Annotated in this window: 114 protein-coding genes, 3 pseudogenes and 1 riboswitch (1 of these 118 running past the window's edge); of the genes and pseudogenes, 89 read left to right on the top strand and 28 right to left on the bottom strand. The window is 46.3% G+C overall.

The window, feature by feature from the left end:
* Window positions 1–696, top strand: partial view of a tryptophan--tRNA ligase gene (gene trpS, locus BLT91_RS20495; protein WP_090824339.1) — the 3' portion only. It extends 288 nt beyond the left edge of the window; only the last 696 of its 984 coding nucleotides appear in the window; its start codon lies beyond the left edge, outside the window; its stop codon occupies window positions 694–696.
* 58 nt (window positions 697–754) lie between these two features.
* On the opposite strand, the gene BLT91_RS20490 is transcribed toward trpS, so the two are convergent.
* On the bottom strand, window positions 755–937 hold the full coding sequence (locus BLT91_RS20490) for a DUF5325 family protein (protein WP_090824337.1): 183 nt from the start codon (window positions 935–937) through the stop codon (window positions 755–757).
* A gap of 147 nt (window positions 938–1,084) precedes the next feature.
* Here BLT91_RS20490 and BLT91_RS20485 point away from each other — a divergent pair, with 147 nt between their 5' ends.
* Entirely contained in the window at window positions 1,085–1,315 is a 231-nt protein-coding gene (locus BLT91_RS20485) for an alpha/beta-type small acid-soluble spore protein (RefSeq protein WP_090824335.1), read from the top strand.
* A gap of 128 nt (window positions 1,316–1,443) precedes the next feature.
* Here BLT91_RS20485 and BLT91_RS20480 read toward each other — a convergent pair whose 3' ends face one another.
* Window positions 1,444–2,427: a metal-dependent hydrolase gene (locus BLT91_RS20480; RefSeq protein ID WP_090824333.1), complete on the bottom strand. Its 984-nt coding sequence runs from the start codon at window positions 2,425–2,427 to the stop codon at window positions 1,444–1,446.
* A gap of 205 nt (window positions 2,428–2,632) precedes the next feature.
* On the opposite strand from BLT91_RS20480, the gene BLT91_RS20475 reads away from it, so the two are divergent.
* On the top strand, window positions 2,633–2,929 hold the full coding sequence (locus BLT91_RS20475; RefSeq protein WP_090824331.1) for a hypothetical protein: 297 nt from the start codon (window positions 2,633–2,635) through the stop codon (window positions 2,927–2,929).
* Window positions 2,930–2,983: 54 nt separating this feature from the next.
* Here the strand turns inward: BLT91_RS20475 and gerQ are convergent, their stop codons facing one another.
* The 7 genes and pseudogenes from gerQ to urtA all read right to left on the bottom strand — a co-directional run bounded on the left by gerQ (window position 2,984) and on the right by urtA (window position 8,824).
* Window positions 2,984–3,382 carry a spore coat protein GerQ gene (gene gerQ / locus BLT91_RS20470; RefSeq protein WP_254777043.1) on the bottom strand — a complete coding sequence of 133 codons (399 nt, stop codon included), beginning with the start codon at window positions 3,380–3,382 and terminating at the stop codon, window positions 2,984–2,986.
* Window positions 3,383–3,563: 181 nt separating this feature from the next.
* A pseudogene (locus BLT91_RS33020) lies at window positions 3,564–3,723 on the bottom strand (cell wall hydrolase); the annotation flags it as partial.
* Window positions 3,724–3,931: 208 nt separating this feature from the next.
* On the bottom strand, window positions 3,932–4,627 hold the full coding sequence (gene urtE / locus BLT91_RS20460; RefSeq protein WP_090824327.1) for an urea ABC transporter ATP-binding subunit UrtE: 696 nt from the start codon (window positions 4,625–4,627) through the stop codon (window positions 3,932–3,934).
* A complete protein-coding gene (urtD, locus tag BLT91_RS20455) occupies window positions 4,620–5,411 on the bottom strand; it encodes an urea ABC transporter ATP-binding protein UrtD (protein ID WP_090824325.1) in 792 nt (263 codons plus the stop codon). Before urtD ends, urtE begins: the two co-directional genes overlap by 8 nt.
* Before the next feature lie 46 nt (window positions 5,412–5,457).
* A complete protein-coding gene (gene urtC / locus BLT91_RS20450) occupies window positions 5,458–6,534 on the bottom strand; it encodes an urea ABC transporter permease subunit UrtC (RefSeq protein ID WP_090824323.1) in 1,077 nt (358 codons plus the stop codon).
* Between the two features lie 20 nt (window positions 6,535–6,554).
* On the bottom strand, window positions 6,555–7,460 hold the full coding sequence (gene urtB / locus BLT91_RS20445; protein WP_090824322.1) for an urea ABC transporter permease subunit UrtB: 906 nt from the start codon (window positions 7,458–7,460) through the stop codon (window positions 6,555–6,557).
* Window positions 7,461–7,552: 92 nt separating this feature from the next.
* Window positions 7,553–8,824: an urea ABC transporter substrate-binding protein gene (gene urtA, locus BLT91_RS20440; protein ID WP_175532429.1), complete on the bottom strand. Its 1,272-nt coding sequence runs from the start codon at window positions 8,822–8,824 to the stop codon at window positions 7,553–7,555.
* A gap of 280 nt (window positions 8,825–9,104) precedes the next feature.
* On the opposite strand from urtA, the gene BLT91_RS20435 reads away from it, so the two are divergent.
* From BLT91_RS20435 to BLT91_RS20400, 8 genes are all read left to right on the top strand, one after another.
* Window positions 9,105–9,407 carry an urease subunit gamma gene (locus BLT91_RS20435; RefSeq protein WP_090824319.1) on the top strand — a complete coding sequence of 101 codons (303 nt, stop codon included), beginning with the start codon at window positions 9,105–9,107 and terminating at the stop codon, window positions 9,405–9,407.
* A 38-nt stretch (window positions 9,408–9,445) separates the two neighbouring features.
* Window positions 9,446–9,829 (top strand): urease subunit beta, encoded by a 384-nt coding sequence (gene ureB, locus BLT91_RS20430; RefSeq protein ID WP_090824317.1) that lies wholly within the window; start codon window positions 9,446–9,448, stop codon window positions 9,827–9,829.
* Complete coding sequence (ureC, locus tag BLT91_RS20425) at window positions 9,810–11,525, top strand: urease subunit alpha (protein WP_090824315.1); 1,716 nt, start codon at window positions 9,810–9,812, stop codon at window positions 11,523–11,525. Before ureB ends, ureC begins: the two co-directional genes overlap by 20 nt.
* Window positions 11,526–11,558: 33 nt before the next feature.
* Window positions 11,559–12,335: an urease accessory protein UreF gene (locus BLT91_RS20420; RefSeq protein WP_254777041.1), complete on the top strand. Its 777-nt coding sequence runs from the start codon at window positions 11,559–11,561 to the stop codon at window positions 12,333–12,335.
* A gap of 49 nt (window positions 12,336–12,384) precedes the next feature.
* Window positions 12,385–13,050 carry an urease accessory protein UreG gene (gene ureG, locus BLT91_RS20415; RefSeq protein ID WP_090824312.1) on the top strand — a complete coding sequence of 222 codons (666 nt, stop codon included), beginning with the start codon at window positions 12,385–12,387 and terminating at the stop codon, window positions 13,048–13,050.
* Window positions 13,043–13,897: an urease accessory protein UreD gene (locus BLT91_RS20410; RefSeq protein WP_175532428.1), complete on the top strand. Its 855-nt coding sequence runs from the start codon at window positions 13,043–13,045 to the stop codon at window positions 13,895–13,897. The genes ureG and BLT91_RS20410 overlap by 8 nt, the downstream gene beginning before the upstream one ends.
* Before the next feature lie 197 nt (window positions 13,898–14,094).
* Window positions 14,095–15,072: a heme o synthase gene (gene cyoE / locus BLT91_RS20405; RefSeq protein WP_254777040.1), complete on the top strand. Its 978-nt coding sequence runs from the start codon at window positions 14,095–14,097 to the stop codon at window positions 15,070–15,072.
* A 15-nt stretch (window positions 15,073–15,087) separates the two neighbouring features.
* On the top strand, window positions 15,088–15,720 hold the full coding sequence (locus BLT91_RS20400) for an SCO family protein (RefSeq protein ID WP_090824308.1): 633 nt from the start codon (window positions 15,088–15,090) through the stop codon (window positions 15,718–15,720).
* Between the two features lie 21 nt (window positions 15,721–15,741).
* Here BLT91_RS20400 and BLT91_RS20395 read toward each other — a convergent pair whose 3' ends face one another.
* A complete protein-coding gene (locus BLT91_RS20395) occupies window positions 15,742–16,095 on the bottom strand; it encodes a toprim domain-containing protein (RefSeq protein ID WP_090824307.1) in 354 nt (117 codons plus the stop codon).
* Window positions 16,096–16,262: 167 nt separating this feature from the next.
* Window positions 16,263–17,429, bottom strand: a complete 1,167-nt coding sequence (locus tag BLT91_RS20390; RefSeq protein ID WP_090824305.1) for an MFS transporter — start codon at window positions 17,427–17,429, stop codon at window positions 16,263–16,265.
* A gap of 111 nt (window positions 17,430–17,540) precedes the next feature.
* Here BLT91_RS20390 and BLT91_RS31780 point away from each other — a divergent pair, with 111 nt between their 5' ends.
* The 9 genes from BLT91_RS31780 (at window position 17,541) to BLT91_RS20350 (ending at window position 27,693) form a co-directional block, all read left to right on the top strand.
* Complete coding sequence (locus tag BLT91_RS31780; RefSeq protein WP_175532427.1) at window positions 17,541–17,696, top strand: hypothetical protein; 156 nt, start codon at window positions 17,541–17,543, stop codon at window positions 17,694–17,696.
* Between the two features lie 54 nt (window positions 17,697–17,750).
* A complete protein-coding gene (locus BLT91_RS20385) occupies window positions 17,751–18,185 on the top strand; it encodes a hypothetical protein (RefSeq protein ID WP_090824303.1) in 435 nt (144 codons plus the stop codon).
* 39 nt (window positions 18,186–18,224) lie between these two features.
* Complete coding sequence (locus BLT91_RS20380; protein ID WP_090824301.1) at window positions 18,225–19,373, top strand: transglutaminase domain-containing protein; 1,149 nt, start codon at window positions 18,225–18,227, stop codon at window positions 19,371–19,373.
* Window positions 19,374–19,558: 185 nt separating this feature from the next.
* A complete protein-coding gene (locus tag BLT91_RS20375) occupies window positions 19,559–20,278 on the top strand; it encodes an HAD-IA family hydrolase (protein ID WP_090824299.1) in 720 nt (239 codons plus the stop codon).
* A gap of 22 nt (window positions 20,279–20,300) precedes the next feature.
* Entirely contained in the window at window positions 20,301–22,364 is a 2,064-nt protein-coding gene (locus tag BLT91_RS20370) for a peptidoglycan D,D-transpeptidase FtsI family protein (protein WP_090824297.1), read from the top strand.
* Between the two features lie 403 nt (window positions 22,365–22,767).
* The gene (gene asnB / locus BLT91_RS20365; RefSeq protein WP_090824295.1) at window positions 22,768–24,642 is read left to right on the top strand and encodes an asparagine synthase (glutamine-hydrolyzing); all 1,875 of its coding nucleotides are present in this window, start codon (window positions 22,768–22,770) and stop codon (window positions 24,640–24,642) included.
* 37 nt (window positions 24,643–24,679) lie between these two features.
* Window positions 24,680–25,420, top strand: coding sequence for a Cof-type HAD-IIB family hydrolase (locus tag BLT91_RS20360; RefSeq protein WP_090824293.1), 741 nt, complete (start codon window positions 24,680–24,682; stop codon window positions 25,418–25,420).
* A gap of 51 nt (window positions 25,421–25,471) precedes the next feature.
* On the top strand, window positions 25,472–25,951 hold the full coding sequence (locus BLT91_RS20355; protein ID WP_090824291.1) for a DUF456 domain-containing protein: 480 nt from the start codon (window positions 25,472–25,474) through the stop codon (window positions 25,949–25,951).
* Window positions 25,952–26,001: 50 nt separating this feature from the next.
* Entirely contained in the window at window positions 26,002–27,693 is a 1,692-nt protein-coding gene (locus tag BLT91_RS20350; RefSeq protein ID WP_090824289.1) for a putative polysaccharide biosynthesis protein, read from the top strand.
* A 22-nt stretch (window positions 27,694–27,715) separates the two neighbouring features.
* Here BLT91_RS20350 and BLT91_RS20345 read toward each other — a convergent pair whose 3' ends face one another.
* The 3 genes from BLT91_RS20345 to BLT91_RS20335 form a co-directional block, all read right to left on the bottom strand.
* A complete protein-coding gene (locus BLT91_RS20345; RefSeq protein ID WP_175532426.1) occupies window positions 27,716–28,987 on the bottom strand; it encodes a DUF2515 family protein in 1,272 nt (423 codons plus the stop codon).
* 175 nt (window positions 28,988–29,162) lie between these two features.
* Window positions 29,163–29,360, bottom strand: coding sequence for a type II toxin-antitoxin system antitoxin (locus BLT91_RS20340; protein ID WP_090824286.1), 198 nt, complete (start codon window positions 29,358–29,360; stop codon window positions 29,163–29,165).
* Between the two features lie 11 nt (window positions 29,361–29,371).
* Window positions 29,372–30,211 carry an SPFH domain-containing protein gene (locus tag BLT91_RS20335; protein ID WP_090824284.1) on the bottom strand — a complete coding sequence of 280 codons (840 nt, stop codon included), beginning with the start codon at window positions 30,209–30,211 and terminating at the stop codon, window positions 29,372–29,374.
* Between the two features lie 160 nt (window positions 30,212–30,371).
* Here BLT91_RS20335 and BLT91_RS20330 point away from each other — a divergent pair, with 160 nt between their 5' ends.
* From BLT91_RS20330 to BLT91_RS20310, 5 genes are all read left to right on the top strand, one after another.
* A complete protein-coding gene (locus tag BLT91_RS20330; protein ID WP_302847525.1) occupies window positions 30,372–30,725 on the top strand; it encodes a thioredoxin family protein in 354 nt (117 codons plus the stop codon).
* A gap of 246 nt (window positions 30,726–30,971) precedes the next feature.
* Complete coding sequence (locus tag BLT91_RS20325) at window positions 30,972–31,871, top strand: COX15/CtaA family protein (protein WP_090824280.1); 900 nt, start codon at window positions 30,972–30,974, stop codon at window positions 31,869–31,871.
* Between the two features lie 131 nt (window positions 31,872–32,002).
* The gene (locus BLT91_RS20320; protein WP_090824278.1) at window positions 32,003–33,766 is read left to right on the top strand and encodes a UbiD family decarboxylase; all 1,764 of its coding nucleotides are present in this window, start codon (window positions 32,003–32,005) and stop codon (window positions 33,764–33,766) included.
* A gap of 174 nt (window positions 33,767–33,940) precedes the next feature.
* Complete coding sequence (locus BLT91_RS20315) at window positions 33,941–34,651, top strand: Cthe_2314 family HEPN domain-containing protein (RefSeq protein WP_090824276.1); 711 nt, start codon at window positions 33,941–33,943, stop codon at window positions 34,649–34,651.
* 7 nt (window positions 34,652–34,658) lie between these two features.
* A complete protein-coding gene (locus BLT91_RS20310) occupies window positions 34,659–35,450 on the top strand; it encodes an SDR family oxidoreductase (RefSeq protein ID WP_090824275.1) in 792 nt (263 codons plus the stop codon).
* A gap of 63 nt (window positions 35,451–35,513) precedes the next feature.
* Here the strand turns inward: BLT91_RS20310 and BLT91_RS20305 are convergent, their stop codons facing one another.
* Entirely contained in the window at window positions 35,514–35,759 is a 246-nt protein-coding gene (locus tag BLT91_RS20305) for a NifU family protein (protein WP_029194781.1), read from the bottom strand.
* 94 nt (window positions 35,760–35,853) lie between these two features.
* Here BLT91_RS20305 and BLT91_RS20300 point away from each other — a divergent pair, with 94 nt between their 5' ends.
* On the top strand, window positions 35,854–36,108 hold the full coding sequence (locus BLT91_RS20300) for a YuzB family protein (RefSeq protein ID WP_090824273.1): 255 nt from the start codon (window positions 35,854–35,856) through the stop codon (window positions 36,106–36,108).
* Window positions 36,109–36,110: 2 nt separating this feature from the next.
* Here the strand turns inward: BLT91_RS20300 and BLT91_RS20295 are convergent, their stop codons facing one another.
* Both BLT91_RS20295 and mqnE read right to left on the bottom strand, forming a co-directional pair.
* Window positions 36,111–37,175: an NAD(P)/FAD-dependent oxidoreductase gene (locus BLT91_RS20295; RefSeq protein ID WP_090824271.1), complete on the bottom strand. Its 1,065-nt coding sequence runs from the start codon at window positions 37,173–37,175 to the stop codon at window positions 36,111–36,113.
* 44 nt (window positions 37,176–37,219) lie between these two features.
* A complete protein-coding gene (gene mqnE, locus BLT91_RS20290) occupies window positions 37,220–38,320 on the bottom strand; it encodes an aminofutalosine synthase MqnE (protein ID WP_090824269.1) in 1,101 nt (366 codons plus the stop codon).
* Window positions 38,321–38,696: 376 nt separating this feature from the next.
* On the opposite strand from mqnE, the gene BLT91_RS20285 reads away from it, so the two are divergent.
* Window positions 38,697–38,876, top strand: a complete 180-nt coding sequence (locus BLT91_RS20285) for an aspartyl-phosphate phosphatase Spo0E family protein (RefSeq protein WP_254777039.1) — start codon at window positions 38,697–38,699, stop codon at window positions 38,874–38,876.
* Between the two features lie 138 nt (window positions 38,877–39,014).
* The gene (erpA, locus tag BLT91_RS20280) at window positions 39,015–39,386 is read left to right on the top strand and encodes an iron-sulfur cluster insertion protein ErpA (RefSeq protein ID WP_090824267.1); all 372 of its coding nucleotides are present in this window, start codon (window positions 39,015–39,017) and stop codon (window positions 39,384–39,386) included.
* Window positions 39,387–40,109: 723 nt separating this feature from the next.
* Here erpA and BLT91_RS20275 read toward each other — a convergent pair.
* Window positions 40,110–40,277, bottom strand: coding sequence for a mechanosensitive ion channel protein MscL (locus tag BLT91_RS20275; RefSeq protein ID WP_254777038.1), 168 nt, complete (start codon window positions 40,275–40,277; stop codon window positions 40,110–40,112).
* A 332-nt stretch (window positions 40,278–40,609) separates the two neighbouring features.
* Here BLT91_RS20275 and BLT91_RS20270 point away from each other — a divergent pair, with 332 nt between their 5' ends.
* On the top strand, window positions 40,610–40,765 hold the full coding sequence (locus BLT91_RS20270; protein WP_090824263.1) for a sporulation histidine kinase inhibitor Sda: 156 nt from the start codon (window positions 40,610–40,612) through the stop codon (window positions 40,763–40,765).
* 39 nt (window positions 40,766–40,804) lie between these two features.
* On the opposite strand, the gene BLT91_RS20265 is transcribed toward BLT91_RS20270, so the two are convergent.
* Window positions 40,805–41,044 (bottom strand): hypothetical protein, encoded by a 240-nt coding sequence (locus tag BLT91_RS20265; protein WP_090824261.1) that lies wholly within the window; start codon window positions 41,042–41,044, stop codon window positions 40,805–40,807.
* 58 nt (window positions 41,045–41,102) lie between these two features.
* Window positions 41,103–42,101: an NAD(P)/FAD-dependent oxidoreductase gene (locus tag BLT91_RS20260; RefSeq protein WP_090824259.1), complete on the bottom strand. Its 999-nt coding sequence runs from the start codon at window positions 42,099–42,101 to the stop codon at window positions 41,103–41,105.
* A gap of 410 nt (window positions 42,102–42,511) precedes the next feature.
* Here BLT91_RS20260 and BLT91_RS20255 point away from each other — a divergent pair, with 410 nt between their 5' ends.
* Both BLT91_RS20255 and BLT91_RS20250 read left to right on the top strand, forming a co-directional pair.
* Window positions 42,512–43,702, top strand: coding sequence for an NAD(P)/FAD-dependent oxidoreductase (locus tag BLT91_RS20255; protein WP_090824258.1), 1,191 nt, complete (start codon window positions 42,512–42,514; stop codon window positions 43,700–43,702).
* Window positions 43,703–43,729: 27 nt separating this feature from the next.
* A complete protein-coding gene (locus BLT91_RS20250) occupies window positions 43,730–44,011 on the top strand; it encodes a hypothetical protein (protein ID WP_090824255.1) in 282 nt (93 codons plus the stop codon).
* Between the two features lie 198 nt (window positions 44,012–44,209).
* Here the strand turns inward: BLT91_RS20250 and hemQ are convergent, their stop codons facing one another.
* Window positions 44,210–44,956 (bottom strand): hydrogen peroxide-dependent heme synthase, encoded by a 747-nt coding sequence (gene hemQ, locus BLT91_RS20245; RefSeq protein WP_090824253.1) that lies wholly within the window; start codon window positions 44,954–44,956, stop codon window positions 44,210–44,212.
* Window positions 44,957–45,144: 188 nt separating this feature from the next.
* Between hemQ and BLT91_RS20240 the strand changes: the two genes are divergently transcribed.
* From BLT91_RS20240 to dnaI, 4 genes are all read left to right on the top strand, one after another.
* A complete protein-coding gene (locus tag BLT91_RS20240) occupies window positions 45,145–45,429 on the top strand; it encodes a YuiB family protein (protein WP_090824251.1) in 285 nt (94 codons plus the stop codon).
* Between the two features lie 72 nt (window positions 45,430–45,501).
* Window positions 45,502–46,377, top strand: coding sequence for an alpha/beta fold hydrolase (locus tag BLT91_RS20235; RefSeq protein ID WP_090824249.1), 876 nt, complete (start codon window positions 45,502–45,504; stop codon window positions 46,375–46,377).
* A gap of 163 nt (window positions 46,378–46,540) precedes the next feature.
* The gene (locus tag BLT91_RS20230) at window positions 46,541–48,055 is read left to right on the top strand and encodes a replication initiation and membrane attachment family protein (RefSeq protein ID WP_368086835.1); all 1,515 of its coding nucleotides are present in this window, start codon (window positions 46,541–46,543) and stop codon (window positions 48,053–48,055) included.
* A gap of 74 nt (window positions 48,056–48,129) precedes the next feature.
* Window positions 48,130–49,080 carry a primosomal protein DnaI gene (dnaI, locus tag BLT91_RS20225; protein WP_090824245.1) on the top strand — a complete coding sequence of 317 codons (951 nt, stop codon included), beginning with the start codon at window positions 48,130–48,132 and terminating at the stop codon, window positions 49,078–49,080.
* Between the two features lie 130 nt (window positions 49,081–49,210).
* On the opposite strand, the gene BLT91_RS20220 is transcribed toward dnaI, so the two are convergent.
* Window positions 49,211–49,354 carry a YqzM family protein gene (locus tag BLT91_RS20220; protein WP_090824243.1) on the bottom strand — a complete coding sequence of 48 codons (144 nt, stop codon included), beginning with the start codon at window positions 49,352–49,354 and terminating at the stop codon, window positions 49,211–49,213.
* Between the two features lie 210 nt (window positions 49,355–49,564).
* On the opposite strand from BLT91_RS20220, the gene BLT91_RS20215 reads away from it, so the two are divergent.
* The 3 genes from BLT91_RS20215 (at window position 49,565) to uvrC (ending at window position 52,503) form a co-directional block, all read left to right on the top strand.
* Window positions 49,565–49,948, top strand: a complete 384-nt coding sequence (locus BLT91_RS20215) for a MerR family transcriptional regulator (protein WP_090824241.1) — start codon at window positions 49,565–49,567, stop codon at window positions 49,946–49,948.
* 142 nt (window positions 49,949–50,090) lie between these two features.
* Window positions 50,091–50,405: a thioredoxin gene (gene trxA, locus BLT91_RS20210; RefSeq protein ID WP_090824239.1), complete on the top strand. Its 315-nt coding sequence runs from the start codon at window positions 50,091–50,093 to the stop codon at window positions 50,403–50,405.
* Window positions 50,406–50,574: 169 nt separating this feature from the next.
* Window positions 50,575–52,503 carry an excinuclease ABC subunit UvrC gene (gene uvrC / locus BLT91_RS20205; RefSeq protein ID WP_090824237.1) on the top strand — a complete coding sequence of 643 codons (1,929 nt, stop codon included), beginning with the start codon at window positions 50,575–50,577 and terminating at the stop codon, window positions 52,501–52,503.
* On the opposite strand, the gene BLT91_RS20200 is transcribed toward uvrC, so the two are convergent.
* Window positions 52,463–54,094 carry a CPBP family intramembrane glutamic endopeptidase gene (locus tag BLT91_RS20200; RefSeq protein ID WP_090824235.1) on the bottom strand — a complete coding sequence of 544 codons (1,632 nt, stop codon included), beginning with the start codon at window positions 54,092–54,094 and terminating at the stop codon, window positions 52,463–52,465. The genes uvrC and BLT91_RS20200 overlap by 41 nt on opposite strands.
* Before the next feature lie 209 nt (window positions 54,095–54,303).
* On the opposite strand from BLT91_RS20200, the gene BLT91_RS20195 reads away from it, so the two are divergent.
* The 3 genes from BLT91_RS20195 to BLT91_RS20185 are packed head-to-tail and all read left to right on the top strand — an operon-like array spanning window position 54,304 to window position 57,595.
* Window positions 54,304–55,656 carry a TrkH family potassium uptake protein gene (locus BLT91_RS20195; RefSeq protein ID WP_090824230.1) on the top strand — a complete coding sequence of 451 codons (1,353 nt, stop codon included), beginning with the start codon at window positions 54,304–54,306 and terminating at the stop codon, window positions 55,654–55,656.
* 14 nt (window positions 55,657–55,670) lie between these two features.
* Window positions 55,671–56,333 (top strand): potassium channel family protein, encoded by a 663-nt coding sequence (locus BLT91_RS20190; RefSeq protein ID WP_090824228.1) that lies wholly within the window; start codon window positions 55,671–55,673, stop codon window positions 56,331–56,333.
* A complete protein-coding gene (locus tag BLT91_RS20185; protein ID WP_090824226.1) occupies window positions 56,333–57,595 on the top strand; it encodes a cation:proton antiporter in 1,263 nt (420 codons plus the stop codon). The genes BLT91_RS20190 and BLT91_RS20185 overlap by 1 nt, the downstream gene beginning before the upstream one ends.
* Window positions 57,596–57,647: 52 nt before the next feature.
* On the opposite strand, the gene BLT91_RS20180 is transcribed toward BLT91_RS20185, so the two are convergent.
* Window positions 57,648–58,544 carry a LysR family transcriptional regulator gene (locus tag BLT91_RS20180; protein ID WP_090824225.1) on the bottom strand — a complete coding sequence of 299 codons (897 nt, stop codon included), beginning with the start codon at window positions 58,542–58,544 and terminating at the stop codon, window positions 57,648–57,650.
* A 288-nt stretch (window positions 58,545–58,832) separates the two neighbouring features.
* Between BLT91_RS20180 and BLT91_RS20175 the strand changes: the two genes are divergently transcribed.
* The 3 genes from BLT91_RS20175 to sdhB are packed head-to-tail and all read left to right on the top strand — an operon-like array spanning window position 58,833 to window position 62,033.
* A complete protein-coding gene (locus BLT91_RS20175) occupies window positions 58,833–59,486 on the top strand; it encodes a succinate dehydrogenase cytochrome b558 subunit (protein ID WP_090824223.1) in 654 nt (217 codons plus the stop codon).
* 16 nt (window positions 59,487–59,502) lie between these two features.
* Window positions 59,503–61,266: a succinate dehydrogenase flavoprotein subunit gene (sdhA, locus tag BLT91_RS20170; RefSeq protein ID WP_090824222.1), complete on the top strand. Its 1,764-nt coding sequence runs from the start codon at window positions 59,503–59,505 to the stop codon at window positions 61,264–61,266.
* A gap of 2 nt (window positions 61,267–61,268) precedes the next feature.
* A complete protein-coding gene (sdhB, locus tag BLT91_RS20165; RefSeq protein WP_090824220.1) occupies window positions 61,269–62,033 on the top strand; it encodes a succinate dehydrogenase iron-sulfur subunit in 765 nt (254 codons plus the stop codon).
* 71 nt (window positions 62,034–62,104) lie between these two features.
* On the opposite strand, the gene BLT91_RS20160 is transcribed toward sdhB, so the two are convergent.
* The gene (locus tag BLT91_RS20160; RefSeq protein WP_090824218.1) at window positions 62,105–62,293 is read right to left on the bottom strand and encodes a hypothetical protein; all 189 of its coding nucleotides are present in this window, start codon (window positions 62,291–62,293) and stop codon (window positions 62,105–62,107) included.
* 156 nt (window positions 62,294–62,449) lie between these two features.
* Window positions 62,450–62,558: riboswitch (guanidine-I (ykkC/yxkD leader) on the top strand.
* 65 nt (window positions 62,559–62,623) lie between these two features.
* On the opposite strand from BLT91_RS20160, the gene BLT91_RS20155 reads away from it, so the two are divergent.
* From BLT91_RS20155 to BLT91_RS20145, 3 genes are read left to right on the top strand one after another with little or no spacing between them, the layout of a single operon-like run.
* Window positions 62,624–63,646 carry an ABC transporter substrate-binding protein gene (locus BLT91_RS20155; RefSeq protein ID WP_090824216.1) on the top strand — a complete coding sequence of 341 codons (1,023 nt, stop codon included), beginning with the start codon at window positions 62,624–62,626 and terminating at the stop codon, window positions 63,644–63,646.
* Window positions 63,647–63,665: 19 nt separating this feature from the next.
* Window positions 63,666–64,484 (top strand): ABC transporter permease, encoded by an 819-nt coding sequence (locus tag BLT91_RS20150; protein ID WP_090824214.1) that lies wholly within the window; start codon window positions 63,666–63,668, stop codon window positions 64,482–64,484.
* A 3-nt stretch (window positions 64,485–64,487) separates the two neighbouring features.
* Window positions 64,488–65,294 (top strand): ABC transporter ATP-binding protein, encoded by an 807-nt coding sequence (locus BLT91_RS20145; RefSeq protein WP_254777037.1) that lies wholly within the window; start codon window positions 64,488–64,490, stop codon window positions 65,292–65,294.
* 38 nt (window positions 65,295–65,332) lie between these two features.
* Here BLT91_RS20145 and BLT91_RS20140 read toward each other — a convergent pair whose 3' ends face one another.
* Window positions 65,333–65,542 carry a hypothetical protein gene (locus BLT91_RS20140; protein WP_090824212.1) on the bottom strand — a complete coding sequence of 70 codons (210 nt, stop codon included), beginning with the start codon at window positions 65,540–65,542 and terminating at the stop codon, window positions 65,333–65,335.
* A gap of 100 nt (window positions 65,543–65,642) precedes the next feature.
* Here BLT91_RS20140 and BLT91_RS20135 point away from each other — a divergent pair, with 100 nt between their 5' ends.
* Window positions 65,643–66,704, top strand: coding sequence for a LacI family DNA-binding transcriptional regulator (locus tag BLT91_RS20135; protein WP_090824209.1), 1,062 nt, complete (start codon window positions 65,643–65,645; stop codon window positions 66,702–66,704).
* 90 nt (window positions 66,705–66,794) lie between these two features.
* Here BLT91_RS20135 and BLT91_RS20130 read toward each other — a convergent pair whose 3' ends face one another.
* Entirely contained in the window at window positions 66,795–67,775 is a 981-nt protein-coding gene (locus BLT91_RS20130) for a cation diffusion facilitator family transporter (RefSeq protein ID WP_090824207.1), read from the bottom strand.
* Between the two features lie 411 nt (window positions 67,776–68,186).
* Between BLT91_RS20130 and BLT91_RS32355 the strand changes: the two genes are divergently transcribed.
* From BLT91_RS32355 to modB, 39 genes and pseudogenes are all read left to right on the top strand, one after another.
* The gene (locus tag BLT91_RS32355) at window positions 68,187–68,399 is read left to right on the top strand and encodes a hypothetical protein (RefSeq protein ID WP_090824205.1); all 213 of its coding nucleotides are present in this window, start codon (window positions 68,187–68,189) and stop codon (window positions 68,397–68,399) included.
* 198 nt (window positions 68,400–68,597) lie between these two features.
* Window positions 68,598–69,116, top strand: coding sequence for an NUDIX domain-containing protein (locus BLT91_RS20120; protein WP_090824203.1), 519 nt, complete (start codon window positions 68,598–68,600; stop codon window positions 69,114–69,116).
* 25 nt (window positions 69,117–69,141) lie between these two features.
* Window positions 69,142–69,486 carry an HIT family protein gene (locus tag BLT91_RS20115; protein WP_090824201.1) on the top strand — a complete coding sequence of 115 codons (345 nt, stop codon included), beginning with the start codon at window positions 69,142–69,144 and terminating at the stop codon, window positions 69,484–69,486.
* A 559-nt stretch (window positions 69,487–70,045) separates the two neighbouring features.
* The gene (tnpB, locus tag BLT91_RS20105) at window positions 70,046–71,149 is read left to right on the top strand and encodes an IS200/IS605 family element RNA-guided endonuclease TnpB (protein WP_090824197.1); all 1,104 of its coding nucleotides are present in this window, start codon (window positions 70,046–70,048) and stop codon (window positions 71,147–71,149) included.
* A gap of 146 nt (window positions 71,150–71,295) precedes the next feature.
* Window positions 71,296–71,679 carry a VOC family protein gene (locus BLT91_RS20100; protein ID WP_090824195.1) on the top strand — a complete coding sequence of 128 codons (384 nt, stop codon included), beginning with the start codon at window positions 71,296–71,298 and terminating at the stop codon, window positions 71,677–71,679.
* A gap of 81 nt (window positions 71,680–71,760) precedes the next feature.
* Window positions 71,761–71,937: a hypothetical protein gene (locus BLT91_RS31775; protein ID WP_175532425.1), complete on the top strand. Its 177-nt coding sequence runs from the start codon at window positions 71,761–71,763 to the stop codon at window positions 71,935–71,937.
* 210 nt (window positions 71,938–72,147) lie between these two features.
* Window positions 72,148–73,743, top strand: a complete 1,596-nt coding sequence (locus tag BLT91_RS20095) for a response regulator (RefSeq protein ID WP_090824192.1) — start codon at window positions 72,148–72,150, stop codon at window positions 73,741–73,743.
* Window positions 73,744–73,765: 22 nt separating this feature from the next.
* Window positions 73,766–75,544: a cache domain-containing sensor histidine kinase gene (locus BLT91_RS20090; RefSeq protein ID WP_090824190.1), complete on the top strand. Its 1,779-nt coding sequence runs from the start codon at window positions 73,766–73,768 to the stop codon at window positions 75,542–75,544.
* 202 nt (window positions 75,545–75,746) lie between these two features.
* Window positions 75,747–77,153, top strand: coding sequence for an ABC transporter substrate-binding protein (locus BLT91_RS20085; protein ID WP_090824188.1), 1,407 nt, complete (start codon window positions 75,747–75,749; stop codon window positions 77,151–77,153).
* 137 nt (window positions 77,154–77,290) lie between these two features.
* Window positions 77,291–78,244 carry a carbohydrate ABC transporter permease gene (locus BLT91_RS20080; RefSeq protein WP_254777036.1) on the top strand — a complete coding sequence of 318 codons (954 nt, stop codon included), beginning with the start codon at window positions 77,291–77,293 and terminating at the stop codon, window positions 78,242–78,244.
* A gap of 15 nt (window positions 78,245–78,259) precedes the next feature.
* A complete protein-coding gene (locus BLT91_RS20075; protein ID WP_090824186.1) occupies window positions 78,260–79,093 on the top strand; it encodes a carbohydrate ABC transporter permease in 834 nt (277 codons plus the stop codon).
* Between the two features lie 18 nt (window positions 79,094–79,111).
* Window positions 79,112–80,074, top strand: a complete 963-nt coding sequence (locus BLT91_RS20070; RefSeq protein WP_090824184.1) for a Gfo/Idh/MocA family protein — start codon at window positions 79,112–79,114, stop codon at window positions 80,072–80,074.
* A gap of 34 nt (window positions 80,075–80,108) precedes the next feature.
* Window positions 80,109–80,978: a sugar phosphate isomerase/epimerase family protein gene (locus tag BLT91_RS20065; RefSeq protein WP_090824182.1), complete on the top strand. Its 870-nt coding sequence runs from the start codon at window positions 80,109–80,111 to the stop codon at window positions 80,976–80,978.
* Between the two features lie 24 nt (window positions 80,979–81,002).
* Window positions 81,003–83,372, top strand: a pseudogene (locus tag BLT91_RS33015) (alpha-mannosidase); the annotation flags it as partial.
* A 117-nt stretch (window positions 83,373–83,489) separates the two neighbouring features.
* A pseudogene (locus tag BLT91_RS30835) lies at window positions 83,490–83,636 on the top strand (esterase family protein); the annotation flags it as partial.
* Between the two features lie 25 nt (window positions 83,637–83,661).
* Window positions 83,662–84,444 (top strand): SDR family NAD(P)-dependent oxidoreductase, encoded by a 783-nt coding sequence (locus BLT91_RS20055; RefSeq protein ID WP_090824180.1) that lies wholly within the window; start codon window positions 83,662–83,664, stop codon window positions 84,442–84,444.
* Between the two features lie 68 nt (window positions 84,445–84,512).
* Window positions 84,513–87,488: an extracellular solute-binding protein gene (locus tag BLT91_RS20050; RefSeq protein ID WP_090824178.1), complete on the top strand. Its 2,976-nt coding sequence runs from the start codon at window positions 84,513–84,515 to the stop codon at window positions 87,486–87,488.
* Between the two features lie 27 nt (window positions 87,489–87,515).
* A complete protein-coding gene (locus tag BLT91_RS20045; RefSeq protein ID WP_090824176.1) occupies window positions 87,516–88,472 on the top strand; it encodes a carbohydrate ABC transporter permease in 957 nt (318 codons plus the stop codon).
* Window positions 88,473–88,486: 14 nt separating this feature from the next.
* Window positions 88,487–89,353, top strand: coding sequence for a carbohydrate ABC transporter permease (locus tag BLT91_RS20040; protein ID WP_090824174.1), 867 nt, complete (start codon window positions 88,487–88,489; stop codon window positions 89,351–89,353).
* Window positions 89,354–89,364: 11 nt separating this feature from the next.
* Window positions 89,365–90,792, top strand: a complete 1,428-nt coding sequence (locus BLT91_RS30830; protein WP_141225042.1) for an NHL repeat-containing protein — start codon at window positions 89,365–89,367, stop codon at window positions 90,790–90,792.
* On the top strand, window positions 90,789–91,436 hold the full coding sequence (locus BLT91_RS20035; protein ID WP_175532424.1) for a YIP1 family protein: 648 nt from the start codon (window positions 90,789–90,791) through the stop codon (window positions 91,434–91,436). The genes BLT91_RS30830 and BLT91_RS20035 overlap by 4 nt, the downstream gene beginning before the upstream one ends.
* A 19-nt stretch (window positions 91,437–91,455) precedes the next feature.
* Complete coding sequence (locus BLT91_RS20030; RefSeq protein ID WP_090824171.1) at window positions 91,456–93,690, top strand: DUF5696 domain-containing protein; 2,235 nt, start codon at window positions 91,456–91,458, stop codon at window positions 93,688–93,690.
* Window positions 93,691–93,692: 2 nt separating this feature from the next.
* Window positions 93,693–94,553: a carbohydrate ABC transporter permease gene (locus tag BLT91_RS20025; RefSeq protein ID WP_090824169.1), complete on the top strand. Its 861-nt coding sequence runs from the start codon at window positions 93,693–93,695 to the stop codon at window positions 94,551–94,553.
* A 21-nt stretch (window positions 94,554–94,574) separates the two neighbouring features.
* Window positions 94,575–95,549 carry a carbohydrate ABC transporter permease gene (locus tag BLT91_RS20020; protein WP_090824167.1) on the top strand — a complete coding sequence of 325 codons (975 nt, stop codon included), beginning with the start codon at window positions 94,575–94,577 and terminating at the stop codon, window positions 95,547–95,549.
* A 116-nt stretch (window positions 95,550–95,665) separates the two neighbouring features.
* Window positions 95,666–96,718 (top strand): oxidoreductase, encoded by a 1,053-nt coding sequence (locus BLT91_RS20015; RefSeq protein ID WP_090824166.1) that lies wholly within the window; start codon window positions 95,666–95,668, stop codon window positions 96,716–96,718.
* Between the two features lie 34 nt (window positions 96,719–96,752).
* The gene (locus BLT91_RS20010) at window positions 96,753–97,598 is read left to right on the top strand and encodes a sugar phosphate isomerase/epimerase family protein (RefSeq protein WP_090824164.1); all 846 of its coding nucleotides are present in this window, start codon (window positions 96,753–96,755) and stop codon (window positions 97,596–97,598) included.
* Between the two features lie 20 nt (window positions 97,599–97,618).
* Window positions 97,619–98,389 carry an SDR family NAD(P)-dependent oxidoreductase gene (locus BLT91_RS20005; RefSeq protein WP_175532423.1) on the top strand — a complete coding sequence of 257 codons (771 nt, stop codon included), beginning with the start codon at window positions 97,619–97,621 and terminating at the stop codon, window positions 98,387–98,389.
* Between the two features lie 154 nt (window positions 98,390–98,543).
* On the top strand, window positions 98,544–99,533 hold the full coding sequence (locus BLT91_RS20000; protein ID WP_090824160.1) for a Gfo/Idh/MocA family protein: 990 nt from the start codon (window positions 98,544–98,546) through the stop codon (window positions 99,531–99,533).
* Between the two features lie 114 nt (window positions 99,534–99,647).
* Entirely contained in the window at window positions 99,648–101,540 is a 1,893-nt protein-coding gene (locus BLT91_RS19995; RefSeq protein WP_175532422.1) for a heparinase II/III domain-containing protein, read from the top strand.
* A gap of 6 nt (window positions 101,541–101,546) precedes the next feature.
* Entirely contained in the window at window positions 101,547–102,461 is a 915-nt protein-coding gene (locus tag BLT91_RS19990) for a phosphotransferase family protein (RefSeq protein WP_090824156.1), read from the top strand.
* 223 nt (window positions 102,462–102,684) lie between these two features.
* On the top strand, window positions 102,685–104,463 hold the full coding sequence (locus BLT91_RS19985; RefSeq protein ID WP_090824155.1) for a cache domain-containing sensor histidine kinase: 1,779 nt from the start codon (window positions 102,685–102,687) through the stop codon (window positions 104,461–104,463).
* A gap of 73 nt (window positions 104,464–104,536) precedes the next feature.
* Window positions 104,537–105,211, top strand: coding sequence for an orotidine 5'-phosphate decarboxylase / HUMPS family protein (locus BLT91_RS19980; RefSeq protein ID WP_090824154.1), 675 nt, complete (start codon window positions 104,537–104,539; stop codon window positions 105,209–105,211).
* 24 nt (window positions 105,212–105,235) lie between these two features.
* On the top strand, window positions 105,236–106,144 hold the full coding sequence (locus BLT91_RS19975; protein ID WP_090824152.1) for a sugar phosphate isomerase/epimerase family protein: 909 nt from the start codon (window positions 105,236–105,238) through the stop codon (window positions 106,142–106,144).
* Between the two features lie 5 nt (window positions 106,145–106,149).
* Window positions 106,150–106,731 (top strand): alcohol dehydrogenase catalytic domain-containing protein, encoded by a 582-nt coding sequence (locus BLT91_RS33010; RefSeq protein ID WP_254777035.1) that lies wholly within the window; start codon window positions 106,150–106,152, stop codon window positions 106,729–106,731.
* Complete coding sequence (locus tag BLT91_RS33005) at window positions 106,635–107,294, top strand: MDR/zinc-dependent alcohol dehydrogenase-like family protein (protein WP_254777034.1); 660 nt, start codon at window positions 106,635–106,637, stop codon at window positions 107,292–107,294. The genes BLT91_RS33010 and BLT91_RS33005 overlap by 97 nt, the downstream gene beginning before the upstream one ends.
* Before the next feature lie 99 nt (window positions 107,295–107,393).
* Entirely contained in the window at window positions 107,394–108,560 is a 1,167-nt protein-coding gene (locus tag BLT91_RS19965) for a Gfo/Idh/MocA family protein (RefSeq protein ID WP_090824150.1), read from the top strand.
* Between the two features lie 196 nt (window positions 108,561–108,756).
* Window positions 108,757–110,157: an ABC transporter substrate-binding protein gene (locus BLT91_RS19960; RefSeq protein ID WP_090824148.1), complete on the top strand. Its 1,401-nt coding sequence runs from the start codon at window positions 108,757–108,759 to the stop codon at window positions 110,155–110,157.
* A 137-nt stretch (window positions 110,158–110,294) separates the two neighbouring features.
* The gene (gene modA / locus BLT91_RS19955; RefSeq protein ID WP_090824146.1) at window positions 110,295–111,116 is read left to right on the top strand and encodes a molybdate ABC transporter substrate-binding protein; all 822 of its coding nucleotides are present in this window, start codon (window positions 110,295–110,297) and stop codon (window positions 111,114–111,116) included.
* Window positions 111,113–111,799, top strand: coding sequence for a molybdate ABC transporter permease subunit (modB, locus tag BLT91_RS19950; RefSeq protein ID WP_090824144.1), 687 nt, complete (start codon window positions 111,113–111,115; stop codon window positions 111,797–111,799). The genes modA and modB overlap by 4 nt, the downstream gene beginning before the upstream one ends.
* Before the next feature lie 7 nt (window positions 111,800–111,806).
* Here modB and corA read toward each other — a convergent pair whose 3' ends face one another.
* On the bottom strand, window positions 111,807–112,757 hold the full coding sequence (corA, locus tag BLT91_RS19945) for a magnesium/cobalt transporter CorA (RefSeq protein ID WP_090824142.1): 951 nt from the start codon (window positions 112,755–112,757) through the stop codon (window positions 111,807–111,809).
* Between the two features lie 131 nt (window positions 112,758–112,888).
* Between corA and BLT91_RS19940 the strand changes: the two genes are divergently transcribed.
* Window positions 112,889–113,188 (top strand): TIM barrel protein, encoded by a 300-nt coding sequence (locus BLT91_RS19940; RefSeq protein WP_090824141.1) that lies wholly within the window; start codon window positions 112,889–112,891, stop codon window positions 113,186–113,188.
* A 728-nt stretch (window positions 113,189–113,916) separates the two neighbouring features.
* On the top strand, window positions 113,917–114,822 hold the full coding sequence (gene ltrA / locus BLT91_RS19935) for a group II intron reverse transcriptase/maturase (RefSeq protein WP_217635258.1): 906 nt from the start codon (window positions 113,917–113,919) through the stop codon (window positions 114,820–114,822).
* Window positions 114,823–115,343 lie beyond the last annotated feature (521 nt).

Below are 115,343 nucleotides of genomic sequence, written 5' to 3'. Positions count from 1 at the left end.
ACCCATATGGGCGAGCTTGAGCGGATGACACAGTTTAAAGATAAGTCCGAAGGCAAGGATTCCGTTGGTGCCGGCCTTTTTACCTATCCATCTCTCATGGCCGCAGATATCCTGTTGTATAATGCTGACCTTATCCCGGTAGGTGACGATCAGAAACAGCATTTAGAGCTGACCCGCGATTTAGCGAACCGTTTCAACAACCGTTTTGGTGAAATGTTTGTGATGCCGCAGCCCTACACACCTGAGATTGGTTCGAGAATTATGTCTTTAGATGATGCATCCAAAAAGATGAGTAAAAGCAGTCCAAATGCGGGTAGCTTCATTGCCATGCTGGATGAGCCTGATGTGATCCGAAAGAAGCTTAGCCGTGCTGTCACAGATTCTGGCCGTGAAGTGATGTATGATCCTCAAAATAAACCGGAAGTCAGTAATTTGATCTCGATCTATTCACATTTTGCTGAGATGAGTGTAGCTCAGATTGAGGCCAAATACGAAGGGCAAGGCTATGGTCCTTTCAAAAAGGATTTGGCTGAGCACCTTGTCGCGGTCCTGGAGCCGATTCAGAAACGGTATCGCGAAATTCGCAGTACAGGCGAAATATACGACATCTTGAAAAAAGGAGCGCAGGAGGCCGCTGAAGTGGCAGATCAAACCTTGCTCGAAGTGAAGAAGCGAATGGGCTTCGTCGTCCTTTAACTTGCAAAAAGAGCTCGCACAGCTATTGTGGCTGTTTGAGCTCTTTTTTTGTTCTTATCTATAATCGAGTGTTTCTTTTGCGAATTTTCGCTTTGACGGCAAATCCATATCCGATAAATCCTAAGGAGATGATAGAACAGACTAGAATCATCCAAGGCTGTCTAAGGGCAATGAATAAGCTGATAGAAGCGAGCAGTAAGGTGCCAACAACAGCGAAAAGAAGAGCGAGCGGTTTACTCATAAACGTGACCTACTTTCTAGAAGTTTGAACAGTGTCTTCTTATTTTAAACTTTTTTGATCGCTGTGCATATAAATTCATTTCCTCCACATACTATCTTTGCAAGCTTGCAAATACATCAAAGATCATAGCTGACTGAAAGGAGTCTGATCCTTATGGCACAATCTCGTAGCAGTAACACATTGGTAGTTCCACAAGCCACTCAAGCTTTAGATCAATTGAAATATGAGGTAGCTCAAGAACTGGGCATCCAAATTCCTCAAGATGGTTACATGGGTTATATGGCTACTCGCGATGCTGGTGCAATCGGGGGTAACATTACTCGTCGCTTAGTGCAAATTGCCGAGCAAACGCTGGCTGGACAATCCAATTTCCGTTAGGATGCCTGACTTCGTTAATAGCTTTTCCTATTTTATGTAACAATAAAGCCCAGAGGCCTAAAAACCTCTGGGTTTTTGTTTGTTTATGTAAACGTAAAAAAGACGCGTTTGGTTGACGCGCCCCTTTTCTAATAAAGATCCACTCTTAACTTCTTCTCAAGTCTAGTGTCATTCACCCAACCTACATACGAGTCGAGTGTCTGGTAATTGTGATCCATGAGGATTACCCCTACGAACGGGTACTGTTTGCGATGGCGGTAGCGCACATCAGCCCATCTGACTTCGTAACCCCAGCGGTGTTCTTTGACCTCCGCACACGTAAATGAGGAGAAGTAGAGCAAGGCCTGAATATCTTCGTGACTCATAGACGCTTGGATGGCTGGATGTTCTTCACATTTGACTGTATCTATCCATTTAAGCTTTGAATTCTTAAATTCACCCAATTGGTAGGTTCCGTCTGTTCTTCGTTTCACTACGTTCCACACGTAGAGGTTGAATGTTACAATAAGTGTGTATTTATCTCCTGGTTGAAAGGTGGGGTCTTTGCGATAAAGCCCCTTCTCCACGATGTAATGGTCGAGTGACCGCCAGATGTAATAAACGGCGATGATCCCGTACAAGGCTGGGAAAACAAGTTTTGGGCTAGCAACGTGGAATGACCACATGAATATTGCAGCGATATGGCTTGAAAAGATAAACGGATCAAAGATGTGTATAATGTTCCACGATATCCACTTTTCTGAAAAAGGTCGAATCGCTTGTGTGCCATATGTGTTAAAGCAATCCGTGAAAACATGAAAACAAACGGCGATACCTACCCACATCCCAAGGTGCAGCAGGGGAATTCCATGGAAGAAAAGAGCAAGTGCTCCGGTGATCAACAGCGTCCATAAAGGTAATGCTGGCAAAGAATGAGAACGTCCGCGATGGTTACGAATGTAAGTGGCGTTGCCTTTAAAACGAAGCAGCCCGTCCACATCCGGAATTTGAGAGCCGATGACCGTTCCGATGAAGACTGCAGTGGTCGCTGCTGAGTCCGCCGAAACGCTAGGGTCAATTTGCGAAAGTCCAGCTAACCCTAAACCAATAACGAGATGAGTGCCTGTGTCCAAGTGGGTTTCCTCCTAAGAGTTTTCTGTAGGAAAACTTTCTTCGTAAGCATGGGCTGAGTTTTCTGTAGGAAAACTTTCTTCGTAAGCATGGGCTGAGTTTTCTGTAGGAAAACTTTCTTCGTAAACATTGAAGCATGGTCTTTTTTCCGTCTTCTTATTAGTTTACCATCTTAGAGCAAAAAATAAATCAGAGGGAGGTCTAAAAATGTCTAAAGTTTTTGTAGAGTATGCCATAAAATCCACTTATCGGGAGTCCTTTCTCATCTATATGCAGCAATGGCAGAGGCGGGAAGGGCGTTTGGAGCTGTTGGAAGGAACAGATCAATGCGGACTTTTTGTAGAAATTTGGAACGGAGTTACCTACGAGGAGTACATTTCTTTGAAACAAGATCGTTTACATGGTAGCGTAAGTGCTTCACACCAAGCCGCATGGGAAGATTGGATTGAAGGGGGTCTGCGCAAACTTCATATTTGGCATTTCTCACAGGTGACTTCAACATGACAAAAAACCGCTGCTCAAACATCGAGCAAGCGGTTTTATATTTGTTTTTAATTTTTATCTTCGTGGACCAACACCGCCCGAGTATGGATAAAGGTACTGGAGCTCTTCGTCGAACGTAATGTAATCTAGATTTACCATGAGCAATAAAAAGCGCATGCCGGTAGCTGGATCACTGATGATGATATGATCACGTCCCGCGGCTTCCAATTTGCCTTTGAAAATTTTGGCATTCCATTGCGAGTTATTTTCGTATGTCATATAAATTGTAGCCATCTTGCCTAAATTCAAACGAAGTATGTTTTCGATGTAAGATTGTTCTATCGGAAGTTGACCAGGTACATTTACACCTGTTTGCAGGCCGCCAGTTGGCGGGAGTACTGCACCGCTTGGTGTAGGGGGTACCATTTTATCTGTTGGCATTGGATAGGCTGGATATGGATAACCAAATGGCATTTGCGGGTTTGCTTGGTTGCCTATTTTGTAAGGGTTATTCAACATAAATCTAAATCCTCCTTGAGCTTTCCTCTTGAAAGCTTTCTTCTGTACTGTAATGTGAAGCAATGGTTGTGTTCGTAACGATTAACCGAAAGTACCAAACGCAGAGGGACAATCTTTGACCGTAGGGGAGAAGAATGGTGAGGATATTTCTGAAGTCGAGACAGTTGGCTCTAATTCGATTGACGCCTACGTTTCCGACACCAAAGCATACCAATCTCACCTTCACCCTCAGCCTCAGCTCGGAGTAATCGGGCAAGTATTTGTTTATCATTCGTATTTGCCTTAATGACCGCCATCTCTTGTTGTCACTCCTTTCAACTGCATGAGATTGATTGGGTCATTTTCCATAATCATCATATTGTGCTTCTGCCCATTTGGTGACTGTTTTCATTTCATTTTCCCAAACAAAAAAAGCTCCATGGGGAGCTTACGTGAATAGAAATTTATAACCAACACCCCAGTATCAAGTACGATCACATCGGGTTCAAAGTCTTGCCTGCAAAATCATACAGTTAAATGCTTTCTCACTTGTTCTTCGTTCAGATGATCGGTACGACCTTCGGCGGCTATTTTGCCTCGGTCCAATACATAGTAGTAATCGGCAATGTTTGTAGCGAACTCTAGGCTTTGTTCGACAAGCAATACTGCGATTTCTCGATTGCGTTTGATAGATTCGATGAAGGCTTCAATCTCCATAACAATAGAAGGCTGGATGCCCTCCATCGGCTCATCCAGAAGCAGCAGCGTTGGTCCAAGGGCTAAGGCGCGTGCTATTGCTAATTGCTGCTGCTGCCCGCCGCTAAGGTCTCCCCCTTTGCGGTGAAGCATCTGACGAAGAACAGGAAAGGTATCGAAGAGAGAGTCAGGGGTTTTTTTTCTTCCATCTGTTGCAGCTTCAAGACCGAGTAATAGGTTTTCTTCAACAGTAAGCTGTGGAAAGATCTCACGGCCTTGCGGTACATAGCCGATGCCCGATTTGGCTCGTCGATCCGTAGGAAATGACGTTATGTTTCGTTCATTAAAGTAAATAGAGCCGAACTTTGGCTTAATAAGTCCCATGATGCTCTTCAAAAGTGTTGATTTTCCTACACCGTTGCGTCCCAATAGACAAACGATTTGGCCTGGTTTCACCTGGAGGTTCACATTGCGAACAACCATGCTCTCGCCATATCCAGCTTCTATTTTCTGGAGGTTAAGCACCGCGCTCCTCTCTCCTTCCTAAATAAACCTCGGCAACTTTTTCATCGTTTTGGATATCTTGCATCGTGCCTTCCCGAAGCACAGTGCCTTCATGGAGCACCGTTACAGTTCTAGCGAATTGGCGAACAAACGCCATATCGTGTTCTACAACGATGATCGTCTGATTAGCTGCAATTTCGTGAAGAAGCTCACCGGTTCTCTCAGTCTCGCTATCCGTCATGCCGGCGGCGGGTTCGTCAAGCAGCAGCAGATCAGGCTCTTGCATGAGAAGCATCCCGATTTCGAGCCACTGTTTCTCGCCATGAGAGAGTGACCCTGCGCGCTCTTTGGCTTTGCTTTGCAGGCTTATCATCTCGAGTCTGTGGTACAAGCGGTCCCTCTGTTCACTCGTAGTTTTGGTCCATAAAGCACTGAGAAGACCACGCTGCTGTTTCATGGACAGAGCCAGATTTTCAAATACAGTTAACGTTGAGAAGACAGAAGGCGCTTGGAATTTACGTCCGATGCCTAGCTGTGCGATTTGGTGTTCTTGATGCTTGGTAAGGTCTATCGAATCTTTGAAATAAACGTGACCTTGCGAAGGCTTTACTTTCCCGCAAATGACATCCAGGAGGGTTGTTTTACCTGCTCCATTAGGTCCGATGAGAAAACGAAGTTCTCCATATTGCAAGGAAAAGTCCAGATTGCTTAAGGCTTTGAATCCATCAAAGCTCACTTCAAGCCCATTTATATTCAGGATTTTCTCGCCGGTTACAGGTTGTTGCTTCGCTAATTGTCCTAGCATTGGGTGTTCCTCCTTCAAGTTTCGTAAAGCACATTGTGATGTATGGTCAGCTTGCTTCTTGCGATGAAGAAATCGGCTTAGGAAGCACGGTTTTTTTCCAATTAGAGGTGTAATGTGTAATCGTACCGACGATACCCTTGGGAAGTAATAGAACGACAATGATGAACATGGCTCCAAGCATGATAGGCCACCAGGCTGGGTAGGCTTCACTGAACGTTGTTTTGGCTGCATTGGTTATCAACGCTCCGAGAAAGGCGCCGCCGATCGTTGAGCGTCCGCCGATGGCGACCCATAGAACCATCTCAATAGAAGGGACGATCCCCATTTGCGCGGGCGAGATAATCCCCTCCTGAAGAACGAAGAGCACGCCGCCCAGTCCGGCCAATCCTGCCGAAACACAGTAAACGAATACTTTAAAAGTGACGGGATTGTAGCCGATGAAGCGGACCCGTTGTTCCCCATCTCGAATGGCCGTGAGAATGTTCCCCATACGACTGGTGACGAGCAAACTGCAAAGGAGAAGAACGACGATTACAACAGCTAAGGTGAGATAGAAAAATAAAAGCTTTGTTGATTGCGTTTGTAGGTTTAAGCCTAGAAAAGTGTCAAAGTTGGTGAGTCCATTGGTTCCACCTGTATACCCTTGCTGGCCAACGAACAACGTAACGGTAAGAATAACAAGCGCCTGAGATAGAATGGAAAAGAAGGCACCTTTAATTCGATTGCGGAATGTAAAATAGCCCAAGAAGAATGCGACAATCATAGGTATGATGAGGGCGAGAAGGAACGCAGCGCCAGCAGAGCGAAAAGGGAACCAGAACCAAGGTAAGTTTTCGACACCGCTCCATAACATGAAATCAGGCAGCTGATCGGGTGCCGCGGCGAGCTTCAGGTGCATAGCCATACAATAAGCCCCAAGTCCAAAGTAGACACCGTGACCGAGGCTTAGGATGCCGGTGTAGCCCCAAATCAGATCAATTCCCATAGCGATAATGGCATAAGCGAGAAACTTGCCAAGAAGCGAAAGTCGGAATTCAGATAAGAACAGGGGAGCTAATGCGATAGCGACTAAAAAAACGGTATAAACGGTCAGTTTGATCTTGGATTGTCCGGCTAAGAGCATGGAAGATGTCACATCCTTTCTCAATCTAAGGATCTTGAACGCATCGTCACAAGTCCCATCGGTTTCCATTGCAAGAAGGCGATAATAAGTGTAAAGACGAGTACTTTACCAAGCGTAGCACTAGTTGTATATTCCAAAGCTGTATTGAAAACCCCAATACCTAATGCTCCAGCAACGGTACCAATTAGCTTGCCGATTCCACCAAGAACAACAACCATGAAAGCATCAACAATGTAGTAGGTGCCAATCGTTGGTCCGATCGGTCCCAGCAGCGTTAAGGCACATCCAGCAATTCCCGCCATGGCGGAACCAAACGCGAAGGATTGAGCATCTACTCTACGTGTGGAAACACCCAGACAAGCGGCCATTTCACGATTCTGCATAACAGCTCTCATTCGTCTGCCTCCGGCAGAGTGGTATAAATACATATAAATGACGAAGATACATAGAGCAACCAAAGCGATAATGAAGAGACGTTTATATGGAAGAATAAGGTCGGCAGTCAAGTGCCATCCGCCTTCCAGCCATTCTGGGGCTTTAACAGCCACATTCGGAGCACCGAAGAGGGAGCGTGCAAGCTGCTGTAGGGCAAGACTGACCCCCCATGTCGCAAGCAGGCTATCTAGCGGTCTGCCGTACATGAAACGAATGAGAAAAACCTCAAGCAGCCAACCGATGAAAAAGGCTGCAGCGAAGGCAACACCTAACGAAACGATGAAATACCAGCCGAATGCGGAGGTCGGTAGAAATTTCTGGAACCACATCTGAACCAGATAAGCCATGTAAGCGCCGATCATGATGAATTCACCATGTGCCATATTCATTACATTCATAAGGCCGAATGTAATAGCGAGACCAATTGCGATTAAGAGCAGGATGGAGCTTAGGCTCAGTCCGTTAAACAATTGAAGAAGCAGCAGACTCATGACAATCCCTCCCAGTAATCTCCAAGTAAATGATGAAATCCAGGACTGCCGTTAGGCAGACCTGGTTCCAATAATTACTCTAATTGTCATCCTTATTTCTTCGTTACTTCCCCGCCCCATGGGTATGTTTTGAGGAAAGGATCTGGTTTGAGGGCTTGACCGGAGTTCCATATTTCTTTAATTTGCCCATCCTTTTGGATTTGGCCGATACGTGCCGTTTTGGAAATATGCTGGTTCTCCCCATCAATCGTTACTTTACCTTCCGGTGCGTTCCACTCGATACCTTTGGCAGCGGCTTTCACTTTCTCTACTTCAAAGGAGCCTGCTTTCTTCACAGCAGCAGCCCAAAGGTAAACGGCTGTGTAACCTGCTTCGATTGGATCATCGGTAACGCGGTCTTTTCCGTATTTAGCTTTGTAAGCTTCTACGAATTTTTTGTTTTCAGGCGTATCCGTTGTTTGGTAGTAATTCCAAGCCGTATAGTGTCCATCTAAGACAGACGCTCCAATACCGCGAACCTCTTCCTCAGCGATACTTACGGACATCGTTGTTAAGTCTTTGGATGTAATGCCTGCATCCTTCAATTGTTTGAAGAAGGCTACGTTACTGTCTCCGTTCAGTGTATTGAAAATGACATCCGGTTTTTCTTTTTTGATCTTACTAATGATTGTATTGTAGTCTGTGTGTCCAAGTGGTGTGTACTCTTCCGCTACGAGTGTGCCGCCTTCAGCTTTCAATTGCTCTTTAATAATTTTGTTGGCTGTTCTTGGGAATACATAGTCGGAACCGAGGAGGTAGAATTTCTTGCCTTTGTTTTGCAGGAGCCAAGTTACTGCGGGGATAATTTGTTGGTTCGTAGTTGCACCAATATAGAAGATATTAGGTGATGATTCCACACCTTCATACTGTACCGGATACCAAAGTAATCCTTTGTTTTGCTCGACGACCGGAAGTACCGCTTTACGGCTGGCGGATGTCCAGCAGCCAAAAATCGTTACGACACTGTCTTTTTGCAGTAACTTTTTAGTTTTCTCTGCAAAAGTCGGCCAGTCGGATGCGCCGTCCTCAATTACGGGTTTGATTTTCTTGCCTAAAAGTCCCCCAGCTGCATTAATCTCGTCAATCGCCATGAGTTCGGCATCTCTTACCGAAACCTCACTAATGGACATGGTCCCTGTCAGAGAGTGAAGAATACCAACAGGTACGGTCTCATCCTTCGTTTCCGCTTTTAACGCAGCGGCATTAGTCGCCATAGGTGAAGTTGTGGATACAGTTGGCTCGGTTTTCGCACAGCCAGCCATAACCATCATCAAAGCCATACTCAAAGCTACTGTGAGCTTACCTTTGTTTCTTATCTCTCTCATTCATGTCCCACTCCCTTGCTTACAAGATTTGGATTACACGCTAATGATAAAGTGGAAAACAAGTTTGTGTCAATATATATGACATAAATGAAATCTTTTTTGTGAAAAACGCACAAATGATAGCAATTTCTTTGTTAAAATTACATGAAAACGAAAAAAACCTTTGATGAATACAGTTTTTATGTCACTATACATAACATTAAAGATTTACAATCGTTGAATACCCGAATATAATAAGTGTAAAGGATTACTATTATTCGGTTTTTGAAGAGGTGAAGATGTGCATTTAACGGAGAGAGAGAAAGAAAAGCTGCTCATTACAGTAGCTGCTGACTTAGCACGCCGAAGACTTGCCAGAGGCTTAAAACTGAATTATCCAGAAAGTATAGCGCTGCTAACATCTGAAATCATGGAAGGAGCAAGGGATGGGTTGACAGTTGCTGAATTGATGGCGTTCGGCACTACCATTCTGTGTGCAGAGCAAGTCATGGAAGGTGTACCTCAGATGATTCATGAGGTTCAGGTAGAGGCTACATTTCCCGATGGTACGAAGCTAGTGACTGTACACGAACCAATAACCTAACCATAAAAATGAATGGAATGATCGAAAGGGGCGAGAAGATGGTTCCGGGAGAATATCGAACAACTAAAGGGTATATTGAAATGAATATAGGAAGACAAACGGTAGACGTTATCGTTACGAATACAGGAGATCGTCCCGTTCAGGTAGGATCGCATTTTCACTTTTTTGAGGTGAATCGAGCTTTGGAGTTTCCGAGAGAGTTAGCCTTCGGCATGCGATTGGACATTCCCGCGGGTACGGCTGTCCGGTTCGAGCCGGGGGAACAGAAGCCCATTCAGCTTGTAGAACTGGGCGGGGCCAAACTGTCTTATGGGCTCAATAATTTAAGCAAAGGACTAGCGATCAAAGGGGATATGTCTAGTGCTGTGAGAGTAAGATGGCAAGCATGGGAGGGGATTCCCGGTGAATCGAATAGATCGTAAGAGTTATGCGTTGATGTTCGGTCCTACAACGGGTGATGCCATACGTTTAGCAGATACGGAGCTCTGGGCGCAAATTGAGCATGATTACACCGTATACGGGGATGAATGTAAATTTGGCGGTGGGAAGGTAATTCGTGACGGGATGGGTCAATCCAGTGGAGCTACCCGAGATCAAGGTGTACTGGACACCCTGATTACGAATGCTGTCATTATCGACCACTGGGGTATAGTCAAGGGTGACATCGGTATCAAGGATGGTCATATCGTCGGTATTGGTAAAGCGGGGAACCCGGACATAATGGATGGTGTGCATCCAAATATGATTGTGGGAGCAAGCACAGAGGTTATTGCAGGTGAAGGTAAAATTGTGACGGCTGGGGGGATCGATTCCCACATCCATTTTATATGTCCTCAGCAAATCGAAACGGCACTTTCCTCCGGCGTGACGACGATGATAGGCGGAGGGACGGGGCCTGCAACAGGTACGAATGCCACTACTTGTACGCCTGGTGCCTGGCATATGCAGCGGATGCTGGAAGCAGCAGAAGCTTTCCCGATGAATTTGGGCTTTACGGGTAAAGGCAACGCCTCATTTCTGGCACCTTTAATTGAACAAATTGAAGCGGGAGCTATTGGTTTGAAGCTTCATGAAGATTGGGGAACGACACCGGCGGCTATAGACACTTGTCTGGAAGCTGCGGATCAATACGACGTTCAGGTAGCCATTCATACCGATACACTAAATGAAGCGGGATTTCTGGAGGATACATTAGCGGCTATCAAAGGCCGTACGATTCATACGTATCATACAGAAGGAGCGGGCGGGGGGCATGCGCCAGATATTATCCGTGCAGCTGCCGAGCTTAATATATTGCCGTCTTCAACAAACCCAACACGTCCGTATACGATCAATACCATTGAAGAGCATTTGGATATGCTCATGGTGTGTCATCATCTGGACAGCCGTATTCCCGAGGATGTCGCTTTCGCGGATTCGCGGATTCGTCCGGAAACGATTGCTGCGGAAGATATTCTGCATGATCTAGGTGTGTTCAGCATGCTAAGTTCGGATTCCCAGGCCATGGGACGAGTAGGAGAAGTCATTATACGCACCTGGCAAACGGCTGATAAGATGAAGAAACAGCGTGGACCGCTGGCTCCTGATACAGAAGATGGCGACAATTTTCGCATCAAGCGGTATATTGCAAAGTATACGATCAACCCGGCTATCACGCATGGTGTCTCGCACCTTGTCGGTTCAATTGAGCCTGGTAAATTCGCGGATTTAGTCATTTGGAGTCCGATGTTCTTCGGTGTTAAGCCGGATCTGGTGCTCAAAGGAGGCAGCATTGCCTACGCACAAATGGGTGATCCGAATGCCTCTATTCCAACGCCGCAGCCTGTATACGGCCGACCAATGTTTGCGGCTTTCGGTAAAGCATTGACTCAAAGCTCGATTACCTTCGTATCTCAAGCTGCTTATGATCGCGGCATAGCTGAGAAGTTAGGTTTGCAAAAGCGTATTGAGCCCGTGAAAGGCTGCCGTGATATTTCGAAGAAAGACATGGTTCATAACAATGGAACACCTTCTATTGAAGTAAACCCAGAAACCTATGAAGTGAAAGTGGATGGGGAAGCCATCACATGTGAGCCGGCGACGAAGCTGCCGATGGCGCAGTTATATTTCTTATTTTAAAAGAGCGGGAAGTCTCTGATCGAGGTGACGGCAATGATGGCTACCAGAACGACCACAACAACTGCGACAAAAACAATAGAGAAGATAATACCCGAGACGACCACATCAAAAGCGGATTCAATTCCGAAGTTCCACTGGCTCGCCTATCAGCAGCTTCTGGACTCGGCCTTACCTATTGGAGGGTTCTCTCATTCCTTTGGCTTAGAAACGCTTGTTCAGCAAGGGAGATTAGAAACGGTTGAGGAACTTGAATCCTATATTGGAACGATGCTCGCAAATAGCTGGGCATCGTCTGATGCGATGGTTATCAAAGCAGCCTACAACCATATTCCTAAACAGGAATGGGATCAGCTTTGGGCTATCGACCATATGCTGCATGTGCAGCGTGTGTCTAGTGAAGCAAGGAGCGGCATTCAAAAGATGGGGCGCAGGCTGCTTCAACTGTCGCGTTCGATGTACCCCGAGCTGAACTGGCTGCCACTTGATGAGGCTGTAAAGGCCGGGCGCTGCAGCTCCAATCATCCGATTGTTCACGGATGGGTGAGCTATCACTTGGGCGTACCGCTGGATCGAGCGGCGGAAGGCTATCTATACAGCTGCATTATGACCTGTATCAACAGCGCGCTCAGACTCATGTCCATGGGGCAAACTCAAGGACAGATCCTGCTAGCGAAGCTGGTTCCCCTGACCGGAAGCGAGTGGCAGCGAGTCGCGCATTTAGATCCTTTGGATGCGTATACGAATTCGCCGGCTGCAGACCTGGCTATGATGCAGCACGAAACACTATATTCGCGATTATTCATGTCTTAGTGTTCATAGGGGTAAGTAATGCCCTAATCCAATTTGAGGAGGAATGACGATGTGTCAAGGTCAAGGTCAAGGTCATCATCACGACCACTGGGAGAAACCAGCTGTGGATCGAAGTCGCCCAATGCGTATTGGTATCGGCGGACCCGTGGGCTCCGGCAAAACAGCATTGGTGGAGCGTCTTGCTCGGAAACTTAACACCCGATACAGTATTGCGGTGATTACGAATGATATTTATACGAAGGAAGATGCCCGCATTCTGATTAGCTCCGAGGCGCTGCCTGAGGATCGTATTATCGGGGTGGAGACAGGCGGCTGCCCGCATACGGCCATCCGGGAAGATGCTTCGATGAATTTCGAAGCCATTGAAGAGCTGGAGCAGCGATTCGAGAATCTCGATATTATTTTCATCGAGAGCGGTGGCGACAACTTGGCTGCAGCTTTTAGTCCGGAGCTGGTGGATCGTTTCATCTATATTATTGATGTGGCACAAGGCGAGAAAATCCCGCGTAAAGGCGGTCCAGGCATCATGCGTTCAGATATGCTCATTATTAACAAAATCGATCTAGCCCCATATGTTGGCGCCAGCCTGGAAGTGATGGATTCGGACACGAAGAAGATGCGCGGCGACCGTCCTTATATTTTCTCAAACCTTATGGGCGGTACAGGGTTGGATGACATTGTCACATGGGTGGAGCAGGAGTTCAGCCATGCCTAGGGTGACCGGGGAGATTACGGCTCAATTTGCGGTATGCAGCGGCTCTACGCGGCTCGTCCACAAATACCACGCCTCCCCGCTCAAAATCGCCAAAACGTTTCGTTACGAGAACGAAGCGATTATCGAGGGCGCCCAGCCTACAGAACAACTGGGCGTCTATTTGATGGACTGCTCCCCGGGACTCATGTCGGGAGATCATTACGAAATCAACGTAAGCCTTGGAGAGGGTGCACATGTTTTTCTAACGAACCAATCGTTCACGAAGGTTCATCCGTCACAGATTAATCAAGGAAGCACGCAGTGCCAGACGCTGCATTTGGAAGCAGGCGCGATGCTGGAATACATCCCAGAGCCATTGATGCTCTATAAGGATGCCAGCTTATCCGCTGACATGGACGTTCATTTATCACCAGGGTCTGCATTCATTTTCTCGGATATAGTATGTCCGGGGCGAACGCAGCGGGGTGAAATCTTTCAGTACGCCCGTTATACTAATCGGATGAAAGTCTGGTACGGCAATGAATTGATTTTCTATCAGAACCAAAGAATTGAACCTCAAACGATGCAGCTGACAGCTCCTGGGTGCTGGGAGCAGGAAACCCACCTTGGTAATCTGTACATTTATTCGGATCGCCTCAAACACCGGCATCTCGAAGGCATTCGGGAGCGTCTTGAAAGGCTTGAAGGCGTCCAGGTTCGTATCGGAGCCAGTCTTACGCATAAATATGGTCTGATCGTCTCGGTTATGGGGAGACATGCTTGGGAATTGCAGTTTATCTTAACGAAAGCTTGGCATGATATTCGCCGCAGCTTATTGGCATTAACCCCGTTGATGGTTAATAAATAAGCATTCATAAGGAGCCCAGTGGGCTCCTTTTTGATTGGAATCGAATGGGTAGATCATTTTCCACGCATACTGGAAGGAGAATCGACAATATCATGACAACTGGCTGCACTTCATTGTCAAACGGTGTATGGGTTGGTATGATGAATGTGTTCATAATTCAATTAGTTCGGAAGTTCAACATAGAGGAGGGCAATTACGTGGAAAATCAAGCAAGCTACGAAAGCGTTTCGAACGGTTCGTCACAAGGGTCTGTTGGAACCGAATCCATAGATGCTAGCCATAAGCAATCATCGGCAGAGCCTGTGACTTTGAAAGATTTTTATCGCTTGGTGAAGCCAGGCATTATTTATTCCAATTTAATGACAGCTTTTGCGGGCTATTGGGTTGCAGCACGTTGGGATGTGAGTTGGACGCACCTTATTATGACAATGCTGGGCACAGCCCTAGTGATGGCAGGCGGAACGGTTCTTAACAATTACTTGGACCGTGAAATGGATGCGAAAATGGAGCGCACGCAGAACAGAGCTCTTCCAAGCGGGAGACTAAGTGCGAATGTCGTACTCTGGTACGGTATTATTTTAGGAACGATCGGCTTGGGTGTCTTATACTTTGGCGCGAATTCTCCTCTCGCTACATTAATCGGTTTGCTTGGACTGTTCTTATATGTATGGCTCTATACGGCGTGGTTCAAAAGAACATCGGTATGGAGTACATTCGTTGGTGCTTTCTCTGGTGCCACGCCTCCAGTTATTGGGTACTGCGCGGTAAGCGGAACGGTCGATTTAGGTGCGATTCTGATTTTTGCTTTCTTATTCCTGTGGCAGCCTCCGCATTTTTGGGCGCTTGGAATTCGCCGTATGGAAGAATATCGCGCTGCAGGTTTCCCGCTTTTACCTGTAGTCAAGGGTTCTTTTGTGACCAAGATTAGCATGGTGCGTTATGTTGTTTTACTTGTACCTGTAACTGTGATGTTAACGGCTTACGGCTATGTGGGTTATCTGTTTTTGATCGGATCCACGATCTTAGGATTGATTTGGATGTTTATGAGTGTCAAAGGTTTCAAGGCAACAGGTGAGGCTGAAGTGGTATGGGCTAAGCGCATGTTTCTTTTCTCTATTATGTATTTGACACTTTTATCAATCCTCATGGTTGTTGATACTGTGAAGATTAGTTAGAATTGAGGCGACGTGATGAGTACGTTTTTTGAAAAAAATTGGTTCAAGCTAGCGCTAGGCGCTATATTACTTGCCATGATTGCTTCATTTGCTTATAAATTGTGGGCGAACAGCAGTGAGCCTGACCAACGTTTAACGGCGATGAAACAAGCTCCTTCTTTTCAACTTCAGGACTTAGACGGTAAACCGGTTGCTTCTAAAGATACAGACGGCAAGGTTAGACTAGTGTATTTCTTCTACTCTTTCTGCCCGGATGTTTGTATGCCGACTACCTTCTTGCTTACACAAGTACAGGAATCTTTGAAGAAAAAAGATTTATTTGGTACGAAGGCAGAAATTATATCAATAACGGTTGATCCTAACCGAGATACGCCAGCGGTGCTCAAGGAGTTTGGAAACAAATTCGAATCCAAGCCAGATCCAAGAGGGTGGATGTTCCTCCGGGGTGAGGAAGCTAAGATTCACAAACTTGCGGAAGATTTCGGTATTATGGTGATTAAAGAGAAGGACGGGAATTTCTCGCATTCGAACGCAATTTTACTGGTTGACCCGAAAGGAAATCTCCGCAATTATTATGATGCAAGCAACCCAGAGCTCGATGTAGACCATATTGTCAAAGATGTCGTGACCCTATCTAAAGGGAAGTAAATCAAAATTTCATAGCATTAACTATTCATAAGCAGAATCTGGAGAAGGGTATATAATATACTCATCCAATCCTGCTTTTTCTAATTGCTGAATGATGTATTCCTCGGGGGTTCCTTCCACGCCAGCATATCCTTTACGCGTATAAATTTGCTCGGAGTCTGGGAACGTATCTCGCAGCAGGAAACGTATTTTTTTGCCGGAAGCGTCATTATCGGTAAATAAGAAAACTTGTCTTTGTCCTACTTTTTTTCTCAATTCTTCAAGAGTTAATGAGCTAGGGGTTCCAAAGGTGCAGAGGATCAAGACACTTTCATCAACCACGCGTCTTAAGCGGCTTTTGTCGTTTTTACCTTCTACAATGATAGCTATCGACATGGGATCTCCTCTATTCAGGTTTTTTTGTAGTATAACCCGTTTTCGTAAGTGATCCAAGGATTTCATTCGACGATTGGTCAAATTATGCGGTGTCATTTCCCGGGAAATGACATGTATTGACAGCACAAAGACGGCTTGATAGCTCAAGCCGTCCTAATATCGGGAAATTACGTCGTGACAGGTGATTTAAAGGTACGCAGAGGTAAGAGAGAAAGCGCCAGCATTAATACGAAGAATGCGATAAAGTAAGAAGATATGTGGTCGCGAAGCTGTCCGGCCATCATTGGACCGATAAAGGCGCCAATGGAGTAGGAGATTGAAAGCAGGGAAAAGACGCGGCCATATCGATTGCTGCTTGTTATACTGGCAAGGAGGGCAGCTAAGGCTGGATAAATGACTCCTTTCGCCATACCGATCAAGAAAAGAGAAACAGGTAGAGGGATGGGCCACTTGATCGCTAATCCAAAGAAAACAACCGCAAGGGATAAGCTTCCGCTAACCGTTCGGATAAACGGCGGCACCTTATTTAAGAACCAGAAGCTGATGCTTAACAAGGCGCCTAAACTGATTAAAGTAAAAAACACGCCGGACGTGAGGATGGATTCTCTAGCTGATTTCATAAGCGGAAGCTCAAAGAAAAGAATGCCTTGCGAGCAGGAGAGTGCCATCGGAATGAGAAAAAATAACCATGGAATGGAGAGCCCGGCCGGAAGGTCTGATTCATCATTCAACATGCCGTGACCATGATGATCTAGAGCCGGGGATTTGCTCAATGTTTGCCCCAATAGCTGCTTTTCTTTCACACCGAAGATGGCTAGTAGGCCGGTGATTATCAGAATCCAACCCAAGACGGAGAAGGCTGTAGTAAATCCGATTTTGGCAACTAAGATAGCGCCTGCGGCGGGGGAAACCACAGAGGCTAGGGTGTGGATGAGACCGTTGCCTGCCATCAGCTTGCTCTGATGGATGCGGTCTTTGGCAATACGCGCAAGTAAGGATAAGCAAGCAGGGGATAAGAAGGCGAGTACGAATCCGCTGAGCGATCGAATGTATAGCAAGTGCCAAGGATCTTTTACATTAGATTGAAAAAGCAAGATGATCCCTGCTACAATCAGGCTAAAGACGATGAATAGTTTACTGCCGTATTTGTCCACGCCATAGCCAGCGATTAGATTGCCGGGCAAGTGTGTAATAGAGTATACGCCCATAATTAACCCTATAAAAGAAGGAGCTGCTCCTAAGGATAAGGCGAAGGGCGACAAGATGGGGTACTGCGCGTGCAAATCGAAAAAAGCAACAAACATAAATAAGTACAACCAAATTGCTGTTCGCATGTTCTCACCACCTCGATTATTTAGTCTTGTCTCTTCTTAAGATGTACGCCGCTCGTCCCATGGATATGACCTTTCCATACAAAAGACACAATTCTGTTTAAGGAGGACTTGATGGACTCATATGTGATTGTTTTGCTCGCTGGTGGAGCTATTTTTCTGATTTTTCGGTTGAGACAGTCTTTTCGCAAGACAAGAGGCAGGGCCGATAAAACGGAGGATATAGAACGAAAGTTAGCCCAGTTAAGGAAAAAAAGAGATGAAGACTAAGGAGCCCTTGTAGTATGATAGGAAGGGACTTTTGGATAAATAGGAGGGGTTGGATTGGATCAGTGGATTTCATTTGCGCAGGATCGTTGGTACTTAATTGTGGCCGCTATTATTGTGCTTTTTATCGTAATTGGGATTGTGAAAACAGTGGTAAAATGGATTGTAGTTATCGCAATTGTGGGGGCTCTCATCGTTTATGGAGCTAGTTATAAGGATAAAATAAAGGATATTGGGGCAAGCGTGGTTTCACAAGTCGGAGATGAAGTGAAAGATAAGGCCCTTAGCACATTGACCTCTGAGGCCAAAGATGCCCAGTTCAAAGCGAATCCCGACGGTTCCTTTATTGTGACAACCAAGAGCTTGAAGGTAGAAGGCAAGGCAGGTTCGGACGAAGTCCAAGTAACCTTTCTTGGAAAATCGTTCAAGATGAACGCGAACGCAGCGGTTAATGCTTTCGTCGAGCAAGCAAAGAAGAATGCAAAGCTGTAAAAAGATATTAACTTTATTCAGAGAGGATGGTGAGAAATCATGACGGATATGACTTGGTTACAGGCATCTTCGATAAATCTAATATCCATCTTGATTGTTCTCACATTTGCAGGCTCTGTCGTTCAAGGGTTTTTCCGAGGAGGATCTGGATCAGCTAAACATCTCCTCTCCATGCTCGTGGAGGCGGCCATCGTCATTCTGTCCATGTTTATTGCGTGGAAGGGCGTTCAATTGGTCTCGCCATTGATGCAAACCTGGTTGAAAGGTCAGAATTTGCAAATTCCTTCGGTAGACATTGGCCTCCTTAAACAAACCTACTATACCGCCATGACGAGTATCCGTGATTTCCCCTTGCTGCGTTTTGGTGTATTGTTTTTACTCGGTTATATGATCATTAAGCAATTCCTGAATCTTTTGGTTGATCCTTTAATGGGGCCGTGGCTGGCTGAACGCAATCCCTATCGGGAGAGCAGCAACTCCTTCATCAGTTCAGTTTCTGGCGGAGCCATTGGTTCCGTTGCCGGATTCGCTAGAGCGCTCATTCTTATTGCTGTGCTGTTTATTTATGTGACGCTTTTCCCGCACTCTTTGGTCACACCTTATATTGAGTCGTCTCAGATGTATCAAAAAGGGGCTAAGGAGGTTATTTCACCTTTCACAGGTGATTTCATTGCAGACAAGGTGCCCGTGTTCACACGTGCTGTGGAACAGGAATTTACGAATATTCTACAGCGTAAGTATGAAGTTCTGGACGCAAAGATTCCCAATAATATCGCAGATGCGGCCAAAGAAGTAACGGTTAGCGGTAAAACGGATGAAGAGAAGGCCAAGCTGTTGTACAAATGGGTAGGCAGCCGTATCCAATATGATTGGAATAAAGTAAAGCTGTATGAAGAGAAGCGGATCTGGAAGGAACAGACACCAGAGGATACCTTCAACACCCGAGAAGGGGTTTGTATAGACTACTCCAGGTTATATGCCCAGATGGCCAGATCCATCGGCCTTGATGTGAAAGTTGTGACGGGTCTAGGCTATGACGGGCAGGGCAGCTACGGACCTCACGCTTGGAATGAGGTTTACTTGAAAGAGTCCGACCGCTGGGTGCCTTTAGATTCCACTTGGGTGGCAAGTGGTGGCAACTGGTTCAATCCGCCAAACTTCGATCAAACGCATGTCAAGGATGCCTAGATATGTTGTTATTATAAGATAAGCAGGCAGCCTTTCCTTTAGTGATCAAAGGGGAGGCTTCTTTCTGTTTATATGGTAGCTTTTCTAAGGGAATTGATGGATATATAACGGAGGTTTTTCTCATCGCTAATTAAATGTGGTAAACTAATAAGGTGCAATTTTTTAGTTAAGGTGAAGGAGTTTGTATGCGGAAACCAATTCAGGAATACCCGATGATTTACTTAGATGCAGGGGACACTTTACTGACGATTCCCGCAGCCCAAACGATATTGAAACAGTATTTACAACTGCGCTCTGTGAATCGAGATGAAGCGCATATTAGTGAACTTTTTACGGAAGCTTTTCGTCTTTTTTATTATGTTAATAAACAGGATGATTTCGTGGCTTGCAGTCCGGAGTCAGATCGTGAATTCTGGGTCAACTTATATAAATATGTGCTTCATAAACTGGGCATTCATGAGGAATGGACAGAGGAAGAGATATTCAAATGCTGCCATGAGCTATACGATATTTTCACGGCACCAGAGTATTATGAATTGTTTGAAGATGTGAAACCATTCTTAGACCAACTGCAGGCTCAAGGCTTTCGAATCGGGATAATTAGTAATTTTGCTCCTACCTTGAAAGCCATCTTAGAAGATAAGGGAATATTGCATTATTTCGATCCCGTTATCGTTTCGACAGAGGTCGGTCTAGAGAAGCCGGATCCGGCGATTTTCCAGCTTGCCTTGAATAGGGCTGGGTTAGAGGCGAAGGATGTTCTTTATATTGGCGATCATGAAACGAATGATATTTGGGCGCCGAATCAGGTCGGTATCGATGCCGTTCGAATTATCCGCTATTCCTATCATACAGGGGAAGGCATTCGTTCCCTGCTCGAACTGTTTCATGAACAAGCCACCTGAGTAAGAAAGGATCTGTGAAGTGATGAAGTCATCCATTATGGATGATCCGAAGAAAAAAGAAATTACCAAAAAGCGGCACTTTTCGTTTCGGATCAATATTTTTTTCTTTATAACGTTTTTATTATTTTCTGTCCTAATCGTGCGTCTGGCCATCTTACAATTCGTTCAAGCCAAAGATCTGAAAGCGGCAGAGAATACGAATACGAATCAGACCAACAAGATTGCTCCTATTCGCGGCAACATTTATGATTCAACAAAATCGCCTCTTGCCTATACCATCCCCGTGCAGTCCTTGTTTTTCCGGATCGAACCGTCACAGCAGGACAAAGATGAAGTCATACGCATGGCCTACAAACTAAAGAATGATGTGTTTGATAAATACGGCAAAAAGGATTCCAAGAAGCTGGATCCGGCTGAAATCGTACTCTCTATGGACCTTGGCTATGATATTAATAAAAATAAGGTGAAGGATCCCAGTTATTACTGGGTGCCTCGCAAAATTAAGACTGACTTGTCCAAAGAGGAAATCGCTTATTTGCTAGAACATCGTGATGAATTCAAATGGCTGGAAGTAACGGAAGAAAGCATCCGAACCTATGAAATGGACGATGATGGAACAACGACGATTGCTCCGCAATTAATTGGATATCTCAAAGGCTACTCGACGGAAAAAGCGAAGGATATGTATAAAGATAATGCGAACAGCAAGGAATATCTTGATACTGAAAATGTAGGCTTCGACGGTATCGAACGTATGTATCAAGATGATCTTCGAGGGAAGAACGGCTCCAAAATATACCCTGTTAATGCCGCGATGAAAATTATCGGCAGAGCTACAGTGACGAAACCGACTAAAGGTAACAATTTGTATCTCTCCATCAATAAGGATATTCAGAAAACCGCTGAGAAGGCGATTAAGGATCAGATTGACTTTCTGCATACACCATATGCCCGGAATGACGCTTTTATCAAATTTGGCGCCAATGCCCAGGCTGGTTATGCTGTCGCGATGGAGGTGGATACTGGCCGTGTCGTAACGATGGCAAATTTCCCAGACTACAATTCGAATGAATGGACGGGCGGGATTTCCCAGACAACATTAGATGAAATCGGATCATATATTGCCAATGGGTCGATCACAACAGCGTATCCGAAATACACGGATAAAGATCGTCCTAAACACCCGTCATCCATCGTGTTCATGGGATCAACGATCAAGCCATTGTCAGTGTTAATTGGTTTAACGGAGAATCTTTTCAATGCCAACGAAATCTACTATGATACTGGGAGTTTTTCTTTTGGTAAGGCGAACTCTACAAGTTCAATTTCAAATTCAGGGAAAACTGCATATGGAGCTTTAAACGCCTCTGGTGCTATTGAACATTCTTCTAACACGTATATGTCTGCTATGGTGGGTATTCCATTTTATAAAAAATACGGTGGGGAAGACCAGAATGTAACCGATAAATGGGCAGAATACTTAGCTAAATTCGGTATCGGTGTCAAAACAGGCAGTGGATTGCCGAATGAGAGTGTGGGTTCGAATGATTTTGTTAAAAATGCTAAAAAAGATAGTTATCAGTCCGCTATGGTATACGCTTCTTGGGGACAGAATGAGAAAACGACCACACTGCAGCTTGCTCAGTTTGCTGCTACACTAGCCAGCAGAGGTAAGAAAATGAAACCCTTGTTTGTAGATGAAATTCGAAGCTTTGAAGGTGAACTGGTCAAAAAAGTCGAGCCAGAAGTCATGGAAGATTCGACCTCCTTGTTTGCAAAGGGCGACTGGAACACAATTATTCATGGAATGAAAAGTGGAGCGGAAGGGATCGAGGATCTTCCCTATAATGTGGCGCGGAAAACAGGTACATCGACACAGGCCGTCTCAGGAGGTACGCTCGACAACGCTGTATTTGTGGCCTTCGCTCCCGTTGAGAATCCGAAGCTGGCGATAGCAGTCGTTGTGCCAGAAGGCGGGTTCGGGCGCTATGGGGCATCTCCGATAGCAGCTAAAATTTTTCAGGCTTACGATGCTGCGAACGATGGCATTCTAACGAAGCTAGGCGGCGGGAAGAGGCCTTGGTAAGATCTGCATAGGATGGAAAAAAAGAAGTTCGCCGCGCCCGCGGCAAGCTTCTTTTTTAATTTGAATAAGCGCGGTTCACCGCTCACTTATCGCAAGCTTTATACTAAGGGAGGAACGTTTCTTCATCCTTAAGCATATTCTAACTTAGGGGGAAGAACCTTTTTTACTTATAAAGTTGCACGAGGTAAACTTTTATGCACAGAGGAAAGGTGGTGGAAACGTATGAAAAAAAACCGGTTATCCGCTTCTTTAAAACGACTTTTGATTTCCATCATCTTTCTATAGTTCTTAGCTTATGACGTACTTTCATCGTATTTCCAGAATGGCGGACAGATATGGTATACTAATGTATCGGTAGTTCAAGAGAATGATTGATGAATGGTACGGAGGAGTGAGTTTCACCATGTGTGGTATTACAGGTGTGATGTATTTTGAAGATAGAGAACCAACTCTTGCTATGTTGCAGCAAATGACAGATGTTATTGTTCATCGGGGACCTAACGATTCCGGCTTTTGGACGGACAATCGGATTGGTCTTGGCTTTCGCCGCTTGTCCATTATTGACATCCAAGAAGGTCATCAGCCATTGGCAAATGAAGATGATTCCGTGTGGATTATTTTTAACGGGGAAATTTATAATTACAAATCTTTGCGCGGGATGCTGCAGGAACGTGGGCACCAATTCCGCACGCATAGCGATACGGAGGTTATTGTTCACCTCTATGAGGAGTATGGAGAGGAATGTGTCAAATACTTGCGCGGCATGTTTGGCTTCGTCATTTGGGACAAGAAAAAGAAGCAGCTGTTCGGAGCGAGAGACCACTTCGGCATTAAGCCGTTTTATTATCATGTTAATGACCGTCAGTTCTTGTTCGGCTCGGAAATTAAGAGCTTGCTTGCCGCGGATGGCATGAACCGGTTGATCCATACGGACAGCTTGTTGAACTATCTGACATTTCAATATGTTCCTGAGCCAAACACGATGTTCCATGGCATACATAAGCTTCCGCCTGCGCATTACGTGAAGGTTACCTTTGACGGCGAAATGTCCATACATAAGTATTGGGATCCGATGTTTGAACCGGAGGAGCGTCCATTTGACTATTATGTGGAGCAAATCCGTGAAACGTTGAAGGATTCCGTCAAGCACCACATGGTTAGTGATGTGGAACGCGGGTGTTTCTTATCGAGCGGGATCGACTCGACGGCAATTGCAACCCATATGCGGAATATCGAACCGATCCGCACGTTCTCCGTTGGCTTCGAAGGAGCCAACAATGAAACGCCGATTGCCGCCCAAACAGCTGCGGCACTAGGCACAGAGCATTACGATAAAATCATCACGCAGGATGATTTCTTTGGTACGATGCCGAAGGCGATCTGGCACCAGGACGAGCCTGTCGCCGATCCTTCGGCCATTGCCCTCTATCACGTGGCGCAGCTTGCGCGCGAGCACGTGACGGTTGTGCTGTCCGGCGAAGGCGCGGACGAGCTGTTCGGCGGCTACCGCATTTACCGCGAGCCGCAATCGCTGCGTCCGATCGACCAGCTGCCGCTTTCTCTGAAGCGAGTGCTGAACCGCTTCGCGCGGATGCTGCCAAGCAGTGTGAAAGGCCGCAACTATGTATTGCGCGGCACGACACCGCTAGAGGAGCGTTTCCTCGGCAATGCCAAAATCTTCAGCGAAGATATGAAAGCGGAAGTGCTGCGACTCGATTCCGAAATGCTGCGCGCCTATAAGAATCCAGTTCAAATTGCTGGAGATTATTATAACAAGACGAAGCATCTCGATCCGGTAAGCCGAATGCAGTATATCGACATGAATCTATGGATGCCTGGCGATATTCTCATGAAGGCTGACAAGATGACGATGGCGCATTCACTTGAGCTGCGTGTTCCTTTCCTGGATAAGGAACTGTTCGATGTGGCACGCCGCATTCCGGCGAAGTACCGTATCGCGAACGGTACTACGAAGTACATTTTCCGCAAAGCTATGGAAGGTATCATTCCGGATCCGATTCTGAATCGTCCGAAACTGGGCTTCCCGGTACCTCTGCGCGAATGGGTGAAAGGTTCTATGGGCAATGTGCTTCTGGAGCAAATTAAGTCCAGTGGGATTGAGGATTACATCAACATGGACGCTGTTGAACGAATGCTGCATAAGCATCGCAATGGTCAGGGCGACTATGCTCGCCGCATCTGGACTATCTATATTTTTGCCCTCTGGCATATGACTTTCATGGAAGAACTGCCTAAGAAAGTGCTCGCTGCTTACTAAGTCTGCTAATGACGTAGAGACAGGGGATGGGAGAAACGTGGGACCCTTTAAATTAATTGCCCTCGATATGGATGGTACGCTGCTGGACGAGGACAAGAAAATATCAGCTGAGAATCAAGAAGCGATTAGGCAAGCCACAAGGCAAGGTAAGATTGTTATCATGTCAACAGGGCGCGGTGCAATTAGCGCCATGCCTTACATCAAGGAATTGGGGCTTACCACGCCCCTTGTCGTGGTGAATGGGAGTGAAGTGTGGGAGTCGCCTGATAAATTACTAAAGCGAACCCTGCTTCCTACGGAAACGGTGCGCAATTTGCACGCGATAGCACTTGAGCAAGATAGTTGGTGGTGGGCTTATTCGGTGCAAGGCGTCTTCAATCGTGAGAGTGAAGACTTGGACTTTGACGGTCAGGAATGGTTAAAGTTCGGGTTTTTCACAGAAAATCTTGCGAAATTGCAGCGAATTCGGAACATCGTAGAGGGATGGGGAACACTTGAAATAACAAACTCTCATCCGACTAATCTTGAACTAAACCCATTAGGGATCACAAAGGCTAGAGGTGTGGAGGCTGTATGCCAGCTTCTAGGCATTCGGATGTCCGAAGTTATTGCGATGGGGGACAGTGAGAACGACATTTCGATGATTCGTGAAGCTGGTCTGGGTGTTGCCATGGGCAACGCACAGGATGAAGTGAAGCGTATTGCGGATATCACAACCGTTACCAACAATGAACATGCTGTGGCTAAAATAATTCAAACTTACATGCTGCAGACATAGAAGCCCAATACAAGGTACCGCATTCGTCAAGAATGGAGGGAGATGCTGAGAATGATAGCCTTAGGCTGGAGTTTAGTGATCCTATTATTTGTGATTGGCATGATTGGTGCTGTTTATCCTGTGCTTCCAGGTGTATTAGCGATTTACGGAGCTTTCTTCCTCTATGGTTGGTTGGTTAGCTTTGAGCCGTTCGGCTTCTGGTTCTGGCTCATACAGTCCCTCATTGTCGTCATCATCATGGTGGCAGATTACGCTGTAGGGGCTTTAGGGGTCAAGAAGTTTGGAGGCTCGAAGGCGGCTATCATCGGAAGCACAATTGGTCTCATCGTTGGGCCTTTTGTTATCCCTGTTTTCGGCTTAATCATTGGGCCATTTTTAGGCGCAGTAATTGGTGAAATCATCATCGGGACGACATGGAAAAAGGCGATTAGCGCCGGAGTCGGCTCTGTCCTCGGTTTCTTTGCAAGCAGTGCAGTGAAAATTGCGCTGCAGCTGGTGATGATTATCCTCTTTTTTATTTGGGTTTTCTGATTAAAGATGGCATGATTGAATGAATACTGGATCAGAGAGAAGGAACGGACTTGACGAAGGAAACGAAAGATTCTCTTGTAAAAGGGACGCTTATTCTCACCGTGGCCGCGCTTGTAGCGCGGTTTCTCGGCGTTTTTCAGCGTATTCCGCTGGTGCACCTGCTTCATGAGGAAGGAATGGGCAGCTATTCCATTGCTTTTAATCTATACTCGATCTTACTTGTTGTTGCAACAGCGGGTATCCCGAGTGCGCTAAGCAAAATGGTATCGGAAAAGTATGCGATCGGACGACCAGCCGAAGCAAAACGTATTTATCGTGCGGCGATCTGGTTTGCAATCGTAGCGGGAGTCATCATGACCGCACTGCTTTATGTCTTTGCTCCGATCTATGCTGAACAAATATCGCATGGTGGACCGGATGCTACACTAGCTACTCGCGCAATAGCGCCGGCTATGCTATTTTTCCCGCTCATTGCCATTATGCGCGGTTATTTCCAAGGCAGACAAAACATGATGCCGAACGGGATTTCGCAAGTAGTGGAACAAATATTCAGGCTTGTTACCTCAATTGGACTAGCATTTATTTTATTGAATATCAGCTTAGGTTGGGGTGTGGCTGGCGCATCTTTCGGTGGGGTCATTGGTGGAGTAGCGGCACTTGCCGTTATGCTTTACTATGCCATGAAGCTAAAACGTAGAGATGCTCTGTCGCTGAAAAGGAACGTTTCTCAAGCTGCGGCAGAAGAGACAGCAGCTGGAAGCGCCCAATCGACACAATTTCAAAAGCAAATATCTTACAGTGAGATCTATCGCAGTCTTCTAAAGTTGTCGATTCCAATTGTCATATTCTCGGTGACGGTTACCCTAGTTTATGCCATCGACACTTCTATCATTATCCCACTCTTAGAGGGTACAATCGGCCGGAGTGAAGCGCTTGGGCTGGTCGGTATTATAGGAGGACGTGCCCAATCCCTGGCGGGAATTCCGATTATTTTGGCCATCGCGCTAAGTCAATCAGTCGTTCCCATCATTTCATCAGCGTATTCCCGCAAAGATATGAAGCAAGTTAGCCATCAGACAACAAGGGTGCTTCAACTCTCGATTCTTTCTGGTTTACCTGCTGTGTTGGTTATCGCCATTGCTGCTCGTCCGTTAGACTTCTTCATGTTCGGACATGAGGATACCGCATTTGGCATGAGTCACGGACCTCATATGATATCACTGCTTACATTGGGCGCAATGTTTCAAATCGTTATGCAGACTTCAGGCGCTGTCCTGATGGGCATGGGCCGTATGAAGCCGCTGATGATACACGTTGCCGTTGGTATTGCGGTTAAGCTAGCAGGGAGCTTCCTTCTTGCGAAGTGGTTTGGCATCTACGGGATCATCGGCTCAACAGGCCTTTGCTTTATCGCAATGTCTTGGCTTAATTTGCGCTCGCTGCGAAAAGAAGTCGATTTCACGATTCTCGGACGGCGTTTCATCGGATTATTGCTTTCCATTGTTGTCATAGTCATCCTAGGTCTCGGGGGAGAATGGCTAACTCATACGTATGTGCAGCCAACTAGCTTCTACCGTTTAAATGAAGGAATCAATGCTGTACTTGTTTGTGGCTTCACGGCTGCTTTATATCCATTATTGCTGATGGTTACGCGTGTTGTTACGAAGGACGACGTGAAGAGCTTTCCTGCTCCGCTGCAGAAGCTGCTTACCAAAGCAAGTCGGATATTGAAACGATCTTAATCTTGAGAAAATCCGGTTATAGCTACAGCATCTCAGAAGCACGTATAGCGAGCTCAATCTTATTTAATCCAAAATAAACTTCATTGGTCATATCAAATGGAACGGGAACTGGAATCGCACGCATGTGCTGCAGCGGTTTCCTTAGATCGATGAACCAATCACCGGGTTGTACAAGCTCTAGCGGTTGGTCGGGCCATGCTTGAGCGAGTGGAGGACTGTACAGGGGAGCTGCACCAGGCTTCCATACACAACCATCTAGCCTCTCCTGATATTTTTTATCGGGGGAGGCTTTTCCTGTTGGCGTATAAAGGTGCGGCCAATAGTCAGCGCGCGACCCCGTGTGGGAGGTTGAAGCAGCAAAGCTTAATACGCCCTGATAAACCTCTGGAACACCAAACAAAATGGCATACAAACTTTTCCCGAATTCGATGCGTTCCGATAAATCAGCGAAATTCTCTAGAATGAGTCCAGCTAAATGCGAAGAAGGATCTTGATTAGAAGCAGATTGTAAGAGGGAGGAAAAAGGGAACCCGACTTGATTCAGCTGGAGCCATGCTTGGCTTTTGAAAAGCGGCGTATTTAAAACGGTTTGCTGGTAATAGGCATTCTGAACAACACGTTGTTCGATGAAATTCTGTTCGTTAATGATGAGCGAAATGGTAAGCACGGCGGATTCATTATGCATCCAGTAATCCTGCCAAACCGGCTGCATCCATGCGGATACGTTCAAAGCAGGAAGCAGATGAAACAAGCTTCGCTGCTGCTTTTTACTCTCGGCATAAAGAAGCAGCTGCGGATAAGCATCATGAAAAATCAAGCCGTTGGCTCGCTCCAGGAAATTAAAAAGGTGCACAGTCATCGTCTTGTTTAATAAATGAGGCAGCAGCTCCCCGCGCAGGTCTGTCATGCACCAACCGCCATTGCGAGAAACCATATGGGCAAGAAGTGCCCAGTGAAGCTCTGGATTTTCTTCGTATGCGGTCCAATACGCCCCAGTCCGTGTGACATTATTTCGATTTTCATGCCGAGTCTTATCTTTAATCCGGTTCAAGATGAGCTTTTCCTCAGAGGAGGCCATCTGACTGATTGCACCCGCTTGTGAAAACTCCAATTGTGACTTCCAGAGAGCTTCAAGTCGCCGAATGGATGTCTTTGAGACTGGAATGGGGTCATGGACAGCATCGGCCTTCTTCCTGATAGGATTAACAAAGTGCAATAAAGCGCTTGGGAGCAGCCTCATTTTAGCCCACATACCTCGATCCTTACATTTTCCCGATTTAGCCGTTTCTCCCACAATGTTATCCTCCATCCAGGCCCTGTAATCAACATGTCCCTATATTGTGAGCTAAAGTGCTTGCTGCTATGTGAGAGTTATAGAGAAAATCAGGACAAGTTTACCAATTTGAAAATAAGCCTTCAATTCCACTTTTAGAGTGGTTTTGGAGGCTTATTTTTGGGTCTGTCTAAAATTACTCTTCCGTTTTTACCGGAGCGGCTTTCGGTTGTTCGAGTCCTGGCTTTGTCACACGTCCCGTACGATGAAGAGCTTCGCGCAGCAAATATTCGATGTGGCTGTTAACGCTTCGGAACTCATCCTCCGCCCAACGTTCCAATGCCTCATAGAGCTTGGGATCGAGTCGGAGTGCGAAGTTTTTCTTAGGAGCCATAGCAGTTCCCGTTAATACAACGAACCGGTATTAATGACCGGGCTCGCTGAGCGGTCCGATACAATCGCAACAAGCAGATTGTTAATCATGGCCGCCTTCCTCTCTTCATCCAGGTGCAGACCTTCGGATTCCAACCGAGCGATGGCCATCTGCACCATACCGACAGCCCCGTCGACAATGATTTGGCGTGCGGACAAAATAGCAGAAGCTTGCTGGCGTTGAAGCATGGCACTGGCAATTTCAGTCGAGTAGGCAAGGTGAGTCAGACGAGACTCAATGACTTCAACACCCGCAACGGAAAGTCGTTCCTGCAGTTCAAGGCTAAGCTCAGCAGCAACTTCATCCGCATTCCCCCTGAGTGAGTACCCATCGCTTTCAAAGCGGTCATACGGATATTTACTGGCCACATGACGCAGCGCCGTTTCACTTTGAATTTCCACGAACTTCTCATAGCTGTCCACATCGAAAAGAGCCTTATACGTATCGACAACTTTGAACACAATGACAGCCGCAATCTCAATTGGATTTCCTTCGATATCGTTCACTTTCAGTTTTACACTGTTAAAATTGCGCACACGCAATGAAATTTTCTTTCTAGTTGAAAAAGGAACAATTAACCACAAGCCGCTCTTGCGAATCGTACCCATGTAGCTGCCAAAGAAGGTGATGACAGAAGCTTCATTCGGCTGCACTGCAGTGATGGTCGAAACAAAGACTAATCCGAGAACAAGGAGAATAACGCCTGGTACAAAATGCTCTTGCGTAAGGAGGTAGACGCCCACCCCGCCGCCTATAACAAATAACAATAATCCGAGAAATCCATTCATTGACCATGCGTTCGTTTCTTTCATGCCTGCAACACCCTTTCTTATTAAATATCGAATTGATATTTATATGATATCACTTTTTACTAAAAATGTAAATTAAAAAAAGCGCAAGATAGCTTCAACTTTTTTATCTTGACACGATTTTTTGGGCATGCTATAAGTTAATAAATTCCTAAGCAATGAGGTGCTCGCTATGATTAAAGTTTCCAATGAACCAGCTTTTCACGAACAAATCTCGCAGTCCACGTTGACCGTTGCCATATTCAAAGCAACTTGGTGCAATGACTGCCATTTTATTGAACCCTTCATGCCGGCTGTGGAGGAAGCCTATGCTGGTCGCATCACGTTCATTGAATTAGACCGCGATGAAGTACCTGATCTCTGTGAGCAGTTGAACATCCTTGGCATTCCGAGCTTTATTGCTTTCCGTGGAGGTCAAGAGCTCGTTCGTTTCGTAAGTAAACTGCGTAAAACTCGCGAAGAAATTGAACAGTTCCTAGACCGGGCTCTTGAGGTATCCAGCGCACTTGCGCCATAATCGCCAATATGAAAAAAACGGCTCCTTGGGGAGTCGTTTTTTCATATTGGCGATTGTCAACTAGCGCTCGACTCCGAAATAAACGGAATTAGCTGTATTTTTACATCATGCCGGTATTGTCGTGTGGTTTCGGAGCTTTGTAACAATTGCGAATGGATTTGCTATCTTTTTAAAGCTATAATTGAAAGCGAAACTCCTTTATTCGACATGATCAACAGAAGTAACGACATAAAAGTAGGTGCAATCATGCAAAAATTGATTCAAAGATTAGCGAATCTTTCGGCCATCGGCATGTTTCTTATTCTTGCAATGGGCGCCTTGGTTACGAAGGCTGACGCAGGCAGAGGCTGCGGAGATGAGTGGCCGCTGTGTAATGGGAAATTCGTTCCGGCGCATACGATATCATCGTTCATCGAGTACAGCCATCGCTTAGTTGTTGGGATTGTAACGTTAATCCTGATTGCTACATTCTTCCTAGTATTTCGTTATGTGAAACGTAAAGATGCGAAATTTTTCATCTCCGGTACGGTTTTGATGACGCTGATTCAAGCAGCGATGGGTGCTTTGGCCGTCGTATGGCCCCAATCCTCACTCGTTTTGGCACTCCATTTCGGACTATCGCTACTGGCATTTGCATTTGCTTTGCTGCTAGCACTTGTGTTTACTTCATGGGGGCAATTTCAAAGAGACACGGTCATTCGCAGCAGCTTTAAAGCCTTCGTATGGATTACGGCTGTTTACAGCTATGTCGTTGTTTATCTGGGGGCGTTTGTACGTCACACAGTGTCAACAGGTGGATGTTCAGGCTGGCCACTATGTAATGGGAAAGTAGTTCCTGAGCTCAGCGGGGCAACCGGTATCGTTTTTACCCACCGTGTAGCGGCATTGTTGTTGTTTATTTGTATTCTGTTTCTCTACCTGCAAGCCAAACGTTATTATCATGGCTCAGACAAGCTGCGTCTTGGCAGCAAATGGGCGCTAATTTTAGTGTCGCTTCAAGTAATTAGCGGTGCTGTTGTGACCTGGTCGATGGGCAATGAAGTCGCTTATTTATTTACCGGCATGCTGCATGCGATTATTGTCTCATGCATGTTTGGATTCTTATGTTATCTATGTGTACTAACGCTATATGACCGCAAAGCTTAATGCCTGACAGGCGAGCTCCTTGGAAGCATGGCAGGGCTGCTTATATGGAAGAGGAGGCCTTCTAAAGGAAGGCTATTTCCTTTTATTACGTTTACGCGCCTACTATCTCACAGTAAAAAGGTGGAACATACATGGTACCAACGAACTTACGAGCTTTTCTTGACATTTTACGCAGCGAAAAACAAGTGATCGAAATATCTGCTCCTGTAGACCCGAATTTGGAACTCGCCGAAATTCACCGCCGTGTCATCGACGAGCAAGGACCAGCCTTGTTGTTCACGAACGTCAAAGGCAGCTCGTTCCCTGTTGTCTCTAACTTATTTGGAACGACACGACGCGTCGATCTCGCGTTCGGTCCGAAACCGGAGCAATTCATGAAAGCGGTTATCAATGCGACGAATACGTTGATGCCGCCGACGCCCAAAGCACTATGGGGCGAAAGAGCCCTTATTCTCGACCTGCTGAAGGTTGGAACGAAGAAGGTGCAACCGAACCAAGCGCCGATCCTCGGCGGCTTGAAGCGTGAGAATCCGCTCGCAGGACTGCCTGTCCTGACGAGCTGGCAAGAAGACGGCGGCCCGTTCGTGACGCTGCCGCTCGTCTACACTGAGCATCCAGATGGCGGTCATCATAACCTAGGCATGTACCGCATGCAGGTTTATGATGACTTCACCACCGGGATGCATTGGCAAATACATAAGGGAGGCGGCTTCCACTATCATGAAGCCGAGAAGCGTAACCAAGCGCTGCCCGTCACCGTGTTCCTGGGCGGCCCGCCAGCGCTCATCGCCTCGGCGATCGCACCGGTGCCCGAGCACCTGCCCGAGCTAATGCTAGCTTCGCTCATCCTCGGGCAAAAGCTCCCCATGGTGGACAACCCCCATGGAGGGCACCGCCTCGTGGCCGAGGCGGAGTTCGCAATATGCGGCTCCGTACCGCCGCATCTGAGACGCCCTGAAGGGCCGTTCGGCGACCACTTCGGGTATTACTCGCTCATCCATGATTTCCCCGTGTTCAACGTGAATCATGTATGGCACCGCAAAGACGCGATCTATCCGGCGACGATCGTCGGCAAACCGCGCCAAGAAGATTACTTCCTTGGTGAATTCTTGCAAAGACTGCTCGAGCCCGCTTTTCCGATGGCGATGCCGGGGGTTAAAGATCTGTGGACGTATGCAGAGACCGGGTTCCACCCGCTCGCAGCTGCCGTCGTCCGCGAGAGTTACAGCCGTGAAGCGCTTGGCACGGCGTTCCGCATTCTGGGTGAGGGTCAACTGTCGCTCACCAAGTTCTTGATCGTCACGGACCAGCCGACGGTCTTGGCTAACTTCACGCAGCTGCTGGAGACGGTGCTGGAGCGTTTCGACCCAGGCCGCGATTTGTTCGTTTTCAATAAAACATCGCATGATACGCTTGATTATACAGGTGGCCAACTCAATCACGGAAGCAAAGCGGTACTGCTCGGCACAGGTGATCCTGTACGCGAGCTGCCAAGGACCTACTCCGCAGGTGAGCTGCCTGAGATCCAGGACATCGCCGTTTACTGCGGCGGCTGTCTGCTTGTCTCAGGCGCGTCTTACGCGGCGGAACCGGAACTGCCCCAGCGCTTGCTGGCAAATGCGGCAAGCCGTCTAACAGAGTGGCCGCTTGTCATCTTAGTGGATGACGCCAGCGGCATCGCACATGATCAAACGAAATTCCTGTGGACCGTCTTCACGCGCTTCAATCCGGCAAGTGATATGTATGCACAATCAAGTGTGAATCGTCATCACATTGCTTATGAGGTTCCTATCGTGATTGATGCTCGTATGAAACCGGGCTACCCAGATGAGCTGTTCCCGCGGCAAGATATCGTTGATCTTGTTGATAGCCGCTGGAAGGAATATTTCGCATGAGTCGGAGCGGGTTCGTTCCTTTAATCCACATGCGGGGTTAACGGGCTGCGCTTCGCAAGTATGATTCCGATCCTATGGGTCTATACTTACTTCTATTATCGTTCCCGTTCGCTTAAGATACAGATTGCCGGTCGGGATCTCTCTGCACTATTTTGCCAAGAAGGGGGTGTGCCCATGCTGCGAGTATTGTTCAACGAACCGAAACGAATAGATAGCGGACTTCTTCTAGACGCCGGTAATGCGGTGAGAACGTTTATTCAATTGTTGGAATCCAAGGAGCATAGCCACTTAACTTCAGAGTATCCCAAGTATCATAGGCAAGCGATCTGGAGCAAGGGGTTTATTGATGCTTTGGATGAGTTGGAACAAAGTAAATATTGCTGCGAACGTTATGCGGAACATATCAGTAAAGCCTTTTTAGAGGAAATGAACACACAAGAGATCGAAGCATATCATCGATTTGTTTACTTTTATAAAAATGCCTTCATTCGGCTGTTTTCGATATTGGACAAATTGGGCACGTTTATGAATGATCTATTTGAATTGAAAACGGAGATTCTTAAGTCACGTTTCTCGTACTTTACTGTACTGCGCCGGATGCATGAAAAGAAGATTCACGGTCCGCTGGAGATCCAACTTTACGACCTCAAAATGGATTATAAATCGCCGCTAGATCGACTGCGCAATCAACGAAATATGGAGATACATTATATTAATGCAGAAATGCTGGATGATCTTATGCAAAAAGTGCCGTTCCCTGGAGATCATATTCACGTTGAAAATATCAAAACGAATGTCGCTGATCTCCAGCAGGGATTTGATATGGTGTGCCGAACCTTAACAATAGCTTTCTCTTATATTACGGCAAGTATTGCAAAGGGGTAAGAGGACCATGGAATTAAGAGGCCGAACGGTCCTTATTACAGGCAGCGCCAAGGGGTTGGGCAAAATGACCGCCATAACCCTAGCTCAACGGGGTTGTCAGGTAGCTGTTAATTACGTAAATAGTGAAAAGGAAGCCGCGGAACTCGTCCTTCGCTTAGAGGATTTGGGAGTTCGGAGCGTGGCCGTCCAAGGTGATGTCGCTAAACGCGAGGACATTGTCCGTATGGTGGAGGAAACGGCATCCCAGCTCGGACCGATTGATATTCTTGTGAATAATGCCGGCCCTTTTTTCAGAGAGCGGCGCTTTTTCGCCGACTACGCCGTCGATGAGATTGAATATCTCATGCGCGGTAATTTGTTAGGTGTCATGGAGCTGGATCACATGGTTCTGCCTATGATGAGGGAAAGACGCTGGGGACGAATTATCCATTTTGGATTCGGAAAGGCAGCTGAAGCTAGAGGTTGGACGCATCGTGCTGTGTACGCGGCAGCCAAAGTTGGCTTAGTTTCCTTTACGAAGACATTGGCTGAAGAAGAAGCAAGCCATGGGATTACCGTCAATATGATATGCCCTGGTGATATTCGAGGTAAGAACAAAGAAAGGACGATGCAGGAAGCACGTCTGGAAGTGGATGGGGAAACGCCGGTGGGAAGACCGGGAACAGGTGAAGACGTTGCTAGAGTGATAGATTTCCTCTGCTTACCCGCATCTGATTTCATTACAGGGAACATAATGGATATTTCCGGAGGGTTGGATCCGATCCAGCCATTACCGGTGCTAAACCAGCGTAAAAACTAGTCCTTTTCATATACCAAAAAGAGCTTACCATAGTGGTAAGCTCTTTCTTATGATATAGTCGTATTAGAATACCTGTACGACTTCTGTTATTCCTTCTACTTCTTCTACCAATGCGCGTTCAATACCAGCTTTCAACGTAATCGTCGAACTCGGGCAGCTACCGCAAGCACCCATAAGTTTTAGCTTAACGACACCGTCTTCTACATCAACCAAATCTACGTCACCGCCATCGCGTTGTAGAAAAGGACGGAGTTTATCTAAAACCTCAAGGACTTCATCATAAATTACTTCTTTTGTTTTTTCAGTCATTTGATTCATCTCCTTTCTTTTATTATTATATTACAATAATGTTGAAATGAAAATGGTTTTCAACTTGAAATCATCATAAGGTGGAATTTTTATTATGAGACCAATCATTGAATTTTGTGCCAGCAATATGCACCATGGAACCGATAAAGTCATGAAAGCCTTGGAACAAAACCCTGACTATGACGTCATTGAATACGGCTGTCTAGGCAATTGCGGACAGTGCTATATGGAACCCTACGCGCTCTTGAATGGCGAAATCATTGCAGCTGAAAGCGCAGATCTTCTCCACGAACGCATTTTAGAAAAAATAAAAGAAATTGAAGCGATGTACGATCTTCTGGGTGACTAATCTTATCCGAAGTGGCGTTTGGACTTCCACAGTACACCGCTTTTGAGCATACGAGCGATTTTACCTGTCATTAGCGTACGTTTACCCATGATGCCGAATCCGCTTTTTTTACCCAATGAACCTAACGTACCTCTGAGCTTGATTTTACCAAGACGCGGTGTATCGCCTTTCCAAATCGCTTGCATCACTTCAGCAATTTGCTTGCCTTGCGCTTGCGCGGCTTGTGCACTTGGAGAGAACGGCAAGGACGCACAGTCACCTACAACGAACACTTCTTGATGATCTGGGATTTGGTGATACTCGTTGAGCATAATACGGCCTTGGCGGTCTTTGGGCACATTCAAAGCCTCTACGATTGGATTAGGCTGAATGCCTGCTGTCCAGATCGTGGCATCTGTTTTAATAATCTCTTCCTGGTTGTACAATTCTCCGCCATCTAGTCGTACCAACGATACTTGAGTACGCAGTTCGATGTGATGCTCCATCATCCATTCACGTACGTATTGCTGCAGATTGCTAGGGAAGGCAGATAATAAGCTTGGACCGCGATCGATTAAGCGAATGTTCAAATCAGTCCGGCTTTCGCGCAGTTCTGCAGCCATTTCAACACCGCTTAGCCCTCCTCCAATAATGGAGATTTGTCCATAAGGCGCAATGTCGTTAATGCTTTGATAAGTAGCACGGGTTTGTGCTAGGGTTTGGATGCTGCAAGAGTTCTCCCTAGCACCAATAATTCCGTGATAGCTATCCACACAACCCAGACCGATAACCAGCCAGTCATAGGTTATCGGTTCTTTGTCTTCAAATAGAATTTGCTTGTTGTTCAGATCGACCGCCGAGACTTCCCCATAAGTTAGAAGCAACCGCGAATCATCCGGGTAAGCAACTCGAATATGTGTTTCAGCAATTGTACCTGAAGCAAGCGCGTAATATTCTGTTTTTAGTCCTTGAAAAGGGCACCGGTCAATAAGCTCGAGTACTGTATCTTCCGGTAAATCCTTTTCCAGCATGTTTAAGGCTATGGTCAGTCCGCCATAACCTCCTCCGAGAATTACAAACTTTTTCATTCCATCCAATATCCCTTCTGAACGATATCTCTTCTCTAGTATAACTAATAAACTTTGATTTCATTATAAAAGGTATCACGTTCAACTGGAACGCGTCCTGCGCCTTGAATTAGCCATACAAGTTCATCTCGTGTAAGACCTTCAGGTGACAAAGCACCAGCTGCATGGGAAATTTTCTCTTTCACAATCGTACCGTGTGCGTCAGAAGCACCGAAGGTGAATGACAACTGGGTCAATTTGGTGCCAATGTTGATGAAGTAAGCCTTAATATGAGGGAAATTATCAAGCATCAAACGGCTAATCGCAATGGTCTTCAGTTCATCCCAGGCAGGTACCCGTTTTTTGAGGCCTGCATTCTTGCTTGCCGGTTGAATAGAATTCGGGATGAACACAAGGAAACCGCCTGTTTCGTCCTGCAGCTCACGCAAAAGTATCATATGACGAATGCGTTCCTCTTTCGTTTCGATCGAACCATAGAGCATCGTGGCATGCGTTTTCATTCCGAGTTGATGGGCATTACGGTGTACGTCGAGCCATTCCTCCGTGGATGCTTTTTCCACCTTCATTTTCGTACGATAGCGCTCGGTTAGAATTTCGGCTCCTCCTCCTGGAAGTGTGGACAGACCTGCATCCATTAACGTTTTGAGGACATCTCGGTAACTGAGACCACTGATACGCGAGAAAAATTCAATTTCTGCCGCTGTATGAGCTTTAATCGTAACAGCAGGGTAAGCTTGCTTCAGCTGGCGAATACAATCGACGTAATATTCAAAAGGCAAATGGGGATTATGCCCTTGACTAATATGAAATTCCTTAATTTCCGGATTAAAGTTCTCAGCGACATAATCTAACATTTGGCTCGGTGTAAGCGTATAGGAGCCTTCTTCACCTTCGTCGCGGCGGAAATGACAAAAAGCACAATGCTCCTCGCACACATTCGTGAAGTACAAGCTCATATTTTGCACAAAATAAACCTTGTTCCCGTTCATTCGTGTATTTACTTTGTTCGCTAATTGACCTATGGTCAGTAGATCTTCTGATTCATACAAAAATAGTCCATCTTCCAGCGATAGACGTTCACCCTTCTCAACCTTGTCCGCAATTTCTGCCATCCGTTTGATCGGGTCTGTGATCATAACACTCATCCTAATTCCTCCTATGAATACAAATTAAAGCTCATACTGAATCGACGCATCGAGCTTGATAAAGACCAAATGCGCCTGTGCGGTGTAAGTCGCTCGCGTACCTGTCTGCCAGTTCGGTTCGGGAATTCAACACCTAATATAGGGATCTTTGAGCGTAGCTCAAAGTCTCTCCGCTTAGTTTCTCTATACGTGCAAACCATCCATCCCATTATAAACCTCTGCGTTGGGAGGGGCAATATGATGAAGATGAAGATAAATTGACAATCTATATAAAACTATGAAATTTCTATCATTTAGGAAAATGTTATTTCCAATATTAACAAATTCCTGTATACTATTGCAATGTGATTACGTAGGGTTAAAAGGTGATTATAACGTGCTGACATATTTCGTAACCGAACCGCAGGAACGATTGAATATAGCCATAGAACAGCTTCGAGGCCAGATGGTTACCTTGGGTAATGTCTACGGCTTTCTGCATCCTGACGTGCAGCAGTGCAGTCGGGATCTGGATCAGTTAATATTGCAGTATTACGCTATGCAACCTAAGCAGTAAGCTTATGGCTACAATGAATATCTATATAGCTGCCCTTGAGCAATGCGTTGAATAGGAGTATACTTGATAGTAAGCATTACGAAAACTTATGTATAATGCAGTTTTCCTTAAGGAGAACTTTAGGGAGGGATTTACGTTATGATTAACATTAGTGAATCAGCGACTGATAAAATTAAGGAGCTTCTCGCTTCAGAAGAATCACCGAACCTGTTCTTACGTCTAGGCGTAAAAGCCGGAGGCTGCAGCGGTTTCTCTTACGGCATGGGCTTCGACGATGAGCAGAAGGATGACGATAAAGTATTTACCATACATGGCCTGAAGGTTGTTGTGGACGATGATAGCTCCAAATATTTATACGGTGTTGAGATCGACTACACAGACGCAGGGATGGGCGGAGGGTTCTCCATAAATAACCCGAATGCCGTAGCATCGTGTGGATGTGGCTCTTCCTTCAAGGTGAAGGACGAAGAGGGCTTAGTCGAGAAATGTGACGATAAAGTCGAGGCTTAATTAGGGATTTTGGGTGTTTGAAGAAGTTCGGTGAACACAACCCTAAAAAGCAGTGTTTTGGATTGTTAATTGATACCTCCTAAAAATGTGTATGATGCAAATACACATTTTTAGGAGGTTTTTTGTATATGCTAATGAAGAGGGAAAGGCGAGTTAGTGATAGGAGTTACCCTTTGCTTGATTAAGCTAAACATTGGTGTTATTTTATTAACTGGATTTCAACAAATGAATAGTAGTGATTTAGTGAGTCAACATTCGGAATTTAGTCCTATAAAAAACCATCGTTTGCATCGCTCTACTTGCATTACGAACTCTTGTATTCTGAGTATAATTTTCCAAGCATATATTCTTTTTCACTTTATATTCTAATATCAATTTTCTCAAAATGGATTGTGGTTAGAATTGTTGCAAAAAGCGATTGAAGATGCTGGAGAAAAAGGGAATGCTTCTTCAATGGGGCTTTTTTTGCAATTTCTGGGTTGCGGATTACGAAGCTTCCAAGCTTGTGTATTTTATAAATGTCTTGGAATTTCTGAAGACTGGTAGTAACGTGAACGCGTGGAATAAGAAATGCTGTTGACGCTGCGGTCAAAGCTGCATTGAGCGATACTCCTGAAAAAGGGGGCTATGATTAATATCGATTTTTAACAGTTCTGCATCGTGAGGGGATCATCTATTTTCAAATGAAGAAAAAGGCCGCGAGTGTATACAGGGGGCAGTTCCCTAATACACGATGCGGCCTTTAATTTTAACATTATCACCATACTTGGCTTTCATGAGCTTGGTTTGCTCTAGCATAAAAGTATAGATTTCTTTCAATCGGTTCTTACGAGGTTTAATTGTTTCTTTTATTTCACCGTTTAGTACTATATCGTAGACGATCAAGGTCATTCTCTCCTTTGTTTTGACTTTCTACTACCATTGTATGCTACGAATATTAAGTGACGATTAAAATTTCTTTTCAATTTTGTGAAGAACCTTAAGGATTTGTTAAGTGTGAGTAAAAAAAGGGGATTACTGATCACTTTTTTTTATCAGTAGAAAGAGAGTCTAGCATGTGTATAACTTTATGCACAGTATCCCCTATACATTTAAAGAGTTTAAGTGACATATTAACAATTTACCCACAGGATATGCACAATGTTCTGTGGATAACGGAACGCTTGTTCTAATTTTGCCCCCGTGATAATATAATTACAAATTATAGAATAAAGGTGATTTCAGTGAGACAAATTAGCGACGAAACGTTGATCGACTCCTATTACAAGGCACTGGATTTGAGATTGGAATCTGATTTTGTTGATCTGTTGCTCGCAGAAATTCAAAGACGGAATTTGAAACTGCACGTTTACATCAAGGTTGAAACACCGCTAAATTAGAAAGGTTCCCCAACTTCCAACAGCACTTACTTCCATAGATCATGAACTTATTTGGATGGTAAAACTGTAATGGCAGTCGGAGCAATTCACGAGATGAAGGCATTGATCATGCTGTACAGCTGTCCCATCCGACATGGAGATCTCATCAATCTCTCGATAAGGGGAGTATGGACCGAGATAGTCACTCAATCTGCCGCAATCATTCATCTGATGCGAACAAACAGGGCACTCGGTGTTCAATTCCTGCAGGCCATTGCAAACCGGACATATATAAGACAAGGGGTATTCCTCCTAATCCGAAGATTAGGTATAGAATACCCCTTTTTATGTAGAAAGATTAAAGTTTTAAGTTACTGCTATGTCCTGGTGAAAGCTTTGCACTTGGGTCGATATATACTTTAGCATTATTAATCGCAGTAGGTGCTTCACCGAAGCCGACAGCAATCAATTTCAATTTACCGGGATAAGTGGTGATATCGCCTGCAGCGAAAATGCCTGAGATGTTCGTTTCCATTCTGGAATCAACAACGATCGAGCCATTCTCGATGTCAAGACCCCATTCAGAAATCGGTCCAAGGGAAGATACGAACCCAAAGTTAATAATAACAGCATCGACATCGTGTTCGGTTTCTTCGCCTGATTTGATATCTTTAAGTGTAACTTGCTCAATACGGTCACTACCGTGAAGTTTCGTAATTTCTGTTGGCGTCACGACATTTACTTTGGAATTCATCAGGTTCTCTACACTGTGCTCATGCGCACGGAATTTATCTCTACGATGAATAAGAGTAACTTTCTCAGCAATAGGCTCAAGCATCAAAGCCCAATCAACTGCAGAATCACCGCCGCCGCTGATTAACACTTTTTGGCCAGCAAAAGCATTCAAATCGCTAACGAAGTAATGCAAGTTTTTCTTCTCGAATTGCGCGGCTTCCGGTAGTTCAAGACGACGCGGTTCGAATGCGCCAACCCCGCCTGAAATAATAACTGCATGGCTAAAGTGCGTGCCTTTGTCTGTCGTTATTTCAAAGAGACGCTCTTCTTTTTTGATGACTTGATGGACTTTCTCTTCCAAACAAACATCGATAGGAAAATGTTTCATTTGATCTAACAAGTTGTTTACTAATTCTTGTGCGGTTATCTTTGGGAAACCAGCAACATCATAAATATATTTTTCAGGATATAGAGCTGCAAGTTGTCCGCCAAGCTGCGGCATACTTTCGATAATTTTCACGGATGCTTGACGCATACCAGCATAGAAGGACGCGAACATCCCAGCAGGGCCACCACCGACTACGATAATATCCACGATGTCTTGAGTTTCTCTCTCGTTCATTGTTAAACTCCTCCGATTCATTTCCTTTAATGTGTCATTATTCTGAGTATTTCACAATCATTATTTCATTATAATCTTCTCTTCTATTGAAGGAAACAGGAAAAGTACGATTTCTTTATATAAATCAATTATATATATGATAAGTTATGGCTACATTGGATGGACAGGCCAGAATGGCTTGTATGCCTTATTTTAAAGCAAAATAGCACTTGATATTTACTTATGAAAATTATATTATATCATGAGAATCGGTTTAGCATGTTGTGATTAAATTCATCCTGTTTCATCATAATTCACTGCGAGTGAGTGCAAACTAGAAGCAGTATACTACTTTTGAAGCCGTTTGTGTAATTTTTCACAAGATAGAGAAACCATAGGACTATAAAATCGGATATGGAAGTGAGAGAGACATGAGTAGAATACCAAGAATCGTTATCTTAGGCGCCGGATATGGTGGGATTCTTTCTGCAATTCGTTTGCAAAAAGAACTGAATTACAATGAAGCTGATGTAACACTCGTAAACAAACATGACTATCACTACATTACAACTCATCTTCACATGCCTGCTGCTGGGACAGATAATCCTGAAAATGCACGCGTGAACATTTTGAAATTGATTGATGAATTTAAAGTTGATTTCGTGAAATCTACGGTTACACAGATTCGCCCGCATGAGAAAAAGGTTATTCTTGAAGATGGTACGCTATCTTATGACTACCTCGTTGTTGGTCTTGGTGGCGAAGCTGAAACTTTCGGTATTCCTGGACTTAAAGAAAACGCGTTGAACATCCGCAGTATCAATAGCGTTCGCTTCATTCGTGAGCATATTGAGTATCAATTCGCGAAGTACAAGCGTGAGCCAGATCGCAAAGATTACCTGACATTCGTTATCGGTGGAGCAGGATTTACCGGAATCGAATTCATTGGTGAGCTTGCTGACCGTATTCCACAGCTTTGCAAAGAATTCGACGTCGATCCTTCCCTCGTGAAGATTTATAATATTGAAGCAGCACCAACCGCATTGCCAGGTTTCGATCCTGAGCTTGTTGAATATGCAATGAAAGTTTTAACTGACAAAGGCATAACTTTTAAAATCGGGACGGCAATTAAAGAATGTACACCAGAAGGTGTTCTGATTGCTGGCGATGAGTTCATCAAAGCAGCTACAGTCGTATGGACAGGCGGTATCCGCGGAAACCATATGCTTGACGAAGCCGGGTTCGAGACCATGCGCGGCAGAATAAAAGTTGACGAGCACCTGCGTGCTCCTCAATTCGATAACATTTATGTAGTGGGTGACTGTTCCATCGTCATGAACGATGAAGGCAGACCATTCCCTCCAACAGCTCAAATCGCTATGCAGCAAGGTGAAGCTGTTGCGCACAACCTGATTGCTTCCATTCGCGGTTCGCAAATGAAAACATTCAAATTTTCCAACAAAGGTACAGTTGCTTCTTTGGGTAAAGGACAAGCTATTGGTATCGTTGGGTCTCGTAAACTGAAAGGTAACGTTGCAGCCATGATGAAAAAAGTGGTTGATATGAGATACCTTTACATTATCGGCGGAATTCCGCTCGTTATACGTAAAGGACGTTTCTAGTCATCATCAACAAACGGGGGGATCGCCATGCGGCACTGCAGTGTCCAAGTAAGAGGACTTCTTACCCGGGATGAACTGGATCGTTACAATGCTCTGATTGCGGTCGGTCACTTCTTAGAGACTGAGAAACGTTATGATCATGTAGCTGTTGTACAAAAAGAAATCGATATTCTCATTCTTCCTGCGATTGAACGATTGAAGGAAAAAGGCCGTCAGCGTGACCGGGATACCGAAGAGTATCTGGCACGCAAAGCTCAGATGCAAGCTGAATTAGAGGCTGCTCTGCGTGACGACGAGGATGAGGAATAACACAATTTAAACTGAAAGAAAGCTTCGCTCTTCATTGGGCAAGCTTTCTTTTTTTTGCTTCATTAATCATCACAGGCTGTTTACTCTCTTTCAAAAATGTGTACAATGTTGATTAAAACAAAACCCATCAATTGCAGCATTAGCTTGAACAGCAAAAAGAGTGAAAGACACAAGGTCCTTCACTTTTCACTTAATCAATTATGCTTGAATTAATTTAGCAAATTTTTCAGCTGTGAGCAGGTTGCCGACGTAGAAGTCGCCAAACTCACCAAAACGTGCACTTACTTCATCGAAACGCATTTCATAAACGAGCTTTTTGAAATGAATAGGATCATCAGAGAATAGGGTAACGCCCCACTCCCAATCATCTAGTCCAACAGAGCCTGTAATGATTTGTTTCACTTTACCAGCGTATGTACGTCCAATCATGCCATGGCTGCGCATCATCGTCTTGCGATCTTCGGCAGGGAGCATGTACCAGTTATCATTACCATCACGACGTTTATTCATTGGATAGAAGCAGATATGCTTCGCTTTAGGCAGAATAGGCTTTAAACGAGCTTGGATTTCTGGATCTTCTGCAGGATCGACACCTGGTTTGGCGAGATAACTGCTTAATTCTACGATGGATACATAGGAATAGACCGGGATTGTAAAGGCGGCAAAGCTTGATTTATTAAAAGCATTTTCCAGGTCATTCAGATCTTCCAGTGTTTCGCGCAATTGCATGAATACAAAATCGGCTTTCTGACCAACGATGCTATAAACGGCAGTACTGCCTAGTTTATCGTTTTCGATTTGCTGCCACTGGGACAGGAATGTATTCAGCTCGTCCGTTGCATGCTTACGCTCCTGTGGGGTTGCGGCATGCCATGCGTTCCAGTCGATTAGACGGAAATCATGGAGCGCATACCAGCCTTCCAGCGTTTGTACGGCTTCACTCATGAGTATTCCTCCATTCAAGGCTAATATCCCCTACATTGTATCCAATTCATGGGGAAAGGGCAAATGAACAAAGGGTGAAGATAGAAAAGTTCAATTTGTGTACACTTTACCTGTGCCATTTCGTGGATTACAATTATAAGGAAGCTAATAGATGAACGAGCTTCTTATACGTTAAGGGGGAACATACATTGCTGCAAATGATTATTGCCACTGTCTTAATGATGGTGTTATTTTTTGGACTGGGTTTTATTTTGAACATGCTGATGAAAACCACATGGTTTCCACTCTATGCTTTTATCGCTTTAGTCATCGGTGTGATGATTTACGGATCAATGGGATCTGCCTCTTTTTTATCCAGCGGCGAGAGCTTTACGATTGTAGATATCGTTCCTGCCATCGGTGGTTTGGTTGGCGCTATTCTAAGTGGATCGGCGATTAAAGCGCTGCGCATAAGAGGATTCAAAATGTTTTAATGTCATAAAAATAAGCAGAACTGGTCACGCTAAGGTGGAGTTGCCTAACTTTACTTAACGGAGGAGACTATTTTGCCTTTCGCCTATGTGAACGGAACGAAATTGCATTATGAGATTACAGGGACTGGCACCCCGATTGTCTTTATTCATCCACCTTTAATAACCTCACAAACTTTTGCCTATCAAAGAGAACAGCTATCGGATCAATTCCAAGTCATTACCTTTGATATCAGGGGGCACGGAGCCAGTAAGTCGTCAGAACGCCCATTCAGCTATGCCCTAATTGTCGAGGATATAAGGCAGCTTCTGGATTATTTGGGAATCGAAAAAGTCTTCCTGTGTGGTTATTCAACAGGTGGTTCGTTGGTATTGGAAGCTCATCTTACGTACCCTAAACGTTTACTTGGGGGAATCGTGATTAGCGGGATGTCTGAATTAACGGATTCCTATAACAAAAGCAGGATGTGGCTCGCTTCGTGGATGGCGAGTTCAGGTGTACTCATGAAGCTACTGAGAAAAGCAATCGCATTTGGAAATGCGGATAAGGATAAAACTTATCACAATCTGTATGAGAGCTCATTAAGCGATGCTGCGAATGATGTGAAATCCTATTACGAGCAGTCCCTTGCGTATACATGTACACGTCGTCTCCGAAGCATCCAGCATCCGATTCTATTGATTTATGGTCAGATGGACCGCTCCTTTCATCGGTATGCGAACTTACTTCATTCAGAGCTGCCGCATAGCTCGCTCTATTTCATTAAGGATGCTAAGCATCAAATTCCGATTAAGAACCCTACTAAGATGAATGACCTGATCCGTCTGTGGGTGAAAAGTCTGGAAGATCAGCAAACAGAGCGGGTGCTGCTTGATTTAGCAATTGCGAGGAAACTGAATCCGGTCATGTATGGAGAGGAAGCACAGGAAAGTCATCTGTCTGTTCATTGAATCAACCGAGAGGTTGGTTTTTTCATTTTAGGTAATATTATCTTTTCTCTAGGAGGTACCAAGCGTGTCGATTTTTGTGGTAGACTAAGAGAATAGAAACCGAGAAGCTTACATAGTTGCAATCGGTTGAGTTGAGGCAGGATGGTGCTGTAACGGGATGCGAATGACGAATATACTGCATTTCACTGAGAACCACAGGTTTTGTGTGAACCGTGAGTTTTCTTTGAGCAGTCTGGATTATAAAATGCTAGCCATGATGTATCAGCCTATGATAGGCGGATTGGCTATTAGTCTCTATCAAGCACTCTATCAGCAGATGAGTGCAGAAAAAGTCGGATATTCGCCGCTAGAACAACAGCGAAAGCTGTTTTTGCTGCTCGAGCTTGAGCAGGGAGAGCGAGGGCGCAAATATCTGATTGAGCAATCTTCGAAGCTTGAAGCTATAGGCCTTCTGCAGACAAACCGCAAGTTTCTGCCGGGCGAAGAAGACTATGTCTTCGTATATACATTGTTCCAGCCGCTTGGACCCAATGAGTTTTTCCGCAATCAGCATTTAACGCTGCTGCTTCGCGATAAAGTCGGTAAGTTCATGCTCCTTTCTCTTCGGGAAGAGCTGCTTTTGCCGGAGCCGGAAGAGTGCCGTGACGCAAGTGAAGAGAATCTGTCTGTGCCGTTCTATGATTTGTTCCGTCTCAACACCCAAGTGGTAGATTATGAACTGGAGCAGGCGCTGTATGAGGCCTCGGCGAGTAAACAGTCAGATGCTCGCATGGACGTAACAACCAAAGGCTTCCTATATGCCGATATTATCATGAGGTTCCCACGAGGAGCGAGTAATCGGGTTTTCGTCGAAGCTCTCAAGCATAAGCCGGATCAGATGGCTGCGATTAATATCGTAGCGAAGAAGTATAATTTATCCCTTCAGGAAACATGCCGTTTGCTTGACGAGGATGGCGTATTCGCCGAAGACGGCGAGCTGCAGATGGATCTCTTGCAGTATAATGCGAACCTTTTCTACAGACAGAGCAAGAAGCGAGACGAGGATCGAGAGCGCACTTTATCCAGGTCGGAAGAGAAAGATCAGGGTGAAGCTGCGGATATCTCGGAAGGCACGGTTGGAGACAAGTCCGTTGAGATGGCATATTATTTAGAAGTGCCGCAGCAGCTGCGCGGCGAATGTACGGATCATCAATACAATTACATTATGCGAAACGAGCCGTACACGGCAGTCTTGAAAATGTTTTTTACTCAGGGCTCCATTCCGGACGGCGTACTTAATATATTTGAGAAAATTGATCTGAATTATAAATTGAATGAGGAAGTTATTAATGTATTGATCCACTTCCTGCACATTGACCGCCGCTCGTGGGCAAAATCTTCGATTGAAGCTGTCGCTTCGGATATGTTAGGCAAGCAAATTGTTACATACGAACAAGCAGTGGAGTACGTACGTGAGAAAATCAGCTACAAACAGAAGGCCGCTTCCAAAGTAGAGGCTGCCAAAGCTGGCGGCGGCGGTGTAACTAGAGGCCGACAGGGCAAGACGCAGAAGCCGCACATTCCGATTGTTGTGCCGGATGCTGGCATAGTGGCGTCTTCTAGGCTGACGGATGAAGAGCTGGAGGCTGCTAGAAGGATGGCGCAGAAGCTGGACGAGCGATTTAATCGTAAGAGCTAAAATACAGTTAAGAAATACAGAATTATTTTAAATAACGTACAAGAGAACTAGAACTATAAGGAGGTGCAGGAAGCATGGAATCCTTGTCTCACTTACTCAAATCAATGCCGGATTCGGAATGGAGACGGAAAGCGGAAGCTAAAATTAGGGTTGTCATGGACGATGCCTTAGTTCACAAGTTCCGCCAGAAGTATCCTTTTGTCGATGACTACACAATAAAGATTAATATGAACAAGCTGTACCAATATGTGACAGAGTTCAAAAGCTGTTCAAATTGCCCTGGCTTAGAAAACTGTCCGAATGATATGACGGGTCATTATACGATGCTAACCGCAGATTCAATTAATGAAAAGCCGTTTATTCATGAGGAGAAAGTAGCTTGTAAGAAATTCAACTCCAAACAGCTGCAGGATGCAATAAGCAGCCGAATCCGCACCTTCCACGTGGATCCGCGGATGATTTCGCGCAGCTACTCTTTCGGGGATATCCTTGAAACGGATCTGGGTCGGGCAAAAGCCGTTATGCAAATTAACGACTATGTTAGTCTAACGATGGAAGAAGGGCTTCAGACTCGAGGGCTTTATTTATCTGGGTCGTTCGGTACAGGGAAGACGTTTCTAATGGGCTACATGCTTCACCAGTTGGCCAAAGTCGGTATGACTGGCGCTATCGTTTATATGCCGGATTTTGCCGAGGACTTGAAAGGAATGTTCCAGGAGCCCTACAAGTTGAAGGAGACGATTGATCTCCTGAAGGAAACGGATCTTTTGGTTTTCGATGATATCGGGGCTGAAAATCTGAATCCATGGCTGCGAGACCATGTCATAGGCGCTATCGTGAATCACCGGATGAATCGTAAGCCGACGTTTTTCACATCGAATTACGCGCTCGCTGATCTGGAGAAGCATTTCAGCTTCACCAACAAGGATGGCGACGAGGAGTACAAGGGACAGCGGATTATGGACCGTATTCGGCCTTTTGTCGATGTGGTTGAGGTGACCGGTACGAACAAACGCGGGAAATGAAAAAAGCTGCACAGATGAAATTATCTGCTGCAGCTTTTTATTATTTTCCATCGCATTCTTACACCCGCATCTGCATGAAAAAACCGCTTCACATAGAATGTAAAGCGGTGCTCTTACTGCTTAGATAATCCTATTTCATAACTTGAATCACGGTAGCAATGGCTGCAATTACAAACAAAAAGCCAAAGAAAGCGCCAAACCCAATAGCTACATCCATGAAATCGTTACGCGGTTCTTCATATACGTGAAGCTCAGGGTGTTTAGGATCGCTCATGTGGTTACCCCCTAACGTCCGACATTCGTATGTTTAAGCTTAGTATACCCAAATTCGTCGAAAGTTGTAAAGCTTATCAAAGTGACAATTATGCAAACAATAACAGATAGCAGCGGAAAGTGTAAAATAAGACTTGACTCTAACATTAGTGTTATGGTTTACAATAAGAGCATCCTTACTTGATCAAGGAAAAGGAAAAAGGTGAAGACCATGCGGATTAGTGAGTTATCCAAGCTTACCGGTGCCAGCATTCGGTCCTTGCGGTACTATGAGGCCAAAGGATTAATTGCGACACAACGTGAAGAAAACGGATACCGTGTGTTCAACCAGATGGCTGTTGAGCGCGTGAAGACCATTCAGTTTTATTTGAGCTTAGGCTTTACGACCGAACAGATTGAAAGCTTTCTAAACTGTGTCATGAAAAATCAGGAGTCGTTGTGCGATGATTTGCTGCCGCTCTATACAGAGAAGCTCCAAGACATCGAACGACAGATGGAAATGCTGCAGATGCTGCAAGCTAATTTGAAGGATCGTATCGCGTATATCGAGCAGCAAAGGCTTCAAGGGCTGCCAGTAGGTTTGCCTACTAAGTAATGTCAAAGTCAACCTTTTTGCTAACTTATGGCTTGGTTGAAATGACCTACTGGTGTGGTATACTTTACATGTTGACGTTCATCGGTAGCAATGTACTACTTGATGTTATAAATCCAATCCATTAGTAGAAGGAGGAACTATCATGTCAATCGTGAATGTTTCTGATAACAGTTTTAAAGCTGAAGTTGAAGGAGAAGGTACAGTACTTGTAGACTTCTGGGCACCTTGGTGCGGACCTTGTAAAATGATCGCTCCTGTTTTGGAAGAGCTTGATAAAGAAATTGAGTCCTTGAAAATCGCAAAAGTAAACGTGGATGACAATCCGGAGTCCGCTGCTCGCTTTGGCGTTATGAGTATTCCAACACTGATCGTTTTCAAAGACGGACAGCCTGTTGATAAAGTGGTTGGTTTCCAATCCAAAGAAGCTCTAAAAAATGTTGTAACTCGTCATCAATAATTTGTTTCAAACTAGAAACAATTGTTCGTGAGAAAAAGCTCTTTTTCTGCTATGCTGAAAAGGAGCTTTTTTTTTGTTTCCGAGAATGGGGGAGTATTTAAAATAGAAGCTAGGAGCAGCTGCTGCTCACAAGTTAGGTACGTTTTTGCGCGAGAGGAGATTTGAAAGCATGTCGGAGAATGAGCATGAGGACGCCGGAGTCCGCGAACAGAGTTTAGAAGTGATTAGACATAAGCTGTCCCTATTACCAGATAAACCAGGCTGTTATATTATGAAAAACCGCGAAGGCACTATTATTTATGTGGGGAAAGCTAAAGTTTTGAAAAATCGTGTGCGTTCCTATTTCACAGGGAGTCACAGTGCGAAAACGCAAAAATTGGTCAGCGAAATCCGCGACTTTGAATATATTATTACCTCCTCGAACATGGAGGCTTTGATTCTCGAGTGTAATCTGATTAAGCAGCATCATCCGCGGTACAACGTACTCTTGAAGGATGATAAGACGTTCCCTTATATCAAGATTACACACGAAGAGCAGCCGCGCCTGGAAGTCACGCGGCGGGTGTTTAAGGATAAGGGGAAGTACTTCGGCCCTTATCCAAATGCCTTTGCGGCCCAGCAGACGAAGAAGCTGCTGGACCGGCTCTATCCGCTCCGCAAGTGCAAGACGATGCCCGAGAAAGTATGCCTATACTATCATATCGGGCAGTGTCTGGCGCCTTGCGAGTTCGATGTATCCGCAGAGACGAATGAGCGGATGGTGCAGGAGATCAGCCGTTTCCTGAACGGGGGACACGATGTTATTAAGGAAGAACTGACGGCCAAAATGCTGGCCGCAGCGGAGGAACTGAACTTCGAGCGCGCGAAGGAGCTGCGCGATCATATCATGAACATCGACGCCGTGATGGAGAAGCAGAAGATCACGACGGCAGATGCGCTAGACCGCGATGTGTTCGGCTACGCGGTTGACAAGGGCTGGATGGCTGTTCACATCCAGTACATGCGCCAGGGCAAGCTTATCGAGCGGCATGTCTCGCTGTTTCCTTATTACGGTGATGAGTACAATGACTTCATCACCTACGTCACCCAGGTCTACAGCGACAATCCGGCGCTGCCGAAGGAGATTTTCCTGCCGCCGGTGCCTGTTCAGTCATCAGATGCCCCGGCGCCTGCTGCTGAAGTTGCAGAAGCGGGAGCTCCAACACAGGCCGTTGCCCAAGCTGAGGCCGAAGAAAAGGATGTCCGCGAAGCGCTTGAATCCTGGCTGAAGGTCAAGGTGCATATCCCTCAGCGCGGGCTGAAAAAGCAAATGGTCGATATGGCAAGAGACAACGCCCGTAACGCCCTGGATGAAAAGTTCCGCTTGGTAGAACGAGATGAACGCCGCACGACCAAAGCCGTCGAGAATCTCGGCGAATGGCTTGGCACGGGAACGATTCGCCGTATCGAAGCGTTCGATAACTCGAACATTCAAGGGACGAACCCGGTGTCTGCAATGGTCGTCTTCGTCGACGGTAGACCCGACCGCAAGGAGTACCGCAAATATAAAGTAAAAACGGTCGTTGGACCAGATGATTACGAAACGATGCGCGAGGTAATTCGCCGCAGGTACGAACGTGTGCTCAAAGACAATCTCACGCTGCCTGACCTGATCGTCGTGGACGGAGGGAAAGGGCAGATTTCGGCGGCGGTTGATGTACTGGAGAACGAATTAGGTCTATTCATCCCAATCTGCGGACTGGTCAAGGATGCGAAGCACAAAACGGCACAACTTATGATTGGAGATCCAGCTGAGGTTGTTCCCTTGCCGCGCGATAGCCAGGAGTTCTACCTGCTTCAGCGCATTCAAGACGAAGTTCACAGATTCGCGATCACCTTCCATCGAGAAACGAGAGCGAAGTCGATGATCGCGTCCCAGTTGGACGCGATTCCTGGAATCGGGGAGAAACGCCGGAAGGCCTTGTTGAAGCATTTCGGCTCGGTACGCAAAATAAAAGAGGCTGAAGTACATGACTTCAAGCCTCTAGGTATAGGTGAGAAATTAGCTAGCGAGATTCTCAAAGCACTTCAAGGCGAGGCGGCGGCTCCCCAGGAATAAGGGGGCTCCGCCTTTTTCCGTGCAGCCAGGCCAGCGCGACGCCAATCAAGCCAGGCAGCAAGATATAGAAAATGCCAGCGAGCACATCGCTCACATGTCCTAAGGAGAAAAGGGACATCCCCATGAGGATGCTGTCCATGCTCGCATGAGCGAATACGGCGGTTATGAAACCATATTTCAAGAAGACATAACCAAGAATAATGCCGATGATAGTAACCTCGACTAACCGTGTATAGACGGGATAAATGGGATACTGGGTATGGCTCGCCGCCCAGATCACACTGGGAATAACCACCGCAATAAAGTTATTGCGAAACAGCTTCTTAAATAGGATGATACCGAGCAGTCGGTAGGTCGCTTCTTCAGATATCGCCGCAACCCAGGCCATTAGCGGAAAGAAGCGAGGCTCTAACATATTAAGGATTGAATCAGACGGATCATTTACGGCCCAAACGTCAAAGTTCACTTCGCCTGTGTAGAACAAGACCTGCTGAACGCCTAAGATGAAGAGGGCAAGCAAATAGCCGCGCCCCATGCCGTGAAAAACTTGTGTGCCAAATATTGTTTCTTTCCATGCTGGCCATTTCCGCTGACCAATAGAATCCCATAATCCATTACCGGCGGTTAGAGCAAAGTAGAGCGAAATACCGAGCAGTATGGTCACAACGTTCATGAAAATAATGGCTACCCATGTCATCAACTCATTGTTCACGGCGCCACTGACGGCTTTAAATGCAGGATACATATTCATGTTATTAGAGATATAAATAGCTAAGAAAATAGCGGTTAATAACAAGCCTCTGCTGAATTTGATATGTTTTCTATAGATGATGGCAAAAACAATTGCGGCAATCGTCATGATGACTGTGAAACCCATAGAGATCCAAGTCATAACGGAAGCGGAATGATCCTGCTGTTCTAGCCAGGCTTGATGAGAGGCTGGTAAGCTGAACAAAACGGAATAGCCGGTTAGGTCTTTATCGTCGAATTCAACGCGAACTTGTAATTTCGCTTCGCCAATTGGTTTGGATTGCTTTTCATAATATAGGATCGTTCCGTATGCTTGTTCCTCAGTTGCCGGTTTATCGATTAGCGTCATCTCATCCGGATCAAGCCCTTGTGCCCGCATTTCCTGCTTGGCCAAAATGTCCGCTTTCTGTTTACTAATCATGAAACTTTCAGTCGAAGTTTGCGTTTCGCGCCATCCGATGACCGCTGCATTTGTATAATTAATTTCAACTTCAAATTGACGATTCGTCTTCTTATCTTCTACACTAACCTGATAGTAATCAACGGGGTACCGCTCCCCATAGGTCATCTTATAGGCTTCTGACAGATGCTCCTTTTGCAAATAACCGCTGCGTTCTTTTTTGGACTGATACACAACGAATGTTTGAGTGTCCTGTAGAGCGTATCGATCACTTACAAAGCTAGCAGCACGATCTGCAGCTTGCACTTTCGAAATCGAGGGATTTTCAGTTGATGGCGCTTCTTCGGTTTGAAGTCCGTATAAAGCAGATATTCCTACATAAAGCGTTATTCCGATACAGGCAAGGATGAGTAGAAAACGGTTTAATTTCGGCCTTAGCATAACGAAGTTCCCTTCTAGATTCACATTTATGAAACCCTAGCTTCCACGTTACCACAGTTTAAAAAGAATGCCAATTCGGTGGTAAAGAACCCCAAACGGTTATATAATACCTATCATCGAATGATAAGCCGAATTTCTTAAAGATAACGGGGAACGCTACCGTTGAAGGAATTGGAAATCCCGTGTTTTTGCATATTACAGGAGGCTCAATGAATAAAAAGTTAAATTTTTGGCAGATGACGCCACCTCAAATTCTAGTCCTTGGGTTTGCAGCCATCATCTTTCTCGGAGCAGGCCTCCTAACTCTCCCATTTGCTTCAGCAACAGGGCAGTCTATTCCATTTATTGATGCACTCTTTACAGCGACGTCCGCTACCTGTGTAACAGGGCTTGTTGTTGTAGATACAGGGAGTGCCTACACCATGTTTGGACAGATTGTGATTGTAAGCTTAATCCAAGTTGGCGGATTAGGGTTCATGACGATGTCAACGTTGCTCGCATTTGTGTTCCGTAAGAAAATTACCCTCAAGGAGAGATTAGTTCTTCAAGAGGCTTTTAATCAAGGCAGCATGGAAGGCATCGTTCGTCTGATCCGTAAAGTCATCATTTACTCCTTATCCATTGAAGCGATTGCAGCCGTTATTTTCACCGTACGTTGGACGTTTGATCTCGGCTTTTCCAAAGCATTGTACTTTGGAATCTGGCACGCCATTTCCATGTTTAATAACGCAGGGTTTGATTTATTTGGGACTGTGGATGCACCTTTCGTTTCTTTTACAGGTTATGTGGATGATTTTGTGGTCAACTTTGTAGCGATGGCGCTTATTGTTCTTGGGGGTATTGGCTTTATTGTGATGTCCGATGCAATGGATTATCGCAAGACAAAGAAGCTTTCCCTGCACTCCAAAGTTGTGCTTAGTATGACTGGCCTTCTCATTGTGCTTGGAGCCCTTATCATCTTTATATTCGAATATACGAATAACAGAACATTAGGCTCGCTTGATTTGGGAGGCAAAGTACTAGCTTCATTCTTTCAATCCATTGCTCCGCGAACAGCAGGTCCGAATACCGTAGATATGGGTGCGATGCGTCAAGCCTCTCAATTTTTCATTGTTATTTTGATGTTTATCGGTGCATCTCCCGGCTCTACAGGGGGCGGTATCAAAACAACCACATTCACTATTCTGATCGCTGCCATTGTCACGATGATTCGTGGAAAAGAAGATATTGTTATTTATCGTTATCGGTTAGCGAAAGATCGTATTCTCAAGGCAATCACCTTGACAATGATGGCTTTATTTTTAGTTATTTTCGTAACGATGCTGTTATCAACGACAGAACATTCACAATTATTGAAAATTTTGTTTGAAGTGACTTCGGCGTTCGGGACCGTGGGATTAACCATGGGACTTACCCCCGATTTAACTACTTTTGGCAAGATCCTGATTAGTTTGACGATGTTTGCCGGAAGACTGGGCCCGATCACACTCGCCTATGCGCTGCAGCCGAAACAAGAGAAGGAACTATATAGATACCCAGAGGGTAAAATCACGATTGGATAGGGGAAACAGACAAGATGAAGAAGACAGAGTATGTGGTTGTTGGGCTTGGGCGCTTTGGTGCAAGTATTTCCAAGGAACTAATGAAGCTGGGCAACGAAGTGCTTGGGATTGATAAAGATGAAGAAGCCGTTGACGAATTGAGTGATGAACTTACCCATACCGTAGTAGCCGATGCGACAGACGAGGAAGTGCTAAAGTCTTTGGGGGTACGTAATTTTGAATGTGCCGTTGTTGCCATTGGAGATGACATTCAATCCAGTATTTTAACAGCCATTTTGCTCAAAGATTTGGGGGTCAAAAAGGTTGTTGCCAAGGCATTGTCCGAATTGCACGGTAAAGTTCTGCATAAAATAGGTGTCGATCGTGTTATCTATCCCGAGCGAGATATGGGGATTCGGGTAGCCCATCAGCTGGTTTCTCCTAACTTACTGGACTATATTGAGATTTCGAAAGATTACACGATTGCTGAGCTGTCTGTACCCAAAAGACTTTGTGGTTTAACTATTAAAGAATTAGATCCACGTGCCAAATTTGGCTGCAGTGTTGTAGCCATTAATAAGCAAACAGGGGTCATTATCGCGCCAACCGCAACGGATGTAGTCAACGAGAATGATTTGATGGTGATTATTGGTACAAATAGTCAAATTAACAAATTCGAAAGCGAAGTTATCGGATAATGGATAATACGATCACGCATCTCATTGAGCACATTCTCATCCTACTCGTTCTCATTTTTGGATTGGGCATGTTTTTCGGCAAGGTTGCTCAATGGCTGAAATTGCCTGACGTTGCTTTATTTCTAATAGCTGGCATGCTCGCGGGACAAGCTTTTCATTGGATTAATGAGTCAAGCACTTCATTCACCAATCAATTTATTCTCGTCATTGGTTCTACTTTAATCCTCTTCGACGGGGGGCGTAATATCAAACTCGCCGGTCTACGCCAAGTATGGCTAACGGTAAGTTTATTGAGCATTCCCGGCGTACTGATCACTTGCGGGACCGTCGCTGTTGTTGCTCATCTGCTGTTGGATTTACCGTGGCTTTATGCTTTATTGCTAGGTGCGATTATCGCCTCCACTGATCCTGCTACCCTCATCCCTGTATTTAAACAGGTAAAGATTCGTACGAAAGTTAGAGAGACGGTGGAAAGTGAATCTGCTTTTAACGATGCGACAGCTTCTATTTTAACTTTTTCATTAATAGCCATCATTTTAGGTACACAAGAGGTCTCTTTGATGTCGGGCACCCTTGATTTTGTGAAGACTGCGCTTGGGGGGCTCTTACTCGGGGCTGCTATTGGATACGTGATGACGTTCATGGCAGCGCATTTGAAGCTTGGTTTCTTGAGGGACTACACAACAATAGCAATGGTCGTTACTTCATTAGGTGCTTATATGGCTGGAGAAATGATAGGCGTTAGTGGTTTCATGGCGACCTTTACAGCAGGGTTGATTTGGGGGAATGCCGAAACGTTCAAGCTGAATATGCAAGATAAACGGCATGAAATGGACCATTTTTCGGAAAATATCACCGTTATCATGCGCATGCTCATTTTCATCCTACTTGGCAGTCAAGTTAACTTCCCGTTAATTCTCGCTCATTTCTGGACGAGCTTAGGTGTTATCTTTGTATTCATGTTTATCGCGCGGCCACTTACTGTTCTGATTTGTACTTGGCCAGACCGCAAAGCAAAGTGGAGGCGAAATGAAATCTTGTTCATGTTCTGGGTTCGAGAAACAGGTGTAATTCCAGCAGCTTTGTGTGGTATGGTAGCAGGAATGGGGGTAGCGCACAGTGACCTTATAGCCAGTGTTACTTTTATGGCGGTGTTAATCACCATTCTGTTTCAGGCTAGTACAACGGCTTATTTTGCGAGAAAACTGGGGCTTGAAGTTAAGCCTGGTGAGCCCGAAACTCTCGGTAATGGCAAATTTTGAAGATTATACAACCTCTAACTCGTAGCTTTTCCAAGAAGCATGGAGTAGAGGTTTATTTATGCTTAGCGAAGTAGTTAATCGCCTGGGCGACGAACTTCATAGATTCGGGGTTATCCGAAGTATGGTCCGAGTAGATGAGCGAAGTGGTTCGCTTCGTCTGCTCTAATTCGGCCAACTGTCGCAGCATTAACTCGTTATTCCGTATTAAGTCTTCGCGTAAGTAAGATTTGGGCAGCAAGGTAGCTGTTTTGCAGGTGGAAACGAGCCGGATGATGGCCTCGAAAGAATCGATCTCCATTTGGACATTAGGGAAGATGGTAAACCGATTAAACAGCTCATCCATCATTATGCGATACCAAGTGCCTTTCGAAAAGAGGATCATGGGCAAATCGTTTAAATCGTTCATTTTGATTGTGGCACGATCGATAAAAGGATGCCCTAGAGGCAGCACCAGACATAAATGGTCATCGAACAAAGGCTCACAATGAAGGCTGGAGGCATTAATCAGGGAGGCAACGATGCCGATATCGACTTTGTTCTCTTTCACCATAGTAACGATTTCATGTGTCTTGCCGGTAAGAAGCTTGATTTCTGTTAGAGGATAATCCTGCAAGTAGTCCGTGATGAGATCGGGGAGTGTGACTTGCAGGGTAGTCAAACTGGCTCCTATCGTGATAGATGTATGGCTTCCGGCTGCTTTGTAAGTTTGGATCGCCTGTTTGAACTTGCGTTCCAGATGGCGCAGCTCTAAAGCGTGGTCGTAGCAAATTTGACCGGCCTTAGTCAATTCAAGCCGTTTCCCTTTGCGGATAAAAAGTTCCACGCCCAGCTCTTCCTCCAGCTTCATTATTTTGCGTGAGAGAGCAGGCTGAGATATGTTCAACAGCTGAGACGCTTTATTGAGGCTTACTTGTTCGACAACAACAGCGAAAACATCCAAGAGCTCCATGGTTTTTCAACCTCCGCATGAATTGGTATATGCAATATTGTTATAAGCGTATATAAAAAAACGGCACTTCCATTATAAGCGTTAAAGAGGTACGATGTACATGTCACTTTTTATTCACATTTATTGGACAACAGTGTATATTCGCTCACTGATTAGGCGTAAAATAGGCGTGGATGATTATGGGTTGACGCTCGTTTGCGGCGAGAGTACAATGATATGTGGCTGTTTTGTCTAAACATGTCGGATGTTAGTTTATGAAATTTTGTTGAGGGGGGAATTGGTTACATTATGGGTAATTCGTATTATTTTCGAAAGATCCACTCTTTGCTTGGCGTAATTCCAGTGGGCTTCTTCCTTATTGAGCATTTGCTCACTAACTATGAAGCAACGAAAGGGCCTGCGGCCTTTGTGGATCAAATTAACTGGTTGAACGGTTTGCCGTTAGTATTACTCATGGAAATCGTGGGGATCTGGCTTCCGCTTCTTTACCATGCCGTTTATGGACTTTATGTAGCCTATCAAGCACGCAATAACGTGTCGAGTTATGGTTATTTCCGCAATCAGATGTTCATGCTTCAACGCGTTACCGGTGTTATCACGTTCTTGTTCGTTGCTTGGCATCTCTTCGAGACTCGTTTGCAGGTTGCCTTGGGGAACGTAGCACATGAAGAACTTGGTCGAACGATGCATGATATTGCGACGAATCCGGTCATGTTCACGATTTATGTAGTAGGTATCGTTTCTGCGACATTCCATTTCTGCAATGGACTTTGGTCGTTCCTAGTTAGCTGGGGAATTACAGTTGGACCGCGCGCGCAACGCTACTCCTCCATTATTTGGATGGCATTGTTCGTTGTGATGTCCGTAATGTTTATCATGTCTTTGACTGCATTTACAGATACGCAATTTCAGCTTCCGGTAGAAGCGCATACGGGGCATTAAGGGAGGGTGAACGAAAGTGGCTAATTCAAAAATCATCGTCGTCGGCGGAGGCCTTGCGGGACTCATGGCGACAATTAAGGCAGCAGAGGCAGGGGTTCATGTACAATTGTTCTCCTTGGTTCCTGTTAAACGTTCCCACTCCGTATGTGCGCAAGGCGGCATAAACGGTGCGGTGAATACTAAAGGTGAAGGTGACTCTACATGGGAGCACTTTGATGATACAGTTTACGGTGGGGATTTCTTAGCAAACCAGCCACCTGTTAAAGCTTTGTGTGACGCGGCTCCAGGTATTATTCATTTGATGGACCGTATGGGCGTTATGTTCAACCGTACACCAGAGGGTCTTCTCGACTTCCGCCGTTTCGGCGGAACCAAGTATCACCGTACGGCTTTCGCAGGCGCAACGACAGGACAACAGCTTTTGTACGCCCTAGACGAGCAAGTACGCCGCTGGGAAACAGCTGGTCTCGTAACGAAGTTCGAGCACTGGGAATTCCTCGGTTCCGTTCTGGATGAAGAAAACGTATGCCGTGGGATTGCGGCTCAAGATCTGCGCAGCATGGAGATTCAAACGTTCCCATCCGACGCGGTTATCTTGGCTACAGGTGGCCCTGGTATCATTTTCGGCAAAACAACAAACTCGGTCATTAACACAGGTACAGCAGCAAGCGCTGTTTACCAGCAAGGTGTTAAATATGCGAATGGTGAAATGATTCAAATTCACCCGACGGCGATTCCCGGAGATGACAAGCTTCGCTTGATGTCCGAATCTGCACGTGGGGAAGGCGGACGTATTTGGACATACAAAGACGGAAAGCCTTGGTATTTTCTCGAAGAGAAATATCCAGCGTACGGTAACTTGGTGCCGCGTGATATTGCGACTCGTGAGATCTTCTCGGTATGCGTAGACCAGAAGCTAGGTATTAACGGCGAAAACATGGTTTACCTCGATCTTTCTCATAAAGATCCGAAGGAGCTTGATATTAAGCTTGGCGGTATTATGGAAATCTACGAGAAATTCATGGGCGATGATCCGCGTAAAATCCCGATGAAGATTTTCCCTGCGGTTCACTATTCCATGGGCGGTATCTGGGTTGACTACAATATGATGACGAACATTCCCGGCTTATTCGCTGCAGGTGAGTGTGAGTATCAGCATCACGGTGCGAACCGTCTGGGCGCGAACTCGCTCGTTTCGGCCATCTATGACGGTATGGTTTCCGGGCCTAAAGCCGTTGAGTATATCCGTGGCTTAGAGAAACATGCCGAGGATACATCCTCTATCGTTTTCGATCGCGAGAAAAAGCGTCATACAGACCGTTACGAGAGCTTGCTCAAAATGAACAACGGAACAGAGAATGCCTATGTTCTGCATAAAGAGCTAGGTGAAATGATGAATGCTAACATGACGGTCGTTCGCTACAATGATCGTTTGGAAGATACAATTGGTAAAATCAAGGATTTGAAAGAAAGATACAACAATATCAACATTACAGATACAGCTCGTTGGAACAATCAAGGGGTTGCGTTCACGCGTCAGCTGTGGAACATGTTCGAGTTGGCTGAAGCGATGACGCTTGGCGCTTTGATGCGTGACGAGAGCCGCGGTGCGCATTATAAGCCTGCGTTCCCAGAGCGTGATGATGACAACTTCATGAAAACAACAATTGCTGATTGGACGCCGGAAGGCCCGAAAATCAGCTATGAAGAAATCGATGTATCGCTGATTGCGCCACGGAAACGTGACTATTCAACGGAGAAGAAAAAGGGAGGACATTAATCATGGCGGAGACACTAAGCGCACAAAAAACAGTGAAGTTTATCGTGACTCGTCAAGAGAGTCCAGATTCGAAACCTTATACCGAGGAATTTGAAATTCCGTATCGCTCCAATATGAACGTCATCAGCGGTTTGATGGAAGTACAGCGCAATCCGAAAAACGCGAATGGCGACAAAACGACTCCTGTATGTTGGGAATCCAACTGTCTCGAGGAAGTTTGCGGAGCTTGTTCTATGGTTATCAACGGTAAGCCGCGCCAAGCTTGTTCGGCTTTGATTGATAAGCTGGAACAGCCGATTCGCGTAGCTCCAATGAGCACGTTCCCAGTTATGCGTGACCTTGTAATTGACCGTGGACGGATGTTCAATGCATTGAAGAAAGTCAAAGCTTGGGTACCGATTGATGGCACGTATGATCTTGGACCAGGTCCTCGTATGGCGGAGTCGAAGCGTCAATGGGCTTACGAGCTGTCCAAATGTATGACATGCGGTGTATGTCTAGAAGCTTGTCCTAACGTGAATGACAAAAACTCCTTTATCGGACCTTCAGCGCTTTCCCAAGTTCGTCTGTTCAATGCTCATCCAACAGGTGAAATGAACAAAGACGAGCGTTTGGATACGCTGATGACAGACGGTGGAATCGAAGGCTGCGGTAACTCGCAGAACTGCGTTCGCTCCTGTCCGAAAGGCATTCCGCTGACGACTTCTATCGCAGCGCTGAATGCAGATACAACAAAGCATTTATTCAAAAAATGGTTAGGCGTGTAAGCGTCTGTAACAAGAAAAAAGCCCGATACCCTGATCCGCAGGGTGTCGGGCTTTTTTGTAAGTGGAAGAGGTTAATGACCAGAGGGGAAAGCTTTTGTTTTGGTAGAATCAAATTTATCTATAGGGGCAATCAGTAGAGAATGCTGGAATGTGGGGTATCCCTCTTGCAGATCAGATACAGAAGGGCCCGGTAATGGCTTAGGTGTAGGTTGAAGCAGCTTGTTATCTAACATACGAATATGGAAATGGATCGAATACATCGTATACACCTCCGTTTATAGGACATTTATGTTATATATTATTACATATTAGAGGTTTTTGACAACAAATTAATTATTAGTGTTATGTATATTGACATATTCTCACGATATAAGTATGATAAATACAAATGTAAGATTTCGTAACAACCTCATAGCAAACTTGTTTTCTAGGGTTCCGCGACAGAATGAAGGCTGTTGGTCAGGTCCGAGAGAAGACACACGGTGAACTTCATCGTGCACACGGAGGGATAAAAGCCCGGGAGGATATCAGAACATGATATCGTTCCGGGCTTTTCTTTTTACCAGTAAATAGGGAGAGGGAGAATCGGAATGAGAAAAAGAATGGTATTTCTGATGATGGCGTTGTTATTGACTTTTACATTAGTTAGCGGATGTACGAGTAAAGGGGCAACTAGCACGAAAACAGGGGGAAGCGGAGAGCCGATTAAATTGGCACTTAGTCCATGGCCGGGTTGGTTTGTTTGGTATTTAGTGAAGGAGAAGGGCTTCTTCGAGAAAAATGGGGTTAAGGTTGATCTCGTTTGGTTCCCTGTGTATAGCGATTCCTTATCTGCACTTACGTCAGGTAAAGTCGATGCAAACAGCCAAACATTAAGCGATACGCTCGCTCCGGCGAGTAAAGGGATTCCACTGAAAGCTGTTCTAGTGAACGATAATTCTAATGGCGGAGACGGCGTTGTTGTGAAGCCAAGCATTAATTCACTTAAGGATTTGAAAGGTAAAAAAGTGGCGACTGAGCTCGGAACGGTCGATCATCTTCTCATGCTGACCGCACTTGAAAAGGAGGGTCTTGCAGAGAAAGATGTTGCTTATACGAATATGACAGTCAACGATGCAGGGCCTGCTTTCATTTCAGGCAACTTGGATGCCGCGGTACTATGGGAGCCATTCTTAAGCAAAGCGATTCAAGAGGGTAAGGGTAAGCTGCTATTCTCCTCCAAGGATACACCGGGACTTATTCCTGATCTGCTAGTTTTTAAAGAAGAAATAACGAAGAATCGTCCGGATGATGTGAAGAAAATCATTAATGCCTGGTTTGATGCCTTGGATTACTGGAAGGCAAATCCGGAAGAGTCATTAAAGATTATGGCGAAGGCAGCAGAGACGCCGGTGGATGAATATAAAGCGGGTGTCGATAGTGTGAAAATCTTCCAACTGGAAGATAATGTGAAAGCTTTTCAAAAAAGCGATTCCTACGGATCTCTCCATTTCACGTCGCAGAAGACAGCGGAGTTTTTGAAAGGACTAGATATGTTGACTTCCATTCCGAAGGCGGAAAGCTTCTTAGATGGACACTTTGTAGATGAAGTGCTGAAGGAGCGTAAGAAATAACAGCTAAGTGAGGTGCTCTATGGACACGACTATCAAAAAAAGACGCAAATCAACGTTGTTTGCCATACGGGGCGATATTAATCGTAGAACGTATATTTCGGGTATCGTGCTGATTGTTGTGTTGGCTATGCTGTTCTGGAGTGTACTCAGCTATGGTAACTTTGTAAATCGCACTTTCTTGCCTACACCGGATCAAGTTCTTCGTCAATTTATGATTCAACTGCAGAGCTCTGTATTTTGGAACCATGTGGGGATAAGTATTTTTCGAGTAGGAGCGGGTTTCTTACTTGCTTGTTTGCTCGGTATACCGCTTGGTATTCTGGCTGGTACGTTTCGCTTTGCCGAAGCGCTGCTCGTTCCTCCGACTGAGTTTATCCGCTATATGCCAGCGACGGCCTTCATCCCACTTATCATGGTTTGGGCGGGGATTGGTGAATGGGCGAAGGTCATCGTGATTTTCATTGGCTGCTTCTTCCAGCTCATGCTGATGGTAGCGGATAATACACGCTCGGTATCCAATGATTTGCTGCAAACCTCATATACGCTTGGTGCGAATCGCTGGCAGGTGATCGAAAGGGTGCTTATTCCCGCTCTGCTGCCAGATCTGATGAACACAATGCGGTTAATTATTGGATGGGCGTGGACGTATCTGGTGGTTGCTGAGCTGGTTGCGGCCAGCAGCGGCCTGGGGTTTTCCATTATGAAGGCGCAGCGGTTTCTCAATACGGATCAGATCTTCGTTGGGATTATCGCTATTGGTTTGCTCGGATTAATGACGGACCGTACATTTGCATATTGTCACCGTAGATTTTTCCCATGGTTAGAAGGAGGGCGTTAAATCATGCATGCTTTGAATATGGAGCCCTCTGATGACAGAGTCCTGGTTATGAGCAAAATTACAGCTTCGGATGTGACGAAAGTATATAGTACAAAGAAATCCCAGTTTGTTGCGTTGGACAGAGTTTCGTTCCACGTAGACGCGCATGAGTTTGTTAGCTTCGTTGGACCGTCAGGCTGCGGTAAGTCATCTCTCTTACGTATTCTCGCAGGTTTAGAGACGATGACTTCAGGAACACTGCGTATCTCGGAGCATGAGATTGATGGTCCTGGGGCTGACCGTGGGATGGTATTCCAGTCGTATACGTTGTTCCCTTGGCTTTCTGTAAGGGAGAATATCGAGTTCGGACTGACACTTAAGGGGGTTCCCTTGTTCGAAAAAAGGGCCATATCCGATCACTTCATGGAGCTTGTCGGGCTGCAGAAGTTCGCTAGATCACTGCCGAAGGAGCTCTCGGGCGGGATGAAACAGCGGGTCGCCATCGCTCGGGCTCTGGCGAACAATCCAGACGTGCTGCTGATGGATGAGCCGTTTGGGGCTCTGGATCCGCAGACGAAAAATTCCATGCAGGAGCTGCTGCTGCGGATTTGGGAGAAGGAGAAAACGACCGTTGTCTTCATCACGCACGATATCGAGGAAGCGATCTTCCTCTCCCAGCGTGTGTATGTGATGCAGGCGCATCCGGGCACGATTCGTAAGGAGATCGTAATCCCGCGTGGACTGCGTGAAGTAGAAGACGTGAAGGATTCGGAGTCTTTTATTAAATTGAAGAAGCAGATTATTTCGCTGATTGGGCATCACGAGGATTAAGGACTTAACTTGGCCGTTTTACGGCCAAGTTTTTTACTTCAATTTGAAGCTATAGCTTGACCAGGATGAGGCCAACAAAGAGAAGGAGTAAGGCAATGACTTGAATGAGGGTAAGCCGCCAAGATTAGCCCAGCGGTAACTTTTAGCCCGCCGTTGCGGAAGAAGAAGAGGAGACCGCCTAGCGTAACGAGTCCGAACCATTTCTTTTCTTTGATTGTGATCGGCTCTTTGAGAACGAATGTTACCATATAGCGAATTGCTCTTGGAATGCACAGAATAGCGGGATTTGACGAGTGATTTGCTTATCGATAAAATGAGTAAAAGCGTTTCAAGAATGAGGGAAGTTCAATGAGCAAAAGTAAACAGCCCACAATTGTAGATGTGGCTTCGGAAGCAGGCGTTTCCATTGCTACTGTATCCAATGTTATAAATCGCAGGAAGGTGCCGATGTCGCCGGAGACGATACGGAAAGTAGAAGAAGCAGTTATTCGGCTAGGTTATCGCCGCAACGTGATGGCTACAAACCTTAGTCGGCGTCGATCCTATGAGTTAGGGCTGATCATTCCGCATTTTGGCGGCTATTATGGACGGTTTGCGGAGAAGCTGGAACAGAAAGTGCACCGTTTCGGCTATCATTTATCGGTATTTTCAGCGGCAGGTATGGATCCAGAGATTGAGCAGCGTCATCTGGAGCACCTGCTGCAGCGCAGAGTAGACGGCTTAGTGAGCCATGGTTTGGCAATGAGTATGCAGTCGACTCAGCAGTTAGTCGGTGAGGGCACACCGCTGGTCATCTTTAATGGATGGGGTTGGCCTGGCGACATCGTAAAACTGGCTGTTAATTTGGATTTCGCAAAGGCTTCCTCGGAAGCTGTAAAGCATTTCCAAGAATGCGGCTGTCGCTCGATAATTTATGCGGGCAGGCGCAAAGGGATGGGAGCCAATGAGCAGCGCATTCAGGGTTTTATGGCAGGAATTGGCGATTCTGCAGAATCATCGACGATGCATGCGCTGTTAGATGCGGGCGAACTAGATGTTGTTGGCACGCTGGACGAAGCGCTGCGCTTGAGTGGCGATAGGCGCCCTATCGGCATCTATACGTTTAATGATGCGTTGGCGTTCGAGATACTTGCTGTGTGCCATGAGCGAGGTATCCGAGTGCCAGAGGAAGTGCAGCTGATTGGCATGGACAATGAACTGTTTTCTAAGGCCAGTTTTCCTTCCATAACAAGCTTTGACATGCCGGTCGATTTGCAAACAAGCTTGGTTGCGGCTTTTCTCATGCGGCAGATTGGTGAAGACTTGGATGAGGAAAGCACGAAGCTGCTGGAAGAGTATTTGCCCCGTGCCCATGGACATGAACTGTTTATTGACTTGGAGATGATCGTGCGGAAGTCTACAAGGAAATGATAAAGACCATTGATCACTATGGAAGAGTGATCAATGGTCTTTATTAATATTGTATGGAATGCAACGTGATCTGATAAGGTAGAATCATAGTTAAAGGATAGGCAGTGAGCCTGGAAGTTCATTTCTACTCACTTGTCTTTGATGCTTCAAGAACTCTTTGCCATAATCCCCATGGGGATTAATATCGGCGTGTTCAATCTGAATCGTGGAATGCTCGATGCCGTATTTACTCTTCAGCGTCTCATTTATTGCAAGAATGACACAGAAGGGTTGTATGTTGGGACTGATGAACACATGGGAAGTTAATGAATAGTGATCGGTCGAAACCGACCATAGATGCATCTCATGTACATCCTCAACACCTTCCACATTTGCAATCTCTTCGCGAATTTCATCCAGGTTGAAGCGCTCAGGTACCGACTCCATGAGAATAAGGTAAGATTCCCGAATGATTTTGCTGCCGCCGGTAAAAATAATGCCCCCTATGACCATTGAAATAAGAGGATCGAACCAGAGAAGGCCTGAGTAATAAATGACAATGGAAGAGATAATGACCCCAACGGAGCTAAGTAGATCCCCGAAAAAGTGCCACAACGCACTTTTCACATTCAGATTGTCTTCTTCCTTCACACTATTATGGAGAACTAACGTGAGCACAAGGTTAACGATGAAACCAATAGAGGCAATTCCAAGCATAAGTCCAAGTTGAATCGGCTGGGGGTGAATGATACGCTGAACCCCCTCGATGAAGATTCCCAAAGCAATGACGCAGAGTGCTAATCCGTTAAGGAAAGAAGCGATAATTTCAAACCGCAGGAAGCCAAATGTGAAACGAGCATTAGGCTGACGCGTAGCAAGCTGCAGAGCAATCATGCTTAATCCCAAAGCTATGACGTCTGAAATCATATGGGCCGAATCGGATAGCAGCGCAAGCGAATTCGAGAGCACCCCGCCCACAATTTCTATAATAGTAAAAAAAGCGGTCAGTATGAGGGTCACCCATAATGTTTTTCTTGATTTGCTCTGTTCTTTCACATGATGAAGATGGTGGTAGTCGTATTCTATACTCATATGGTTTCTCCTTATTTATAATTATTCTAATTTAATTATTATATGCTAGACCTTGCGTAGGTGCAACTAATTTTGTGTACAAAGTAAAAGAAGTACAATAATAAAACGCTTCCAAAATTGTAACATAATTGAAATGTTCCTGTTATGGTTTCATAATGTTTGGGAGGTAATATAATAACCAAGACCCCCTTTTTAATATAAACTTTTTGAACCCGGCCCCGTTGGCTGGGTTCCTTTTTTTGTGTAGGATTAACACCCTTGATAAATAAGGGTTTGATAAATGAACAGAAGAAGAATCCAACAATAGATTTTACATAGATATAGGCATTAAGCAGCCAGAACATAGATATTCAATGGAAGCCTTAAAACTTTTTGAGAAATAATTAAATAAAGAAGATTATTTTATTGTAAATGAAAAAGGTAAAGAAATTTATCCAATCAAAGGGAATTGAAATATTAAAAAAGCGGTATCCACGCGATGCCGTTTTTTTGTTGCGTCTGAAAGGATTAGATTCTTTTAATGACAACCCAATACTCTCATTAGTTAGTAAAGTGCTTCTTACACAAGTGGAAACATGTGGTAAAATAAATTATAAATTAGCTTTATTAGAGGTGATCAGATAGTAATACTCATAGTGTCTATAGTTCTGATAGCTATTATTTTGACTGCATATTATTATTTAAGTAAATTTTCCGAAGGTCTGTGTAGTTGGACGCACTGCTAAACCATTTCAATAAGAGAAGCATTATTTATTTCGTGGCGCGCATTGTTTTCAAACGTATTAAGTGACTTTCAATAAGCGATGGAAGGGCGATGGTGAGATGAACTATCATATCAGGGTAAGAGCGTGCGCACTTATTATCGAAAACGATGCTGTTCTCCTTGTTGAATTTGAGGACGAAAACGGACTACATTACAACCTTCCTGCTGGTGGAGTTGAGCGCGGAGAATCAGTAATTGAAGCGGTGAAACGAGAAGCGTGGGAAGAAGCTTCCGTAGATATTGAAGTAGGAAAGCTTGCGTTTGTTTCAGAGCATTCGCCGCACCTTATAACTAACTATGAAAGCAAATCACCGCATGGTTTGAGTTTGATGTTCGATTGCAAGATAAAAGAAGGTTCCCGACCGTCTTTGCCCAAGAAGCCAGACCTAAATCAGACTGGTGTCAGGTGGGTTCCATTATCTGAGCTAGACAGCGTTGTGCTATATCCAAACATAAAACAGCTCATAATTGAATACGCCAGGGATCGTAAGAAGAACATTGAATTAATAGAGGAATACAAACTCGCACACCAAATAACAGGGACGACGCTCAAACGTAATGATTTTCCTAAAGTTTAATTTGAACGAATTTGGAGGTAGACGCATGACAGAAGATTTCTACTGCGAAGAAGTGTTAAGCGGTAATACGGCAGTAAACAAAGTGGTTGAAACGGAAAACGTGCTTGCTTATCATCACACGCGCCCCTTCTACCCTGTTCATATTGTGGTCATACCGAAAAGACACATCGTATCATTGCTTGCGTTAGAAAAGATCGACAATGATCTCTTGTTGGAGTTGTTTGATGTAATAAAAAAAGTAGCGACAGATGTGATCGCAGAACATGGCGCATGTCGTGTACTGACTAACCTTGGCAAATATCAAGATTCTAAACATCTACATTGGCATGTAGCCTACGGAGAGCCAATTAGTCGAGAAGTTCTTAACTAAACGCCACGAAAATAAACTAGGATTGAAATTGATGTGAAGTAATGATTATCTGAAATTTTTTTTATATAGGGAAGGTTGAGCCATGAAATGGATAGTACTAGTTATAATTCTACTTCTTATCCTTCTTTTGGTGTATAAAATTACATTGAAAATTAGAGATAAGGTTGAGACTAATAAGATTGTTAAAATGTCTTTACATGGTAAAAAATCTTCAAGAATGAACAAGCAAACGTGTTCGTTTTGTCGTAAAAAGGACAAGAAACTATCATTCTATTCAGACGAACAGGGTAAAGTCGTTGGAGTTTGTATGGTATGTAAACCACAAGCTGAACGAAGAGCGTTAATGAGGTTGTGAATTTCGTATATAATTGATAAACAGTTTTCGCAAACTCGTGACTTCAGTCGTGAATAAGAAAACTTCGGATAGGGCGTGGCTTTTGCCACGTCAACTATCCGACACATGTTTAGGAAACGAGTACAAACAATAAACAATGCTTTAAAGCGAACATACGTGCTATAATGGATGTATATTCCAAAACGAAAGGAGGCCGTTTTCACCATGCTACATCACAAAGCTTACAAATTCCGCATTTACCCCACGCCAGAACAAGCAACACTCATTAACAAGACGATAGGATGCAGTCGCTTTGTGTTTAATCGTTTTCTTGCCCAATGGAACGACACATACAAAGAAACAGGTAAAGGTTTAAGTTATGGAGCATGCTCTGCTGAACTCACACAACTAAAGCAAGAAATAGACTGGTTGAACGAACCGGACAAATTTTCACTACAAAATGCACTGAGGAATTTAAGTGATGCTTACAATCGCTTTTTCAAAAAACAAAACGATGCGCCTACGTTTAAGAGCAAGAAGAATCCTGTACAGTCTTACCAAACAAACTACACAAATGGAAACATGGCAATTATAGATAATAAGATCAAGTTGCCTAAACTTGGACTTGTGAAGTTTACCAAAAGCCGTGAAGTCGAAGGGCGTATCCTGAACGCTACAATTAGACGCAATCCTTCAGGTAAATATTTTGTATCTGTACTTGTGGAAGTGGAAATCCATGAGTTGCCCAAAACAGGCAAAGAAGTTGGCATCGATGTGGGCTTGAAAGATTTTGCAATTTTATCCAGTGGAGACTTGTTTGGCAACCCTAAATTCTTTCGCATACTGGAAGAGAAACTGGCAAAGGCACAGCGTAAACTTTCACGTATGATGAAAGGCAGCTGCAATTGGAAGAAGCAGCGCATCAAAGTAGCGCGTATTCACGAGAAAATCACGAATGTTCGTACGGACTACTTGCAAAAGATTTCAACGCATATTGTCAAAAAACACGACATCATTGTGGTTGAAGACTTGCAAGTATCCAATATGATGAAAAATCACAAATTAGCCAAGGCAATTAGCGAGGTCTCCTGGTCGATGTTTCGCTCCATGCTAGAGTACAAAGCGAAGTGGTATGGTCGCATAGTTGTGGCTGTGGGTAAAACATTCGCATCTTCGCAGCTATGCTCCTGCTGTGGTTATAAGCACAAAGACGTTAAAAACCTAAAGTTGCGCGAATGGGACTGTCCCAATTGTGGAGCGCATCATGATAGAGACTTCAATGCAAGTCTAAATATTCTTGCCGAAGGTAAAAGACTGCTTAACGTGTAAACTGGCTGTTTAGCCTTTGCACAAACTGTCGGAACGACAGGGTTAGCTTGGTAAACTTCTCTTCGTTAGAAGGGACTACCCAAGAATCTCGTGACTTTAGTCATGAGAGGTTCAAGAAAATACTATTTTAACAGGAGCTAAAAAATATGATCGAGTTTGAACGTATACATCATGTAAGTCTAGCTGTAAGAGACTTAGACAAAGCTAAGAAATTCTATTCAGAAGTCCTTAATTTCCAAGAAATTGAACGTCCACCATTTAAATCTAAAGGCGTATGGTATGCTATTGGTGATCAGCAGCTTCATTTACTCGAACATCCAAAAGGTGAGACACTACGTTCAAGTGGAATTGATTCTGTTGATGGACATTTTGCTATTTGGGTTAAAAGCTACAAAAACACAGTACAATGGTTAGAGGAAGCAGATATCCCGTACGAAGGTAGACCACAAAGTGTTGCTGGATTTGCACAAATATATATTCTTGATGAAGATAACAATATAATTGAATTTGATGCTGCTTACGACTCATAAAGATTTACCTTTGTATTGCAAGTTTTAAGGGCTTTTCAAAGTGGATATACTAATACTTATCAATGTAAGGAGATGATTTTATTGAATGATTATAAACTAACCGAATCTGATATTGAGTTTATTATAAACGCAATTGATACTTCAAAAGAAGCCTTAATGACTGTGTACACTAAGGATTGGTTAGAAACTAAAATAGATGAAATTAAAAATAAACTGGAGTTACAACTAAAAGAACTTGAGAACTTAGATAAAATATAAATTTCAAAAGGCGCTGAAAAGCGTCTTTTTGTTATGTATAATTTGATTCTTACGTACGTAAAGTATAGTTTATCTCAAGATAGCAGTTTAGACGGTATTCAAGATTTCTGTTTCTTTTCAAATCCAGTATTATGTTATTATAAAGTATGGTAGAAGACAAGATATGCATATTGGATTAAACTCTTATGATCAAAAAAGAGGAGAGTGCTTATGTATTCTTTATTGATCGTTGACGATGAAAGATGGGTTCGTCAAGGTTTACGTTCAACCATAGATTGGGAAGCGGAAGGTATCGAAGTGCTTGGTGAAGCGGAGGATGGAGAAGAGGCTTTAAAATTAATTCAAGTCCAGACTCCGGATATTATCATCACGGATATCAAAATGCCGCGAATGGACGGTCTTACTTTGATTGAAACAGTCAAGAATCGCAATCTGCCGTCGAAGATAATTATTATTAGCGGATACAGTGATTTCAGTTCCGCCCAGATGGCCTTGAGATACGGGGCGTCCGACTACGTGCTTAAACCAATTGAAGAAACGCAGATGCTGGACGTTGTGCGTAAATGCGTCTCACAAATCAAGCACGAGAATGAAGATCATCGTCAATTTGTTCGGATGTCAGAACGAATTCGAGAAAGCTTACCTCTGGCCAGACAGAGGTATCTTGAAACGCTCCTAATGAATGAAAGCGCTTCAAATCATTACTTGAGAACTCTTTGGGATCGGCTTAACATCCAATTGGATCCCAATCGGCTGAAAGTGATATGTGTAAAAGTGTATGATTGGGGGCCGCATTCAAATAATCCGAAGGAGCACTATTTGCTTCGTTATGCCATAGGCAATATAGCTAAAGGAATTGGAAAAGCAGAGGAGAAGACGATAACATGCCCTTTGGACTATCATGAAGATACGGATCTCGTCATCTTACAGTCCCCATTCAATGAGGGTGACTGCGAGAGCGAGCAAGAATCCCTCGTTGAGGTTTGCCGACGGTGCTTGGGGATCGGGATCAATGTCGGGATAAGCAAATTGAGCGAGATCGCCAACCTTCATGCATCTTTCCAAGAAGCTGTTCACGCTGGCGCTTACGCATTTTATGACGGTTACGGGAGGGTTTACGAAGCAGAGCGATTGGAGCAGCCTCAATCTTTGCAGGTTCAGGAATATACGGGGCCTAACGGTTGGGATAACCGGTTCGTGCATGTGGTGAAATTGGGCGATGATACGGCGCTTAGTGAATTGATTGACGAGCTGATTGCTCATTTACAAACGTGTCGACAGAAATATCCTCCTCATCAGTTACGAAACGGATTGGCAACTCTGCTTTATGAAGTTGAAAAGAAGCTGGAGTCAAGTCACCCCTCAGAGCAATACTCCAGCAGAAAAAGACTCTTTATTCCTTACTGTACTTTGTCAGAAATGAAAGACGAACTGTTGATGGTTGTCCGCCAATATCAACATGTCCACAACGCCTGTGGAAATCGAAAAAGGTCCATCGAACTGGCAATCCAGTATTTGGAAGTGCATTATACGGAACCGATTACCATGAATCGGGTTGCCAGTCATCTATTTTTGAATCCATCTTATTTCAGTAAAATATTCCATGAGAAAACAGGCGAAACTTTCAGCAAATATTTAATTCGCCTCAGGATGGAAAAGGCCAAGAACCTTCTTAAAGTTTCGACGCTTAAAATATACGAGGTCGCCGAGCAGGTAGGTTACCAGGATTTCCGGCATTTTGTCAAGCTGTTCAAGGACCAGGAGGGGATGACCCCTGCCCAGTACAGGGATTTGGGCGAACTGTAACCTGACCGAGGGGGAGCCGGTTTTGAATCTTCATGCGCATTTAAAATGGCGTTCAGTAGGCTACAAATTGTTTATTCTTTTTTTTGTCAGCATGTCCATGTCCATTATGATCATGGGTTATCTGTCCTATCATAAAGCTAATGACATTATAAGTTCCAAAGTATCGCAGGTTGCTTTGCAAACCGTGCAGCAGGCTAACAGACGTCTCGAATTGTTATTGAACGAGTATGCTAACCGGTCTCTAATTGTTTTCGGTAACAGGGAAATCCAGAAGGGCATTCTCGGAGAATATCAGGAAAGCTATGATCGAAGTCACAACAATCAGCAAATCGCCAATTTTTTGTCCAATTTGGTTAACGTGAAAAACGACACTCTGAATATTTATATTCTTGGTGAAGGCAGCGCTTCCTTTCGGTTGTCAAGCAATGGCTTTGCGGAGCTTCCAATGGTTAGTAAAGACGATCAAGCTCAAGAATGGTACAAGCAAATTATAGCTGCTGACGGTCAGGTGGTATGGTACGGAATTCGTCCGACATTTATAAAACAAAAAAACAACGAAGACGATAAACCGGTTTTTGTGCTCGGTAGGGCGCTCAAAAATTTCGACCATATCAATCAGAACATAGGTGTGCTCATCATGGAGTTTAATCCAGAACCGATACAGAATTTTATGTCCGAGGTCGATTTTCAAGCGCAAGGCACTACGTTTATCGTTGATCAAAACAACACGGTTGTAGCCGATTCGAATGATTCCCGTCTCATGCAGCCTTCCGGGCTGAATCTTCCTTCTATACGAAGTGGGTTTTTAACCAACGTGGTGGATGGCAAAGAAATGATGGTTGTCTTCGATCAATCGAAGATAACCGATTGGAAGTTTGTCGGAATGGCACCGATCCAAAACCTGGTTAGCGATTCGAGAGAAATCGGTTACTATACCGTCTATCTTGTCATTGGATTTAGCATTGTGGCCATCGCGCTTGCCTTAATGTTTGCCAAGCAAATGCACAAGCCTGTACGGATGCTGTTTTGGTCCATGCGCAGAGCGAGAGAAGGCGACTTCGACGTACAAATTACGGATGTACGAAGCGACGAATTTGGCATGTTATTTCACAGTTTTAATACGATGGTCACGAGAATCAAAAATTTAATTGATGAAGTGTACATTCAGAAGCTATTAAAAAAAGAAACGCAATTAAAGATGATGGCGTCTCAAATTAACGCCCATTTTTTATACAATACGCTGGATTCGATTCACTGGATTTCCCGCATCTATAAAGTTGATGAGATTAGTACGATGATCTTCGGTTTGTCCAAATATCTCCGGATCAGTTTAAGTGAGGGAAACGATTTTGTTACCGTAAAGGAAAGCGCCGAATTGCTGGAAAGTTATTTGTCCATACAAAAGGTGAGGTATCAGGACAAATTCATGGTCAATATGAATATGGATCCTAAGATTCTGCACTACCGGGTATTGAAGTTCGTCTTTCAGCCGCTGGTGGAGAACGCGATATATCACGGTTTGGAAAATAAACGGGGGAGCGGCAGGTTGGACATAAGTTGGAGAATGGAAGGCCAAATTCTTTATTTCGAAGTTGAGGACGACGGCATCGGGATCGAATCCGAAAAATTGGCGGAGCTGACGGAAGTGCTGGAAAGCGACGAGGTAGTCGGGGAACATAATTTTGCGCTGAGAAATATTAATACACAAATCAAATTAGCTTATGGCAAGGAGTACGGGCTATTCATAGACAGCACTCTTGGTGTTGGTACTAAAGTCACGTTGGTCATTCCATTAAGATAACGAAATTACACACCTTTCTTTGGTTAGATGGTTGCTCGTCTTCCTATTACCAAATAAAAGAGGTGTGTTTTTGCCGTCATCAGATAAACACACAAAAATAACACACTAAAAACAAAAGTCCCCTCGTTTCGGGACATACATGAAAACGCATACAATTAAGGTGTGCTCGGAAGCGAGTATAAGACAAAGAGGAGGTTAAAAAATGAACAATGAAAAGGTACAAGCAAGTACGAGGGGTAAAAAGTTAGTAACATTGCCTTTAGCGGCAACCTTGGCGTTGGCTTTGACGATCACCGGCTGCAGCAGCTCGACGAACACGGCATCTACTGGCGGCGATAGTAAAGCAACGGATGCGAAAGCTACAGATACCAAAACTGCAGATACCAAAAGCTCGGGCGCACCTGTTACCATTGATTTCTGGTTCCCATGGGGCGGAGATTACCAAAAAGATTTCAAAGCGAATGTTGTCGATGTATTCGAAAAGCAGCATCCAAACATTAAAGTGAAAATGACATTCGTTGAAACTACGGGCCAGACACAAGCTTCCGATAAATTGTTGACCGCCATCGCAGGCGGTAATCCCCCAGATGTTGCCTTGTTCGATCGCTTCTTGATCGGTTCTTGGGCGGCGAAAGGCTCCCTGACGGATTTGACGGCTTATGTAAAGGGCAGCGGTATTAAAGCGGAAGATTATTATAAAGGACTTTGGGCAGAAGCTGTTTATAAAGATAAAGTGTACGCATTGCCTTGGGGAACTGACACCCGGGCCATGTATTACAACAAGACATTAATGAAAGAAGCAGGGCTTGATCCGAACAAACCGCCGCAAACTCTTCAAGAGCTGGATCAAATGGCCGAGAAAGTTTTCAAGAAAGGCAGCAACGGCAAATACTCGCAAATTGGGTTCATACCTTGGATGAATCAAGGCTTCTTCTATACGCAAGCATGGAACTGGGGCGGCAAATGGGAGGATGGCACCCATAACTTGACTCCTAACGACCCGCAGAACGTGAAAGCACTCGCATGGATGGCCGACTATGCGAAAAAGTATGATATCGGCAACTTGACAAGCTTCTCCGACGCCATGGGACAAACGGGTATGAATCCATTCTGGACGGGAAAAGTCGGCTTCGTGTTCGACGGCAACTGGATTCTGAACGATTTGGCGAAATACAAGCCTACCTTTGAATGGGGTGTAGCTCCGATGCCGGCGGCTGAAGGCGCTAAACCGGTGACATGGGCCGGCGGTTGGTCGTATGTCGTTCCGAAGGGCTCCAAGCATGAGAAAGAAGCATGGGAATTCGTTAACTTCGTAGCGCATAAGGAAGGTACACTTCTTTGGGCGAAGCGACAAAATGCCGGTAACGATATTACAGCTATGCCGTCAGTTAACGACCAATTGAAATTGTCCGACATTCCGAATCTGAAAGTTTTCCTTGATGGAATGCCGACAGCCTTCACTAGACCTGTTTCTCCGGCAGGCGCCTTCCTCTGGAACGAAACGATGCGCGTACAAGATTTGGCGATTCATGGTAAAGGGGACGCACAGGCGCTTCTCGATGAAGTGAAAAAGAATGTAGATGCGGAATTGGCTAAGCAAAGCAAATAATTCCTATAACTAGCATTAAAGTAAAAATAAGGAGGGTAGGGCGAACGCTGAGCCCTCCCTCTTTTACCGCATCATCTTCAAAAGATCTCGAAAGAGGTTTATCTCACAGAATAGACGTGCAAAAGGAGGTAATAGAATTGTCTGCGATCGAAACTCCCGCAAAAAAAATGACAGTTTTAGTTGATGTCGCCAAGAAAAGGAAAACCCGGTTCGAGAAAAAGCTCAGCCTGTTCGGTCTGATCTTCGCGTTACCATGGATTGTCGGTTTGCTTCTTTTTCACGCCTTTCCGTTATTCATGTCAGCTTACTATAGTTTAACCTCCTACAGCATCCTGGAGCCGGGGAAGTTCGTAGGATTCAATAACTACTCGGCACTTTTTCAAGATAAGGTCTTCTGGGTCAGTATTTATAATACCTTGTACTATACGGTGATTTTTGTCCCGCTGAGCATAGTGATAGGTGTAGGACTAGCCCTCCTTCTGAATTTGAAAATTCGCGGTCAAGGCTTTTACAGAACTTTATTTTTTATCCCCAGTTTGGTGCCGCCTGTAGCGACGACGATCATTTGGCTCTGGCTGTTAAACCCGCAATTCGGGCTTGTGAACTATTGGCTGGATCAGATCGGCATCTCCGGACCGCCATGGATTGGAAGTGAAGCTTGGTCTAAGCCATCCTTAATTCTAATGAGCTTGTGGGGGACAGGGCAAGCGGTCGTTATTTATTTAGCGGGTCTGCAGGATATCCCCCAAGATTACTATGATGCCGCCCAAGTGGATGGAGCTAACGCATGGCAGCGGACGAAGACCATTACGTTGCCCCTGTTAACGCCAGTCATCTTTTTCAACTTGATTATTGGCACCATCGGCGCTCTGCAAAATTTCGTTCTGCCTTACACACTCACGAACGGACAGGGTACACCAGCCAATTCAATGATGTTTTACGTGATGTATTTATACACGAACGGTTTCGGCTATTTAAAGATGGGATATGCTTCTGCCATGGCCTGGATTCTTTTCTTAATCGTGGTCATTTTAACGGCGTTAATCTTTGTCTCTCAGAAACGCTGGGTCCATTATCAAGGAAAAGAATAGGGAGGGGGAATCGTCATGGGAAGCACAAGACTTGGAAGTTTTCAAAAAGTATTTGCTCATTTCTCTTTAATTGTGGTTGGCGCCTTTTTCCTGTCGCCGTTTCTATGGATGGTTTCCACTTCACTCAAGGCGAACAGCGAATTGTTTCTTTGGCCGCCTGTGTGGATTCCAAGCGTTATGGAATGGAGCAATTATCCTAAAGCGATTGACTATATTCCTTTTTTTAAATATTTGTCGAATACGGTTACGATTGCAGGTCTGGCGACTGTGGCGGTTTTATTATCCTGCCCACTTGTCGCTTATAGCTTAGCCAGAATTCCATGGAAGGGTGCTAAGCCGCTTTTTGCGATTACGCTCATTGTCATGATGCTGCCTTACCAGGTAACCATGATTCCTATTTTTATCGCATTCAAAAACTTCGGCTGGGTAGGGACTAATATCCCTTTGTGGCTGCCGGCCTTTTTCGGCGCTCCGTTCTTCATCTTCCTCCTCCGGCAGTTTTTCATGGGCTTGCCCAAAGAGCTTGAAGACGCAGCCCGGATTGACGGAGCTTCCGAACTTCGCATTTATTGGCAAATCATGCTTCCGCTATGCCGTCCCGCTTTATTGACGATTGCTTTATTCCAGTTCATGGGCAGCTGGACGGACTATCAGGGACCGTTGATTTACTTGTCGGATGAGAACCAATATACGCTGATGCTCGGCATGCAGGCTTTCAAGTCCCAACACGGGGCCGAATGGCAGATGATGATGGCTACGCTGGTCATGATTACGCTTCCGATTATCCTTCTGTATTTCTTCGTTCAAAAGGCGTTTATCCGAGGAATTACTTTCTCAGGAATTAAATAAATCAGGAGGTGCAGCAGCATGAGCACAATTCGTGTAGGTATGATCGGAACAGGCGGCATTTCCCAATGGCATGCCCGCCAATTGCTGGAATTGAAAGAGGTAGAAATAAAGGCGATTACGGACACGAGCTCCGAAAACCGGGAGAAATTCGCCACCAAGTTCAGCCTTACCGGTGTAAAGCAGTTTTCGGAGTATCAGGCCATGCTGGAGCAGGTGGAATTGGACGCCGTCGTCATTTGCTCTCCGCATACTCTGCATTTCCAGCAAGCGACCGATGTGCTGAATAAAGGGCTGCATGTGTTAATTGAGAAGCCGATGACCTGTTCGTCGGAGGAAGCTGAGCAATTGATCGCTACCGCGGAAAAGGCGGGAAAAGTGCTGCAGGTGTCGTATCAGCGCCATTTTCAGCCGGAGTTCCTGTTCATACGTGACGCTATTGCAAACGGAGAAATCGGCAAGCTGACTTCGATAACTGCTTCCCTGTACCAGGAATGGAAGCAGGGAACAACCGGCTTGTGGCGACAAGTGCCGGAGCTTTCGGGAGGCGGCATGCTGATGGATTCCGGCAGCCACATCATCGACGTGCTGCTCTGGACGACGGGCCTTACTCCGGTTGAAGTTAAGCCGAGTCTGCATTTGCAGGGAGCTCCGGTGGAGATCGACTCCTTTACTTCGATCCGCTTCGCCGAAGGCGCTGTAGCAGGACTCAACGTTGTCGGCTACGCACCATGCTGGCATGAGACCTACGTATTCTGCGGCGAAGAAGGCGGTATTTTCTACGACAACGGCAAAATTACGATCCGACGCCTGGGCGAGGAGCCTGTCGTTCCAGAGCTGCCGAAGCAAACGACGAATCAGGATAAAAGCTTTATCGACGCGATTCTCGGACGCCATGAAGTCAAGGTGCCGGGCTCCTTTGCTCTAAAAGTTGTGAAGTTCACTGAAATGATCTATCAAGCAGCTGGATATAAACCTTATTGAATAGAAGAATGACCCAACAAAAGGAGAGACTAATATGAACGTACAAATCGGAATGCGCATTCCGCCAAAGATCGGCGCTGAAGGAATGGAAAAAGTAGCCGCATGGGCCGTTAGTGCAGGCCTGGACGTGCTTGACGTCCCAAAACTGAATCCGGAAGTCTTGCAAATTTGCGAAAAAGCGGGAATCGGCATAGGCTCCGTCGATGCCGCACAGACTGCCGCATTGTTGAGTAAAAATGAAGCCCGACGGGAGACAGCGGCGGAAGCGGTCAAGCAGCAGATGACCGACATGGCTGCGCTCGGTGCAAGGGTGATGTTCATGTGTCTTGTGCCTGAGGATCATACGACTCCTCGCCAAGAGAGCTTCGCCATCTGGAAGGACACCTTCCCAGAGCTTGTTCGTCACGCCGAACGCCAAGGGGTCTACATCGCCATCGAGGGCTGGCCGGGACCGGCTCCACACTATCCGACGATCGGATGTACACCGGAAATGTGGAGCGCCATGTTTGAGGCGATCCCTTCCAAGCATTTTGGCCTCAATTACGATCCTTCCCATATGGTGCGCCTCGGAATCGACTATTTAAGAGCTTTGACACAATTCGGCGAGCGTATCAACCACTGCCACGGGAAAGATACGGAGATTCTGCATGATGAGTTGTATGAATGCGGCATTCTACCAGCGACTTTCGGCGCGAAATACGGATTTTCTGAAGGCTCGTGGCGGTATACGATTCCCGGACACGGCGCGGTGGAATGGAGTAAAGTCGCTGTGAGACTTGACCGTCTGGACTATCAAGGCGCAGTCAGTATCGAGCTCGAGGATCACCGGTTCTGGGGAACGCTGGAGAAGGAACGGGAAGGGATCGTCAAGGCAGCGGAGCATTTGGCTATGTATTTCAAATAACCAACGGATTTACAGAAGGTGGAGATGAACATGTCGCAAGAGACCCGCATCCATATGATCGGCAATGCACATTTGGACCCGGTATGGCTATGGCAGTGGCAGGAGGGATATGCGGAAATCAAGGCGACGTTCCGCTCTGCGCTGGACCGGTTGAAGGAATTTCCCAATTTTATTTTTACGTGCGCCGGCGCTGCTTACTATAAGTGGGTAGAAGAGAACGCTCCGGAAATGTTTATCGAGATTCAGCAGAGGGTTGAGGAAGGAAGATGGGTTGTAGTCGGGGGCTGGTGGATCCAGCCCGACTGCAACATCCCCTCGGGGGAGTCATTCGCGCGCCATAGCCTTTATTCCCAACGTTACTACTTGGAGAAATTCGGCATCATGGCTAAAGTCGGCTATAATGTCGATTCGTTCGGGCACCATGGCATGATACCACAATTATTAAAGAAAAGCGGTATGGATTTCTATGTATTTATGCGGCCCGGAGAGCATGAAAAGCAGATGGACAGCGACTTGTTCTGGTGGGAAAGCGGCGACGGCAGCCGCGTTATGACCTTCCGAATCCCTTACAGCTACGGCAACTGGTGGAAGGACGGCGATCCTGTTGAACAAAAGACGCGCGCCGTGGCAGCTTTAGCTGAGCAGCATGAATGCAGTTATATGAATTTTTACGGCGTCGGCAACCACGGGGGCGGACCTACGATCGCGAACCTGCAGACGATTCATCGTCTTCAGGAAGAGCTTGGTGCGGATAAGATCGTCTTAAGCTCACCCAATCGCTATTTTTCGGAAATAAGCGCTTTGCACAGCGAATCCATACCGATTCACAGGGACGATCTTCAGCACCATGCGAGCGGATGTTACTCCACCCATGCCGAAACGAAAGCGAACAATCGCCGTGCCGAACACCGCTTGCTTACTGCGGAGAAATTCGTAACGATGGCCCATCACATGCTTACGCTGCCATACCCGGGTGAGAAGCTGCAGCACGGCTGGGAAAATGTCATGTTCAACCATTTCCACGATATTATGGGAGGTTGCAGCATTAAGGAGGCTTATCAGGACGCCCGCGAGGCTTATGGCGAATCCCTTCATATTGCTTCGGTCACGCTGAACGCAGCGGTGCAAAAAATATCGTGGTCCATCAATACGATGCGGGAAGGCGTCGCCTCGTTAAGCAAGGACAAGGATTGGGTGCTTTGGGAGCAGGAGGACAAGGGAATTCCTCTCGTCGTTTTCAATCCGCTCTCCTGGGACATCAAGGCGCCTATTCAAGTCAACAAGAACGTGCGAGGCATCACGGACGATCAGGGAACTCCGGTATGCGTGCAAACGGTGAGGGGCTCCAGAACGAATGGCTCCGCCGATAAGTGGGACACTTTGTTTATGGGCGAAATTCCCGCTTTCGGGTACCGCGTCTACTGGATGTATCGGGACAAACCGCAGGAAGCGGAGGCATCTCATTTAGCTCTGCAAACAGAAGAGAACGTGCTGGAAAACGATTACGTCCGACTGGAGCTTGAGCCGCATACCGGGTATATCAAACGGTTGATCGATAAGAGGCAGGGGCAAGACGTGCTCAAAGGCAGAGGCGCCGTGCCGGTCGTCATCGACGAGCACGATAGTGACACATGGAGTCATGGCATTTTTAAGTTCCGGAACGAAATCGGCAAATTTGCGGATGCTGAGATTCGCCTGTTGGAAAAAGGACCTCTGCGCGCCAGAATTCGAGTGACGAGCCGTTACAACCGCTCGGTGCTGCGGCAAGATTTTATTCTATATCAGGACCGCCCCGAGATTGAAGTTAAAGTAAAGTTAGATTGGCGCGAAGAGCACAAAATGCTCAAGCTTTCTTTTCCAGTAAACGTAGAGCAAATGAAAGCAACGTACGAAATTCCGTACGGACATATCGAGCGTCCCGCGAATGGGGAAGAAGAACCGGGGCAGCAGTGGATCGACGTCACAGGCCTAACGGAAGGAACAGCGGATCAAACTTACGGGTTGGCTTTAGTGAACGACAGCAAATACAGCTTCGATGTATTCGAGAATGAGATTAGGATGACGGTCGTTCGCAGTCCCATCTTTGCGGATCACTTTGGCGTCAGGGACGAATGGTGCGAATTTATGGATCAAGGCGTCCAGGAATTCAATTATGGATTGGTTCCCCACGCCGGCAGTTGGCAGGATGCCCAGGTTGTAAAAAAAGCCTACGAATTAAATGTCCCGCCAGTCTCTATCGTGGAGACGTATCATCGCGGTGTGCTGCCGCAAAGTTTCGCAGGGATTCGAGTCTCCTCGGAGCAAATTGTCGTCACGGCATTCAAAAAAGCGGAGGACGGACAGGACTATATCCTACGCTGCTACGAAACCTCGGGCAAAGAAGCATTAGCAACGATAGAAATTCCTATGCTCGAACGGAAATGGAGTGCGCGATTCGGGAAATGCGAGATCAAGACATTCCGTATTCCGCTCTCAGCCGAGCAAGAGGTTCAAGAAAATAATTTGATCGAACTCTGAGAAGATAATCAAATCTTCCGCGAGGCTTGCAAGAGCACAGGCTTTGAGCTTACGTATGACGAAGGACCCGACTCCCACGATTGGGCATACTGGGACGCAAAAATTCAGGGCGTCCTGGCGTGGCTGCCGAATAAACAATGAATAATCTTAGGGTGAGGTGACTACATTGTCAACGATAAATTTGATAGGCAAAAACGCTCTAGTAACGGGTTCCAGCAGGGGCCTCGGCAAGCAGTACGCTTTGGATTTGGCGCGTTCGGGAGCCAATGTCATCATACACGATGTCAATAACGAGGCGGCGGCACAATTCAATGAAGCGCCGTCGGGCAGCGACGTGGCCAAAGAAATTGCTCAGCTTGGCGTTAAGGCTACATTTATTCCCGGAGACGTATCCGACCCGGCGCAAGTGAAAGATCTCATCGAGCAGTCCATCCGGGCGTTCGGTTCACTTGATATTTTGGTCAACAACGCCGGAGGAGATATCGGATTTAGAACGCCTCGCCCGAATCCGAACGACTGCCTAGATATTTCAGTGGAAGACATTCGAGCGGTCGTAGAACGCAATTTGCTGTCAACCATGTATGCCTGTAAATTTGCCGGGCTTCATATGCGGGAGCGGCGCTCCGGAAAAATCGTGAACGTGGGTTCGCTTGCCGCACATGTCCCCGTCCGGGAGGGCATTATCTATGCTGCGGCGAAAATGGGGATTTCTCAATACACGCGCAGCTTAGCCGAACAACTGCGTCCGTATGACGTCAATGTCAACTGCATCTCGCCGACGGCGACCTATACGGCCCGCTTCCTCGCTACGCGGAGCGTGGAAAGCGAAGAACATCTCTCTCGTCTGCAGCGCATCGCGCAGCCGGAAGATATGTCGAACATCGTCTTATTTCTATGCGGACCGCAATCCGATGCATTAAGCGGCGAAACGATCGTTTGCTGGAAATAGCCGCCTCAGTTTAGTAATAATATGGAACGCCACCGCATGAAATCATGAAAGAGACGGGGTGAACATGATTGATTCACATTTTCCCCAGAGGCTCGATTTGGAAGAAAATAACGGGCGTCGCGCTGACGCTTATGTTGCTTAGCATGACGATCGGAAGCGCAATCCAGCATATGGAAGCCTCAGAGCGGCTTCGAGACCGCTATAGCAACCAAAGCAAGGCAACATCCGATCAATTTGATGTAGATTCCATTTTAAAACCGACTTATAGGCAAGTTGCCGGGCAATACAAGCAAACGGGTAACCGTCAAGACTCCGTAAAGGATCTCATATTTCCTGCCAATTCCTATTCGGCCTTTGGAGGTACGGCTCTTACTTCCCAAGTTGTAGGGGACAGATCCGAACCGACACTCGTTTGGGAGAAAGGCACGGACTGGATCGAATGGACCGTCGATGTTCCTGCAAGCGGCTTGTATAATCTGACCTTCGATTATTATCCGATGCCCGGCAAACGGCTGCCCATCGAACGGTCGCTGTCCATTGACGGCGACGCCCCTTTCCGTGAAGCTCAACGATTATACTTTTATCGAATTTGGGCGGACCAAGGGAAACCAACGCAGAATAACCAGGGTGATGACGTACGGCCGAGCCAAGTTGAGAAAGCGGCTTGGGTCAGCGCACCGCTGACGGACGGCAACGGATTGTACGCGGAGCCTTTTCAATTTTCATTAAGTGCAGGCAAGCATGTCATTCGCATGGGCTTTATACAGGAACCGGTTTCATTCGATCAAATCAGGCTTGCTCCGGCGTTGGAAACACCGGATTACGCCAAGGTTAAAAGTTCTTACGACGCTTCCGGGTTTAAGCCGGTCAGCAAGGTGGACATCAAGGTTCAGGCGGAGAACAATCCGGTCAAATCCGATCCCACCGTCCGCATGGAATCGAATGGCGATCCGTTGGTCGAGCCTGCGAGCGAGCTGAAATTCCGGCTGAACGTGTTCGGCGATTGGCGCTGGCGTAAAGGCGGACAATCCGCGGCCTGGAGCTTCACGGTTCCGGAGGACGGCCTTTACAAAATCGGCTTGAAAGTAGGCGAGTGGTGGGGAAACGGGCTTCCTTCCTATCGGCAAATCCAGATTGACGGTAAATCGCCTTTTAAGGAGTTGGAGCTGTATCCTTTTACTTATTCCCGTGATTGGCGCATCGAAACGCTCGGCAAAAGCGCGAACGAGCCGTATCTTGTGCATTTGACGAAAGGTGAGCACAAGCTGACGATGGTAGCGCAAATCGGACCGTTCCAGCCGATCGTCGAATCGCTGACTACGGACTCGAAGAAGCTTTCTGACATCATCCGCCGGATTATTATGGTAACCGGACCTACGCCCGATCCGAATTACGAATACGAGCTGGATAAGCGTATTCCGGGACTGCTGGAAGATATTCAGGCGTTAGCCGGCAATCTTGGCCTGCAGATCGACGCATTGCGCGCGATTTCTCAGGAAGATACGAGCATGGCGAACAGTCTGCTGATGATGAAAAACTTGTTTGATCGCATGGTCCTCAAACCGGATTCGATTCCGCGTCAGTTGGACGATTTAAACAACAGCTTGACAAATTTGGGCACCTGGTTGATCGATCTGCAAAATCAGCCGCTTGTCATGGATTATTTCCTGATCAGCGCTCCCGACGTGAAATGGCCCGGTGTCAAATCCAACATATGGGAAAAAATGGGCAGCACGTTGAAGAACTTTTTTACTTCGTTCCGCAAAGATTACACCGGTATCGGCAGCGTGTATAAGGGTGGATCCGGCGGAAAAGGAGACGATGACGTCCTTGACGTTTGGGTCGGTCGTGGCCGGGAATGGGCGGAAATCATGAAAGAAATGATTGAATCGGATTTCACGAAAAAGACGGGAATTCGGGTGAACATTAACACGCTTCCCGCCGGCCAATTAAACTCCGGCTCGGTCAACACGCTTCTTCTGGCCGCCAGTTCAGGCAAAGCACCGGATGTCGCTACCGGTGTCGGCGAACAGCTGCCGCTTGAGTTTGCAATTCGGGACGCGGCCGTGGATCTGTCGAAGCTGCCGGGCTATGACAGCGTAGAGAAGCAGTTTCTCTCCGGAGCCATGGTGCCTTTCCGGTACAACGAAGGCGTGTACGCCCTGCCGGAGACGCAGGACTTCAACATTTTGATCTATCGAAAAGACATCTTGAAAGAGCTCGGGCTGTCCGTCCCGCAGACGTGGGATCAAGTGGCTGAAATGATACCCGTGCTGCAGCAGAACGGCATGCAGTTTTATTACCCGCCGACCAATCCGCAGGACCGTTCGCCGCTCGGCTTTGCAACTTTTTTATACCAAAACAAAGGTGAATTTTATACGGCGGACGGCAAAAGCTCCGGACTGAATACTCCCGAAGCCTACAAAGCTTTTAAAGAATGGACGGAACTCTATACTAACTATAAGTTTCCCATCTATGCCGATCTGTTTAACCGGTTTAGGACGGGTGAAATGCCCATTGGCTTATCTGGCTATTGGACCTACGTCCTGCTGTCGACTGCAGCGCCTGAATTGGCGGGACGCTGGGGTATCGCCGCCGCACCCGGACACGCTCAGGCGAACGGAGAAATCGACCGTACTGCGGGAGGTCAGGTACAATCCGTCGTTATTTTTAAGCAGTCGAAGAAGCAGCAGCAAGCTTGGGAGTTTTTGAAGTGGTGGACCAGCAAGGATGTGCAAGCCCAGTTTGGCCGGGAGCTGGAAGCGCTGCTCGGCGTAGAAGCGCGCTGGAACACGGCCAACATGGAGGCGTTCTCACAGCTTCCGTGGCCGGAGGAAGATCTGAAGGCGCTAAGCGAAGGGTGGAAATATTTTAAGGAGCAGCCGTTCGTCCCCGGTGGTTATTTCACGACAAGGCATATTGCCAACGCGTGGAACCGGGTTGTGTTAAGCGGCGAGAACGTGAGGGAGTCGCTGGAGCAAGCAGTCAAAGACATCAACAAAGAACTTGAAGCGAAGCAAAAAGAATTCGGAGTTTCTCCCTAATATACCGCACGAGAGGAGGGATACGGTATGCTAAGCGGCATTCCTAATGTACAGACGGGGCGGCCGGCGCTGCAGCGCAGGGAACGAAGCATTCTGAAATTGTCGCCGCGCTGGAAAAAGGTGCTGACCGGTTACTTGTTCCTTAGCCCGTTCTTGGTTCTGTTCATTGTATTTACGGTCGTTCCGGTTCTTGATTCCATTCGGTTGAGCCTCACTTACTATAATATGCTTCAACCCGCCCGCTGGATCGGAATGACCAACTATAAGATCTTGTTCCTGGATGACGACATCTTTATCAAGGCGATTCAAAATACGTTCATTTTTTCCGTTGTTACTGGGCCAATCAGCTATTTGTTATCTTTCGTGCTCGCTTGGGTGATCAACCAGCTGCGCGGCCGATCGATATTCGCGTTCGCCTTCTATGTGCCTTCCATTACGAGTTCCATCGCGCTTTCGGTCGTATGGCTGTATATTTTCTCGGGTGACCGCTACGGAATGTTGAACCACTGGCTGCTGAATTGGGGTATCATCAGCGAGCCGGTGCTATGGGTAGACAATCCGAAGACGATCCTTCCAGTCGTTATCATCGTATCTCTCTGGATGAGTATGGGAACCGGATTTCTCGTCTTTCTGGCGGGTTTGCAGAACGTCCCTAAAGAGCTGTATGAGGCGGGAGCAATCGACGGAATCCGCAATAAGTTTCAGGAGCTTTGGTATATCACAGTTCCGTTCATGAAGCCGCAAATGCTGTTCGGGGCGGTCAACGCGATCGTGGCCTCGTTCGGCGTCTTCGATATCGCCGTCGCGATGGCCGGCATGCCGAGCCCGAACTATGCCGGTCACACGATCATCAGCCATCTTTACGATTATGCATTTATCCGCTTTGAGCTTGGCTATGCGTCCTCCATCGCCGTCGTGCTGTTTTTTGTAACCTTCGGCCTCGGACGGATCGCTATGAGACTGTTTTCGTCCAAAGAAGAGTGAGGGGGAGTGGGAGTATGCCGATCATTCGCGCCGGAAAGTTGACTGCGTCGTTGAAACGCGCCCTATTGTATGTGTTCATCATGGCGCTTGTCTCGTTCACCGCAATGCCGATTATATACATGGTTTCTACGGCATTCAAGCCGCTGGACGAGCTGTTTCTGTACCCGCCGCGGTTCTTCGTACACAAGCCGACGATGCGCAACTTCTTCGACCTGCTGACGGCGACGGATACCTCGATCGTACCTTTCACAAGGTACATCTTCAACAGCATATTCGTTTCTGCCACCATCGTCGTAGGGACGCTCGTGATCTGCTGCTTGGGTGCCTATGTATTGTCCAAATACCGTCTGCCCGGAGCAAACGCCTTATTCGCCGTCATTATTTCAGCGCTCATGTTCACACCCCAGGTGACGCAAATTCCGACCTATATGGTCATTTCCAACCTCGGGATGCTGGATACATATTGGTCGCTCGTACTGCCTAAGCTGGCGGTGGCATATAACATTTTTTTGATGAAGCAATTCATCGATCAAATCCCGGATGCGCTTCTTGAAGCCGCGCATATCGACGGGGCCTCGGAATGGCGAATCTTTTGGAGGGTGGTTATGCCCGTATGCCGTCCTGCTTGGGCCACACTGATCATTTTTGCATTCATCGCCAATTGGAACGATTATTTCACGCCGCTTGTGTTTACGACGAGCGAATCGATGAAGACGCTCCCGCTTGCCTTGCAGACGCTGGCCGGAGGGCCCGGCACCGTGGCCCGCTCCGGAGCGGTGGCCGCGGGTACGCTGCTCGTGACCTTGCCGCCGATCTTGATTTTCCTTGCATTTCAGAAAATGGTGATCAATACGATGGCGTACTCCGGCATTAAATCGTAGGAGGTGAGACGATGTTACGACGCGCCTCGGCATGTTTTTTTTGCCTCGTCTTTCTGCTGCTGCTTGTAGGTGAACCTGTCGGCGCTATGCCGCAAATATCCTATACACGCGATCCGCTTCATGATTACCGAGTGCCGATCCCGCTAGCGTATACGGTCGGAGAGGTTATCATGAATATCGGGCAGAAACCGTTTAATAAAGCGAGCGACTTGTTTATTGATTCGAAAGGACTTTTGTACGTGGCCGATACGGGCAACAACCGGATCGTAAAACTTGATCCGAATGGCCGCGTGCTTGGAATATTCGGGGAAGAGCAGGGGGTAAAGCTTAACGGACCTGAAGGCATCTTCGTCGATGAATTGGGCGATATGTTCGTCGCCGATACAGGAAACGGCAAGATCATCCACCTCGATCCGAAGGGCGCTAAAATTGAGGAGTTCGTTCGGCCGAAGACGTCACTCATGAAGGGGAACGCCAACTTTTCACCGAGCAAAGTGTTGATCGATAAGCGAGGATATTTGAATGTACTGGATCGCAATGACCCGAACGGTTTCATTATGATTGACGCCAACAATCAATTCCGCGGCTACATCGCGGCCAATCACGTTCCTTTCAGCTGGCAGCAGCTCCTTATCCGGCTCTTGGCGACACCGGAACAGAAAGAGCAGCTGAGCAAGGCGGTTCCGCCCCAGCATGCGAATTTGACGATGGATGAGGAAGGATACCTCTACTCTCCGACGGTACTCATCGATAAGGATCAAATCAAAAAATTAAACGCGCTGGGGATCAACATTTTTAAGAAAGACACGTTTTACGGGGAGAAGTCGATTGAATCCGGCTCGTTGGCGCTTCCTTATTTCGTCGACATCGCGGTGGATCAATACGGCATCATCAATGCATTGGACGCCACAACGCGAAAAATTTACCAGTACGACCAGGAAGGCAATCTGCTCGCCGTATTTGGCGGACACGGGAGTGTAAAGGGAACGTTCGAATATCCTTCAAGCATCGGGGTCGACCGGCAAGGGCGACTCTTCGTTTTAGACCGGGACCGCAATAACATTCAGGTATTCGAATCGACGCGCTTCTCGGAATTGATTCATCAGGCGAGCGCGCTATACTTCAACGGACGTTACGAAGAAGCGTTGAAGCCGTGGTATGAGGTGCTGCAGATCGATGAGAATTATCCGCTCGCACATCGCGGGGTGGCGAAGGCGCTTTATAAGCAGGAGCGATGGCAGGAATCGATGGCCGAATTTAAGTTGGCCGGGGACCAGGAGGGCTACTCCGACGCCTTTGGGCAGTACCGCAGACAATATATGAAGAACCACTTCGGTTGGATTTTGCTGATTCTCGCCTTGCTGTTGTATGTTCTTTATTTCATCTTCAAGAGGCTCCGCGGGTTGGCCCAAATGATCGTAAGGAGGTTAGGCTATTGAGCGGGAATACTTCTGTACTGGTGCGCGTCTGGCGGCCGCTCGAGATCGGCTTAGCCGTCTTGTTCCACCCGGCCGACGGATTTCGCGAGCTGCGCGGCTATCGAAGCTTCACTGCCGCATTCATCCTGCTGCTGCTTACGTTTGCCGTCCGGGTCGCATCCATCCTGATGACATCCTTCCACGTCGCCAGCCTGCAGCCCGAAGATGCAAATATGATGCTGGAAATCGCACGTATCATCCTGCCGCTTCTGTCTTGGGCGGTCAGCTGTTATTTGATCACATCGATTATGGACGGTGAAACCTTTTTCGGCAACGTCCTGCTCGCTGTAGCTTATTCCATGATCCCTTACATCGTATTTACTCTCCCGATCGCAGCGTTGACACTGGTGCTGACACGCGACGAAATGTATTTATACATTGTGCTGCAATGGATCGTCTGGCTGTGGGTCGGGGGATTATTGGTTATCAATCTTGGAGTAATGAACGACTATTCCCTGAAGAAAACGATCGGCGTCACGCTGTTGAGCCTGTTTACGCTCATTATCTTTTGGGCGACGATCGGCTTGATCTTTGCGCTGACCAACCACGTCGTCATGTTCGTGAAGGATGTTTATAACGAAGTGCTGTATTTACAGTTCAACTGAGGGGAGGACATCCTCACAAATGAAGAAAAATTGGATCAAACGGATCCTATGGATCGCCGTGCTGGCCGTTATCATCATCGTTGCCATGAAAATTCGTCAGCACCTTCCCGCTCAGTCCGTTGGGGGAACAGTGGCTCAGGGAGCCAATCAAGCCAAACAAACTGATGCTGCTGCCGCCGGAGTTACCATTTTGCCGTCTGATGAAGGATTCACCAAGGCTGCAGAGACCGATCGGTTGGAGCTGTATTTCCGTTCCCGGGACTCGGCCCTTCAGGTTAAGGATAAACGGGATGGACACGTTTGGCGTTCGGCCTATCCGCTCAAGGATACTAATGTAGACGGGAACGATTTGTGGAAGGGGGACAGCCAATCGATTTTCCATTTAAGCTACACGAACCCGAACACGCCTACATTGGAAGTGCTGGAATCGAACTCGGTCTTGCTGCAGCCGAAGATGGAGTCGAAGCCGATTGAGAACGGGATATCGGTGCATTACGATCTGCAGCAGCTGAAAATGAGCTTCACCATGCAATTTCAACTGAAGAACGGCGGGTTGGAGGTTCACGTGCCGGCGGATTCGATCAAAGAATCGGAGGAGTACGTGATTATGAGATTGTCACCGCTGCCGTTCTTCGGAGCGGCCGGCGATGAAGTCGAGGGATACGGATTTTATCCTGACGGTCCTGGGGCTATATCTTATTTCAAACCGAATCATCCTCAATATATGGAGCCCTATCGCTCAGCTGTATTCGGCTCCGATCAGATTTCGTTTAACGACTACAATCGGCCGGAGAATGCGTATTTGCCGGTATTCGGCATGAAGGTGAAGAACAATGCCTTTATGGGAATCATTACGGAGGGAGAATTCGATTCATCCGTCGTTTATGCCCCCAGCGGTTACTTGATTAACTTGAACAGAACTTCGGCGGAATTAACATACCGCAGGTCCTATGAAGCCGTGAAACAAAACGGAAACTTGGCGATTCGGGCTGAGAAAAATTTGCTGCACGAAAACCATACGGTACGTTACCTGTTCTATGGCGGGGATGAGGCCAATTACAGTCATATGGCCGTCTCATACCGCGGCTATTTACTTAAAGAAAAGGGCCTGGTTCCGCGAATGAAGAAAGGCGATCCTATTCCGCTCGGCGTCGACTTGCTGATGGGGATTAAACAACAACGCATCCTGTCCGACCGGTTTTTGCCGGCAACCACATTCGAGCAAGCCGCACAAATCTTGAAGGATCTTCACGATAAGGGGATCGAATCGATATCTGCGAATTTGCTTGGCTGGACCAAGCAAGGGTTCGGCTTCCTGCCCTCGGAGCTGCCTGCTTCATCCCAGCTGGGCAGCATGAATGGCCTGGAAGCATTATCCCGCATGGCCAAAGAGAATGGTGTGCGACTGTATTTGACGGACGACTTTGTACACGCGTTTAAGGGAGGCTCGAATGGCAGCTTCTCGGAGCGCGACGACGTCATCAAGGGGGCGAATCATTTTCCGGTGACGGATCCGTATAATGTTTCGTACTTGTTGAACGCCCGCAAGCGGAACTTGTTCTTCCAGAGCACCTATCTCAAAAATTTAAAATCGCTGCCGGTCTCAGGAATGCAATTCGATGCGTTCGGAACGATGAATTATTTTGATTACAATGACATTTATCCGCTGACTCGTGAAGGAACCGCAGCCGAATGGATGGAGATGATGAGCAAATCGCGTTCTCAGTTCGGCGGAGCGGCAGTTACAGGCGGGAATGCATACGTTCTTCCTTACGCGGACCGGATCTTCAGCTTGGGGATGCAGGACAGCGGGTTTTTCTTCACGGACGAAACAGTGCCCTTCTACCAAATGGTCATCCACGGGGTGATTCCTTATTCCGGCGTACCTCAGAATTTGTTCCACGATCCGCAGATGCAATTCTTGAAAATGGTGGAATATGGATATATGCCGTTTTATCAGCTCACCTATCAACACTCGGACGAACTGAAGGACACGTTCTTTGCTGAGTTGTTCAGCTCCCGTTACAGCAGTTGGTCCAACACCGTTGTCAAGACGTATAAAGAAATGAGCGATAAGCTCCGCGGCTCCTGGTCGCAGACGATGGTCGACCACCGCAAGCTGAAGGACCGTGTGTTTCAAACGACCTACGAGGACGGAACACGCGTTATCGTTAACTATGGAACAGACGCCACCCAAATTGACGGCCATTCCGTACTCGGAGAAAATTATGCTGTCTTGCCGAAGGAGGGGTAAATGTGAAGCGAATCGGTTTGGAGCGAAAAAAGATGCTTGCCGGCTACGTCTACATTTCCCCGTGGCTCGTCGGGTTTCTGCTGTTCATGGTGTTTCCGCTCGTCTACTCGTTGTGGTTAAGCTTCCATGATGTGGAAGGTGTAGGAAGCTTTCAGTTGAAATACGTCGGCTGGTTGAATTTCAAACATGCGTTCGTACTGGATCCGCAGTTTGTGCCGCTGTTCGTCTCTGTCATACAGGACACCGTCATCAACACGCCTTTAATCATTGTGTTCTCGCTCTTCATCGCCATCTTGCTGAACCATAGAATCAGAGGTCGTGCGTTTTTCCGTGCCTCATTCTTCCTCCCGGTGCTGATTGGTTCAGGTATGGTGCTGCAGCAATTGCTTTATGCAGGTGTAGGCCAGAAAACACTGGTAAACGGGATCGGCTTGCCGGAGTCCGCATTCATTTATATGGGGCCGGCGTTCTCACAGTTTGTGTTTGACCTGCTTAGCCGCCTGACGCTGATCTTTTGGAAAACAGGAGTGCAGATTTTGCTGTTTTTGGCAGGGCTGCAGGGTATCTCGCCGTCTCTGTACGAATCTTCTAAATGTGACGGGGCAACCGAATGGGAGATGTTCTGGAAAATCACGCTTCCGCTCGTATCGCCCGTCATTTTACTCAATTTGGTTTACACGCTGGTTGATTCCTTTACCGATGTAACGAACCGGATAATGCTGTATATTCGCGATATCGGATTCGTCAAGATTGAACTCGGCTATGCGGCAGCGCTTGGATGGATCTATTTTGCGCTGATCTTTGTGATCATTGTTATCATATTCGCCGCGTCCAGACGCTTCATCTTTTATTCCGGAGAATGATGAAAGGAGTGACCGAAGTCTATGAAAAACGCAGATGGAATATCAGCGCCACGGCACCCTGATGCTGCTCTGGAAAGGATGCCCCGCTTCTTGCGGCTCACTGCGAGCCGGTTGGCGAGCAGAAGCCGCTGGTTCGGCATCGTGTACCGGATCTTCGTTTACTGCCTGCTGATCGATTTGTCCTTCGTTTTTCTTTATCCATTCATCTATATGATAACAACGTCCCTAAAAACGCCTCCCGACCTGCTGAATTTCACGATCAAGTGGATTCCGACAAGCATGGCGTGGCAAAACTACGCGTACGGGATCGTCGGCCTTAAGTACTGGGACCATTTTTATAACTCGGCGACTACATCCCTGCTCAGTGTTGTCGGCCAAGTGCTTGCTTGCTCTTTCGTTGCGTACGGTTTCGCCCGGATCAAATTTCCAGGGCGTGAGGCGCTTTTCATGCTGGCTATGTTTACGCTCATCATTCCACCGCAAACGGTGATCATTCCGCTGTTTATCCAGTATAAAGCAATGGGTTGGATGGACACGTTCGCGCCCATCGTTGTACCTGCATTTTTTGCTAACGGACTTCGTGGGGCGCTGTTTATCTTTATTTTCCGTCAGCTGTTCCGCAATTTGCCCAGGGAGCTGGAGGATGCGGCTCGCGTCGATGGCTGCGGCAGTTTCCGAGTCTACTGGCGAATCATTTTACCGCTGACGACGCCGGCCATCGTCGTAACCGTGCTGCTGTCACTCGTATGGCACTGGAACGACTTCTTCGAACCTAACATCTATTTGACTTCGGAGGACAAATACACGCTGCCGATGATGCTTCCACGGTTGTACCAATCGCTGAACGAAACATCCGCCACGCACGGGATGGAAACGTTTGGTCTGCCGACCGTAATGGCGGCCACGTTCCTTGTCGTCGCTCCGCTGTTGCTTGTCTATTTGTTCCTGCAAAAATATTTCATCCAGGGTGTGGAGCGCACCGGGCTGGTGGAATAGCGGCCGAGTTCCGTTTGAAAGCTTGTAGATCAACTTTTGTAATTTGACGAAATTGGATCTTATTCAGCGGTATGGAAATAAGGCATCTGCTGTCTACGGATCGGGGAGAGGGATGAATGGGCAACGAGCTTCGCGTAGGTTTAATCGGCTACGGATTCGCGGGCAGAACGTTTCATGCGCCGGTTATTGCAGCTGTTTCCGATTTGAAGCTGGCAAAAGTGGTGCAGAGAAGAGGCACATCAGCCAAGGAACGGTATCCCTGGGTGGAAGTTGTGGGTGATGTCCAGGATTTATACCGGGATGACAGCATCGATCTGATTGTCGTCACGACTCCAAGTACCGATCATTACGAATTCGTAAAGGATGCTCTTCAGGCGGGAAAGAATGTCATCGTAGAGAAGCCGTTTACGGTGACAACCGATGAAGCGGATAAGCTAATCACCCTTGCGAAGGAAAAGGGAAAAGTGCTGAGCGTGTTCCATAACCGACGCTGGGACGGCGATTTTCTTACCGTTCGGCAAATTGTCCGCCAGGGCATGTTGGGCAGGATCAGCGAAGCCGAATTTTGTTGGGATTCGTACCGTCCAAGCGTGGGAGCAAACTGGCGGGACAGCGGTGCACCGGGTACCGGTGTGTTCTACGATCTCGGGGCTCATTTTCTCGATCAAGCGCTGTCCCTGTTCGGTATGCCGGCGACGATTCAAGCGGATGTACGCATCATTCGTGAAAATGCCATCGCAGACGATTACTTCAATGTTGTATTAGGCTACGAAGACGGACTAAGCGTCCGGCTAAAGTCCTCAGCACTAGTTCGTGAGCGCGGTCCGCGTTATACGCTTCACGGAACGAACGGCTCTTTTGTCAAATACGGCACTGATCCGCAGGAGCAAGCATTGATCCACGGAGAAACGCCTTTGAAGCCGAACTGGGGGGCGGAGCCGGAAGATATGTGGGGTACGCTGAACACCACCATCGGAGGCCTTCATTATATCGGCCGCATTCGGACGTTACCGGGCTCTTACACAACGTATTTTCAAAATGTTTACAACGCCATCATCGGCCGAACGGAGCTTGAGGTTAAACCGGAGCAAGCGCGTATGGCCATCCGGCTGATTGAACTGGGGATCAAGAGCAACAACGAAAAAAAGACTATTGAAGTTACTCCTTAACGAGTGATCTTCATGGCAAAAGGGAGAAGTCGTGATGTTTCCATTTAAACCGGCACTTAATGCGTCAACCTTGTTTCCTTTCAAACTGGAAGTTAAAGAGCAGGTGCGAATTGCCGCTGAAGCCGGCTACGCAGGGGTAGAACTGTGGGTCAAAGATCTGGATGCTTATTTGTCCAACGGAGGAACCGTCAAACAATTGAAGAGATACATCACGGACACGGGAATAGAGGTTGTTAACGCGATTGCCTTTTTTGCTTGGTCGGACGAGAACGAAGCGGAACGGGAGCGAGCGTTCGTGCAGGCGGAGAAGGAAATGGTGATGCTTGCGGAACTCGGCTGTGCTGCTGTAGCCGCTCCTCCTTTCGGCAATGTGGAACGTGTTTCCCTGGAAAGCATGGCTGAAAGTTTTGCCATGCTCTCGGAATTAGCCCGCAAAATCGGGATCAAGCCGTATCTGGAATTTTGGGGCAGGGCCAAGAAATTATCCCGCTTAAGCGAAGCGATATATGTGGCGATGGAAAGCGGCGCACCGAATGCCCAAATTTTGCTGGATCCGTTCCATATGTATACGGGCGGCAGCAGGGTAGAAAATCTTGCTTACTTGAACGGGGAACGGATTGGCATCGTACATGTGAACGATTATCCCGCTGCGCCGGCAAGAGATGTGATAGCCGACCGGAACCGTGTATTTCCAGGCGCTGGCTGCGCGCCTTCGCAACAATTCGCGAGCACACTGTACGATATCGGCTATAGAGGATACTTGTCGTTGGAATTATTTATTGAAGACTTCGGTACGAAGAGTGCCTTGGACGTTGCCAAGTTCGGATTGGAATCGGTAACCGATACTTATCAAGTTAAGGATGTGTTTGAAACCAGATAAGGATGGGGGAAGAGAAATCTATGGGGAACAGGCTTGCCGGAAAAGTAGTCGTCGTCACAGGCGGAACCAAAGGCATCGGGAAAGGCATTGCTTTGATGTGCGCGAGCGAGGCCGCAACTGTTGTCGTCAATGGCAGAAATGAACAAGACGGAGCAAGGGTTGTCCAAGCAATCCAGGAAACCTATTGTACCGAAGCGTTGTTTGTAAAAGCGGATATCAGCAGCGAAAAGGCATGCAAGCAGTTGATCGATGAAACGGTCGGCCGTTTCGGCAAGATCGACGGTTTGGTCAATAATGCCGGTATCTTCCCCAGGGGAACGATGGTGGATACGTCGGAGGAGCTTTTCGATTCGGTTTTTGCCGTCAACATGAAAGGCGCTTTCTTCTGTTCGATGTACGCGATTCAGTCGATGTTAAAGACAGGCGGCGGCTCCATTGTACATATGGGCTCCACGAACGGCTATAAAGGTGGAAAGGAGCTCGCTGCCTATTCTTGCTCGAAAGGCGCGATGCTTACTTTAAACCGTCACATCGCCGCCCACTATGGCAGAGATCGTATCCGGTCCAATTGGGTGACCGTCGGTTGGGTAGCCTCTGAAGGGGAAATAGAGCTGCACCAGAACAGGGGTTTAAGCCAGGAAGAATTAATGAAAATGGCTGAGAATTACATACCTAGCGGCCGTATGCAAACGCCTGAAGATATGGCATACGGAACGATCTTTTTATTATCGGACGAAGCCAGCCAAGTCACCGGCACCGAACTTCATATCAATGGGGGTCTCGGCTTATGAACAATTTTATCTGGAGGGGAAGTTAGCATTATTTACGGGTCGCGACCAAGGAGCGGAAAGCGAAAGAAGCGACGGATTTGATTCGCGAAGAAACGGGAATTAACGGTTTCGATTGCAATAAAACCATTACATTACATTTACGGAGGGATATTAGATGGAAAAAATTCGTTTCTTAATGATTGGCGTTGGTGGAATGGGAAGAGAGCACATTCGAAGATTGCTGCAAGTACCCGAATCTGAAATTGTAGCTTTGGCGGATCCTTCAGCTGCAGCAGTCGAACAAGTGAAGGAGCGTTTTCCTGAGTTGAGGGATGTAGCGGTTTATACGGACTACCGGGAGGCTATCTCACTGGCAAATGCCGATGCAGCCATTATTGTCTCGCCGCATAGCATGCATTTTGAGCAAGGAATTGCATGCTTGGACGGCGGCTTACACGTACTAATGGAGAAGCCGTTTGTCGACGGCTCCGAAAACGCGGAAAGCATCATTGCCCATGCGGCAAGTGTAAACAAGTATCTCGCCGTTGCCTACCAGCGCCACCTGATGGGCCCGTACATCTATATTCGCGACTTGATCCAAAACGGAGAACTTGGAAAAATTAATTTCATTTGCGCTTATCAGGCACAAAGTTGGCTGAAAGGTACGACAGGTACTTGGAGGCAAAACCCTGCATTATCCTGCGGCGGGCAGTTGAATGATTCCGGAAGCCATCTTCTTGACGTTGTGCTTTGGGTTACCGGTCTCGAACCGGAAAGTGTGTCTGCTTGCATTGACAACCGTGGATCACAAGTCGATATCGACTCGGCCGTCACCGTTCGCTTCCGGGAAGGCGCAATCGCGACTTTCAATGTTGTCGGAAGCGCCAGCATCGGTTGGCATGAGGATGTGTCTATTCACGGCGATAAGGGAACCGTATTGTACCGCAATAATAAAATATTCGTCGCCAAGGAAGGGCAAAGAGAACTTGTCGAAGTATCGGAAGAACTCCCGGTTTCCAGTGATCCCAATCGTGATTTTGTTGATCTCATCCTCGGCAGAGTTAATGAAGCTGCTGCGCCGTCCAGCTGCGGCTTAAGAATTGCGCGTTTGACGGAAGCGGCCTGGAAGAGTGCGGCTAACGGCGGTCAAGTTATCCATATATAATCATTGGCCTCCGATAAGCGAAACGAAGAAACAATTCAGTATGCTTACGCTTGAGGGTCTCCCTCAAGCGGTTTTAAATTTACCCACCATATAAAGATATAGAGGAAGATGTCAATGCTAGCAGAGCGTTATGTTACTGAAGAGCTTAGAGATTTTTTGCTTTCACGGGAGAATTACAAACCGTTTCCTACAATTGCGGAGCGTAATGAATGGGGTAAATTACCAGCAAATCTTAAGAAGTTTTGGATCGATAAAGGTGAGAGTAAGCTCAATTATTCATGGCCTGCTATTACAGCCACTCAATATATGGATTACAGCAGAACTGGTAATCGTGTTAGATATGACACAGTTTCCTTGGAGCGAAGACAGGATCTAGCTTCTTTGATCGTTGCCGAATGTATCGAGAACCAGGGGCGCTTTATGGATGACATCATCAACGGGATTTGGTGTATTTGTGAAGAAACATTCTGGGGCATCCCGGGACATGGCTATATGATGAAGAGACAGGACCAGCTTCCAGATGTGTCTGATCAGATCATTGAATTGTTCTCAGCCGAAACTGCATCACTACTCGCGTGGGCGTATTATCTGCTGAAAATCAAATTGGATGCAATTAGTATTATGGTATGCGAGCGTATACAACTCGAAGTTAAAAAACGGGTTCTTGATCCATATTTATACCGGACTGATTTCTGGTGGATGGGATTCAATCAAGAGAGGATGCTGAATAATTGGAATCCGTGGTGTAATTCAAATTGCTTATCCGCATTTTTACTCTTGGAAGACGACCCGCAGCGTCGTGAAGCAGCAGTGGTAAAAGCGATACGCAGTTTAGATAGTTATATTCAACGACTCCATTCAGATGGTGGTTGTGAGGAAGGACCAAAGTATTGGATATTTGCGGGAGGAACGCTTTTCGATTGTCTGGAACTGCTTTACGGAGTCTCCGGCGGAAAGATTGATGTATACCAAGAACCTCTTATTCAACAAATAGGCCGTTACATTTACAAGGCTTTTATTGATGATTCTTTTTATGCCAACTTTGCTGACAGTTCGGCGAAGGTACATATCCCCGCTGAACTTACGTACCGATATGGGCGGCGTATTGAAGATGCCAGGCTGTCTGGACTGGGAGCAATGGTGCTGAAGAAAAAGCGAGAGGAAGCAACCAATGTAGAATTTCCGGCCATGTTTCGTCTATTGCCAGCTTTATTCAATTATACGGAAATACTGCACTACACTGGAGAATCTCCTTACATCAGGGATGCGTGGCTTGACGGGATACAAGTGATGGTGGCACGGGAGCAGGAGGGCTCGTCCAAGGGGTTATACCTCGCCGCTAAGGGTGGGCACAACGATGAAAGCCATAATCACAATGACATCGGCCAATTCATCGTATATTGTGATGGCTCCCCAATGATTATAGATCCTGGCGTTGTGACATATACATCGAAATCATTCTTTTCAGAGCGATATACAATATGGGCGATGCAATCAGCCTACCATAATCTACCTATTGTAAACGGGGTTCAACAACTGGATGGAAGACAGTATAAAGCTTATGATGTCAATTATCACCAAGAAGATACGATAGCATCGTTATCGATGGACATAGCGGGAGCCTACCCTGATTCTGCCGAGATTAAAAGCTGGATGCGTTCAATAAGTCTCATTCGTGATTCGCACTCATGTATTGAAATCAAGGACAACTTTCAATTGCAGCGTGCTACAGACGATATTTCACTGATTTTGATGACTCCGTACTCTCCGCAAATCGAAAGTACAGGAAGCATTGTCTTGCAAGATGAGAATCACAATAAGGTAATAATCCAATACAACGGAGAACTGTTTGCGGTTTCGACTGACAAAATATCACTTGAGGATGAAGTCATGAGAGATATATGGGGAGATCAATTATATAGAATTAAGCTTAGAACAATTACAGCTATAGATCAGGCCGAATGTATAATAAAAATAAGTAACTTGACCCATGCAAGAGGGGGTTGAAACGATATGAATGTTCCGGCCATGGATTCTATTCTGATGAAAATCGTACATGAAGCGTTCGGGATTGAAGCTCTGCATTTGGAGAGGATGACAGTCGGCCGCATCAACTCGGTTTATAATGTGACTCTGCCCGATCGGGAGGTCATCGTTCGATGTAATGAAAATCCCTTTGTATTAAAAGGAACATCCCGAAATATTTCCATTTTGGGCGAATTGCAGCTCCCTGTCCCACAAGTCATTATGGAAGACTTAACGAAAGAACGGTACCCTTTTCACTATATGATCTTAGAAAAGATCCCGGGTCGCGATCTAAGGTTCGAGTTGGCAGGAATGACGAAAACCCAAATGACGAAACTGGCCGAAACCATCGTTTCTTTTCAGCAGAAAGCAGCGCAGCTTCCCCTTGGTACTGGGTACGGTTGGGTTCCGATCAACGACCAAGGCGAGTTTAAACAATGGAAAGATATCATTTATCGAGATTTACACAATGGTTTGCCGAATATTCTGAATGAAGTATCGACGGCAGAGGTTGAACGTACGGTTCAAGAGTTGGACCGTCTTGCTCCTTACTTCGATAACATCCGGCCTGTTTGTTTTTTAGACGACATTACAACAAAAAACGTAATCATGCTGAACGGGGAGCTGCAAGGAATAGTCGACTTGGACTGCGTTTGCTACGGGGATCCTTTATATATGATCTCACTTACTCAAACCTCCATCATTGCCGATATTCATGAATCGGATCTATTCTATATAGAGGAACTTTGCCGGATCTGGGGATTAACCGAGGAGCATCGCAAAATCGTCGATTATTATTCTTTGATTTTTGCCATGAATTTTTTGGGGTATTTCAGCGACGATGACAGCGGTTATCGGCACACAGCAGCTTATGTTAAAAAATGGATAGCCCAATTAAGTTGATTTTAACGACCATTATCGACATTATTATCGCCACCGCTCCAAGACTTTCGATTCATTTCGAATTCCATAAGATATTGTAAAATAAGTTATCAGACAACTATATTTGGAACTCTTTCATAACGGGAAACTAACAAATGAAAGCGCATCTTTAAAGACCAGGAGGGGATCACCCCGACCCAGTATTGGGATTTGGGTGTACTGTAAACTGATCGGAGGGACGTGCTTGAATCTTCATACGCATTTAAAATGGCGTTCTATAGGGTATAAATTATTTATTCTTTATTTTGTCAGCATGTCCATTTCCATTATGATCATGGGGTATCTCTCTTATAATAAAGCTAATGACATTATTCGTTCCAAAGTATCGCAGGTCGCTTTGCAAACCGTTCAGCAGGCTAACAGACGTCTCGAATTGTTAATGAATGAGTATGCTAACCGCTCTCTGATCGTTTTTGGCTACAAAGAAATCCAGAGAGGCATTCTCGGAGAATACCAGGAAAGCTACGAACAAACTTACAACAATCAGCAAATCGCCAAATTTTTGTCCAATCTGGTCAACGCGAAGAACGACACGCTTAATATTTATATTTTGGGTGAAAGCAGCGCCTCCTACAGGTATTCGTTCAACGGCTTTGCGGAGCTTCCGTCGGTTGGTAACGATCATAAAACTCAAGAATGGTACAAGCAAATTATAGCAGCGAACGGTCAGGTAGTATGGTATGGAATTCGTCCGACATTTATGAAACAAAATAACAGCGATGACAATAAACCGGTTTTTGTTCTCGGTAGGGCGATCAAAAATTTTGACCATGTAAATGAGTTCTTGGGTGTACTGATCATGGAGTTTGATCCGGAACGGATCCAGCAATTTTTGTCAGAGGTCGACTTTCACGCGGACGGCACAACGTTTATTGTCGATTCGAATAACACGGTCGTAGCCGACTCCAACGGTTCTCACCTCATGCGGCAGTCGGGGCTAGAGCTCCCCTCGGCATCGAGCGGGGTTTTTACGGACGAGGTAGACGGCAAGAAGATGATAGTGGTTTACGATAAATCGGAGATCAACGATTGGAATCTTGTCGGAATGGCCCCAATCCAAGAGCTGGTGCGCGATTCGAGTGTAATCGGTTACTACACTGTCTATCTCGTCGTTGGATTCACAATTGTGGCCATCGTGCTTGCTTTGGTAGTCGCCAAACAAACGCACAGGCCGGTGACAATGCTGCTCCGAGCCATGCGTAGGGCGAGAGAAGGCGACTTCGACGTACAAATAGCAGATGAACGAAGCGATGAATTCGGAATGTTATTTCACAGCTTTAATACGATGGTCACGAGAATTAAAAATTTAATCGATGAAGTTTATATTCAGAAGTTATTAAAAAAAGAAACGCAATTGAAGATGATGGCTTCTCAAATCAACGCTCATTTTTTGTACAATACGTTGGATTCGATCCACTGGATTTCTCGTATTTATAAAGTCGATGAGATCAGCACGATGATCTTCGGCTTGTCCAAATATCTCCGAATTAGCTTAAGCGAGGGGAAAGATTTTGTTACCGTGAAGGAAAGTGCGGAATTGCTGGAAAGCTATTTGTCCATCCAAAAAGTGAGATATCAGGACAAATTCATGGTCAATATGAGTATGGATCCGGCTATCCTGAACTACAATGTATTGAAATTCGTCTTTCAGCCACTAGTGGAGAATGCGATATATCACGGTTTGGAAAACAAGAGAGGGAAAGGTCGGCTGGACATCAGTTGGAGAAACGAAGAGCAGATTCTATATTTCGAAGTCGAGGACGACGGCATAGGGATCGAGCCCGGCAAAATGGCTGAGCTAATGGAAGCGCTGGAGAGCGACGAACCGGTCGGGGAACATAACTTTGCACTAAAAAATATCAATAGTCAAATTAAATTAGCCTATGGTAAGGAGTACGGACTGGTCATAGAAAGCACCTCCGGTGTCGGTACTAAAGTAACGATGGTCATTCCCTTAAGATAGCGATCGGACATATTTGAATAAACCATTTATATAATTAAATTAATTCATTCAATCTGGAAGGGATGTTCCTATCATGAAACCGATTGTGCAAATTTCATTGGATCTGACCAACATAGAGGACGCGCTGGAAATGGCTCAGGTCGCCGTTGAAGCGGGGGTTGATTGGATCGAGGCGGGAACACCTCTGCTGCTCGGCGAAGGTTTGTATGCGGTCGAAGCGTTAAGGCAGGCATTCCCCCATCATCCGATAGTAGCGGATTTGAAGACAATGGACGGTGGATATTTGGAGGCGGAAATGATGGCCAAGGCCGGTGCAACGCACGTAGTCGTGATGGGTGTTGCCCATCAAGCAACAATCCGTGCAGTTGTGAAGGCGGCGAGACATTACGGAATTTCCGTCATGGGTGACATCCTTGCAGCCCCTGACCCGGTGGCGTGCGCCAAGATGCTCGAAGCGAACGGCGTGGATTATATTATCGTTCATACCGGATTCGATGAGAGAGGGGAGGACCCGGAGCGGACGCCGTTCGATCACCTGCAGGCGGTAGTTCGCGCAGTATCCGTACCCGTTCAGGCTGTCGGAGGGCTTTCGGTTGATCAAGCAGCGGAAATGCCAAAGCTCGGTGCCCCGCTTGTTGTCATCGGAGCTCCGTTAGTTATCGATAAACAAGAGTTTAAACCGAGCACAGACAGAGAGAAGCTGAAGCAAATACTGCGGCAGATCGTCGAAAGGGTGAAAAACGATTAACAATCGGTATAAGGAGGTCGGGCAATGAACATGCATGCCAAAGCTCAAATTGCGGCGTTTCCAAAAGGTTTCATCGACTTATTATCGAACGGCGCCATGAGTTTGTTTGATTGGATTGAAATGGCGGGAACGCTCGAAGCAGACGGCTTGGAAATGTATCCGAGATTTTTACCGGGTTTGACGGAGCCGTTTCTGCTTGAAGTCAAAGCCGCAGCCGAACGGCAAGGACTGCAAATACCGATGATGTGCTCGTCGCCGGATTTCACCCACCCAGACCCGGAGTTCCGCTCCAATGAAATCGAGCACATGAAACGTATGATTTGGGCGATGAGTGTGCTCGGTCCAGAGTCTTTTCGCAGCTGCCGAGTGTTATCCGGGCAGAGAAGGCCCGAAGTTTCGCGTGAGGAAGGTATCTGTTGGACAGTAGACGCTATACGCAATTTGCTGCTTTTCGCCGAAGAACATCGCGTTCATCTGGTTATGGAAAATCATTACAAGGACGGATTTTGGACGCTTCCTGAGTTCGCTCAGCAGTCGGACGTGTTTCTAGAAATTATCGATCAAATCGACTCGCCTTGGTTCGGCGTAAATTACGATCCTTCTAATGCCATCGTGGCGGGAGAAGATCCGCTCATTTTACTGGAGCGGGTGAAGCACAGAATCGTCACCATGCATGCGAGCGACCGGTATGTAAAGCCGGAGTACACCCTGGAGCAGCTAAAGCATCACGATTCGGTCGGGTACTCATCCGCTCTGCTTCACGGCGTGATCGGGGAAGGTTTGAACGATTACGATGCGATATTCGCCGGGCTTCGTTCTGTGAACTTCCGCGGTTGGATCTCAATTGAGGACGGAGTGAACGGCTTGGACGAAATGCAGCGGTCCGTCTCCTTCATCAGAAGGAAAATTTCCGAACATTTGGTTAAGGAGTGATGATTTTGAAAGCGATTACGATCAGGGACGAAGAGGCCCGAGTGAAAGTTGCGATGGCGAATGTCCCGAAGCCGGGTGTGACGGGTCCGGAGGACGTATTCATTCGGGTGCTCTGCGTCGGGCTCGACGGAACGGACCGGGAAATCATCGTTGAAAACTTTGCCAGATATCCGGGCGGCAAGTCGGAAATGGTGATCGGACACGAGCTGTTAGGCATTGTTGCGGAAGCTGGCGCCGAATCCGGACTATCCCCGGGAGATCTTGTAACGGCGCTAGTAAGAAGACCGTGCAGCGAAGAAACATGCGCCAATTGCCGTAACGGACGGCAGGATTTTTGCCAAACCGGCAATTATACTGAGCGGGGAATTGCAAGGGCTGACGGCTTTATATGCGAGTATGTTGTAGAGAATGCGAAATACATCGTCAAAGTTCCCAATGAGTGCATGCCGTATGGGGTTCTTGTGGAACCGCAAAGCATCGTGGAGAAGGTATGGAACCAGACGATGAAGATTCAGCAGCGCATGATTTGGAGACCTCGGACGGTACTTATTCTGGGCTCCGTCCTTTGGGCATTTTGGCGGCTTTGACATGCAGGGTTCTTGGATTTGACACGTATGTATGGTCCAAATCGGACTCCGAGAGCTTGAACGCTGACATCATCCGCAGCATCGGAGGGCAATACCGACAAGCCGAATCCTCCGTCGACGGACCATTCTTTTCCGGATTGACGGAATACTTGAAGCAAATGGGCAAAAGCTTCGATATGATTTGGGAATGCAGCGGGCACGCCCCTCTCGGGTACGAAGCAATCCCCCTGCTCAGCAATAACGGGATCCTGGCGCTTCTTGGGGTTACTCCGGGCAACGGCCGCCTAGACCTTCCTAGCGATCAGACGTATCGGGAAATGGTTATTAAAAATAAATGTGTCATCGGATCCGTTAACGCGTCGCATCACGATTTTGAGACTGCCATCAAGCGCCTTCGCGACATTGAAAAACAGTATCCCGGCATGCTGGGCATGCTCCAAACAAACCGGTTGTCCATCGAAGAAGTGCCGGATATCGATTTTGCCAATATTAAAATTAAAGCGGTTGTTGATCTGATTCCTCCCGCTCAATGGGCTTCTCTTCTGAATGAGCGTAATGATTAGTTGAGGGAAAGCATGGGCAATCAACGCACGACGATGGGGAAAAATTTAGTGGACGTTCAGGCAGCAAATAAAAGATGAATACTAGGAGGATATATGACTATGGGCAAAAAACAAATCCGGGTTGGTATGATCGGCTATAAATTCATGGGCAAGGCCCATTCTCACGCCTACAGGGACGTCCCTTTCTACTTTGACACCGACGGGGTTCCGGTGATGCAGGCGATTTGCGGACGCGACGAGGCAGGCGTGAAGGCGGCAGCGCAGAAGCTGGGCTGGGCATCGTACGAAACCGATTGGCGCAAACTGATCGAACGAGACGATATTGATTTGATCGACATCGGCGCCCCGAATAATGCCCATGCAGAAATCGCAATTGCCGCTGCGCAAGCCGGTAAGCATATCTTGTGCGAGAAACCGCTCGCCATGAGCGTGGAGGAAGCGAAAAGGATGCTGGAGGCGGTGCGCAAAGCGGGGGTCATTCATATGATTTGCCACAATTACCGCTTTGTTCCGGCCGTTCAGTACGCCAAGAAGCTGATCGATGAAGGAAGACTCGGAAAAATTTATCACATTAGAGCGAATTACTTGCAAGACTGGATTATGGACCCGAACTTCCCATTGGTGTGGCGGTTGAAAAAAGAAGTTTGCGGTTCCGGTTCGCATGGAGATCTCGCCGCCCATTCGCTTGACCTTGCCCGCTTTCTGGTAGGGGAATTTAAGGAAGTAAACGGAATGATGGAAACCTTCATCAAGGAGCGGCCGATTGGCGAAATGAGTGGCGGCTTAAGCGCCAATGTCAAGGGAGGAGAGCTTGGGGAAGTTGATGTGGACGATGCGTCCATCTTCATGGCCCGCTTTGAGAACGGGGCTGTCGGCGTTTTTGAAGCTACGCGGTTTGCCGGCGGCAACCGCAACGGAAACCGCTTCGAGATCAATGGCGAGAGGGGTTCGATCCGTTGGGATATGGAGCAGATGAACACGCTGCAATTTTATTCCGCCGAGGACGAACCGGGCATGCAGGGCTTCCGCTCCATTAACTGCCAGGAGGAGGTTCATCCGTACGCAGGAGCTTATTGGCCACCTGCCCATATTATCGGCTATGAGCATACGTTTATCAATCTGTTCACGGAACTAATGAATGGCATCGCCAACGGCAAAAATCCGACGCCCAATTTCGAAGACGGCCTAAACAATCAAATCGTGCTCGAAGCTGTACAGAAATCCGCTCAGACAGGGCGTTGGGTATCCATTGCGGAAGTGAAATAAACGGTCCACACAGTCCATTCCTGCGGCGTTCATTGAAGAGACTCGCACATTAGCTGTGAGTCTTTTCCTTTTTTAACCGACCCAACAACAAAAAAACACACTAAAACAAAAGTCCCTTCGTTTCGGAGCATGTATGAAAACGCATACAATTAAGGAGTGCTCGGAAGTGAGTATAAGACAAAGAGGAGGTTAAAAGATGAACAATGAAAAGGTACAAGCAGGTTGGCGGGGTAAAAAGTTTGTAACACTTCCTTTGGCGGCAACCCTGGCGATGACTTTGACGATCGCCGGCTGCAGCAGCTCGATGAACACGGCATCCTCTGGCGGCGATAGTAAAGGAACGGATGCGAAAGCTGCAAATAACAAAGCTTCCAAAGACTCGGGCGCACCTGTTACGATTGATTTCTGGTTTCCGTGGGGCGGAGACTACCAAAAAGCTTTCAAAGCTAATGTTATCGACGTATTCGAGAAGCAGCATCCTGACATAAAAGTGAAAATGACATTTGTGGAGACGACAGGCCAGACACAGGCCTCGGATAAATTGCTTACAGCCATCGCAGGCGGCAATCCTCCCGACGTCGCTTTGTTCGACCGATTCTTGATCGGTTCCTGGGCGGCGAAAGGTGCCCTGACGGACTTAACGGCCTATGTGAAGGGCAGCGGCATCTCTAAGGATGATTATTATAAAGGACTTTGGGCCGAAACCGTCTATAAAGACAAGATATACGCTTTGCCTTGGGGCACCGACAATCGTGGTATGTTTTACAACAAGACGTTGATGAAAGAAGCGGGGCTTGATCCGAACAAGCCGCCGCAAACCATTCAAGAATTGGATCAAATGGCCGAGAAAATTTTCAAAAAAGGAAGCAACAACAAATACTCGCAAGTCGGATTCATTCCTTGGATGAACCAGGGATTTCTCTATACGCAAGCTTGGAACTGGGGAGGCAAATGGGAGGATGGCAATCATAATTTGACTCCCAACGATCCGCAGAATGTGAAGGCGCTTGCTTGGATGGCCGGTTACGCCAAGAAGTATGATGTCGGCAACCTGACCAGCTTCTCTGACGCCATGGGACAAACGGACATGAATCCATTCTGGACGGGAAAAGTCGGCTTCGTGTTCGACGGCAACTGGATTCTGAACGATTTGGCGAAGTACAAGCTTAACTTCGATTGGGGCGTAACTCCGATGCCGGCGGCTGAAGGCAATAAATCGGTGACATGGGCGGGAGGTTGGTCGTATGTCGTTCCGAAGGGCTCCAAGCATGAGAAGGAAGCTTGGGAATTCGTTAAATTCGTAGCCCATAAGGAAGGCACATTGCTCTGGGCGAAACGACCGAATGCCGGTAACGATATTACGGCTATGCCGGCCATTAACGAGCAATTGAAACTGGCCGAAATTGCAAATCTGAAAGTTTTCTTGGATCTAATGCCGACAGCCTTCACCAGACCGGTTTCACCGGCGGGTGCCTTACTTTGGAACGAAACGATGCGCGTACAAGATTTGGCGATTCATGGTAAAGGGGACGCACAGGCGCTTCTCGATGAAGTGAAAAAGAATGTAGATGCGGGATTGGCTAAACAGAGCAACTGATTCCCTCTTTTATCACATCATCTTCAAATGGCCTCGGGTAACTGACCACAGTGTTGGTTCCTTTTTTGTCGCATTTACTGAAATGAGATGATTTCGTATAATAGATTCATATTACATCCATATAACGGGAGTGCGGCATGAACCAAATAGTTAATCGTCGTTATTATATCAGTCTCTCTATTTTGGCAGTCATTCTCTTTGCAGGCTGCGCCCCTAAGAACGAACAGTCCTCAATGAGTAATGCTCAGACTCAAGCGCCAGAAAAAGTGGAGCTGACCGTTTCAGCGGCAGCCAGCTTAACGGATGCTCTCAGAGAAGTGCAAACCGCCTATGAGAGCAAAAATAAACAGATTAAACTGAATTTCAACTTTGGTGCGTCCGGTGTTCTTCAGCAGCAAATAGAACAGGGAGCGCCAACCGATCTGTTCTTCTCCGCAGCAGCGAAAAATATGAAGACGCTCATCGACAAACAGCTAATCGATAGTTCGGAGCAGAAGAACTTGCTCATGAATGAATTGGTTATCGTAGTTCCTTCTGATAGCAAAGCAGTTTTGCACCAAATAAATGACTTGGCGGGTCCCGATATCAAGCATTTGGCGGTTGGAGAACCACAGACGGTTCCGGCGGGCAGTTATGCGAAGGAAGCGCTGACGAATGTGAAGCTCTGGGATCCGCTGCAAGGCAAAATCGTTCAAGGCAAAGACGTGCGTCAAGTGCTTACCTATGTGGAATCCAGTAACGCGGAAGCGGGCTTCGTCTATAAAACCGATGCACTTACTTCGAAGAAAGTGAAAGTAGCGCTCAGCGTTGATACCCAGTCCTACACTCCGATTGCCTATCCGGCAGGTATAGTCAAAGCAAGCAAGCATAAGAAAGAGACCTCAGACTTCTTTACCTTTCTTGAATCGAAAGAAGCCCAAGCTATTTTTATGAAATATGGCTTTACGATTCCTAAATGAGGATACAAGTAGATTGGTTTGAGTTTGCCTCTCCGATCCTTCTCTCGTTAAAGGTTGCTGTGGTCTCCAGCTTCTTGGTTCTACTCTCTGGCGGTTTATTTGCCTGGTGGATGTCGCGGCGGAATTTCAAAGGGAGGATGGTGCTGGAAACGGTGTTTCTATTGCCGCTCGTGCTTCCTCCTACGGTAGTAGGATTTGTTCTGCTTGTCCTACTCGGCAAAAAAAGCTGGATTGGCAAGATGATGGAAAGCATGTTTAATCAGCCGATTATTTTTACTTGGGGAGCTGCTGTAGTAGCTTCGGTCGTGGTCGCTTTTCCATTAGTGTATCAGACGATGAAAACAGGCTTTGCTTCCGTCCATCGTGACTTAGAAGAGGCGGCAAGATCAATGGGAGCCAGTGAATGGCAGGTGCTGCGCCTTATCACTTTACCCTTGGCATGGCGCTCAGTCATAACAGCTTATACGCTGGGTTTTGCCCGTGGACTTGGAGAATTCGGCGCGACGCTGATGATTGCAGGCAATATTCCACATCGTACACAGACGCTGCCGACAGCCATCTATATTGCTGTTGAATCTGGCAACCAGACATTTGCCTGGTGCTGGACAGGTGCCATTATCCTCATATCGTTTATCCTGCTTTATGCGGTAAGTCCGAAGAAAGCAGCAAACTCAGGGGACTGATTAAATCCTATTTAAACCAGCCTTTTTTCCAAAACCAGGCGAACATACCGAAACCAATTCCGATCATGATCAAAAGTATTGCAAAATATCCCCAGTGCCACTCCAGCTCGGGCATATAAGAGAAATTCATCCCATAAATTCCGGCAATGAAAGTTAGAGGCATGAAAATGGTGGTGATAACCGTCAATGTTTTCATGATCGTATTCATCCGATTTGAATTCAAAGAGATGTAACTATCCCTCATATCAGCCGTCATGTCTCGGTTCGATTCAATCATTTCAGAAAGCTTGAGCAGATGATCATGAATGTCTGTGAAAAAGACGAGATGCTCGCGAAGTTGATCGAGACGCTCCGTATTTATGACTCTGTATAACAGATCACGCATAGGCACGATGGTGCGGCGTAATTTTAACAATCTAGAACGAATTTCAAAAATATCGTTCATTAAAACTTCAATCGATTCTGAATGTACGTTGTTTTCGATTTCATCAAGTTGATCCTCAATTTGGTACACACTGGGAAAATATTGATCAACCAAATTATCCAGAACTAAGTAGGCCGCATAGATATGGCCTTCACTTCGCAAGTTTTCTTGTTCGGACAACCGGCACCAAGCATCCTCGATTTCCCTCGAATCATGTAAATGAAAAGTCACAATGAAGTTACTCCCCAGAAACATGTCCACCTCTTCAGCAGCCAGCGTCTTGGCATTCATCGCATGCATCACAAAAAAATGAACATTCTCATAGTGATCCATTTTCGGCCTTTGCAGTAAGTAAAAGCAATCCTCTATCGCCAGCGGGTGGAAGCGGAAATGCTCTTTTAAATGCAAGGCTTCTTCTTCGCTTGGATTATGAAAGTCGACCCAATACCACTTGATATTCGTGTCTAAAAGCTGTTTGAGAGGGACATCATGGAGCACAGTGAAGTCAGTTGTGATAGCAAGGGAACGAATCATAGATAAAACTCCTAGGGTGATATTTCCTTTATTTTCTTCTGCTTTATTTTACCTTACAATGATGAGAGATCAGAATGCTATGTACTTACGCCATATCTTCATGAAAGAAGGATGACAATGAAGCTCTCCGTCTGTGTTGTGCTGTTTACAGCAAGCAAAATTTTGCTCAAAGTGTCAAAGAAGGGGTATCAAGAGCAGAGCAGACACAATCGTTGATTGATGGGTTGGAAGCTTGCTTGCCCCTGCTGGAACGAGAGGGCATTACGCTGTTAGTTGAGCCGTTAAACACTATTGTTGACCATCAAGGCTATTTTCTTTCCTCATCGAAAGAGGCATTTGACATTGTCAAGCAGGTTGGGAGCCAGCATGTGAAAGTGCTGTTCGATATTTATCATCAACAGATTATGTCAATATGTCCAAGCAAGGGATAAAATCCGGACATAAAATAAAAGGTAATTATCATCTTTTAAAGAGGGAGTGTTGAATATGGGAATAGCGGTAGACGGCATTCGTCGCACTAGCAGTGTAGAGATTTTAGTTCTCTTTATTCTTTTGGTTATCGTTACTATGTCTTTTTGTTGGTAACCTTGTCATCACAGTAAAGAAGAGGCTCCTGGGAGTATTCTCCTAGGAGCCTTTCTTGTGAAATATCTTCGGAAGTCCTGAAAATTTTATAAAAATTTGTTTCCTAAGTTAAAGTTAGTATTCAGTCGGTAATATCTACGTAATCCCCGGATATTGAACGTAAAAGACACCCCCTATCCGCGACTAGGAGGTGTTTTTGAGATGACAAATGTGGTGGCTGGCTGGCAATATCAGTATATGGCGAGTTGACGGTTAAGCCTTAGGTGATGACCTAAATTGTTAATTGGGGCAAGCCTGTTCTTCCTGTTCATCCTGCCCTTCCCATGATGCTTAAAGCTCAATTGAAGGTTTCACATCAATCCGTGAATAAGTATGGCCAAACTATATTCATCATTTGTTCTAGCTATGGCAAAGGCTGGTGCGCACTATGGTGGCAAAGTAAGAAATATCATTGGTGACCGAGTAATGGTTGTATTTGACTCCCAAAACTGTTTCTGCCCTACAGGGACGTACTCAGGTCGCCGGCAGTCCTTTATCCTTTAGCGTTCTTTCGCCATCGGCGGGACGCCCCCTCTTGGAGCTACCCCTCATTGGTTTAAGACGTTTACGATTGTTACTGCATCAAGATCGGTACAAAGCCGATCCTGTCAGGCGGCATTACATCGAGAAGGAAAACGGGAAGTTAAGACCTTTAGGCATTCCGACTATCCGAGAACGTGTATGTCTACAAGCGGTACGCCAAATCATTGAGCCGATTTTCGAACAAGACTTCTACTACTACAGCTTTGGCTTTCGTGCAGGATATTCGGCGCACCAAGCAATAAATACGATTCGACGCGCAAAACGCGGCGGATACGAATATGCGGTTGACCTAGATATTATGTCTTTCTTCGATGAAATTCCACACGAATTACTGATGAAAAAAGTGCATGAGCGAATCACCGACGGGAAAGTTCTGAAGCTCATTCGCGGATGGCTAACGGCGGGATTCATGGAAGATGGCCAGTTCCATGAAACGAAAATCGGGTCTCCACAAGGCGGAAATCTGTCGTCATTGCTTGCAAATTTGTATTTGAACCATTTCGACTGGGGGATGAAGGAGAAGGGCTTTGCTGTGGTAAGATATGCAGACGATGCAGTTATTTTGTGCAAGACAAAGGAACAAGCAGAAGAAGCATACCTAACGGCAAAGAGTATTTTGGAAGACGAACTACGACTACGAATGCATCCTGAGAAAACGAAGGTTGTGCATTTTGATGAAGGATTTCGATTTCTAGGATTCGACTTCAAGAAGGATTATCTGATACTACCGGATGCTAAAGTGAAGAAGTACAAGGATAAGATTCGGGAAGTCACCCGCAGGCAACAAGGGATTAACCTCGATGGAATGCTCAAGAAATTAAATGAAATTGTGCGAGGATTTGGTAATTACTTCGGCATAGGGAATGTAAAGAAGAAGTTTCAACGTTTAGACGAATGAACGCGCATGAGGGTGCGAGCCTTTATGCGCCAAAAGAAATCTACGGTTTTTAATTCACTGATTCCTAACAAAGTGTTGGAACAGGCTGGAATGGTATTTCTAACAAACTTACTCACCACACGTTTCTAATTCAGGAGTGAAATAGGCGCAGTCTGGCGACGGATGAAGAAAACTCACTCCTGAAGATGGGGAACTGACGAAGGAAAGCCGTGTGCGGGAAATCCGCATGCACGGTTTGACGGGGAGTCCGAGGGAGTAATCCCTCGTCTTACCCTACTATCAAAACCTCGTCACGAAAACGTATTATCTATGTAAGAGAAATTTTGTGGAAGAGAACAAATACCGAACGTTGGATAAATGTAAATTTTATGAAACTAATTGGTAGGAATTGGCGTAAGTATTACAGAATTAATGGGGAATCGAAATGAGGAGGAATTCACTTGAAAAAGAAATTATTGATTGCACTTGGTCTTGCCGGAATTATCGCAGCCTCTGTTGCTGTTGGGGCTTATGCAGCATCG

This window comes from Paenibacillus sp. yr247 (genome assembly GCF_900103825.1).
Lineage (GTDB): Bacteria > Bacillota > Bacilli > Paenibacillales > NBRC-103111 > Paenibacillus_E.
The sequence above is the reverse complement of the archived record's forward strand: the minus strand, read 5'-3'. Positions and strand labels throughout refer to the sequence as shown.

Coding starts and splice junctions, on each gene's coding strand:
- BLT91_RS33005 (WP_254777034.1), top strand. CDS start 106,635: ATGGAACCAGACGATGAAGATTCAGCAGCGCATGATTTGGAGACCTCG.
- BLT91_RS20070 (WP_090824184.1), top strand. CDS start 79,112: ATGAGCACAATTCGTGTAGGTATGATCGGAACAGGCGGCATTTCCCAA.
- BLT91_RS20305 (WP_029194781.1), bottom strand. CDS start 35,759: ATGACTGAAAAAACAAAAGAAGTAATTTATGATGAAGTCCTTGAGGTT.
- BLT91_RS20190 (WP_090824228.1), top strand. CDS start 55,671: ATGAAGAAGACAGAGTATGTGGTTGTTGGGCTTGGGCGCTTTGGTGCA.
- sdhB (WP_090824220.1), top strand. CDS start 61,269: ATGGCGGAGACACTAAGCGCACAAAAAACAGTGAAGTTTATCGTGACT.
- BLT91_RS20395 (WP_090824307.1), bottom strand. CDS start 16,095: ATGTCGATAGCTATCATTGTAGAAGGTAAAAACGACAAAAGCCGCTTA.
- BLT91_RS19965 (WP_090824150.1), top strand. CDS start 107,394: ATGGGCAAAAAACAAATCCGGGTTGGTATGATCGGCTATAAATTCATG.
- BLT91_RS20230 (WP_368086835.1), top strand. CDS start 46,541: ATGACGAATATACTGCATTTCACTGAGAACCACAGGTTTTGTGTGAAC.
- BLT91_RS19960 (WP_090824148.1), top strand. CDS start 108,757: ATGAACAATGAAAAGGTACAAGCAGGTTGGCGGGGTAAAAAGTTTGTA.
- BLT91_RS30830 (WP_141225042.1), top strand. CDS start 89,365: ATGTTACGACGCGCCTCGGCATGTTTTTTTTGCCTCGTCTTTCTGCTG.
- urtD (WP_090824325.1), bottom strand. CDS start 5,411: ATGCTAGGACAATTAGCGAAGCAACAACCTGTAACCGGCGAGAAAATC.
- BLT91_RS20005 (WP_175532423.1), top strand. CDS start 97,619: ATGGGGAACAGGCTTGCCGGAAAAGTAGTCGTCGTCACAGGCGGAACC.
- BLT91_RS20075 (WP_090824186.1), top strand. CDS start 78,260: ATGGGAAGCACAAGACTTGGAAGTTTTCAAAAAGTATTTGCTCATTTC.
- hemQ (WP_090824253.1), bottom strand. CDS start 44,956: ATGAGTGAAGCCGTACAAACGCTGGAAGGCTGGTATGCGCTCCATGAT.
- BLT91_RS20015 (WP_090824166.1), top strand. CDS start 95,666: ATGGGCAACGAGCTTCGCGTAGGTTTAATCGGCTACGGATTCGCGGGC.
- BLT91_RS20355 (WP_090824291.1), top strand. CDS start 25,472: ATGATAGCCTTAGGCTGGAGTTTAGTGATCCTATTATTTGTGATTGGC.
- BLT91_RS20160 (WP_090824218.1), bottom strand. CDS start 62,293: ATGTATTCGATCCATTTCCATATTCGTATGTTAGATAACAAGCTGCTT.
- BLT91_RS20180 (WP_090824225.1), bottom strand. CDS start 58,544: ATGGAGCTCTTGGATGTTTTCGCTGTTGTTGTCGAACAAGTAAGCCTC.
- BLT91_RS19975 (WP_090824152.1), top strand. CDS start 105,236: ATGAACATGCATGCCAAAGCTCAAATTGCGGCGTTTCCAAAAGGTTTC.
- trxA (WP_090824239.1), top strand. CDS start 50,091: ATGTCAATCGTGAATGTTTCTGATAACAGTTTTAAAGCTGAAGTTGAA.
- BLT91_RS20320 (WP_090824278.1), top strand. CDS start 32,003: ATGGTACCAACGAACTTACGAGCTTTTCTTGACATTTTACGCAGCGAA.
- BLT91_RS20040 (WP_090824174.1), top strand. CDS start 88,487: ATGCCGATCATTCGCGCCGGAAAGTTGACTGCGTCGTTGAAACGCGCC.
- BLT91_RS20335 (WP_090824284.1), bottom strand. CDS start 30,211: ATGAAAGAAACGAACGCATGGTCAATGAATGGATTTCTCGGATTATTG.
- BLT91_RS20340 (WP_090824286.1), bottom strand. CDS start 29,360: ATGGCTCCTAAGAAAAACTTCGCACTCCGACTCGATCCCAAGCTCTAT.
- BLT91_RS20375 (WP_090824299.1), top strand. CDS start 19,559: ATGCGGAAACCAATTCAGGAATACCCGATGATTTACTTAGATGCAGGG.
- BLT91_RS20195 (WP_090824230.1), top strand. CDS start 54,304: ATGAATAAAAAGTTAAATTTTTGGCAGATGACGCCACCTCAAATTCTA.
- BLT91_RS20260 (WP_090824259.1), bottom strand. CDS start 42,101: ATGAACGAGAGAGAAACTCAAGACATCGTGGATATTATCGTAGTCGGT.
- urtB (WP_090824322.1), bottom strand. CDS start 7,460: ATGAGTCTGCTGCTTCTTCAATTGTTTAACGGACTGAGCCTAAGCTCC.
- modB (WP_090824144.1), top strand. CDS start 111,113: ATGAGGATACAAGTAGATTGGTTTGAGTTTGCCTCTCCGATCCTTCTC.
- asnB (WP_090824295.1), top strand. CDS start 22,768: ATGTGTGGTATTACAGGTGTGATGTATTTTGAAGATAGAGAACCAACT.
- corA (WP_090824142.1), bottom strand. CDS start 112,757: ATGATTCGTTCCCTTGCTATCACAACTGACTTCACTGTGCTCCATGAT.
- BLT91_RS20150 (WP_090824214.1), top strand. CDS start 63,666: ATGGACACGACTATCAAAAAAAGACGCAAATCAACGTTGTTTGCCATA.
- BLT91_RS20200 (WP_090824235.1), bottom strand. CDS start 54,094: ATGCTAAGGCCGAAATTAAACCGTTTTCTACTCATCCTTGCCTGTATC.
- BLT91_RS20140 (WP_090824212.1), bottom strand. CDS start 65,542: ATGGTAACATTCGTTCTCAAAGAGCCGATCACAATCAAAGAAAAGAAA.
- tnpB (WP_090824197.1), top strand. CDS start 70,046: ATGCTACATCACAAAGCTTACAAATTCCGCATTTACCCCACGCCAGAA.
- urtA (WP_175532429.1), bottom strand. CDS start 8,824: ATGAGAGAGATAAGAAACAAAGGTAAGCTCACAGTAGCTTTGAGTATG.
- BLT91_RS20295 (WP_090824271.1), bottom strand. CDS start 37,175: ATGAAAAAGTTTGTAATTCTCGGAGGAGGTTATGGCGGACTGACCATA.
- BLT91_RS20085 (WP_090824188.1), top strand. CDS start 75,747: ATGAACAATGAAAAGGTACAAGCAAGTACGAGGGGTAAAAAGTTAGTA.
- BLT91_RS20220 (WP_090824243.1), bottom strand. CDS start 49,354: ATGAGCGATCCTAAACACCCTGAGCTTCACGTATATGAAGAACCGCGT.
- uvrC (WP_090824237.1), top strand. CDS start 50,575: ATGTCGGAGAATGAGCATGAGGACGCCGGAGTCCGCGAACAGAGTTTA.
- BLT91_RS32355 (WP_090824205.1), top strand. CDS start 68,187: ATGAAAAAGGTAAAGAAATTTATCCAATCAAAGGGAATTGAAATATTA.
- BLT91_RS31780 (WP_175532427.1), top strand. CDS start 17,541: ATGGACTCATATGTGATTGTTTTGCTCGCTGGTGGAGCTATTTTTCTG.
- BLT91_RS20475 (WP_090824331.1), top strand. CDS start 2,633: ATGTCTAAAGTTTTTGTAGAGTATGCCATAAAATCCACTTATCGGGAG.
- BLT91_RS20010 (WP_090824164.1), top strand. CDS start 96,753: ATGTTTCCATTTAAACCGGCACTTAATGCGTCAACCTTGTTTCCTTTC.
- BLT91_RS20135 (WP_090824209.1), top strand. CDS start 65,643: ATGAGCAAAAGTAAACAGCCCACAATTGTAGATGTGGCTTCGGAAGCA.
- BLT91_RS20300 (WP_090824273.1), top strand. CDS start 35,854: ATGAGACCAATCATTGAATTTTGTGCCAGCAATATGCACCATGGAACC.
- BLT91_RS20100 (WP_090824195.1), top strand. CDS start 71,296: ATGATCGAGTTTGAACGTATACATCATGTAAGTCTAGCTGTAAGAGAC.
- BLT91_RS20370 (WP_090824297.1), top strand. CDS start 20,301: ATGAAGTCATCCATTATGGATGATCCGAAGAAAAAAGAAATTACCAAA.
- BLT91_RS20095 (WP_090824192.1), top strand. CDS start 72,148: ATGTATTCTTTATTGATCGTTGACGATGAAAGATGGGTTCGTCAAGGT.
- BLT91_RS20275 (WP_254777038.1), bottom strand. CDS start 40,277: ATGACCTTGATCGTCTACGATATAGTACTAAACGGTGAAATAAAAGAA.
- BLT91_RS19995 (WP_175532422.1), top strand. CDS start 99,648: ATGCTAGCAGAGCGTTATGTTACTGAAGAGCTTAGAGATTTTTTGCTT.
- BLT91_RS20020 (WP_090824167.1), top strand. CDS start 94,575: ATGAAAAACGCAGATGGAATATCAGCGCCACGGCACCCTGATGCTGCT.
- dnaI (WP_090824245.1), top strand. CDS start 48,130: ATGGAATCCTTGTCTCACTTACTCAAATCAATGCCGGATTCGGAATGG.
- BLT91_RS20250 (WP_090824255.1), top strand. CDS start 43,730: ATGCGGCACTGCAGTGTCCAAGTAAGAGGACTTCTTACCCGGGATGAA.
- BLT91_RS20380 (WP_090824301.1), top strand. CDS start 18,225: ATGACGGATATGACTTGGTTACAGGCATCTTCGATAAATCTAATATCC.
- BLT91_RS20420 (WP_254777041.1), top strand. CDS start 11,559: ATGATGGCTACCAGAACGACCACAACAACTGCGACAAAAACAATAGAG.
- modA (WP_090824146.1), top strand. CDS start 110,295: ATGAACCAAATAGTTAATCGTCGTTATTATATCAGTCTCTCTATTTTG.
- BLT91_RS19990 (WP_090824156.1), top strand. CDS start 101,547: ATGAATGTTCCGGCCATGGATTCTATTCTGATGAAAATCGTACATGAA.
- BLT91_RS20325 (WP_090824280.1), top strand. CDS start 30,972: ATGCAAAAATTGATTCAAAGATTAGCGAATCTTTCGGCCATCGGCATG.
- BLT91_RS20400 (WP_090824308.1), top strand. CDS start 15,088: ATGAGTACGTTTTTTGAAAAAAATTGGTTCAAGCTAGCGCTAGGCGCT.
- erpA (WP_090824267.1), top strand. CDS start 39,015: ATGATTAACATTAGTGAATCAGCGACTGATAAAATTAAGGAGCTTCTC.
- BLT91_RS20490 (WP_090824337.1), bottom strand. CDS start 937: ATGAGTAAACCGCTCGCTCTTCTTTTCGCTGTTGTTGGCACCTTACTG.
- ureG (WP_090824312.1), top strand. CDS start 12,385: ATGTGTCAAGGTCAAGGTCAAGGTCATCATCACGACCACTGGGAGAAA.
- BLT91_RS20310 (WP_090824275.1), top strand. CDS start 34,659: ATGGAATTAAGAGGCCGAACGGTCCTTATTACAGGCAGCGCCAAGGGG.
- BLT91_RS19980 (WP_090824154.1), top strand. CDS start 104,537: ATGAAACCGATTGTGCAAATTTCATTGGATCTGACCAACATAGAGGAC.
- BLT91_RS20030 (WP_090824171.1), top strand. CDS start 91,456: ATGAAGAAAAATTGGATCAAACGGATCCTATGGATCGCCGTGCTGGCC.
- mqnE (WP_090824269.1), bottom strand. CDS start 38,320: ATGAGTGTTATGATCACAGACCCGATCAAACGGATGGCAGAAATTGCG.
- BLT91_RS20315 (WP_090824276.1), top strand. CDS start 33,941: ATGCTGCGAGTATTGTTCAACGAACCGAAACGAATAGATAGCGGACTT.
- BLT91_RS20390 (WP_090824305.1), bottom strand. CDS start 17,429: ATGCGAACAGCAATTTGGTTGTACTTATTTATGTTTGTTGCTTTTTTC.
- BLT91_RS20120 (WP_090824203.1), top strand. CDS start 68,598: ATGAACTATCATATCAGGGTAAGAGCGTGCGCACTTATTATCGAAAAC.
- BLT91_RS20145 (WP_254777037.1), top strand. CDS start 64,488: ATGCATGCTTTGAATATGGAGCCCTCTGATGACAGAGTCCTGGTTATG.
- urtC (WP_090824323.1), bottom strand. CDS start 6,534: ATGCTCTTAGCCGGACAATCCAAGATCAAACTGACCGTTTATACCGTT.
- BLT91_RS20410 (WP_175532428.1), top strand. CDS start 13,043: ATGCCTAGGGTGACCGGGGAGATTACGGCTCAATTTGCGGTATGCAGC.
- BLT91_RS20185 (WP_090824226.1), top strand. CDS start 56,333: ATGGATAATACGATCACGCATCTCATTGAGCACATTCTCATCCTACTC.
- BLT91_RS20255 (WP_090824258.1), top strand. CDS start 42,512: ATGAGTAGAATACCAAGAATCGTTATCTTAGGCGCCGGATATGGTGGG.
- BLT91_RS20045 (WP_090824176.1), top strand. CDS start 87,516: ATGCTAAGCGGCATTCCTAATGTACAGACGGGGCGGCCGGCGCTGCAG.
- BLT91_RS20215 (WP_090824241.1), top strand. CDS start 49,565: ATGCGGATTAGTGAGTTATCCAAGCTTACCGGTGCCAGCATTCGGTCC.
- ureB (WP_090824317.1), top strand. CDS start 9,446: ATGGTTCCGGGAGAATATCGAACAACTAAAGGGTATATTGAAATGAAT.
- gerQ (WP_254777043.1), bottom strand. CDS start 3,382: ATGCCATTTGGTTATCCATATCCAGCCTATCCAATGCCAACAGATAAA.
- BLT91_RS20115 (WP_090824201.1), top strand. CDS start 69,142: ATGACAGAAGATTTCTACTGCGAAGAAGTGTTAAGCGGTAATACGGCA.
- BLT91_RS20130 (WP_090824207.1), bottom strand. CDS start 67,775: ATGAGTATAGAATACGACTACCACCATCTTCATCATGTGAAAGAACAG.
- BLT91_RS20175 (WP_090824223.1), top strand. CDS start 58,833: ATGGGTAATTCGTATTATTTTCGAAAGATCCACTCTTTGCTTGGCGTA.
- BLT91_RS20065 (WP_090824182.1), top strand. CDS start 80,109: ATGAACGTACAAATCGGAATGCGCATTCCGCCAAAGATCGGCGCTGAA.
- BLT91_RS20000 (WP_090824160.1), top strand. CDS start 98,544: ATGGAAAAAATTCGTTTCTTAATGATTGGCGTTGGTGGAATGGGAAGA.
- BLT91_RS20155 (WP_090824216.1), top strand. CDS start 62,624: ATGAGAAAAAGAATGGTATTTCTGATGATGGCGTTGTTATTGACTTTT.